Origin of the sequence: Magnetospirillum moscoviense (assembly GCF_001650635.1) — a bacterium.
GTDB classification, from domain to species: Bacteria; Pseudomonadota; Alphaproteobacteria; order Rhodospirillales; family Magnetospirillaceae; genus Magnetospirillum; species Magnetospirillum moscoviense.
On the sequence record NZ_LWQU01000104.1, the window covers coordinates 57,672 to 173,014 of the forward strand.

The 115,343-nt window shown below is 65.1% G+C and carries 97 protein-coding genes (2 of these 97 cut by a window edge); 35 read left to right on the forward strand and 62 right to left on the reverse strand.

The window, feature by feature from the left end; genetic code table 11:
• From A6A05_RS04960 to A6A05_RS05020, 13 genes are all read left to right on the forward strand, one after another.
• Positions 1 to 310 carry the final stretch of a glycosyltransferase family 39 protein gene (locus A6A05_RS04960; protein ID WP_068498063.1) on the forward strand. It extends 1,598 nt beyond the left edge of the window, so only the last 310 of its 1,908 coding nucleotides appear in the window; its start codon lies off the left edge, out of view; its stop codon occupies positions 308 to 310.
• A 105-nt stretch (positions 311 to 415) separates the two neighbouring features.
• Positions 416 to 2,320 (forward strand): hypothetical protein, encoded by a 1,905-nt coding sequence (locus A6A05_RS04965; protein WP_068498065.1) that lies wholly within the window; start codon positions 416 to 418, stop codon positions 2,318 to 2,320.
• Complete coding sequence (locus tag A6A05_RS04970) at positions 2,320 to 3,882, forward strand: hypothetical protein (protein WP_068498067.1); 1,563 nt, start codon at positions 2,320 to 2,322, stop codon at positions 3,880 to 3,882. The genes A6A05_RS04965 and A6A05_RS04970 overlap by 1 nt, the downstream gene beginning before the upstream one ends.
• The gene (locus A6A05_RS04975) at positions 3,879 to 5,573 is read left to right on the forward strand and encodes a heparinase II/III family protein (RefSeq protein WP_068498069.1); all 1,695 of its coding nucleotides are present in this window, start codon (positions 3,879 to 3,881) and stop codon (positions 5,571 to 5,573) included. Before A6A05_RS04970 ends, A6A05_RS04975 begins: the two co-directional genes overlap by 4 nt.
• On the forward strand, positions 5,573 to 7,447 hold the full coding sequence (asnB, locus tag A6A05_RS04980) for an asparagine synthase (glutamine-hydrolyzing) (protein WP_082910710.1): 1,875 nt from the start codon (positions 5,573 to 5,575) through the stop codon (positions 7,445 to 7,447). Before A6A05_RS04975 ends, asnB (A6A05_RS04980) begins: the two co-directional genes overlap by 1 nt.
• Positions 7,444 to 8,328 carry a glycosyltransferase family 2 protein gene (locus tag A6A05_RS04985; protein WP_068498072.1) on the forward strand — a complete coding sequence of 295 codons (885 nt, stop codon included), beginning with the start codon at positions 7,444 to 7,446 and terminating at the stop codon, positions 8,326 to 8,328. Before asnB (A6A05_RS04980) ends, A6A05_RS04985 begins: the two co-directional genes overlap by 4 nt.
• A 32-nt stretch (positions 8,329 to 8,360) precedes the next feature.
• The gene (locus A6A05_RS04990) at positions 8,361 to 9,491 is read left to right on the forward strand and encodes an SGNH/GDSL hydrolase family protein (RefSeq protein WP_068498074.1); all 1,131 of its coding nucleotides are present in this window, start codon (positions 8,361 to 8,363) and stop codon (positions 9,489 to 9,491) included.
• A complete protein-coding gene (locus tag A6A05_RS04995; protein ID WP_068498076.1) occupies positions 9,488 to 10,753 on the forward strand; it encodes an O-antigen ligase family protein in 1,266 nt (421 codons plus the stop codon). Before A6A05_RS04990 ends, A6A05_RS04995 begins: the two co-directional genes overlap by 4 nt.
• A gap of 40 nt (positions 10,754 to 10,793) precedes the next feature.
• On the forward strand, positions 10,794 to 12,272 hold the full coding sequence (locus A6A05_RS05000) for a hypothetical protein (RefSeq protein ID WP_156520911.1): 1,479 nt from the start codon (positions 10,794 to 10,796) through the stop codon (positions 12,270 to 12,272).
• A 12-nt stretch (positions 12,273 to 12,284) separates the two neighbouring features.
• A complete protein-coding gene (locus A6A05_RS05005; RefSeq protein ID WP_068498080.1) occupies positions 12,285 to 13,274 on the forward strand; it encodes an NAD-dependent epimerase/dehydratase family protein in 990 nt (329 codons plus the stop codon).
• A 5-nt stretch (positions 13,275 to 13,279) separates the two neighbouring features.
• On the forward strand, positions 13,280 to 14,524 hold the full coding sequence (locus tag A6A05_RS05010; protein WP_172822195.1) for a class I SAM-dependent methyltransferase: 1,245 nt from the start codon (positions 13,280 to 13,282) through the stop codon (positions 14,522 to 14,524).
• A gap of 2 nt (positions 14,525 to 14,526) precedes the next feature.
• Positions 14,527 to 15,309 (forward strand): NAD-dependent epimerase/dehydratase family protein, encoded by a 783-nt coding sequence (locus A6A05_RS05015; protein WP_068498082.1) that lies wholly within the window; start codon positions 14,527 to 14,529, stop codon positions 15,307 to 15,309.
• Position 15,310: 1 nt separating this feature from the next.
• Positions 15,311 to 16,069 carry a glycosyltransferase family 2 protein gene (locus tag A6A05_RS05020; RefSeq protein WP_068498084.1) on the forward strand — a complete coding sequence of 253 codons (759 nt, stop codon included), beginning with the start codon at positions 15,311 to 15,313 and terminating at the stop codon, positions 16,067 to 16,069.
• Here the strand turns inward: A6A05_RS05020 and galE are convergent.
• The 5 genes from galE to A6A05_RS05045 form a co-directional block, all read right to left on the reverse strand.
• Complete coding sequence (gene galE / locus A6A05_RS05025; protein WP_068498086.1) at positions 16,060 to 17,079, reverse strand: UDP-glucose 4-epimerase GalE; 1,020 nt, start codon at positions 17,077 to 17,079, stop codon at positions 16,060 to 16,062. The two genes, A6A05_RS05020 and galE, sit on opposite strands and share 10 nt — an antisense overlap.
• 73 nt (positions 17,080 to 17,152) lie before the next feature.
• A complete protein-coding gene (gene cysC, locus A6A05_RS05030; RefSeq protein ID WP_068498089.1) occupies positions 17,153 to 17,794 on the reverse strand; it encodes an adenylyl-sulfate kinase in 642 nt (213 codons plus the stop codon).
• 22 nt (positions 17,795 to 17,816) lie between these two features.
• Positions 17,817 to 19,670 carry an asparagine synthase (glutamine-hydrolyzing) gene (asnB, locus tag A6A05_RS05035; protein WP_068498091.1) on the reverse strand — a complete coding sequence of 618 codons (1,854 nt, stop codon included), beginning with the start codon at positions 19,668 to 19,670 and terminating at the stop codon, positions 17,817 to 17,819.
• A gap of 6 nt (positions 19,671 to 19,676) precedes the next feature.
• Positions 19,677 to 20,381 (reverse strand): glycosyltransferase family 2 protein, encoded by a 705-nt coding sequence (locus A6A05_RS05040; RefSeq protein ID WP_068498093.1) that lies wholly within the window; start codon positions 20,379 to 20,381, stop codon positions 19,677 to 19,679.
• Positions 20,382 to 20,415: 34 nt separating this feature from the next.
• The gene (locus A6A05_RS05045; RefSeq protein ID WP_068498094.1) at positions 20,416 to 21,363 is read right to left on the reverse strand and encodes a UDP-glucuronic acid decarboxylase family protein; all 948 of its coding nucleotides are present in this window, start codon (positions 21,361 to 21,363) and stop codon (positions 20,416 to 20,418) included.
• A gap of 190 nt (positions 21,364 to 21,553) precedes the next feature.
• Between A6A05_RS05045 and A6A05_RS05050 the strand changes: the two genes are divergently transcribed.
• Positions 21,554 to 22,765: a nucleotide sugar dehydrogenase gene (locus tag A6A05_RS05050; RefSeq protein WP_068498096.1), complete on the forward strand. Its 1,212-nt coding sequence runs from the start codon at positions 21,554 to 21,556 to the stop codon at positions 22,763 to 22,765.
• Positions 22,766 to 22,777: 12 nt separating this feature from the next.
• Here A6A05_RS05050 and wecB read toward each other — a convergent pair whose 3' ends face one another.
• Genes wecB through A6A05_RS05065 form a run of 3 tightly spaced genes read right to left on the reverse strand, consistent with a single transcriptional unit; the run spans position 22,778 to position 25,239 of the window.
• Positions 22,778 to 23,866, reverse strand: a complete 1,089-nt coding sequence (wecB, locus tag A6A05_RS05055) for a non-hydrolyzing UDP-N-acetylglucosamine 2-epimerase (protein WP_156520913.1) — start codon at positions 23,864 to 23,866, stop codon at positions 22,778 to 22,780.
• 17 nt (positions 23,867 to 23,883) lie between these two features.
• Positions 23,884 to 24,504: an SIS domain-containing protein gene (locus A6A05_RS05060; RefSeq protein ID WP_068498099.1), complete on the reverse strand. Its 621-nt coding sequence runs from the start codon at positions 24,502 to 24,504 to the stop codon at positions 23,884 to 23,886.
• Positions 24,505 to 24,525: 21 nt separating this feature from the next.
• Complete coding sequence (locus A6A05_RS05065) at positions 24,526 to 25,239, reverse strand: nucleotidyltransferase family protein (RefSeq protein ID WP_068498101.1); 714 nt, start codon at positions 25,237 to 25,239, stop codon at positions 24,526 to 24,528.
• Positions 25,240 to 25,360: 121 nt separating this feature from the next.
• Here A6A05_RS05065 and htpX point away from each other — a divergent pair, with 121 nt between their 5' ends.
• From htpX to A6A05_RS05095, 6 genes are read left to right on the forward strand one after another with little or no spacing between them, the layout of a single operon-like run.
• Complete coding sequence (htpX, locus tag A6A05_RS05070; protein WP_068498103.1) at positions 25,361 to 26,344, forward strand: zinc metalloprotease HtpX; 984 nt, start codon at positions 25,361 to 25,363, stop codon at positions 26,342 to 26,344.
• Between the two features lie 50 nt (positions 26,345 to 26,394).
• Positions 26,395 to 27,699, forward strand: a complete 1,305-nt coding sequence (locus A6A05_RS05075; protein ID WP_068498105.1) for an RsmB/NOP family class I SAM-dependent RNA methyltransferase — start codon at positions 26,395 to 26,397, stop codon at positions 27,697 to 27,699.
• Positions 27,700 to 27,712: 13 nt separating this feature from the next.
• Positions 27,713 to 28,306 (forward strand): D-sedoheptulose 7-phosphate isomerase, encoded by a 594-nt coding sequence (locus A6A05_RS05080; protein WP_068498107.1) that lies wholly within the window; start codon positions 27,713 to 27,715, stop codon positions 28,304 to 28,306.
• A gap of 2 nt (positions 28,307 to 28,308) precedes the next feature.
• Complete coding sequence (gmhB, locus tag A6A05_RS05085) at positions 28,309 to 28,839, forward strand: D-glycero-beta-D-manno-heptose 1,7-bisphosphate 7-phosphatase (RefSeq protein WP_068498109.1); 531 nt, start codon at positions 28,309 to 28,311, stop codon at positions 28,837 to 28,839.
• A 1-nt stretch (position 28,840) separates the two neighbouring features.
• Positions 28,841 to 29,683, forward strand: a complete 843-nt coding sequence (locus A6A05_RS05090) for an AAC(3) family N-acetyltransferase (protein ID WP_068498111.1) — start codon at positions 28,841 to 28,843, stop codon at positions 29,681 to 29,683.
• Positions 29,680 to 30,900, forward strand: coding sequence for a polysaccharide deacetylase family protein (locus A6A05_RS05095; RefSeq protein WP_068498113.1), 1,221 nt, complete (start codon positions 29,680 to 29,682; stop codon positions 30,898 to 30,900). Before A6A05_RS05090 ends, A6A05_RS05095 begins: the two co-directional genes overlap by 4 nt.
• Here the strand turns inward: A6A05_RS05095 and A6A05_RS05100 are convergent.
• The 17 genes from A6A05_RS05100 to A6A05_RS05180 all read right to left on the reverse strand — a co-directional run bounded on the left by A6A05_RS05100 (position 30,894) and on the right by A6A05_RS05180 (position 54,508).
• The gene (locus A6A05_RS05100) at positions 30,894 to 31,946 is read right to left on the reverse strand and encodes a Gfo/Idh/MocA family protein (protein ID WP_068498115.1); all 1,053 of its coding nucleotides are present in this window, start codon (positions 31,944 to 31,946) and stop codon (positions 30,894 to 30,896) included. The genes A6A05_RS05095 and A6A05_RS05100 overlap by 7 nt on opposite strands.
• A 10-nt stretch (positions 31,947 to 31,956) precedes the next feature.
• Complete coding sequence (locus tag A6A05_RS05105; RefSeq protein WP_068498117.1) at positions 31,957 to 33,054, reverse strand: DegT/DnrJ/EryC1/StrS family aminotransferase; 1,098 nt, start codon at positions 33,052 to 33,054, stop codon at positions 31,957 to 31,959.
• A gap of 126 nt (positions 33,055 to 33,180) precedes the next feature.
• Positions 33,181 to 35,025, reverse strand: coding sequence for an asparagine synthase (glutamine-hydrolyzing) (gene asnB / locus A6A05_RS05110; RefSeq protein WP_068498120.1), 1,845 nt, complete (start codon positions 35,023 to 35,025; stop codon positions 33,181 to 33,183).
• Between the two features lie 3 nt (positions 35,026 to 35,028).
• Positions 35,029 to 36,120 carry a glycosyltransferase family 4 protein gene (locus A6A05_RS05115; protein ID WP_156520914.1) on the reverse strand — a complete coding sequence of 364 codons (1,092 nt, stop codon included), beginning with the start codon at positions 36,118 to 36,120 and terminating at the stop codon, positions 35,029 to 35,031.
• A gap of 95 nt (positions 36,121 to 36,215) precedes the next feature.
• Positions 36,216 to 37,397, reverse strand: coding sequence for a glycosyltransferase family 4 protein (locus tag A6A05_RS05120; protein WP_082910712.1), 1,182 nt, complete (start codon positions 37,395 to 37,397; stop codon positions 36,216 to 36,218).
• 1 nt (position 37,398) lies between these two features.
• Positions 37,399 to 39,348 carry an asparagine synthase (glutamine-hydrolyzing) gene (gene asnB, locus A6A05_RS05125; protein ID WP_068498125.1) on the reverse strand — a complete coding sequence of 650 codons (1,950 nt, stop codon included), beginning with the start codon at positions 39,346 to 39,348 and terminating at the stop codon, positions 37,399 to 37,401.
• A gap of 7 nt (positions 39,349 to 39,355) precedes the next feature.
• The gene (locus A6A05_RS05130) at positions 39,356 to 40,468 is read right to left on the reverse strand and encodes a DegT/DnrJ/EryC1/StrS family aminotransferase (RefSeq protein WP_068498127.1); all 1,113 of its coding nucleotides are present in this window, start codon (positions 40,466 to 40,468) and stop codon (positions 39,356 to 39,358) included.
• 3 nt (positions 40,469 to 40,471) lie between these two features.
• Complete coding sequence (locus tag A6A05_RS22075) at positions 40,472 to 42,070, reverse strand: Gfo/Idh/MocA family oxidoreductase (protein WP_216635750.1); 1,599 nt, start codon at positions 42,068 to 42,070, stop codon at positions 40,472 to 40,474.
• 65 nt (positions 42,071 to 42,135) lie between these two features.
• A complete protein-coding gene (locus tag A6A05_RS05140) occupies positions 42,136 to 43,206 on the reverse strand; it encodes a UDP-N-acetyl glucosamine 2-epimerase (protein WP_068498129.1) in 1,071 nt (356 codons plus the stop codon).
• On the reverse strand, positions 43,203 to 44,066 hold the full coding sequence (locus A6A05_RS05145) for a glycosyltransferase family 2 protein (protein WP_068498131.1): 864 nt from the start codon (positions 44,064 to 44,066) through the stop codon (positions 43,203 to 43,205). Before A6A05_RS05145 ends, A6A05_RS05140 begins: the two co-directional genes overlap by 4 nt.
• The gene (locus A6A05_RS05150) at positions 44,063 to 45,631 is read right to left on the reverse strand and encodes a B12-binding domain-containing radical SAM protein (protein ID WP_216635751.1); all 1,569 of its coding nucleotides are present in this window, start codon (positions 45,629 to 45,631) and stop codon (positions 44,063 to 44,065) included. The genes A6A05_RS05145 and A6A05_RS05150 overlap by 4 nt, the downstream gene beginning before the upstream one ends.
• 55 nt (positions 45,632 to 45,686) lie before the next feature.
• Positions 45,687 to 47,282, reverse strand: a complete 1,596-nt coding sequence (locus tag A6A05_RS05155) for a GMC family oxidoreductase (RefSeq protein WP_068498136.1) — start codon at positions 47,280 to 47,282, stop codon at positions 45,687 to 45,689.
• Positions 47,279 to 48,523: an NAD-dependent epimerase/dehydratase family protein gene (locus tag A6A05_RS05160; RefSeq protein ID WP_068498138.1), complete on the reverse strand. Its 1,245-nt coding sequence runs from the start codon at positions 48,521 to 48,523 to the stop codon at positions 47,279 to 47,281. Before A6A05_RS05160 ends, A6A05_RS05155 begins: the two co-directional genes overlap by 4 nt.
• Before the next feature lie 8 nt (positions 48,524 to 48,531).
• Positions 48,532 to 49,803 (reverse strand): SGNH/GDSL hydrolase family protein, encoded by a 1,272-nt coding sequence (locus A6A05_RS21235; protein ID WP_068498140.1) that lies wholly within the window; start codon positions 49,801 to 49,803, stop codon positions 48,532 to 48,534.
• Positions 49,803 to 51,695: an asparagine synthase (glutamine-hydrolyzing) gene (gene asnB, locus A6A05_RS05170; RefSeq protein ID WP_068498142.1), complete on the reverse strand. Its 1,893-nt coding sequence runs from the start codon at positions 51,693 to 51,695 to the stop codon at positions 49,803 to 49,805. Before asnB (A6A05_RS05170) ends, A6A05_RS21235 begins: the two co-directional genes overlap by 1 nt.
• Positions 51,696 to 51,710: 15 nt before the next feature.
• Positions 51,711 to 53,009, reverse strand: a complete 1,299-nt coding sequence (locus tag A6A05_RS05175; protein ID WP_068498144.1) for a hypothetical protein — start codon at positions 53,007 to 53,009, stop codon at positions 51,711 to 51,713.
• Positions 53,009 to 54,508: an MBOAT family O-acyltransferase gene (locus A6A05_RS05180; protein ID WP_068498146.1), complete on the reverse strand. Its 1,500-nt coding sequence runs from the start codon at positions 54,506 to 54,508 to the stop codon at positions 53,009 to 53,011. Before A6A05_RS05180 ends, A6A05_RS05175 begins: the two co-directional genes overlap by 1 nt.
• A 183-nt stretch (positions 54,509 to 54,691) precedes the next feature.
• Between A6A05_RS05180 and A6A05_RS05185 the strand changes: the two genes are divergently transcribed.
• Genes A6A05_RS05185 through asnB (A6A05_RS05200) form a run of 4 tightly spaced genes read left to right on the forward strand, consistent with a single transcriptional unit; the run spans position 54,692 to position 58,872 of the window.
• Complete coding sequence (locus A6A05_RS05185; RefSeq protein ID WP_216635752.1) at positions 54,692 to 54,958, forward strand: acyl carrier protein; 267 nt, start codon at positions 54,692 to 54,694, stop codon at positions 54,956 to 54,958.
• On the forward strand, positions 54,951 to 55,979 hold the full coding sequence (locus A6A05_RS05190) for an adenine nucleotide alpha hydrolase family protein (RefSeq protein WP_156520915.1): 1,029 nt from the start codon (positions 54,951 to 54,953) through the stop codon (positions 55,977 to 55,979). The genes A6A05_RS05185 and A6A05_RS05190 overlap by 8 nt, the downstream gene beginning before the upstream one ends.
• 44 nt (positions 55,980 to 56,023) lie before the next feature.
• Positions 56,024 to 56,899, forward strand: coding sequence for an ACP S-malonyltransferase (locus A6A05_RS05195; RefSeq protein WP_172822196.1), 876 nt, complete (start codon positions 56,024 to 56,026; stop codon positions 56,897 to 56,899).
• Positions 56,887 to 58,872, forward strand: coding sequence for an asparagine synthase (glutamine-hydrolyzing) (gene asnB, locus A6A05_RS05200; RefSeq protein WP_068498154.1), 1,986 nt, complete (start codon positions 56,887 to 56,889; stop codon positions 58,870 to 58,872). The genes A6A05_RS05195 and asnB (A6A05_RS05200) overlap by 13 nt, the downstream gene beginning before the upstream one ends.
• On the opposite strand, the gene A6A05_RS05205 is transcribed toward asnB (A6A05_RS05200), so the two are convergent.
• The 31 genes from A6A05_RS05205 to gmd form a co-directional block, all read right to left on the reverse strand.
• Entirely contained in the window at positions 58,838 to 60,697 is a 1,860-nt protein-coding gene (locus A6A05_RS05205; RefSeq protein ID WP_068498156.1) for a hypothetical protein, read from the reverse strand. The two genes, asnB (A6A05_RS05200) and A6A05_RS05205, sit on opposite strands and share 35 nt — an antisense overlap.
• A complete protein-coding gene (locus tag A6A05_RS05210; RefSeq protein ID WP_216635753.1) occupies positions 60,694 to 61,941 on the reverse strand; it encodes a glycosyltransferase in 1,248 nt (415 codons plus the stop codon). Before A6A05_RS05210 ends, A6A05_RS05205 begins: the two co-directional genes overlap by 4 nt.
• Positions 61,925 to 62,809, reverse strand: coding sequence for a glycosyltransferase family protein (locus tag A6A05_RS05215; RefSeq protein WP_068498159.1), 885 nt, complete (start codon positions 62,807 to 62,809; stop codon positions 61,925 to 61,927). The genes A6A05_RS05210 and A6A05_RS05215 overlap by 17 nt, the downstream gene beginning before the upstream one ends.
• A 260-nt stretch (positions 62,810 to 63,069) precedes the next feature.
• Positions 63,070 to 64,299, reverse strand: coding sequence for a glycosyltransferase family protein (locus tag A6A05_RS05220; RefSeq protein ID WP_068498161.1), 1,230 nt, complete (start codon positions 64,297 to 64,299; stop codon positions 63,070 to 63,072).
• Positions 64,296 to 65,591, reverse strand: coding sequence for an ABC transporter ATP-binding protein (locus tag A6A05_RS05225; RefSeq protein WP_068498163.1), 1,296 nt, complete (start codon positions 65,589 to 65,591; stop codon positions 64,296 to 64,298). The genes A6A05_RS05220 and A6A05_RS05225 overlap by 4 nt, the downstream gene beginning before the upstream one ends.
• A complete protein-coding gene (locus A6A05_RS05230; protein WP_082910715.1) occupies positions 65,578 to 66,375 on the reverse strand; it encodes an ABC transporter permease in 798 nt (265 codons plus the stop codon). The genes A6A05_RS05225 and A6A05_RS05230 overlap by 14 nt, the downstream gene beginning before the upstream one ends.
• A gap of 7 nt (positions 66,376 to 66,382) precedes the next feature.
• Positions 66,383 to 67,957, reverse strand: coding sequence for a B12-binding domain-containing radical SAM protein (locus A6A05_RS05235; protein ID WP_068498166.1), 1,575 nt, complete (start codon positions 67,955 to 67,957; stop codon positions 66,383 to 66,385).
• Between the two features lie 83 nt (positions 67,958 to 68,040).
• Positions 68,041 to 68,814: a class I SAM-dependent methyltransferase gene (locus A6A05_RS05240; RefSeq protein WP_068498168.1), complete on the reverse strand. Its 774-nt coding sequence runs from the start codon at positions 68,812 to 68,814 to the stop codon at positions 68,041 to 68,043.
• A 72-nt stretch (positions 68,815 to 68,886) separates the two neighbouring features.
• Positions 68,887 to 69,819: a methionyl-tRNA formyltransferase gene (locus A6A05_RS05245; RefSeq protein ID WP_068498169.1), complete on the reverse strand. Its 933-nt coding sequence runs from the start codon at positions 69,817 to 69,819 to the stop codon at positions 68,887 to 68,889.
• Positions 69,804 to 70,550 carry a polysaccharide deacetylase WbmS family protein gene (locus A6A05_RS05250; RefSeq protein ID WP_068498172.1) on the reverse strand — a complete coding sequence of 249 codons (747 nt, stop codon included), beginning with the start codon at positions 70,548 to 70,550 and terminating at the stop codon, positions 69,804 to 69,806. The genes A6A05_RS05245 and A6A05_RS05250 overlap by 16 nt, the downstream gene beginning before the upstream one ends.
• Before the next feature lie 11 nt (positions 70,551 to 70,561).
• Complete coding sequence (locus A6A05_RS05255) at positions 70,562 to 71,728, reverse strand: N-acetyl sugar amidotransferase (RefSeq protein ID WP_068498173.1); 1,167 nt, start codon at positions 71,726 to 71,728, stop codon at positions 70,562 to 70,564.
• Positions 71,725 to 72,498, reverse strand: coding sequence for an AglZ/HisF2 family acetamidino modification protein (locus A6A05_RS05260; RefSeq protein ID WP_068498317.1), 774 nt, complete (start codon positions 72,496 to 72,498; stop codon positions 71,725 to 71,727). The genes A6A05_RS05255 and A6A05_RS05260 overlap by 4 nt, the downstream gene beginning before the upstream one ends.
• A complete protein-coding gene (hisH, locus tag A6A05_RS05265) occupies positions 72,495 to 73,109 on the reverse strand; it encodes an imidazole glycerol phosphate synthase subunit HisH (protein WP_068498175.1) in 615 nt (204 codons plus the stop codon). Before hisH ends, A6A05_RS05260 begins: the two co-directional genes overlap by 4 nt.
• Positions 73,109 to 74,164: a sulfotransferase gene (locus A6A05_RS05270; protein WP_082910716.1), complete on the reverse strand. Its 1,056-nt coding sequence runs from the start codon at positions 74,162 to 74,164 to the stop codon at positions 73,109 to 73,111. The genes hisH and A6A05_RS05270 overlap by 1 nt, the downstream gene beginning before the upstream one ends.
• Positions 74,161 to 74,856 carry an LbetaH domain-containing protein gene (locus A6A05_RS05275; protein WP_172822197.1) on the reverse strand — a complete coding sequence of 232 codons (696 nt, stop codon included), beginning with the start codon at positions 74,854 to 74,856 and terminating at the stop codon, positions 74,161 to 74,163. Before A6A05_RS05275 ends, A6A05_RS05270 begins: the two co-directional genes overlap by 4 nt.
• The gene (locus A6A05_RS05280; protein ID WP_068498182.1) at positions 74,853 to 75,158 is read right to left on the reverse strand and encodes a hypothetical protein; all 306 of its coding nucleotides are present in this window, start codon (positions 75,156 to 75,158) and stop codon (positions 74,853 to 74,855) included. The genes A6A05_RS05275 and A6A05_RS05280 overlap by 4 nt, the downstream gene beginning before the upstream one ends.
• Positions 75,158 to 76,636 carry an AMP-binding protein gene (locus tag A6A05_RS05285; protein ID WP_068498184.1) on the reverse strand — a complete coding sequence of 493 codons (1,479 nt, stop codon included), beginning with the start codon at positions 76,634 to 76,636 and terminating at the stop codon, positions 75,158 to 75,160. The genes A6A05_RS05280 and A6A05_RS05285 overlap by 1 nt, the downstream gene beginning before the upstream one ends.
• A 14-nt stretch (positions 76,637 to 76,650) precedes the next feature.
• Positions 76,651 to 77,388: a C45 family peptidase gene (locus A6A05_RS21240; RefSeq protein WP_216635754.1), complete on the reverse strand. Its 738-nt coding sequence runs from the start codon at positions 77,386 to 77,388 to the stop codon at positions 76,651 to 76,653.
• Positions 77,388 to 78,590 (reverse strand): hypothetical protein, encoded by a 1,203-nt coding sequence (locus A6A05_RS05295; protein ID WP_068498188.1) that lies wholly within the window; start codon positions 78,588 to 78,590, stop codon positions 77,388 to 77,390. The genes A6A05_RS21240 and A6A05_RS05295 overlap by 1 nt, the downstream gene beginning before the upstream one ends.
• A 1-nt stretch (position 78,591) precedes the next feature.
• Positions 78,592 to 80,343 (reverse strand): B12-binding domain-containing radical SAM protein, encoded by a 1,752-nt coding sequence (locus A6A05_RS05300; RefSeq protein ID WP_068498190.1) that lies wholly within the window; start codon positions 80,341 to 80,343, stop codon positions 78,592 to 78,594.
• A gap of 104 nt (positions 80,344 to 80,447) precedes the next feature.
• Complete coding sequence (locus A6A05_RS05305; protein WP_172822198.1) at positions 80,448 to 81,212, reverse strand: class I SAM-dependent methyltransferase; 765 nt, start codon at positions 81,210 to 81,212, stop codon at positions 80,448 to 80,450.
• 5 nt (positions 81,213 to 81,217) lie between these two features.
• Entirely contained in the window at positions 81,218 to 83,143 is a 1,926-nt protein-coding gene (asnB, locus tag A6A05_RS05310; RefSeq protein WP_068498194.1) for an asparagine synthase (glutamine-hydrolyzing), read from the reverse strand.
• A 2-nt stretch (positions 83,144 to 83,145) separates the two neighbouring features.
• Positions 83,146 to 84,297, reverse strand: coding sequence for a DegT/DnrJ/EryC1/StrS family aminotransferase (locus tag A6A05_RS05315; protein ID WP_068498196.1), 1,152 nt, complete (start codon positions 84,295 to 84,297; stop codon positions 83,146 to 83,148).
• Positions 84,294 to 85,892 (reverse strand): hypothetical protein, encoded by a 1,599-nt coding sequence (locus A6A05_RS05320; protein WP_068498198.1) that lies wholly within the window; start codon positions 85,890 to 85,892, stop codon positions 84,294 to 84,296. Before A6A05_RS05320 ends, A6A05_RS05315 begins: the two co-directional genes overlap by 4 nt.
• Before the next feature lie 18 nt (positions 85,893 to 85,910).
• Positions 85,911 to 87,452 carry an MBOAT family O-acyltransferase gene (locus A6A05_RS05325; protein ID WP_068498200.1) on the reverse strand — a complete coding sequence of 514 codons (1,542 nt, stop codon included), beginning with the start codon at positions 87,450 to 87,452 and terminating at the stop codon, positions 85,911 to 85,913.
• An 11-nt stretch (positions 87,453 to 87,463) separates the two neighbouring features.
• Positions 87,464 to 87,940, reverse strand: coding sequence for a hypothetical protein (locus tag A6A05_RS05330; protein WP_068498203.1), 477 nt, complete (start codon positions 87,938 to 87,940; stop codon positions 87,464 to 87,466).
• A 10-nt stretch (positions 87,941 to 87,950) separates the two neighbouring features.
• Positions 87,951 to 89,372, reverse strand: coding sequence for a glycosyltransferase family 4 protein (locus A6A05_RS05335; protein ID WP_068498204.1), 1,422 nt, complete (start codon positions 89,370 to 89,372; stop codon positions 87,951 to 87,953).
• Positions 89,373 to 89,385: 13 nt separating this feature from the next.
• Positions 89,386 to 90,387 (reverse strand): NAD-dependent epimerase/dehydratase family protein, encoded by a 1,002-nt coding sequence (locus tag A6A05_RS05340; protein WP_068498206.1) that lies wholly within the window; start codon positions 90,385 to 90,387, stop codon positions 89,386 to 89,388.
• Positions 90,388 to 90,522: 135 nt separating this feature from the next.
• Positions 90,523 to 90,936, reverse strand: a complete 414-nt coding sequence (locus A6A05_RS05345; protein WP_156520917.1) for a hypothetical protein — start codon at positions 90,934 to 90,936, stop codon at positions 90,523 to 90,525.
• Positions 90,926 to 93,100: a hypothetical protein gene (locus A6A05_RS05350; RefSeq protein WP_156520918.1), complete on the reverse strand. Its 2,175-nt coding sequence runs from the start codon at positions 93,098 to 93,100 to the stop codon at positions 90,926 to 90,928. The genes A6A05_RS05345 and A6A05_RS05350 overlap by 11 nt, the downstream gene beginning before the upstream one ends.
• 123 nt (positions 93,101 to 93,223) lie before the next feature.
• Positions 93,224 to 94,267: a GDP-mannose 4,6-dehydratase gene (gene gmd, locus A6A05_RS05355; protein ID WP_068498211.1), complete on the reverse strand. Its 1,044-nt coding sequence runs from the start codon at positions 94,265 to 94,267 to the stop codon at positions 93,224 to 93,226.
• 191 nt (positions 94,268 to 94,458) lie between these two features.
• Between gmd and A6A05_RS05360 the strand changes: the two genes are divergently transcribed.
• From A6A05_RS05360 to A6A05_RS05375, 4 genes are all read left to right on the forward strand, one after another.
• Positions 94,459 to 95,427: a GDP-mannose 4,6-dehydratase gene (locus A6A05_RS05360; protein WP_068498213.1), complete on the forward strand. Its 969-nt coding sequence runs from the start codon at positions 94,459 to 94,461 to the stop codon at positions 95,425 to 95,427.
• Positions 95,424 to 97,145, forward strand: coding sequence for a glycosyltransferase (locus tag A6A05_RS05365; protein ID WP_068498214.1), 1,722 nt, complete (start codon positions 95,424 to 95,426; stop codon positions 97,143 to 97,145). Before A6A05_RS05360 ends, A6A05_RS05365 begins: the two co-directional genes overlap by 4 nt.
• A gap of 101 nt (positions 97,146 to 97,246) precedes the next feature.
• Positions 97,247 to 98,734: a B12-binding domain-containing radical SAM protein gene (locus tag A6A05_RS05370; protein ID WP_156520919.1), complete on the forward strand. Its 1,488-nt coding sequence runs from the start codon at positions 97,247 to 97,249 to the stop codon at positions 98,732 to 98,734.
• Positions 98,735 to 98,787: 53 nt separating this feature from the next.
• Positions 98,788 to 99,918, forward strand: coding sequence for an SGNH/GDSL hydrolase family protein (locus A6A05_RS05375; RefSeq protein WP_068498217.1), 1,131 nt, complete (start codon positions 98,788 to 98,790; stop codon positions 99,916 to 99,918).
• Between the two features lie 57 nt (positions 99,919 to 99,975).
• On the opposite strand, the gene purH is transcribed toward A6A05_RS05375, so the two are convergent.
• Positions 99,976 to 101,559 carry a bifunctional phosphoribosylaminoimidazolecarboxamide formyltransferase/IMP cyclohydrolase gene (purH, locus tag A6A05_RS05380; RefSeq protein ID WP_068498219.1) on the reverse strand — a complete coding sequence of 528 codons (1,584 nt, stop codon included), beginning with the start codon at positions 101,557 to 101,559 and terminating at the stop codon, positions 99,976 to 99,978.
• Between the two features lie 145 nt (positions 101,560 to 101,704).
• Here purH and A6A05_RS05385 point away from each other — a divergent pair, with 145 nt between their 5' ends.
• Positions 101,705 to 102,931 carry a glycosyltransferase gene (locus tag A6A05_RS05385; RefSeq protein WP_068498221.1) on the forward strand — a complete coding sequence of 409 codons (1,227 nt, stop codon included), beginning with the start codon at positions 101,705 to 101,707 and terminating at the stop codon, positions 102,929 to 102,931.
• A 2-nt stretch (positions 102,932 to 102,933) separates the two neighbouring features.
• Positions 102,934 to 105,051: a bi-domain-containing oxidoreductase gene (locus A6A05_RS05390; protein ID WP_068498222.1), complete on the forward strand. Its 2,118-nt coding sequence runs from the start codon at positions 102,934 to 102,936 to the stop codon at positions 105,049 to 105,051.
• On the opposite strand, the gene A6A05_RS05395 is transcribed toward A6A05_RS05390, so the two are convergent.
• Complete coding sequence (locus A6A05_RS05395) at positions 105,033 to 106,367, reverse strand: methyl-accepting chemotaxis protein (RefSeq protein WP_068498224.1); 1,335 nt, start codon at positions 106,365 to 106,367, stop codon at positions 105,033 to 105,035. The two genes, A6A05_RS05390 and A6A05_RS05395, sit on opposite strands and share 19 nt — an antisense overlap.
• 114 nt (positions 106,368 to 106,481) lie before the next feature.
• On the opposite strand from A6A05_RS05395, the gene A6A05_RS05400 reads away from it, so the two are divergent.
• Positions 106,482 to 107,102, forward strand: coding sequence for a TetR/AcrR family transcriptional regulator (locus tag A6A05_RS05400; protein WP_068498226.1), 621 nt, complete (start codon positions 106,482 to 106,484; stop codon positions 107,100 to 107,102).
• Here the strand turns inward: A6A05_RS05400 and A6A05_RS05405 are convergent.
• From A6A05_RS05405 to A6A05_RS05420, 4 genes are read right to left on the reverse strand one after another with little or no spacing between them, the layout of a single operon-like run.
• Positions 107,061 to 108,032 carry a glycosyltransferase family 9 protein gene (locus tag A6A05_RS05405; RefSeq protein WP_068498228.1) on the reverse strand — a complete coding sequence of 324 codons (972 nt, stop codon included), beginning with the start codon at positions 108,030 to 108,032 and terminating at the stop codon, positions 107,061 to 107,063. The two genes, A6A05_RS05400 and A6A05_RS05405, sit on opposite strands and share 42 nt — an antisense overlap.
• Positions 108,033 to 108,035: 3 nt before the next feature.
• Positions 108,036 to 109,301, reverse strand: coding sequence for a nucleotide sugar dehydrogenase (locus tag A6A05_RS05410; protein WP_068498229.1), 1,266 nt, complete (start codon positions 109,299 to 109,301; stop codon positions 108,036 to 108,038).
• A gap of 5 nt (positions 109,302 to 109,306) precedes the next feature.
• Positions 109,307 to 110,176: a prephenate dehydratase gene (locus A6A05_RS05415; protein WP_068498231.1), complete on the reverse strand. Its 870-nt coding sequence runs from the start codon at positions 110,174 to 110,176 to the stop codon at positions 109,307 to 109,309.
• Positions 110,173 to 110,919 (reverse strand): 3-deoxy-manno-octulosonate cytidylyltransferase, encoded by a 747-nt coding sequence (locus A6A05_RS05420; RefSeq protein ID WP_068498232.1) that lies wholly within the window; start codon positions 110,917 to 110,919, stop codon positions 110,173 to 110,175. The genes A6A05_RS05415 and A6A05_RS05420 overlap by 4 nt, the downstream gene beginning before the upstream one ends.
• A 131-nt stretch (positions 110,920 to 111,050) precedes the next feature.
• Here A6A05_RS05420 and hisN point away from each other — a divergent pair, with 131 nt between their 5' ends.
• The 4 genes in view from hisN to A6A05_RS05440 are tightly spaced (at most 22 nt apart) and all read left to right on the forward strand, a layout consistent with a single transcriptional unit that may run on beyond the window.
• A complete protein-coding gene (hisN, locus tag A6A05_RS05425) occupies positions 111,051 to 111,830 on the forward strand; it encodes a histidinol-phosphatase (RefSeq protein WP_068498234.1) in 780 nt (259 codons plus the stop codon).
• 22 nt (positions 111,831 to 111,852) lie between these two features.
• On the forward strand, positions 111,853 to 113,619 hold the full coding sequence (locus A6A05_RS05430; RefSeq protein ID WP_068498236.1) for an extracellular solute-binding protein: 1,767 nt from the start codon (positions 111,853 to 111,855) through the stop codon (positions 113,617 to 113,619).
• Between the two features lie 4 nt (positions 113,620 to 113,623).
• Positions 113,624 to 114,718, forward strand: coding sequence for a microcin C ABC transporter permease YejB (locus A6A05_RS05435; RefSeq protein ID WP_068498238.1), 1,095 nt, complete (start codon positions 113,624 to 113,626; stop codon positions 114,716 to 114,718).
• A protein-coding gene (locus tag A6A05_RS05440) for an ABC transporter permease (RefSeq protein ID WP_068498240.1) crosses the window boundary here: on the forward strand, positions 114,715 to 115,343 show its 5' portion. 388 nt of this gene lie beyond the right edge of the window; the window shows 629 of its 1,017 coding nt (coding positions 1-629); its start codon is at positions 114,715 to 114,717; the stop codon falls past the right edge of the window. The genes A6A05_RS05435 and A6A05_RS05440 overlap by 4 nt, the downstream gene beginning before the upstream one ends.

A 115,343-nucleotide genomic window follows, 5' to 3' on the forward strand; every position in this document is an offset into this window, starting at 1 on the left:
GGCGCAGTTGCGGCTGTTTCCCGACGAGGAAAAGTCGTGGCTGACCACGGGAAAGCCGCCACCGATGTCGCGCGACGAATTCGTGCAACGCTTTCGCCAGGGCGGCTATCGGTGGATCATCGTCACCCGCGCCGCCGAATACCGCCGCACCGTCTCGGGCGCACCCGAGATGCAGCCGTTCGACCTGACCGCCGACCGCCTGGGAACGCATCTGGCCGATATACTGGCCAAGTTGCAGCCGGTGACGTCCGATCCCTATGTCGCGATCTATGACGGACGCCAGGTCCTGGAGGCGCTGGATGGGCGCTAAGGGGCTGGCGGTCGCGGCCTGGCTGTGGGTCGTCGTCGGCCTGGCGGCCTATCTCTGGCAGTTCCGGCCTCTGTTGGCACCCTTGGCGGCCAAACTGGGGGTCGGATGATCGGCGTTCCGGCGGCCCTGCTTTTGAACCTGTCGGCCTGCTTCGGCGGCGGCGCCCTGCTGCTGCGGCTCTTGGGTCTGACTCCAGGGATGCCCGCCGCCCTGGCCGCCGTCCTGGCCTTTCCGCTGGGATTGGGGCTGGTCGGCTGGCTGGTCTTCTTCCTGGCCTGGCAGGGCTGGCTTCACGCCGCGATCCTGATTTCGATACTGCTTGGACTGTCGGTGGGTGTGGTGGCGCTGCCGCGTCCGGTTCGGGTTGTGTCATTCACGGCGCCGGAACGGCTGTTGGCGCTGGTCCTGCTGGTGGTGGTCGCCCTTTATGTCGTCGTGGCGCTGGGGCCGCCGGCCGATGCCGACACGCTGGCCTATCATTTCGCCCGGCCCCGGCAGATCCTGGCCGACGGGCGGCTGATCCTGGTGCCTCGGGCCATCGATGGCGTCACCCAGCTTCTGGTGCAGATGGCCTATCTGCCGGCCTTGGCCCTGGGGGGCGAGCGGGCCTTGACCCTGTGGGCCATGGTGACCGGGCTGATGCCGGTGGCGCTGGTGGCGGTGCTGGCCGGGGGATGGCTGCCGCGCGCCTGGTGCCTGGCTCTGGCCGCCGCCCTGCTGAGCATGCCGGCCTGGATGTTCGGCGCCTCGGGCGGGCAGGTCGAGACCCGGCTGGCCGGCTTTGCCGTGCTTGCCGCCTATGCGGTGGCCCGCGCCTGGCGCGAGCCCGGCTGGCGATGGGAATTGCTGGCCGGCCTGGCGGCGGGGTTCTATGCCGGCGGCAAGACCCTGGGATTGCTGCTGATCGCAGCCACCGGGCTGGTTTTGTTGGCCCGCAGGCGGTTCGCGCCGCGGGCGGTGCTGGGATATGGCGTCGCGGCGGCCCTGGCCGGCGGCCAGTGGTATCTGTGGAACTGGAGCCAGACCGGCGACCCGGTGTTTCCGATGGCGTTCGGCGCCCTGGGGCTGGCCGACGGTCCGCTGTGGAGCGCCGCGCATCACGACATCTTCCGCTCGTTGTTCTTCCCCGCGGAAAATCCCGAGACGCCCGGCATCGGCCTGGCGCTCGCTTATCCGGTTCGGGCGATTCTGGGGTGGGGCCCGGCGATGTGGGAGGCAGGCCGGTCCGGTCCCGGACCCCTGTTGCTGATCCTGGCCCCCTTTGCCGTGGCCGGCCTGATCCGTCACCGCGACCGGCTGACGACCAGCCCCCTGACGCCGATGGTCGCCATCGCCTTGCTGTTCTATCTGGCGTGGATCATGACGGCGTCGTCGCAGCGCATCCGCCACCTCGTGCCGGTCCTGCCGCTGCTGGCCCTGGGGGCGATGGTGGCGGCCGAGCGCGGCGCCGGCTGGCTGGGGGTCAAACGCCCCATGGTGGCGGGCCTGGCCCTGCTGGTGCTGGTTCAAATGGCCGGCCAGGGGGTGTTCGCCGCCGCCTATCTGCGCCATCTGGTCAGCGTCGAAAGCCGCGAGGACTTTCTGGAGCGGGCCGTCGCCGGCTATCCCCTGGCCCGCTGGCTGAACGGGCATCTGGGGCGCGACGACAAGGTGATGTTGTCGGAACGTCAATTGTCCTATCACCTGAACGTGCCCTATTACATCGCCAGCGAGATCTTACAGGCTCGCATCGACATGCGCCGCTCGGGCGCCGACCCCGCCGCGCGGTGGAGCCAGATGCGCAGCCTGGGGATCACCCATATCGCCGGCGAGGAGGTTCCCGCCGACGGCCGGCCGGTTTCGGCCTGGCAGCAGCTGACCGCCGACCTGACCGCCAAAGGCTGCGCCCGCCGCGAGGCCGAAGTGAGCTGGCGCTGGGTCTTTTCGCGGGCGCTGCCGGGCCTGGGCTCGGCCGAGACCCGCACCCTGATTCTGGCCCTGACGCCAGCCACCTGCCTCTACGGTCGCTGATGCCGGTCCTTTTGCACCATACCGGGGACATTCCCCCAAGCGGTTGGGACGAGTGGTGCGCCGTCGCCGGCTGCAATGCCGACCTTCCCGGCGGCAAGCCGACGGCTCGCGCCCTGGCCGAGGCCTATGATGCCGTCTTGCCGGAATGGTGGCGGCTGGCCGCCGAACTGGGCCGCCAGCCATCGGCAATTCTGTCCCACGCCTGCACCGCCGGCGGCAATGTATCCGATCTCGGGCTGATGCTGGCCTGGTCTCGCCTGGTCGGCGGCTGGGCGGCCGGTGGCGATCGCGTTTTGTGCCTGTGCGACGATCCTTGGCTGTTTCGCCATCTGGCGACCTTGCCGGGGGTGACGGCCGGGGCGGCACCGTCTCTGGCCGGAACCGCGCTGCGTCTGGGGCTGCGCGGCTGGCTGGCACGGGCGCGGGTGGCGGTCCGCATGGCGCGGGCGGCTTGGCGGGGGCGCGGGGCCGCCTGCGCCGTTCCCCCTGGGCGGCCGGCGATGCTGGTCTATGGCCATCCGGCCAGCCGGCCCGACGGGTTCGACGCCTATTTCGGCCAGCTGGCCGAAATTGTTCCTGAAGTACAACGAATTCTGCACGTCGATTGCCCGCCTTCCCGCGCCGCCGAACTGGGGGTCGGACTGCATGGCTGGGGCTCGATGGCTGCCGCCCTGGCCCTGGTGTTTCGCCGGTGGCGCCCGCAGGTGTCGGGGCCGCTGACCTGGCTGGTCCGTCGCGCCGCCGCCCACGAGGGCGCCACCGGCACGCCGGCGATGATCGCCTGGCAAATCCATTGTCAGCGGCGCTTCCTGGCGGCGGCGCGGCCGGTTCTGGTGGCTTGGCCGTGGGAAAACCATGCCTGGGAACGCGCTTTCGTCCGCCACGCCAGGGCCGGTGCCATCCGGACCCTGGGCTATCAGCATGCCACCATCGGCAGCCTGGAAAGCAATTACGCAATCCATTCCCTACCGGACGGCGTGGCGGCCCTGCCCGACAGCATCGCCTGCGCCGGCCCGGCCAGCCGTGATCGGCTGGTCGACTGGGGGGTGCCGGCGGACCGCCTGTGGATCGGCGGCGCCTGGCGCTTCCCCACCCCCACGCCGTTGCCGTGGGCGGCCGACGGGGCGATCTTCCTGCCCCTTCCGGCCCAGATCGGGGTGGCGAGGCAGATGTTGGCGGCGGCTCGGGCGGCGACGGCCCATGGCTGGCGCTTTCTGGTGCGCGAGCATCCGATGACCTCGGTCGGCTTTCATCCCGAGCCCGGCCTGGACCGCAGCCCGGGGCCGTTGTCCCGGTCCGGCCCTTTGCGGGTGGTGCTCTTTGCCGGCAGTTCCGTGGGGCTCGAGGCCCTGCTGGCGGGCTTGCCGGCCATCCGTTTCCTGCCGCAGGGCCTGCTGGCCAACGATATCCTGCCGCCGGGGCTGGCGGTGCCGGCGGCGACCGCCGATGAATTGCCCGACCGTCTGGCCGCCTGCGCCAGGCCCGAGCCGTTGGACGCCGCCGGGATTTTCGCCGAAATCGATCGCGCGCAGTGGCGATGCCGGGTGGGAGAACCGTCATGATCGGGGCGTTGGTTCGCAAGGCCCGCCAACTGGTGGGCGATCCCGCCCTGCGGCGGTATCTGCTGGAACGGGCCGTGGGCCGGGCGGCGGCGGCGGCGCGGTTCGTCCCAGGGCGCCCGCCCTATCTTGCCGACCTCGCCCTGCCACTGCCGTCGCGGCTGGCGCCATTCGCCGAATTGCCGGCGATGCCGCCGACGGCACCGCTGACCCTAAGCCTGCCAGGGGCCTGCGTCACCCTGTCGCCGCAGGCGCCGGGCGCCTTGTTCGACCAGGACTTTCCCGATATCGAGACCCGTCTGGCGGTCCACCGCTTCGCCTGGCTTCCAGTGCAGGCCGAAGGCCTTGATCCCGCCTGGGTGTGCGCCTTGTGGCAAGAATGGCGGTCGCGGTTCGGCAGTCCGGGACCCGGCTGGGACTGGCACCCCTACACCGCCGCCGAGCGCCTGATCAACCTTCTGGATTTCGCCCGGCGGAGCGGCGGCCTGCCCGGGCCGGTCGCCGACACCGTCGCGGTGCTGGCGGCCCATGGCCCGGCCATCGCAGCCCGTCTGGAATATTCCGGCGACCATTATACCGGCAACCACTTGTCCAATAACGGCCGGGGCCTGTTCCTGCTGGGCTGTGCCCTGGGCTGGGACCGCTGCGCAGAACTGGGGGGCGAGATTCTGCTGGCCGAGGCCGGGCGCATCTTCACCCCTTCGGGTCTTCTGCGGGAGGAATCCAGCCATTACCATTTGTTGCTTGCCCGGAACTATATCTCGGCCTGGCTGGCGGCGCGGCGCTCGGGCCGTCCGGAAAGCGAGGCCCTGGCCGCCATCGCCGCGCGCGCGCTGACGGCGGCGGCGATCTACGCGCTGCCGGGGGGATTTCCGCTGGTTGGCGACATTTCGCCGGATTGCCCACCGGCATTCCTGGTCGGGTTGCTGCCGGGCGGCACGGGGGGCTGGCTGGCCCTCTTGACCGATGACGAACGACGGGACCTGGCGGCCTTGGCGCGGCCGGCCCTGGGTGATCCACTCGCCGATGGCTGGGCCCGGGCCGACCGGGGCGACTGGGCGCTGCTGGTGCATGCTGCGCCGCAGGGCTGGCCGTTCATCCCCGGCCACGGCCACCATGACCTGGGCGGCTTCGAGCTGCACTGGCGGGGCCTGCCCCTGATCGTCGATCCCGGCCGCGGCGCCTATGGCGACGACGGCGAGGCCGCCTTGTATCGTTCGGCGGCGGTGCATAACGGCCTGACCATCGACGGCGCCGATCCCACGGCGGCCAATCGTCCCTATTACGGCGATGATTTCCGCCGCCGGGAAGGCGGGGAGCCGCCGGTCCTGCGCCGTCGGCCCGACGGGATCGACCTGGTGCACGGGGCGTTCCGGCGCCAAGGCGTCCGGCGATGCGAGCGGAACTGGACAGTGACCGATATGGCGGCCATCATCGACGACCGGATCGATGGACGGGGGCGCCACCGCCTGGCACGGACGCTGACGACGCCTTGGCCGGTCCGCATCGACGACGATGTCGCGGTGATCGAGACGCCTCGGGGGGCGGTCCGGCTGGTGGTGGATGGTGCCGTGCTCCTGCGGCCGGTGACGCGCTGGATCGCCTATGGCCAGGGCGAGGCGGCGACCCGGATCGTCGTCGAGGATGTTCGGGCCTTGCCTTGGTCCTGGCGGATTATTCTGGAGGCGGTCTGATGTGCGGTATGGCCGGCCTGTTCGTCCCACGGACGGTCGAACCCCCCAATGCGGATATGCCGGCCATGCTGGCGGCGATGCGTCACCGCGGCCCCGACGGTGTCGGCAAATGGACCGCGCCCGACCGCCGGTATGTCTGCGGCTTCGCCCGCCTGGCCATCATCGACCTCGCCACCGGCGACCAGCCCATCGTCGAAGGGACCGGCGAGCGCGTGCTGATGGGCAATGGCGAAATCTACAATTACCTGGAACTGCGCGACGAATGCGCGGGCTATCCGTGGCGGACCCATGGCGACATGGAGGTGGTGCTGCCGTTGGCGACGCGCCTGGGCGCCGATTTCGCGCATCGGCTGAACGGGATGTACGGGCTGGCCCTTTACGAACGCGACCCGCACCGCCTGACCCTGGTCCGCGACCGTCTGGGGATCAAGCCGGTCTATTGGGCGCGCACCGCCGCCGGCGCGCTGGTGTTCGCCTCGGAGGTCAAGGCCCTGTTCGCCAGCGGCCTGATCCGGCCCGAGGTGGACGAGGATGCCGTCGCCCAGTACTTGGCGCATGGTTGGGTTCCGGCACCGGCAACTTTGTGGAAGGGGGTGGCGAAATTGCCGCCCGGCCACCGGCTGACCGCGGAAGCCGACGGCACCGTCCACATCCAGCGTTATTGGATGGCGCAGGCGGCGGCCGGTCTGCCCGGCGACGGCGAAGGGGTCCGGCGCCATCTGACCGACCTGCTGGATGACGCGGTCCGGCTGCAATTGCGATCCGACGTGCCGGTGGGGGCGCTGCTGTCGGGCGGAATCGATTCCGGCCTGCTGGTGGCCCTGGCGGCCCGCCGTCTGGATCGGCCGCTCAACACCTACACGGTTCGTTTCGAAGGGGCAATGGTGGACGAAAGCCCGCTGGCCGCCCTGGTGGCGCAGCGCTACGGCACCCGTCATACCCTGTTCGACCTGTCGATGGCCGACATCGCCGACCATTTGCCGCGCCTGGCATGGTTCTGCGACGAGCCGCTGGCCGACGCCAGCCTGCTGCCCAACCAGTTGATCGAGGCGGTCCTGGGTCAAGAGGTGCGGGTGGCGCTGAACGGCACCGGCGGTGACGAGCTGTTCGCCGGCTACGGCCGGTATTTTCGGTTGCCGGTCGAATCCCGCTATCTCGGATTGCCGGCCTGGCTGCGCCGCGGCGCCATCGAGCCGCTGGCCGGTCTGGTCGATCCGATGACGCGGTGGCGGCTGGCCCGGGCCGAGAAGTTCGCCAATGATCGCGGCGGCTATCTGCACGATCATTCGACCTTCTTTCCCACGCCGATCAAGGCGATGCTGGGCTGCCGCCTGCCGTCGCCGGTGCCGGCCCAGGCGCGGCATTTCGGTGATTTCGCCGGAGCGGCGCAAAGCGCCGGCCTTTATGCCGAGCTGAATACCTATCTTCCCGAGGACCTGCTGCTGCTGCTGGACCGCACCAGCATGGCCGCCTCGGTCGAGGGGCGCGTTCCCTTCCTGGATCATCGGCTGGTCGAGGCGGCCCTGGCGGTCCCGCCCGAATTGCGCACCCCCGGCGGCCGGCAGAAGGCCCTGGAGCGGGCGATGGCGGCGCCGTTCCTGCCCGACGAGCTGCTGAACGCCCCCAAGCAGGGATTCGCCTCGCCGGTGCCGGCTTGGATGCGGGGGCCGTTGGGCGGTCTGGCCGAGCGGGTGCTGACCCTGCCCCGTTGCCTGGCGCGGGGCTGGTGGAGCGCCGACGGCATTCGCAGGCTGCGCGCCGACCCCGGCCGCCACGGCCATCGCCTGTACGCTCTGCTGATGTTGGAACTGACCATTCGCGTCCATGGCGAAGGGGCGCCGACGGATCAGGGGCTGGAGGCTCTGGCCTCATGAGCCTTGCCGACGTTTCGGTCGTCATGCCGGCCTACAACAATGCCCAGACCATCGCGCGCGCCCTGGCCAGCGTCGCCGCCCAGACCCTGCCGCCGCGGCAGGTGGTGGTGGTCGATGACGGTTCCGTCGATGGCACTGCCGACATGGCCGAATCGTGTCGCCCGGGCCTGGGGGCGACCGAGCTGGTGGTGGTTCGTCAGGCCAACCAGGGGGCGGGGGCGGCGCGGAATCGGGCGTTGGTTGCCGCCAGCTCGACCTTCGTCGCCTTTCTGGACGCCGACGATGAATGGCTGCCAGACAAGATTCGCGTCAGTCTGGACCTTCTCGCCGATCCCGAAATCCTTTACGTATCCCATGACGTCCTGGTGCAGGAGTGCGACGGCCGCCAGTCGGTGCGCGATTGCGCGCGCCATTTCGCCCAGGCCGGCGACCCGTTTCTGGCCTTGTCGGTTCGCGGCTTCGTCGGCACGTCGACCGTGGTCGCCCGTCGTCAGGCGGTCCTGGATGCCGGTGGCTTCGAACCATCGCTGCGGGCGGCGCAGGACCATGATCTGTGGCTGCGGCTGGCCCGGATCGGGCGCTTTCGGGTGTTTCCGGGCGCCTTGATGCGCTATCACGTCAATCCCAGCGGCATCACCGCCAATGTCGCCCGGCGACGGCACTGTTCCTATGCCGTGTTGCGGCGGCACCTGCCGGCGATGCGGGCGCGGCCGGGCGGTTGGCGGGCGGCATTGACGCGCGCGGTGATCCTTCATGTCGAGGCGGCCGCCGCGTTTCGCCAGCAAGGGCATTGGTGGAAGGCCGTGGGCGAGATGATCCGGGTCGGCCCGGCCTTGGCCTCGGTGGTGTGGTGGCTTGCCACGATGCGGGCGGACCATTAAGACAGTCCGATGAGGCTGAGCGGATTTCTGGCATGGGTGCGGTTCTGAGACTTGTCGGATGGAATCTGGCCCTTCTGGCCGGTCTGCTGATCCTGGCCGAGCTGGTGTTCGGCGGCTGGCTAGGCGATTCTGCCAATTCCGACCTGCAGCGTTTGTCGATCTACCGCGATGTGACCTGGCAATTGTCCGCCGCCGACAAATATGGCCGCGCGGACACGGTGTCCTATCGCCGCGACTCCTTCGGGTTTCGCGGCAAGTACGGGACGCCCGCCGATGTGGCGATCCTGGCGGTGGGCGGCAGCACGACGGACGAGCGTTTCGTGTCGGAAGGCGAGACCTGGACCGATGTGTTGTCGGCCTGCCTGGCCGAACGCGGCGCGCCGACGCCCATCGCCAATGCCGGGGTGGCCGGGCAATCGTCGCGGGGGCACATTCTGGATTTCGACATCTGGTTCCGCCATGTCCCGGCTTTGCGGCCGGCCGTGGTTCTGGTTTACCTGGGCATCAACGAAAAGGTCCTGGATGGCCGGGTGATCGAGGACGACGTCCAGCGCTACACCGAATCCGGCCGCCCGCCATGGGCCGAGCGCCTGCTGATGAAAAGCGCCCTGTATGGATTGGTGACCACCGCGCGCGGCAATTTCGCCGCCTGGAAGGCCGGCTATCACGCTTTGTCGGCGACCGGAGGGGCCGAGACGCAGTCGCGTCGGGTCGATCGCCTGTGGCGTGACGCGTCGGCCCAGCAGGTGATGGTGGGCACCGCCGACCATGATCGGCGCCAACAGGCGGTCGCCATGCAAAAGAAGCCCGAGCTGGAGGCCTATGCGCAGCGCTTGCGGGTTCTGGCCGAGACCATTCGAGCCTTCGGCGCAGAACCGGTTTTCGCCACCCAGGCCGGCGGTTCCTATCGCCGGGCCGGCAAGACGATCAGCGGCAATCTCGACGACTATTTCGAATTGGCCGCCTTCAACGCCGTCACCTTGCAGACCTGCGGCCAACTCGGCCTGCGCTGCCTGGATGTCGGGGCCAAGCTGGAATTCACCGATGGCGACCTGTGGGACGTCGTCCACACCACGCCCCAGGGGTCGCGCAGGGTTGGCGCCGTGATGTGCGACTCGGTGCTGGCGGCAGGGATCGCGCCGGTTCCGGGACGCCGGCCATGACGGCGCAGCGCTTGGCCGGCTATGGCTTCGTCACCGCGGCCTTTCTGATGCCCGTCCTGGGGGTAGCCGCTCCGCTGGGGATTGCCCCGTTGGGGGCCTTGCTGGCGCTGGCGACGGTGCCGCTGGTCTTGCGGACCGGCGCGTTGCGGCGCCTGCCGCGGGCGATATTGATCCTGCCCGCGCTGCTGGTGGTCTGGGGGGCGATCAGCACCTTGTGGGCCATCGACCCGCGCGAGGCGCTGGGAGGGACGGCCAAGCTGGCTCTTTCCACCTTGGCCGGCCTGGTGACCGTCGCCGCCGCCCTGGACGTCGAGGATCACTGGCGCCGATGGACCGGCCTGGCCCTGCTGGCGGCGGTAATACTGGCCGGGTGTGTCCTGATCGTCGAATATCTGACCGGAAACGGCGTCACCTATGTTCGGCAGACGTTGGCGAACGGCTCGATCTCGCTGCTCAGAAGCTCGCTGGGGCGGGGTGCGGTGATCGTGGCCATGGTCGCGCCGGCCGCCATCGTCCTGGGGCTTTCCCACCGGTTCCGCTGGGGGGTGGCGGCTTTGGCGCTGGTGCTGGCCGGGTTGTTCCTGGGCGACAGCCTGTCGACCCGGCTGGCGGTCGCCCTGGCCATTCTGGCGGCGGTGGCATCCCTGCTGCGGCCGCCCGGGCTGTTGCGTGCGGTCGCCGTGGCTACGATCGCGCTGATGGTGGCGATTCCGCTGGCCGCCCAACGCATGCCGGATCCGCACCATACCTTCCAGAACTGGCGGTGGCTGCCGATGTCGTCGCACCACCGCATGACCATCTGGGGGTTCACCGGCCAGCACATCGCCGAAAAGCCGATCCGGGGATGGGGCATGGAGGCGTCGCGGAGCATTCCCGGCGCCGACGAGGAAATCCAGGTCTGGCGCTACGATGCCGACGGCACGCGCACCAACGTCGGACTGCGCGAGCCCCTGCTGCCGCTTCATCCGCACAACGCGGTGCTGCAGGTTTGGCTGGAACTGGGACTACCCGGCGCAGCCTTGCTGTCGGCCTTCCTGTTGGCGGTGCTGCGGGTGTTGTCCCGGATCGATCCGGCGCGTCGGGTCGAGCGGGCCGCCGGCCTGGCGGCGTTCGTCGGGACCTTCGTCGTCGCCACCGTATCCTATGGCTTCTGGCAAAGCTGGTGGCAGGCGTCGATGTGGCTGGCCGCCGCACTGCTGGCCATGGCGAGCCGGCCCGAGGGCGCGGCGAACACGGTTGCAATTGATCGGGCCGCTGAGTAGGGTCCTGCCGACCAAAGGATCAAGGGCAGGCATTCAAGTGATGCGTTCACGTGGCGCGACGGTGGCATGGATGGGCTGGACGGCGGCGGCGTGTGCCCTGTTGCTGATGGCCGTGCGGGCCAGCGATGCCCTGTCGTTGCGCCAGCCGATGCAGGCCGTCACCAGCGGCGCCGAGTTCGAGGCGTTGTTCGCCATCTGGAAATTCATCAACGGCGAAGCGGTCTATCAGGACCCCTACCGGATTCCCTTCGCCGCCAGCTACTATAATTGGCTGTTCTATGCCTTCTACGGCACCTTCGCCGGCCTGGGCCAGAAGCTTCTGGGGCTGAATGATTGGTGGCTGCCGACCTTGACCAAGGTGGCGACCTTGTCGCTGTGCGCCGCCGGCTCGGCGCTGCTGGCGCGGCTGCTGCGATTGGCCGCCGCCGACAACGTCTTCTGGCGCACTCTGGCCTGGCCGTTGTCGCTGTGTTTCTTCTTCGGGCCGCTGATCGGCTATTGGGCCGTCGCGGTGACCTGCGAGCTGGGTGCGGTGGTGTCGGCGGTGGCCGCGCTTTTGGTGTTCCTGCGTTGGTACCCGGACCGGCCGATGGCGGCCACCATCGCCGCCGCCCTGTTCGCCGCCGCCGCCTGGAGCTTCAAGCAGTCCAACATCTTCGTCGGCGCTGCCTTGTTCCTGTTCCTGCTGGCCCGCCGGCAATGGCGGCTGGCGGCGCTGTCGCTGGCCATCCCGGTGGCGGTAGTGGCCTTGAGCGGCTGGATCGGTGGCCAGGCCTATCGCGACATGGCCTTCTTGAAGAAACAGACGATGTTCTTCGCCTGGTGGCAACTGGGGCGCAATCTCGGCAATTTGCTGGTCAAGACCACCCCCTATCTGGCCATGGTGGCCCTGATCCCGCTGGCCCTGTCGCGGCTGCCGGGCGGGTTGCGCGCCGCCTGGCGCGACGACCGCCTGCTGCTGTCGCTGATCGGGCTGGGGGTTTCGGCCGTGCTGTCGATTCCCGCCAGCGCGAAGACGGCGGCGGCGGAAAACTATTACTTCGTCATGGTCGTGTTCATGGTCTTCGCCGGGACCGTCACCCTGGCCCGCGTCGAAGCGGGGCCGTGGATGCGCCGTCTGGTCGGGGCCGGTTTCGCGCTTTACGCCGTGGCCTGCCTGCTGGTGGTGGCCGGAGTAACCGGGGTGACCTCGGTGGCCGAATCCCATCGGCGCAATGTCTTGCAGGCGGCTTGCATCAAGGACGTCGCCCGGCCGCTCTATATCAACGACGTTCATCTCAGCCTGCCGTGGTTCGCCCTGGAAGGGCCGTACTTCGTGCTGGCGACCATCTATTGGGAAGACCGCCAGTTGGGCATGAGCTTCGAACGCGACGGCGTCGGCGGACTGATCCGCGACGGCGCCTTCGCCACCATCGCCATCGGTGCCGGCGCCCCTCCGGTATGGGATGGCCAGCATTTCGATCGCTACCGAAGGACCTCCAGCTGCGGCGGTCTCGATCTTTACTCCAGACAGAATTAAGGGGAGCGCCTCGTGGCCAAGAAAATCCTGGTTACCGGCGGCACCGGCTTCATCGGTGCGGGCATCGTCAAGCGTCTGCTGGCTGATGGTCATACCGTCCGGGTGCTCGACAACAACAGCCGGGGCGCCGACCGTCGCCTGAAGGACGTTCACGGCCAGTACGAGATGGTCGAGGCCGACATCCGCGATCTGGCCAAGGTGTCGGACGCGGTCAAGGGCATGGATTGCGTCGCCCATCTGGCCTATGTCAACGGCACCGAGTTCTTCTACACCAAGCCCGATCTGGTGCTGGATGTCGGCGTCAAGGGCATGACCAATGTCATCGATGCCTGCATCGCCCATGGGGTCGGAGATTTCGTGCTGGCGTCCAGTTCCGAGGTCTATCAGACCCCGCCGGTGGTCCCCACCCCCGAGACCGTGCCGCTGGTGGTGCCCGATCCCTTGAATCCCCGTTATTCCTATGGCGGCGGCAAGATCATCTGCGAATTGATGGCGCTGAACTACGGTCGCAAGCATTTCGAGCGCATGACCATCTTCCGTCCGCACAATGTCTATGGCCCCGACATGGGCTGGGAACACGTACTGCCGCAATTCGTGCTGCGCATGAAGGATGTCCACGCCGCCACCCCGGCCGGCCGACCGGTGACCTTCCCGATCCAGGGCAGCGGCCAGGAAACACGGTCCTTCGTCTATATCGACGATTTCGTCGATGGGCTGGCCCTGATGATGGACAAGGCCGAACATATGAGCATCTATCACATCGGCACCATGGACGAGGTGTCGGTGGCCGACGTCGCCCGCCAGGTCGGCGCCTTCTTCGGCCGCGCGGTCGAGCTGGTTCCCGGCACCTTGCAGCCGGGCGGCACCATGCGCCGTTGCCCGGACATCGCCAAGCTGGCGGGGTTGGGCTATGCCCCCAAGGTTTCGCTGGCCCAGGGCGTGCCCCTGCTGGCCCAATGGTATGTGGACAATGCCGGCTTGATGCCGGCCAGCAAGGATTGATCGCCATGAGCATGCGCATGCGTGTCCGGACCACCTGCCGCATCTGCGGCGGATCGCATTTGGTCCGCACCCTGGATCTGGGGGCGCAGCCGCCGTCCAATTCCTTCCTGGCCCCGGCCGACATCGCCGCCGAGCAGGCCTTTCCGCTGGAAATGCATCTGTGCACCGATTGCGGCCTGTCGCAGTTGGTCCACATCGTCTATTCCGAGGACATCTTCGACGAGTACCTGTACCTGTCCTCGACGTCGCGGGCGCTGTGCCAACATTATCAGGGGCTGATCGACGGCGCGCTGGCCCGGTTCGATCCGCCGGCCGGCGCGCTGGCCGTCGATATCGGCTGCAATGACGGCATCATGCTGCGCCGCTATCCGGAAGGGCGCTGCCGCCTGCTGGGCATCGAGCCGTCCTCGGCCGGCAAGTGCGCCCGCGAGGCCGGGTTCGAGGTCATCGACCAGTTCTTCGAGGCCGGCCTGGCCGAACGCCTGGCCACCAGCCATGGCCGCGCCGCCCTGATCACCGCCACCAACGTCTTTGCCCATGTCGATGACATCGCCTCGTTCGCCGCCGGGGTGCGGACCCTGCTGGCCGATGACGGTGTCTTCATCATCGAGTTCCCCTATCTGGTCGATATGGTCGAGCGGCTGTATTTCGACACCATCTACCACGAGCATCTGTGCTATCTGGCGCTGACCCCGCTGGATCATCTGTTCGCCAAGGTCGGCCTGCGCGCCTTTCGGGTCGAGCGGACCGAGGTCGGCGCCTCGGGGCCGGCGCTGCGCCTGTTCGTCTGCCGGGCCGAATCTGCCCGCGCCACCGAGGACAGCATCACCGCCATGCGCGCCGACGAGCAGGCCTGGGGCATCACCGACCCGGCCCGGTACCGCGATTTCGCCGCCCGGGTGGAACGGATCCGCGACCGCATCCTGGCCCTGATCGCAGAGGTCAAGGCCAAGGGCGGCCGGGTCGGCGCCTATGGCGCGCCGGCCAAGGGCAACACCTTGCTGAACTACCTGAAGCTGGGACCTTCCGATATCGAAATGGTGGCGGAAAACAACGCGTTGAAGGTCGGCAAGGTGACGCCGGGCAGCCATATCCCCATCGTCGGCGACGATTCCTTCCTGGCCAGCGGCATCGACACCGCCTTGCTGCTGACCTGGAACTACCTGGATTTCTTCCTGGGCAATTCCGACTTCATCAAGAAGGGCGGCAAGTTCATCGTCCCGCTGCCCGACGTCAAGATCGTCCCGTGACCATGGGGCCGATCGTCGTCATCGGAACCGGCGGTTTCCTGGGCGGTTTTCTCGCCGCCCGCTGGGAACAGGCCGGGCGGATGGTGATCCGTGTCGGCCGCGACGATTCCTTGCCGGCCGAGGCCGACATGGTGGTCGATTGCAACGGCGACGGCCGGCGCTTCTGGGCCAACCAAAACCCGGCCGCCAGCTTCGCCGCCAATGTCGCCCCGGTGATGGCGCGCGCCGCCTCGATCCGCCATCGTCTTTATGTCCTGGCCTCGACGGTGGATATCTATGGCCATGGGCGGGAAAGCCAAGCCACCAGCGTCGAGACGGCGACCATCGACCCGGCCGGGCTGGACGTCTACGGCTTCCACAAATACCTGGCCGAACAGCTGGTGGCCCGCCATGCCAGTGCCTGCCTGATCCTGCGGCTGGGCACCCTGATCGGGCCGGGCCTGCGCAAGAATCCGGTGTTCGATGCCCTGAACGGCCAGCCGATCCGGCAAACCCTGGACAGCACGCTGCATCTGCTGCATCTAGACGTGCTGGGCGAGCGGGTGGACGCCATCCTGTCGGCGGGAGGACAAGGCCTCTTCAACATCTCGGCGTCGGCCTCCATCACGGTCGGCCGCCTGCTGGAGATGGTGGCGGCCCGGCAAGGCCGGACCATCCAGGATTTCACCATGCATCCCGAATTGATCACCACCCGCTACGACGTCAATATCGACAAGGTGGCGGCCCTGGGAATGGTTCCCACCTCCGAGGCCATGCTGGCCGCCTATCTTGACGGAGCCCGCTGAGATGGCCGCTGAATCTGCTCTCGACGCCCAACTGGATATCGTCATTCCAGTCTATAACGAGGGCAGCAACATCATCCCGGTGCTCGACGCCTTCCGGCGCGAGGTCAAGACGCCGTTCCGGGTGCTGATCTGCTACGATTTCGCCGAGGACAACACGCTTCCGGCCATCGCCGCCTATCCCCAGGACGGCATGGAGATCCGGTTGGTGAAGAACCCCGAGCGCGGCCCCCACGCCGCCGTGCGGGCCGGCCTGGCCGCCTCGACGGCGCCCATGGTGCTGGTCTACATGGCCGACGACGATTACAACGCCGACGTCATTGATCGCATGGTGGCCAAGATGAAGGCCGGTTGCGACGTCGTCGCCGCCAGCCGTTTCGTCAAGGGTGGCTGTTTCGAGGGCTGCCATTGGCTGAAGAAGTTGATCACCGTCACCGGCTCGCTGGCGCTGCACCATATCGGCGGCATACCGGTCCATGACGGCACCAACGCCTTCCGGATGTTCTCGCGCCGGCTGCTGGATAGTGTCGAGCTGGAATCGCGCCTGGGCTTCACCTTCGCCATCGAACTGATGGCCAAGGCGGTGCGGCTGGGCTGGAAGGTCGACGAGGAAGCCGCCCGCTGGTACGAGCGCGCCGACAAGCCGTCACGCTTCCGGGTGATGGCGTGGTTGCCGGCCTATCTGTTCTGGCTGCGCTATTCGGTGGCGACCGCCTGGTTGCGGCGCGGACCCGAGACGGTGACGCTGCGCCGTCAGCCGTGACCGGCGGCGTCCGTCCGGTTCAGCGATTCTTCCCACGCCAGGGCGGTGCGGATGATCTGGTCCAGGTCGTCGTATCGCGGCGACCAGTCCAGCAGGGCGCGCATGCGCCCGACCGCCGCCACCATCGCCGGGATGTCGCCGTCGCGCCGTCCCCCCTGACGCACCGGCAAAGGCCGGCCGGTAACCCGTTCCACCGCCGCGATCACCTCGCGGATCGAGTAGCCATGGCCGTATCCGCAATTGATGACGGTCGATTTCCCGCCGCTATCCAGATAGCCGAGAGCGGCATAATGCACCCCGGCCAGATCGCAGACATGGATGAAGTCGCGGATGCAGGTACCGTCGGGGGTGTCGTAATCGTCGCCGAACACTTCCAGGAACGCCCGCCGCCCCACCGCCGCCTGGCAGGCGACACGGATCAGGTGGGTGGTTTCATCCTCGCGCTGGCCGCGCCGGCCCTGAGGGTCGGCGCCGGCGACGTTGAAATAGCGCAGGCAGACGAAGCGCATCGCCGACACCTGACCGATATCGGCCAGCATCTGTTCAATCATCAGCTTCGAATGGCCATAGGGCGACATCGGCCGGCAGGGCGTGTCCTCGGTCACCGGTAGTTGGGCGGGGGTGCCGTAGACCGCCGCCGTCGAGGAAAAGACGAAGCCCCGGATTCCGGCCCGGGCGCAGGTGGCGATCAGGCTCAGGCTTTTGGCGACGTTGGTGGTGTAATAATCGACCGGATCGCGCATCGAATCCGGCACCAGGATGCGCCCGGCGAAATGCATGACCCAGCCGATCCCATGGCTGGCGATCAGCTGGCCGACCAGGGCGTCATCGGCGATGTCGCCTTGCACGAAGGTCACGCCCGGGGGGATCTGGCGGCGATGGCCGCGCGACAGGTCGTCCAGCACCACCACCTGGCGGCCGGCGTCGCATAGGACCTGGCAGACATGGCTGCCGATATAGCCCGCTCCGCCGGTCACCAGGATGGCGTCTGCCTGCGTTGCTGCGCCCATCAATATCCGCCGATCATGCTATCCGTTCCATAAGTTCCCCCCCCCATACTGCATTCTCGGGGGCGGTGACAACCTAAGAAGCGACGTGCCCGACGCTGACCTGGTCGGAGGGAAGGGCGAAAGTCCGCTCGACATAGGCCACCAGCGTGGTCAACGTCCGGTCTATGGTGCAGTTTTCGGCATTCAGGCGCAGCTCGGGCGCCTCGGGTGGCTCGTAGGGCGCCGAGATGCCGGTGAAATCGGGAATCTCGCCCCGCCGGGCCTTCTCGTATAGGCCCTTGGGGTCGCGCTGTTCGCAGACATCTAGGGGCGTGGCGACGTGGATCTCGTGGAACTGCGCGGGCCCCATCTGGCGCACCCGCTCGCGGTCGGCGCGATAGGGGCTGATGAAGGCGGTCACCACCAGCAGCCCGGCCTTGGCGAACAGGTGGGCCACCTCGCCGACGCGGCGAATATTCTCGGTGCGGTCGCCGGGCGAGAAGCCCAGGTCCGAGCACAGTCCGTGGCGGACATTGTCGCCGTCCAGCACATAGACCTGCCAGCGCTTGTTGAACAGCTGGCGTTCCAGTTCCATGGCGATGGTCGATTTGCCCGATCCGGACAGACCGGTCAGCCACAGCACGCCGCCGCGATGGCGGTTCAGATCGGCCCGCGCCTCGCAGGTCACATGGTGGTGGACCTCGACGATATTGGTCGATTTGATCGACGAACTCATGGACTTGCTTCCCTCCCGGGCTTCACCGGCACTTGCGTTCCCAGGCGTCCAGCACCAGGAGCGACCACAATTTCAAAGAATGATCCCGCCGGCCGCCGGCTTGTTCGTCCAGCAATCGGCGCACCGGCGCCCAGGTCAGGCCCAGCTCGGCCATCCTGGCCGCCGTCAGGCGATCTCGCAGCAGCGGCGCCAGCGAGGTGCCCAGCCACACCCCCATCGGCGGGTTGAAGCCCAATTTGGGCCGATCGACGATGGCGGCCGGCAGCAGGCGGCGCGCCACCGCCTTCAAGATGGTCTTCTTGCCCTGGGCCATGCGCAGGTCTGCCGACATCCGCCCGACCGCCTCGACCAGCCGGTGATCGATCAGCGGCAGGCGGACTTCAAGGGCGACGGCCATGCTCATGGCGTCGCCATAAGCCAGCAGATTGCCGGGCAGGAACGAGGCCAGGTCGGTCTGTTGCATGGCGTCCAGGGGTGCGGCCGAGGGGGCGGCGCGATAAAGGTCCGCCATCGGGCGCGGCGGCGGCGGGCTTTGGCCCAGCAGCAGGGCCCGCTCGGCCGGGTCGAAATATTCCACCCACGCGGCATAGGCTTCGGCCGGGTCCAGTCCCAGCGCCGCCAGGAACTCGCGGGCGCGGCGCCAGGAATGGCGGCCGGCGCTGTTTTCCGGAATCAGCCTGGCCAGGGCGGCCCCGGCGCGGCGTACCGGGCCGGGCACGCTTTGCGCCAGCCGGGCCTGGAAGATGCCGCCCTGATAGCGCGGATAGCCGGCGAACACCTCGTCGCCGCCGTCGCCGGCCAGGGCGACGGTGACGTGCCGACGCGCCATCCCCGACAGATCGCGGATCAGAAGCGCGGTGGGATTGCCGAACGGTTCGCCGAAATGGCGGACCATGTCGTCCAGGAAGCCGACGGTCTCGGCCTGGGCCGGCAATTCGGTATGGATGGCCCCGACATGGTCGGCCACCGCGCGGGCGGCGTCGCGCTCGTCATAGGCGGCCTCGGCGAAGGTCATGGTGAAGGTCTTGGGCGGCGGCCCCCCCTGGCGTTTGCGTTCCTCGGCCATCAGGGCGGCGATCACCGAGGAATCGATGCCGCCCGAGAGGAAGCAGCCGACCTCGACATCGGCGATCATGCGGGCGGCCACCGCCTGGCGTAGCAGCGGCAAAACCTCTTCGACCGCCTCGTCCAGGCTGGGGGCGCGCTCGCCGGTGACCTGCGGGCGCCACCATTGGCCGGTCTCGGCCTGGCCGTTTCGCCAGCGTAACCAGTGTCCGGGCGGCAATTTCCGGATGCCGGCATGGATGGTGCGGGGCGCCGGCACGTACAGGCAGGCGAGATAATCCGACAAGGCGGCGCGGTCCAGTCCCAGATCCAGGCCGGGATGGGCGCGCAAGGACTCGATTTCCGACGCGAAGGCGATGCCGCCATCGGCCAGCCGGCCATAGACCAGCGGCTTGACCCCCAGGCGGTCGCGCACCAGCAGCAACTCGCGCGTTTGCGCATCCCACAGGGCGAAGGCGAACATGCCGGCCAGGCGACCAAGGGCGTCCAGACCGCCCCGCATCAGCAGGCGCAGCAGGATTTCGGTGTCGCTGGCGGTGACGAAGGCTTCGCCGGCGGCTTCCAACTCGGCCTTCAGGTCGCGGTAATTATAGATTTCGCCGTTGAAGGCGAAGGTCCAGCGTCCGCACGGGCTGGCCATCGGCTGGGCGCCGCCGGGGGAAAGGTCGATCACCGCCAAGCGGGTATGAACCAGACCGATCCCCTCGGCAATCCAGACACCCCGCCCATCCGGTCCACGATGGGCCAATCGGGCGGCCATCGCCTCCAGCACCGAAGGATCGGGTGTGGTCGATCCCGCGATACCGCACATGGCCGATCAGGAGAACAGGTTGTAGCGGACGATGCAGTAGAAGGCGCGCACGCCGTCTTTCCAGCCGATCTTCTTGCCCTCTTCGTAGGTCCGCCCGGCATAGGAGATGCCGACCTCGAAGATGCGCGGACGCGGGCGCATATGGGCGATCTTGGCGGTGATCTCGGGCTCGAAGCCGAAGCGGTTCTCGACGATATCGACGCTTTGGATGATCTCGCGACGGAAGGCCTTGTAGCAGGTCTCCATGTCGGTGAGGTTGAGATCGGTGAACATGTTCGACGCCAGCGTCAGCAGCTTGTTGCCCATCGAGTGCCAGAAATACAGCACCCGGCTCTCCTCGCCGCCCTTGAAGCGCGAGCCGAACACCACGTCGGCGCGGCCGTCGATCAAGGGGCGCAGCAGCTTGGGATAATCGTTGGGGCTGTATTCCAGGTCGGCATCCTGGACCAGCACGAAATCGCCGGTGGCCTGCTTGAAGCCGGTGCGCAGCGCGGCACCCTTGCCCTGGTTGATGCCGTGGAACTGGGTGGAAATCTCGGGATGCTTGGCGGCCAGTTCCTTCATCACCTCGACCGAGCGGTCGCGCGAGCCGTCATCGACGATGACCATCTCGAGGTCCAGGCCGCAACGGTCGGCGGCCAGGACCCGATCGACGATGGCTTCAAGGGTCTTTTCCTCGTTGTAGCAAGGAATGACGATGGACAGCTTCATACTGAGCCTCGTAACGGTGCCGAGAGGGGGGGTGTCAGTTCGCGCGGGCGCGGAAATAGTCGATGGTCCGGGTCAGGCCGGTTTCCAGCGCTACGCCGGGTGTCCAGTCCAGCAGCGCCTTAGCCTTGGTGATGTCGGGCTGGCGCTGCAGCGGGTCGTCGGCCGGCAGCGGCTTGGTGATCAACTCGGACTTCGATCCGGTCATGGAAATCACCAACTCGGCCAGCTGGCGGATGGTCATCTCGTAGGGATTGCCCAGGTTGATCGGGCCGGTGACCTCGTCGGGCGAGTTCATCAGGCGGACGAAGCCATCGATCAGATCATCGACGAAGCAGAACGAGCGGGTCTGGCTGCCGTCGCCGTAAATGGTGATCGGGCGGCCTTCCAGCGCCTGGACGATGAAGTTCGACACCACCCGGCCGTCGTCGGGATGCATGCGCGGGCCGTAGGTGTTGAAGATTCGCGCCACCTTGATGCGCAGCCCGTGCTGGCGCCAGTAATCGAAGAACAAGGTCTCGGCGCAGCGCTTACCCTCGTCGTAGCAGGCACGCGGGCCGATCGGATTGACCGCGCCGCGATAATCCTCGGTCTGGGGATGGACCTCGGGGTCGCCATACACTTCCGAGGTCGAGGCCTGGAAGATCTTGGCGCCGACCCGCTTGGCCAGTCCCAGCATGTTGATGGCGCCGTGCACGCTGGTCTTGGTGGTCTGCACCGGGTCGCGCTGATAATGGATCGGCGAGGCCGGGCAGGCCAGGTTGTAGATCTCATCGACCTCGACATAAAGCGGGAAGGTCACGTCGTGGCGGATCAGCTCGAAATACGGGTTGCCGATCAGATGGGCGATGTTTTCCTTGGTGCCGGTGAAGAAATTATCGACACACAGCACGTCGGCGCCGTCGGCCAGCAGCCGTTCGCACAGATGCGACCCCAGGAAGCCTGCGCCACCCGTCACCAAAACCCGCTTGCGACCGTACTTCATGCCTACTTATCCCATGCGCTGGACGGTCTGTTCTTACGGCGTGGCGGGCGCTCTGGCAAGGAATTACGACGATCGCGCGGCAATTGACAGCGTGGCGGATACACCTATGATCGGCGCGCCCGCACGCGACCCGCGCCAACCCGTCCGGTCGCGGGCCGCTTCGTCAAGACAGTCCAAGGATCGCCCGGTCATGCAGACCTCAGCCCGCAAGGATTTCGACCTGTGCATCGTCGGCGGCGCCGGCCATGTCGGCCTGCCCCTGGCCCTGTCATTCTGTCATGCCGGTTTGAAGGTTCTGGTCCATGATTTGAACGAGGCGATCTTCCCCGAGATTCGCGCCGGCCGCATGCCCTTCCTCGAGCACGGTTCCGACGAGTTGCTGCGCGAGGCGCTCGATACCGGCCGGCTGACGCTGGACGCCGACATCTCGTCGGTGGCGCGCGCCGAAACCGTCATCATCACCATCGGCACCCCGGTCGATGAGTTCCTGAACCCCGTCCACAAGGCGGTCAAGCAGTGCATCGATTCGCTGCTGCCGTGGATCGGCGACGGCCAGTTGCTGATCTTGCGCTCGACCGTCTATCCCGGCACCACCGACTGGCTGCACCGCACACTGGCCGACCGCCAGCGCAAGATCCTGGTGGCCTTCTGCCCCGAGCGCGTGGTCCAGGGCTGGGCCATCAAGGAATTGGCCACCACTCCGCAGATCGTCAGCGCCACCAGCCCGGACGCGCTGGCCCGCGCGCGGGCTTTGTTCGACAAGGTGGTGCCCGAGATCATCGAACTGCCGCCGATGGAGGCCGAGTTCGCCAAGCTGTTCAACAACGCCTACCGATACATGAGCTTCGCGATCACCAACCAGTTCTACATGATCGCCGACCAGGCGGGCGTCGATTATTACCGCATCCTGCACGCCATGACCCACAATTACCCACGGGCCAAGGACATGCCGTCGGCCGGCTTCACCGCCGGGCCGTGCCTGTTCAAGGACACCATGCAATTGGCGGCGTTCGCCCGCAATTCGTTCCCGATGGGTCATTCGGCCATGCTGGTCAACGAAGGCCTGATCCTGCACATCATCGAGCGGCTCAGGAACACCTATCCGCTGAAGCAGATGACGGTCGGGCTCTTGGGCATGGCCTTCAAGGCCAACAGCGACGATACCCGCGCCTCGCTGTCCTTCAAGATGCGCAAGGATCTGACGCTGGAAGCCCGCGAGGTGCTGATCACCGACCCGCTGGTCACCACCCTGCCCGACCTGTTGCCGCTGGACGAGGTGATCGCCCGCAGCGACCTGCTGATCCTGTGCGCGCCGCATGGCGCCTACAAGGAGCTGGACACCAAGGGCAAGCCGGTGGTGGATATCTGGAACTACCTGAACGGCCCCGACGTGGTGCGTTAGGCGCTTTTCGGTTTACAGCCGTTCCGCCAGAATTTGGGCGATCCGGGTCGCCGCCTTGCCGTCCCACAATTCCGGCGCCCGGCCGGCCTTGCCGCCGGTCGCCAGGACATCCTTGAAAGCGGCCATGATCGCGCCGGAATCGATGCCGACCAGGGTGTTGGTGCCGTCGGTCACGGTGATCGGGCGCTCGGTATTCTCGCGCACGGTCAGGCAGGGGACGCCCAGGGCGGTGGTTTCCTCCTGCAGGCCGCCGGAATCGGTGACCACCACCTTCGCCGCGCTCATCAGGCCCAGCATGTTCAGGTAGCCTTGCGGTTCCAGCAGCACCACGCGCGGGCCGGTCAGTTTGGCCATCAGGCCGGCCGCCTCGATGCGCGCGCGGGTGCGCGGATGGATCGGGAAGACGATCGGGGTGGCGGCGCTGATCTCGGCCAGGCAGCCGACCAGGCGGGCCAGCACCTCGGGCTCATCGACGTTGGACGGCCGGTGCAAGGTGACCAGGGTGTAGCCGTCGGTGAACGCAGCATCCTTCAAGGTCACCGCCGCCGGCACCGCGCGGGCGACATGGGCCTTCAGGGTGTCGATCATCACGTTGCCGACGAAATGCACCCGGTTCGGGTCGATGCCCTCGCGCTCCAGGTTGGCCAGCGCCGAGCGTTCGGTGGTGAACAGGAAATCGGAAATCTGGTCCGTCAACACCCGGTTGACTTCTTCCGGCATGGCGCGGTCGTACGAGCGCAGGCCGGCTTCGACATGGACCACCTTGATACCCTTCTTGGCGGCGACCAGGGCGCAGGCGATGGTCGAGTTGACATCGCCGACCACCAGAACGGCATCGGGCTTGATCTCGTCCAGCACCGGCTCGAAGCGCTGCATGATCATGGCGGTCTGCACCGCGTGGGTGCCCGAGCCGACTTCCAGGTTGACGTCGGGGCGCGGCAGGCCCAGGTCGGTGAAGAAGCTGTCGTTCATCGCGGCGTCGTAATGCTGGCCGGTATGGACCAGCGGCGCCTTGATGCCGGACGCGGTCAGGGCGGCGATCACCGGGCCGATCTTCATGTAGTTGGGGCGCGCCCCCACAACGCACAGGACCGTCTTCACCGCTGCTTCCCCCGTTTTTAGAACTTGCGCACGGCCACCAGCTCGGGCGGCATGCGGACCTGGCGGATATATTGGGCCAAGGCATGCATCACCGATTGGTGGGCGTCCTCGATCACGCCGTAATTGTCGGCGCTCACATGGACGTTGACGTCGGCCAGCCGGCCCGAGCGACCACCATTGAACCCGGTCAACGCGATGGTGCGCATGTCGTTGTCCTTGGCCCATTGGACGGCGCGGACGATGTTTTCCGAATCGCCCGAGGACGAGATGGTGATCAAAACGTCGCCGGGCCGGGCGAACAGCCGCAATTGGGCGGCGAACACTTCGGCATATTCCTGGTCGTTGCCGATGGCGGTCAGGATCTCGACGGTGGCCGACAGTGAATGGACGCGCGGTCGCAGTCCGGTATCGGCGGAAATGCCGCGGGCATGGTCGCACACCAGGTGGTTGGCGATGGCCGCCGAGCCGCCATTGCCGCAGGCATAGATGGCGCGGTCGGCGGCCAGCGCCTGGCCCAGCAGGCTTTGCGCCCCGTCCAGGCGGTCACGCGGGATCGAGGCAAGCGCGCCGCCGATCTGCACAGCATAGGCGTCGAAGAAGGCGGCGATCGAGGGGAAGGGCTGTTCGGGAAAGGTCATGGCGACTCGTATAGCAGAAAATCAGGAGCGCGGCAGCAGGGATGGCGCCTGGGCCAGGCTGTCGGGTGTGCCGATATCGATGAAGGTGCCGCTGGCCAGGTGGGCGTGGATCGAGCCGGCGGGCAGCGCCGCCAGGAAATCGCGCTCGATCGACGGTCCGCTCGAATCAGCCAGCAGGGCCAGCGCCGCCTTCGAGAACAACACGGCGCCGCCATTGATCCGGCCCGGCCCGGTGAAGGCGGGGTCCTTTTCGACGAAGGCGGCCAAGGCGCCGTCCGGGCCGATCTCGACCCGTCCATAGCGCGACACGTCGGGCACCTCGACGCACAGGATCGAACACAGCCGGCGATGGCTGCGGTGGGCGGCCAGGAAGGCCGCGAAATCGACCTCCAGCCAGGTGTCGCCGTTCAACAGCATCACCGGATCGGTCGTCAATCGCGGGTTGACAAGGCGCATGGCGCCGCCGGTGCCCAGCGGCTCGGTCTCGATGATGGTGTCCACCGGCAGGGGCGGCGGGTTGGAATCCAGGTGGGCGATCACATTGCCGGCCAGATGGCCCAGGGACAGCACGGCGCGGCCGGCGCCCAGGCGGGCCAGATGGTCCAGCAGATGGTCCAGGAACGGCCGGCCATTGATGGGGGCCAGCACCTTCGGGGTGTCGCCCAAAACCCCCCTGATGCGGGTGCCCAGGCCGCCGGCCAGCACCACCACCTCGATTCCGTCCAGACCCACCATGTCGCGCTTATCCCAGGAACTCGGATGGCGGACCCTAGCAGATGCGCCGCCCGGCTTGAAGAGGGGCAAAGTCCGCATTATTCCCTTATGGGTTCATTTTGCATCCAAAGGGGTGACTTTCATGGGCATGGCGCGTACCGCGATGCTTCTGGCCGCGATGACCGGCCTGTTTCTGGCGATCGGCTGGCTGGCCGGTGGTTCCGGCGGCGTGGTGATCGCCTTCCTGATGGCGCTGGGCATGAACGCCTTCGCCTATTGGAATTCCGACAAGATGGTGCTGTCGATGTACGGCGCCACCCAGGTCGATCGCCATTCGGCGCCGGGTCTGGTGGCCATCGTCGAGCGCTTGGCCATGCGGGCCGGCATGCCGATGCCGAAGGTGTTCATCATCGATTCCGCCCAGCCCAACGCCTTCGCCACCGGCCGCGATCCCGAGCATGCCTCGGTGGCCGCCACCACCGGCCTGCTCGATTCCTTGAGCCCGGAAGAGGTCGAGGGCGTCATGGCCCACGAACTGGCCCATGTGAAGAACCGCGACACCCTGATCATGACGGTGACCGCCACCATCGCCGGCGCCATCGGCATGATCGCCAACATGCTGGCTTTTTCCTCGATGTTCGGGGGAGGCCCTCGCGAGGAGGGCGAGGAAGGCGGCGGCGGCCTGGGGCTGATCGGCGGCATCGTCATGATGATCCTGGCGCCCTTGGCTGCCAGCCTGGTGCAGATGGCCATCTCGCGCACTCGTGAATATGCCGCCGACGCCGAAGGGGCGCGCATCTGCGGCAACCCCCTGTGGCTGGCCAGCGCGCTGGAAGGCCTGGAACGGGCCGCCCACCAGACCCCCAACTGGCAGGCCGAGCGCAATCCCGCCACCGCCCATCTGTTCATCGTCAATCCGCTGTCGGGCAAGGGCGCCGACAATCTGTTCTCGACCCACCCGGCCATGGCCAACCGCGTCGGCCAGCTGCGCGCCATGGCCGCCGAGATGGGCATGACCTGGGACGGACGCATGGGTGAGCGCGGGCATGGCGGCGGCTCGATGATTCCGCCGGCCGGCAATCCGTGGGGCGGCAATGGTTCCGACCCCAAAGGCCCGTGGGGCTGATGGCCCCGGGGATGATGGCATCAGATCGGGTTTTGCTGTAAGGGAGGGGGATGCGACAGCCTTCCTCCTCTTCCGCCGATCCCCGCGCCGTGGCGCTCGACCTTCTTGACGCCGTGCTGGTGGGCAAGCGCCTGCTGGACGAGGCGCTGGAATCGGAAAAGCGTCTGGCCCCGATGAGCGAGCGCGACCGCGGCTTCACCCGCCTGCTGGTCGCCACCACGTTGCGCCGGCTGGGTCAGATCGACGATTGCCTGGCCCGCTGCCTGGACCGTCCGGTCGGGGCCAAGGCCCAGCGGGTGCACGACATCCTGCGCATCGGCGCGGCCCAATTGCTGTTCCTGAAGACGCCGCCCCATGCCGCCATCTCGACCTCGGTCGATCTGGTCAAGGGCGGCAAGCTGAATGGCTTCGCCAAGCTGATCAACGCCGTTCTGCGCCGCATCGACCGCGACGGCCGCGACTGGCCCAAGACCCAGGATGCCGGCCGGCTGAACAGCGCAGCCTGGATGTGGGAATCGTGGGTCGCCACCTATGGCGAGGACATGGCCCAGGCCATCGCCAGCGCCCATCTGACCGAGGCCCCGATCGACATCACCGTCGCCGGCGATCCGGCCGATTGGGCCGAGCGTCTGGGCGCGGTGCTGCTGCCGACCGGCTCGTTGCGCCGGCCGTCCGGCGGCGACATCACCGTGCTGCCCGGTTTCACCGAGGGCCAATGGTGGGTGCAAGACATGGCCGCCGCCATTCCCGCCCGCCTGCTGGGCGACGTCAAGGGCCAGAATGTGGCCGATCTGTGCGCCGCCCCGGGCGGCAAGGCGCTGCAATTGGCGGCAGCCGGCGCGGCTGTCACCGCGGTTGACAAGTCGGCCAAGCGACTGGTGCGGTTTCGCCAGAATTTGAAGCGTCTGGGGCTGGAGGCCGCCATCGTCGAGGCCGACGCGGCGGCGTGGCGGCCCGATCAGCCGTTCGATGCGGTGCTGCTGGACGCGCCCTGCACCGCCACCGGCACGCTGCGCCGCCATCCCGACGGGCTGTGGCTGAAGGGGCCGGGCGACGTCGCCTATCTGGCCGACCAGCAGCGGGCTTTGCTGACCAACGCCTTGGCCATGCTGAAGCCGGGCGGCATTCTGATCTATTGCGTCTGCTCGCTGGAACCCGAGGAAGGCCCGGCCCAGATCGCCCGCCTGCTGGCCGAGCGCACCGATCTGGCGCGCCGTCCGATCCTGCCGGCCGAGCTGGGCGGGCTGGCCCAGCTGATCACCGCCGAGGGCGATCTGCGCACGCTGCCGTGCCATCTTGCCGAACAGGGCGGCATGGATGCATTCTTCGCCGCACGCCTGTACAAGATTTTGTGACGAAAGGCCGCCGATGACTCCCGCCCAATTCCTGCTGGCCCAGATGGACGAGCACGCCGAGGTCCTGGCCGCCACCCGCGATGCCGTCGCCCAGCCGTTCGAGCGTCTGGTCGAAGCCTGTGTCAAAAGCCTGGGAGCCGGCGGCAAGATCTTGTTCTTCGGCAATGGCGGCTCGGCCGCCGACGCCCAGCATCTGGCCGCCGAGATGGTGGTGCGCTATCGCATCAACCGCAAGGCGCTGGCGGCCATCGCGCTCACCACCGACACCTCGACGCTCACCGCCTGCGCCAACGATTATTCGTTCGAAGGGATCTTCTCGCGCCAGGTCGAGGCGCTGGCCCGGCCGGGCGACGTGTTGATCGGCATCTCGACCTCGGGCAAAAGCCCCAACGTGGTCAAGGCGCTGGAAGTCGGCAAGGAAATGGGCTGCGTCGCGGCCGGTTTCGCCGGCGGCGACGGCGGCGTGATGAAGGATCTGTGCGATCCGCTGCTGGTGGTGCCGTCCAAGATCGTCGGCCGCATCCAGGAAATGCACATCCTGATCGGCCACGCGCTGTGCGACCGGGTCGAAGTGCTGGCCGGCGGTCCCGGCACCCAGGCGCACTGACCATGACCAGGCGTTTCGCGCTGATCGACCGCGACGGCACCATCAATGTCGAGAAGCACTACCTGTCCGATCCCGACCAACTGGAACTGTATCCCGGGGCGGCGGCCGCCATCCGCGCCTTGAACCAGGCCGGCTGGGGCGTGGCGGTGATCACCAATCAGTCCGGCATCGCGCGCGGCTATTTCGATATGGCCCGGCTGGACGCCATCCATGCCCGCCTCACCGAGATGCTGGCCACCGAGGGCGCCCATATCGACGGCATCTATCTGTGCCCGCACGGCCCAGACGACGATTGCGATTGCAGGAAGCCCTTGCCCGGCATGGTCGAGCAGGCGGTGGCCGAGCACGGCTTCGACCCCAAGCTGGCGGTGATGATCGGCGACAAGGAAGTCGATGTCGAGCTGGGCCTGGCGGTGGGGGCGAAGACCTTCCTGGTGCGCACCGGGCATGGACACAAGCATGTGGAAGGGACCAAGGCCGCCCATGTGGTGGACGATCTGGCCCAAGCGGTGGCGGTGATTCTGGGGGGATGACGTGTGGGACCAAGCGGCGCTTGAACGGCACCTGGCCGCCCTCGGCCTGACGGCGGGGGACCATGTGCTGATGCGGGCGTCGCTGCGGCGCCTGGGCGCCGTCGCCGGCAATCGCGCCGACATGCTGATCGACGCCACCTTGCGGGTGATCGGTCCGACCGGCACCCTGGCGGTGCTGGCCTTTCATCCGGTGGTGCCCTTTCCCGGCCTGAGGCGCGGTCTGGCGCCGGTGGCGTCGGACGACCCGCCGTCCAGTGGCGGCTTGGCCGTCGCCGTGGCGGCGCGGCCCCAGGCACGGCGCAGCGCCCATCCCGCCTGCGGCTGGGCCGCCATCGGCGCCGGGGCGCAAGCGCTGCTGGACGGCCATGACGGGGACGTTTCCTGCTTTCATCCGATCGCCGCCCTGGCCGGGATGGGCGGCAAGCTGGTCAATGTCGGCAACGTCACCGACAGCCCGGGCTTTTCCACGGTGCATTACATCCAGGACCAATTGGGCCTGTCGCGCCGCAACCTGCTGGCCGGGCGGATCGGCTTGCGCACCGCGTCCGGGCTTTACCATCTGCAGGATTTTCCCGGTTGCAGCCAAGGGTTCGGGCGGTTGTACGGCGCCTATGTCGAGGCCGGCATCCTGCGGGCCGGGCCGGTCGGCGATTCCTATGCCATCGCCGCTGCTGCCCGCGACCTGATGGCGGTGGAAAGGCCGCTGCTGCGGGCCGACCCCACCGCGCCCCTGTGTCGCGATCCCCGCTGCATGCATTGCCGGGGCCTGGTCACCTATAACAAGCGCGACTGGCCGCGCTTCTGGGCCGGCTGGGCCTGGCGCAAGCTGACGGGACGCCGATGACGCGCCAGGACCATCTCGACCGCGTCGTCGGCCTGTGGCTGGGTTTGCCGGCGGGGCAATCGCCGCCCCGGCTGCCCGACGAGTTGGCGGCGCTGCTGCTGCGCGACGAGGAGCGCCGTTCGGCCCATCGCGACCCGTGGGGTTGCTGGGAATTTCCTTTTTCCGACAATTTCCAGCGCGGCCGTCTGTTCGAGCCCGAGATCGATGCCTGGCTGGCCGGTCAGCGCGCCCGACTGGCCGCCGACGGGGTGCGGCTGGAGCCCCTGTGGCCCGACGGTCATGCCTTCGCCCTGGCGGTCAGCCACGACGTCGATGACTTGTCCCATCAGGTGACGCCCGGTCAGTGGCTGCGCTCGGCCCGGCTGCGCATGGGCGCCGACGGCTGGCGCGCGCGGCTGAAGGCGGCTTTGGCCACCGTGCCGGCCAGCCTGTGGCAGGTGCGCCTGCTCAGCAGGGCTCCCGACCTGGCGGCCAGTGTCGAGCGGGCCTTGGCCATCGAGACCGAACTGGGTGTCCGGGCCTCGTGGTTCTTCACGGTGTGGCCGTGCGCCAAGCCGCATCCGGTCGATTGCGTCTATCGCCTGGACGATCCCTGCCGGTTCGAGGGGCGGGTCCGGCCGGTGGGCGAGGTGGTGCGCGCCATCGCCGAACGCGGTCACGAGGTCGGATTGCACGGCAGTTTCGCCAGCGCGCTGGAACCGGGACTGCTGGCCGATCAGGCCCAGACCCTGGCCCGGGCCAGTGGCCGGCCGGTGCGGGCGACCCGGCAGCATTGGCTGCATTGGCGGATCGATCATACCCCGGCCTTGCAGCAAGCCGCCGGCCTGGAAGTCGATGGCACGCTGGGGTTCAACGATGGGGTGGGGTTTCGTGCCGGCACCAGTCTGCCGGTGCCGCTGTGGGACGAAAGCCGCCAGCGCGAGGTTGGCGTGCTGGCGCTGCCTCTGGCCGTGATGGACGTGGCGCTGTTCCGCCCCGGCGCCCTGGGGCTGGACCTGGCGCTGGCGCTGTCCCTCAGCGATCGGCTGGTCGGCCGGGTGGCCGAACTGGGCGGGCTGGTGTCGCTTCTGATCCATCCCAGCCATCTGGCCGAGCCCCGGGTCGAGAGCCTGTTTCGCCATGTGGTGGCCAAGGCCCGGGCGCAAGGCGCCTGGACCGCCACCCACGGCGAGATCCTGGATCATTGGACCCGGCGGGCGGCGGCGCTGGGTTACTGACCGCCCAGGCGGCAACGTTGCGGCCGAAAGCGCAAGGGGATGGTGCGGCCGGTTTCCGCCGCCTCGTAGATGGCGTTGATCAGTTCCAGCGAGCGCCGCCCGCCCAGCCCATCGACCAGTCCGGCCCGGCCGTCGCGGATGGCGCCGACGACGCCCCGCAGATATTGCTCCAGGTTCCAGGCGGGGATGGGCGGAGTGGTGCCCGCCGTCTGGAAGATGGCGGCGTCCCCGGGCTGGGGTTCGGTGAAGCTCCAGCTTTTCAGTTCGTTCATGAAGAAGCCGCCGATCTCCACCGCGCCCTTTTCGCCAAGCAGGCTCAGCGAGCCTTCCAGATCCTTGGGACGCGCGCCGGTGGTGGCCTCGATCACCCCCAGGGCGCCCGAGGTGAAGCGCAAGACGGCGATGCCGGTATCCTCGGCCTCGATGTCGGCCAGGCGGGTGGCGGTCATGGCCTGCACCGATTCGACCTCGCCCATCATCCAGATCAGCATGTCGATGTGATGGGCCGCCTGGTTGGTCAGCACGCCGCCATCCTGCGCCCAGGTGCCGCGCCACGGCCGCTGGTCGTAATAGGCCTGGTGGCGCGCCCAGCGTACCCGCACGGTGCCCATCACCATCTTGCCGAAGCGGCCGGCCTCGACCGCCTGGCGCAGGGCGACCACCGGCGGGTTGTAGCGGTTTTGCTTGACCACGAAGATCTTGGCCCCGGCCTGGTCGCAGGCAGCGATCATGGAATCGGCGTCGTCGATCTTCAGGGCCATCGGCTTCTCGATGACGAAATGGCGGCCGTATGGGGCCAGGGCCAAAACCCGGCCGGCATGATCGCCCGACGGCGTCAGGATCGAGAAGGCGTCGAACGCGACCGTTTCGGCCATCTGTCCGGCATCGGTGAAGAAGGGCACCCCCAGTTTCTCGCCCAGGCGGCGGGCGGTGTCGAGGTCGCGGTCGCAGACCGCCACGATCGAGGCGTCGGCGATGCGGCCGACGGCTTCGACATGTTTGGCGGCGATGGTGCCGCAGCCGACCAGGGCGAAACGGACGGTCAAGCTCTTCTCCTTACAACGCGGCCTTCAGATGGTCGCAGACATGATCGATCTGCGCATCGGTCAGTTCGGGGTACATCGGCAGGCTGAGGACCTGATCCTGGTAAGCCGAGGCGACCGGAAAATCCTGTGGCCGGTGACCCAGATGGGCATAGGCGGTCAGGTTGGGCAAGGCGATGGGATAATGGATTCCGGTGGCGATCCCGGCCTCGGCCAGCGCGGCCTGAACCCGCTGGCGTTCGGCCAGCCTGATCACGAACAGGTGGTAGACGTGCCTGCCGCCCGCCGGGTCCGACGGCAGCGGCAGGCCGCTATCGGCGAGATTGGCCAGATAGCGGGCGGCGACACGGCGGCGCGCCTCGGTCCAGGCCGGCAGATGGCGAAGCTTGACGGTCAGGACCGCCGCCTGCAGGCCGTCGAGGCGGCTGTTGACGCCCTCGAATTCATGGTCGTACTTCGACATGCGGCCGTGGTTGGCGGTCATCCGCACGCGGCGTGCCAGGTCGTCATCGTTGGTGATCACCGCGCCGGCATCGCCATAGGCCCCCAGATTCTTGCCGGGATAGAAGCTGAAGGCGGCGGCGTCGCCGAAGGTCCCGATCATGCGTCCGTCAAGGGTGGCGCCATGGGCCTGGGCGCAATCCTCGACCACCTTCAGCCCGTGGCGCCGGGCAAGATCCATGATCGCCGCCATGTCGGCGGGGCGGCCGTAAAGGTGCACCGGCACGATGGCCCGGGTCCTGGGCGTGATGGCCCTGCCCAGGGCGGCGACGTCGATATTGCAGGTGGCGGGATCGCAATCGACGAAGACCGGGCTGGCGCCGGCATTGCTGATCGCCTCGGAACTGGCGATGAAGGAATTGGCGACGGTGATCACCTCGTCTCCGGGCCCGACGCCCAACCCGCGCAAGGCCAGGGTCAGGGCGTCGGTGCCGTTGCCGACGCCGATGCAATGCGGGGTTCCGACGAAGGCGGCGAAGGCTTGCTCGAAGGCGCTGACGGCGTTGCCGCCGACGAAGGCGGAGGAATCGACGACCGTGGCGATGGCGGCATCCACCTCGTTCTTGATGCTTTGATACTGGGCCTTGAGATCCACGAACGGAATCTTCATCGATCACACCATCCCCATGTTCTGGCGCTTCCGCGCGATAGTGTTATGCCTCGACTCGCGGCCTTCGTCGATGAGCCGTTTTCCGATGCGGGCGCGCTCTTTCTGTCCGGGCAAGGAAAGATTGCGTCATAGGCTGACCCGGAAGACCTTGCCCCAGGCGGCGAAGCTGATGACGCGCCACAGGGTGAAGTCGAAGGGACGTCGTCCGGTCATCATGTCGTCCGTCAGCTGTTGCAGGGCGGAGGGGACGAACAATGTGGGAAACCGCCGTGCCGCCTCTGCCACCATCTCGTTCACCAAGGTGCGCGCGGGTCCGGCCAGCCAGCTCTTTTCGGGGGTGGCGAAGCCGATCTTGTCTTGGCGGTCGCGAATGAGGTTGGGCAGGATTCCGTCCATCGCCCGGCGCAGAAGCCATTTGGTTTCCCCGCCGACGATTTTGTGCTGGCCGCCTAGTCCGACCGACAGCTCCACCAGCCGGTAATCCAGGAACGGCAGCCTTGTTTCGATGCCGTGAGCCATGCTGTTACGGTCCTCGTAATGCAGCAGCATGGGCAAGCTGGTCTCGTTCATCTGGCTTTCGATCAACCGCTCCAGGTCGGCGGTCGCGGGCAGAGGCTGGTGGCGGCCGCGCGCTGTCTCGGGGCGCAGCCACGGGGATCGACCGGTTCGGCGCAGGCGGCGCAGGGCCAGCCGCCCGGCCTCGGGCAGTGCCGCTCGGAGCAGGACCGCGGCCTGCCAAGCTGCCGGGGTTCCATGGCGCCGGCGTTGAGCCGCCAGTTCCGCCGCCAGGGTGCCCAGCCGCCCCTGGCGCAGCAGGCCGGCATGGTAGGCGGTGAACGCGGGGTGGTAGCCGGCCAATTGCTCGTCGGCGCCTTGGCCGTCCAGCATTACCGGGACGCCCGCCGCCCGTGCCGCCTCGAAGACCCGCCACTGGGCGAAGACGCTGGTGCTGGCGAAGGGGCCGTCTTGATGAAACACCAGACGATCCAGCAGCGCGGCCAGGTCGGCACCGTCCGGGTGAACCGCGATCGGGTGTGCCGGGACGGCCGCGTTGACCACGTCGATGAACCGACCTTCATCCACGGCCTCGCCGTCATAGCGGGCGCTGACGGTGGTCAGGGGGCTGCCGAGGCTGCGCGCCGCCAAGCAGACGATGGCGCTGGAATCGAGTCCACCGGACAGGCACGATCCGACCGGGACGTCGGCACGCAGCCTCAGGTTGACGGAATCGCTCATCAGTTCGGCGAAGCGCGCGATGGCGATGTCGGGCGGCAAGGGCCGGCTGCCGCAGGCAGGCAGGGCGTACCAGCGTCTGATTGCGGGCGTGGCGCCCGGCTCAAGCGACAACGAGGCGCACTCGCCGCCGCGAATCTGGCGAACGTCGGCGAACAGCGTTTCGGCCGAATGGTCGAAGACGCCCCAGGTGAGGAAGTCGGTCGCCGTGTTGGGGTCCAAAGTGGCGACGAAACCCGGGACGGCGGTGAACTGCTTGATCTCGGAGGCGAAGGCGACGGCACCGCCAGGACCTCGCCAGAAATACAAGGGCTTGACGCCGAAGCGGTCGCGGGCGGCGAAAAGCCGGTTGGCAGCCTGATCCCACAAGACGAAGGCGAACATGCCATTGAAGCGGTCCAGGCAGGATTCGCCCCATTGCGCATAGGCCGACAGCAGCACCTCGGTATCGCTGCGCGTGCGGAAGGAATGGCCCAGCGATTCGAGTTCGGCACGGAGCTCCGGGTGGTTGTAGATCTCGCCGTTGTAGACGACGCTCAGTCGAGGTTCCGTTCGGCTCATCGGCTGCGCCCCATCCGCCGACAAATCGACGATGGCCAGCCGCCGGTGCCCCAGGGCGAGCAGGCCGGCCGCGGTGTCATGCTCGTGCCACCCCTCGCCGTCGGGGCCGCGATGGGCGACGGCCGCGATGGCTGCGCGCGTGGCCGGCAGGCCGACGGATGCCCAGATGCCGCACATTGTTCAGCCGTCTCCAAGGGCGGCGAAAGCCGATATCAGGTGGGCCCGTTCGTTTTCCCAGCAAAGATGGCGCGAGGCCTCGATGGCGCGGCGCTTGGCGGCGTCGATGCCCGGGCGGTCGAAACTGTTGATCGCCTCGGCGATGGCGTGCGGCGTATCTGCGTCGATGACGTGACCCAGGGCGTGACGACGCAGCAGGGCGGTCATTTCGTCGCTGTCGCTGACGCATAGCGCCAAGCCGGCCATGGCGTACTCGAAGAATTTGTTCGGTAGACAATAGCGGGATTGGTTGGAAATCGGCGGAATGGGGTGGATTCCGACATCCGAACGATTGGCCGCCGCGACCATGTCGGACGGGGGAACCGGTGGGTCGAAAACGATGCGATCGGCCGCCAGGGTGGCGGCTAGTGCTTTCAAGTGATCGACGATTGCCGGCTCGCCCGGTCCGCGCAGGCGAAGGCGGAATTCCTGCCGCCATAGTGGCACGCTGCGGATCAGGGTCTCCAATCCCCGGTCGGCCCGGATCAAGCCCTGGTAAAGCACCTCGACGATGTCGCCGCATGGGCGGAACGGGCTCTCGACCAACGGCACGGTGTTGCGGACCACCAGCGGGGCCGTGCGCAGGCCGTGATCCGACTGCATCATGGCGGCGATGCGATCGCCCACGGTGAATACCGCCGCCGCGTCCTTGATGAAGCGGGTTTCGATCGCTCGGACGAAGGGCGACACCAAAAGGCGCCAGGTCCAGCGATCCGCTCCTTCCTCGACGGCGTATTCATGGCTGTCATAGACGAAGCGAGCGCGGTGCGTCTCGGCCAGGCGACAGGCGATCGGCAAGGTGGACCAGTCATTGGCGACGAACAGGTCGGCCTTGATATCACAGGCGCAGGCGGCCATCGCCCGATTGTGTGCCATGCTCCAATAGATCGGCTCGGCCAGGGCGGGAAGCCAGCGACAGGCGGCCATGCCCAACACCCTCAACCATCGGGGAAGGTGCGAGGGACCGGTGGGGTCGATGGCTCTCGTCTCCCATTCCGGGGCCGCTCCCTTGGCGCCGGGCAGGCCGATGGCGACGACCGTGTGCCCTGCTTCCACCAACGCGTCGCCATGGCGACGGACGCGGGCGTCGTCTGCAATGGGGGAAAACGAGAGATGGCAAATCTTCACGGCGGCGCCTTTCGATCCGCCTACTATAGCCAGGCGAGGTGGCGGGTAAAGCGTGCCGACACTGCCTGGGAGACGACGAGGGCGGCGAGCCCCAGCAAAATCGCCAAGCGTCGGGCCGGGCCGGGGCGATGGCTCCGCCGCAGATGGGTCAGGCGCTGCTCTAGCCGGATGACGTCTTTGGTCAGGTCGGCGCGCTCGGCCACCAGGGCGGGGCCACTGGATTTCAGGCGGGTGCGCAGTTCGGGGTCGTCGATCAGACGAGAGATGGTCGCCGCCAGCGCTGTCGGATCGATCGGCGTGACCAACGCGGTTCGACCGGGATCGACCCAGTCCTGGTAGTGAGGAAGGTCGGCGACCACCGGGGGGCAACCGCAGGCCATCGCCTCCAGCAGCGATTGCGGCACGCCGTCCGAGGTCGGCACCGAGACCATGATCTCGGCCAAGCCGTACCAAGCGGGCATTTCCTCGGCCGTGGCGGCCCCGGGGAAAATGACTTTCCCATCCAGGCCGGCCTCGGTGACCCGCGAGCGTAGGCGGGTCGCGTAAGCCGGATCGCCCGCGTCGCCGAGCACCGCCAATACAAGGTCGGCATGGACGGCGGCAAGGCGAGCGAAGGCGTCGATGATCACGTTGATATTGTAGAACGGGCGCAGGGCGCGAGGGCTCAGGATGACGCGTGCCGCCGGGTCCAGGCCCAGCCGCCGACGCAGATCACTTCCGTCGGTCGGGCGGAAGCGGGAGATATCGACCCCCCAGACCAGTGGCAGGATGCGGTCGCGGCCCACCCCCAGGGCTTCAAGTCGCCGACTCAAGGTCTCTGATTTCGAGGTGACGAGGTCGGCAGAGTTCAGAAGAGACCGGGTCAGCCATCGCTCCAACCGCCCCAGCGGCACCTGCTCGTCGTCGAGCAGGTCGCCGCCCATGACGCTGACCACCAGCGGGCGCCGGCCCGGGGCGGCCAGCCAGGCACCGTATCCAGCGGCGTAATGGACGTGGACGCAATCGCATGGCCAGGCGGTCAAGTGGCGCCGCATCATGCGCAGGCGGGCAAAGGTTCCGCCATCGGGCAGCGGGCAGGTTGCCACGTTGGCGGCCACGCCCCGGACCTCGCTCAGCAACGCGACTTCGTGGCCGCGTGCCGCCAGGGCCTGGCACCGTTGCTGCACATGCGCGCTGTTCGCGTTGCCTACCGCTAGGATACGCATCTCAGTCCCCCCCGAGATCCAGGCCCTTTCCCCACCGTTCCAGCCAGGCCGACGCCATCAGCACGCCCCACACGGCGTCATAGGTCCGTCCCGGTGGTCGGTCGGCCAGGAAATCGCGCCAGTGGTCCTGGACTCGGGCAACGTCGAACAACCCCCAGGCTGACAGCCGTGCCGGGGCCAACATCTCTTCGGCCCACGCGCGCAGCGGGCCGCGCATCCAGAGGGTCATGGGCATGTGGAAGCCCATCTTGGTCCGATCGATCAGGCGCTTCGGCACCCGGCGATCCAGCATCAATCTCAGCGGCCACTTGGTGGCCACACCCTTTCGTCTGGCGCCGGGAGGGATTCTGCAAGCCAATTCCACCACGCGGTGGTCGAGCAAAGGCATTCGGACCTCCAGGCCGACCGCCATGCTGGCGCGGTCCACTTTGGGCAGCAGATCGTCGGGGAGCACGGTCACCGAATCGGCGTATTGCATGCGGACCAGCGGGTCGGCGACAGCTCTGGGCAATTCGCGCCATTCGGCGGGATGGCGCTGTCCGTGGGCGAAGGTCACCGGCGGTTGATCCCACACCCACTGACTGGTGGCGTAATAGCGGTCGATCGTGGGCAGGGCGAGCAGGGTGCGAATGACCGGCAGGCTTTGACGGGCGTCCGCCAGCAGGCCGAGCCGCCGCATGGGCGCGGCCAGCGCCGAGTCCGGGACCACCCCAAGGACGGCCGCCGCAGCGGGGCGAAGGAATGCCGGCAGCCGCGCCACCGCCTGCCATTGGGCCGCACGCTCCCAGTAGCGGTCGTATCCGCCGAACAGTTCGTCGCCGCCGTCTCCGGACAGCGCCACGGTGACGCGCTCTCGCGCCAGGGCCGACACCAATCGGGTGGGAACCTGCGAACCGTCGGCCATCAGTTCGTCGTGGGTGTCTGCCAGCCTGGGGATCACGGTCAGGGCGTCGGCGGCGGTGATGCTGCGCTGGTGGTGGTCGGTGCCCAGATGGTCGGCGACCGCCTTGGCGTTCCCGCTTTCGTCGAATCCGGGCTCGCCGTAGCCGATGGCGAAAGTCGATAGCGACCTGTTATGCCCCTCGGCCGCCAAGGCCGTTACCGTCGTGGAATCGATTCCGCCCGACAAGAATGCCCCGGTGGGAACGTCGGCGATCAGATGATCCGACACCACCCGGGGCAGCAACGCCTCCATGGCCTCGGCGATGGCGGCGTCGGACGACGGCAGGGGATCGCGACATCCAGCCGCCACCGCCTGGGCCAACGACCAATAGCGGACCAGGTCCGGCGGGCGACCGGGGCAGAACACCAGCGCCGTCCCGGGGGGAAGCGATTCCACGCCGGCATAGATGGTTGCCTGTGATGGCACGTACAATCGCGAGAAGAATGCGGCGAAGGATTCTCGGTCCAGCGCCGGGCGCCAGTCGGGATCGGCGCGCAGGGCTTTCAACTCGGACGCGAAGGCCAAGCCGCCGGCGTGTAGGCGCCAGTAAAGTGGTTTCATGCCCATACGGTCACGCGCCAGGACCAGGCGACGATTGCCGCCGTCCCACAGGCCGAAGGCGAACATGCCGGTCACCCGGCGCAGTGCGGTTTCGACGCCCCAGGCAACACAGGCTGCCAGCAGCACTTCGCTGTCCGAGCGGCTGCGGAAGGAATATCCCGCTGCTTCCAAATCTCGGCGCAGTTGGGCGGCGTTATAGATCTCGCCGTTGTAGATCAGGGTGTAATCGCCATGGGCAGTGCGCATGGGCTGGGCCGCGGCGTCGGACAGGTCGATCACCGCCAGGCGGCGATGGGCCAGGGCGACGCCGGCGGCCGCATCGACCCAGACGCCCTCGCCGTCGGGGCCACGGTGGGCCAGCGTTGCCGCCATGGCCTGCGCGCGGCGACGCAATTCGTCGGGATGCCCGGCCAATTCGTGTTGGATGAAGCCGGCAATCCCGCACATGGTGCGGCTACGAGGACAAGAAGACGACGATCCGGTCGACCACCTCGGCCAATTGGGCTGGCGTCAACTCGGGATAAATAGGCAGAGCCAAGGTGGTCATCGCGGCGGCCTCGGCGACTGGCAGGCTTCCCGGGCCGTAGCCCAGGTCGGCGAAGCATTCCTGTCGATGCAACGGAACCGGATAATAGACCTCGCATCCGATGCCGCAGGCCTTGAGATGTTGCATCAGCGCGTCGCGGCGTGGCGTGGAAACGACGTACTGATTGAAGATATGCCGGCCGGGACGGGTCGTTGGCGTGCGCAGCAATTCGGCGGGCAAACTGGCAAGGGCATCGTCGTAGAAGCGTGCGTTGCGCTGGCGGGCGGCGGTCCAGCCATCCAAATGGGGCAACTTGACCCGCAGGACGGCGGCTTGCAGGGCGTCGAGGCGGAAGTTGCCACCGATTAAGGCGTGGTGATACTTCGGCTTCGAGCCGTGGGCGCGCAACACCCGCAGGCGTTCGGCCAAGGCGGGGTCGTCGGTGACCACCATTCCCCCGTCACCGAAACAGCCAAGATTCTTGGATGGAAAGAACGAAAAGCAGGCCATGTTGCCGACCGAGCCGGCGCGACGGCCTTGGTCGTCCTCAGCGCCGATGGCTTGGGCGGCGTCTTCGACGATGGGCACGCCGTGACGGTCAGCGATGGCGGCCAGCGCGTCCATGTCGGCGCATTGACCGAACAGGTGCACCGGCAATATCGCCTTGGTCGCCGAGGTGATCGCGGGTTCCACCAGGGCGGGGTCGATGTTCCAGGTGTCGCGGTCGATATCGACGAAGACCGGCCGGGCACCCAGGCGGGCGATGGCGCCGGCGGTGGCGAAGAACGAGTAGGGTGTGGTGACCACCTCGTCTCCCGGCCCGACACCCAGCGCCATCAGCGTCGCCAGCAACGCATCGGTGCCACTGGAAACGCCGATGCCGTGGGCCACGCCGCAATAGGCCGCGATCTCGGCTTCCAGCGCTTCGACCTCGGGGCCGAGGATGAAATGCTGGCTGGCCATCACGCGATCGACGGCGGCACGAAGGTCGGCTTCCAGCAGGGAGAACTGGGCCTTGAGATCGAGAAGGGGGACCGCCATGGCTCAGGACCCTTGCATTTCGACCAAGGTGACCGTGTCGCCGTCCAGCCGGTAGGTCGATCCGCAGGCGGGACAAGCAAATCCCTCCGGCGACGGGGTCGGCAGTTTGACGCCGCAGGCGCAGACATGGCCGATGGGCCTGGCCGGATTGCCGGCGACGATGGTGTGGTCGGGCACGTCGCGGGTGACCACGGCCCCGGCCCCGACAAAGCAGTACCGTCCCAAGGTGTGACCGCAGACGATGGTGGCGTTGGCGCCGATGGTCGCGCCGCGCTTGACCAGGGTCGGGCGGTATTCGTGCTTACGCTCGATCTCGGCGCGCGGATTGTGGACGTTGGTAAAGACCATCGACGGACCGCAAAAAACACCGTCTTCCAACGTCACGCCGGGATAGACGCTGACGTTGTTCTGGATCTTGCAATGGTCGCCGATGGTGACGTCGGGGCCGATGACCACATTCTGGCCGATATTGCACCCGCTGCCGATCTGGCTATTCTTGAGAACGTGCGAGAAGTGCCAGATTCGAGACCCGGGGCCGATTTCAGCCGGCTCGTCGATGATTGCCGTTTCATGCGCATAGAAGGACGCCGGGGCGGGGGGGGGCGCCATTCTAACCGGTTTGCCGGCTTCCATGGCCCGTTGCGAGGCATCAAGGACGCGCAGCACGCGAAGACCCTCGGCACCATCGGTCCGCGGCCGGGCTCCGGTCGCTGCGCAGTCCAGGAAATGGGTACATTCCAGGGTCAGCGGCTCGCCGGGTTCCACGGGGATGTCGATGCTTTCCGCCTTTGAGGCCTCGGGGACGCCGTTGTGCCATTCGACCTTGTGCGGGAACAGCTTCAGTTTTTCCGGCCAGGGACGGGTGTCCTCGAACACCGCCATGCCCTGGTCGCCGACCACTACCAGGCGCTGTTCCTTGAAGGGGTTCAGCCACGACACGAAGATGTGGGCAGCCTGGCCGGACTTAAAGGTCAGGTGGGTGGTGGTGACGTCGGCGATGGTGCGGTGAAGATAGGAATGGCCGACCGTCGTCACCTGCTCCAACTCGCCGGGAAACAGCGACAGGATCATGGATATGTCATGGGGAGCGAAGCTCCACAGGGTGTTTTCCTCGGTTCGGATCTTTCCCAAATTCAAGCGGTTGGAATAGATGTATTGCAGCCGGCCGAGACGCCCGTTTTCGACGCACAGCGTCTTAAGGGCCAGGAAGGCGGGATGATACTGCATCAGATGTCCGACCATCAGGACGCAGCCAGCGCGTTCTGCCAGCGTCACCAACGCTTCGGCATCGGTGACCGACAGGGCCAATGGTTTCTCGACGAAAACGTGCTTGCCTGCTTCCAGCGTCTCGCGCACCAAGGTGGCGTGGGTCTCGGCCGGAGTGGCGATGACGACGGCGCCGATACCGGGTTCCGCCAGGATTTCCGGAACGGTCAGGGGGCGGACATGATATTGCGCGGCAATACGCGCGGCCAGCGCTCCGTCACGGTCCGAGACCGCTTCCAGCGCGCCCAGTGCGGCGAAGTTCCGGACAAGGTTCTTGCCCCAATAACCGCAGCCAATGACGGCAAGGCGAGGATGGCCGATGGCTCTAGAGTTCACGGTAACACTCTTATCCAGATCACAATCACGCCAACCTAGGTAATTTAATACACGAAGGCAATCGATCAGGCGATCGCGGCCAGACGGTGGGCGATGGTCCTGCCGGCATGACCATCGCCGAAAGGTCGCGGCAGAGCCTTGTCCAGTCGCCGCTCTGCCCAAGCGGCGGCCGCGGCCAACGCATCTGGGTCGGCTGCGACAACCCTGGTGGCGTCCAGGGTCAGAAGTTCCGGCCACGGCGATTCCGTCGAGACCGTCAGGCTACGGCGTCCGAAGAAGAAGGCTTCCTTCGGAAGCCCGCCTGAGTCGGTTACCACAAAGGCGCACTGGTCGAGGGCGCCTAGAAGGCTGAGATAATCCAAAGGATCGCACACCGTGACGTTGACGGGGACGGGGGCGGCCAGGTTGCTCAGGGCCTTGCGCGTGCGCGGGTGGCATGGCAATAGCACCGGCCGTCCCAAACCGCCCAGGCCAGAGATCAGCGCCGCCAGTCGGGCGGGGTCGTCAGCGTTCTGTGGTCGGTGCAGGGTGGCCAGCACGAATCCGGCCGGCACCGGAAAGGGTGGCGCCAGCGGGCGGAAGCGGCGGACGGCGTCGAGCATGACGTCGCCGCTGACCACGATCTCGCCGGTGACCGCCTCGAGGCGCAGATTGGCGGCCGCCGCCTCTGATGGGCAGAACAGCCAGGCAGCGGCGTGATCGGCGACGATTCGGTTGAATTCCTCAGGGTGATCGCGGTTGCCCATGCGCGGTCCCGCTTCAACATGGGCGATAGGCAGGCGCGCCTGCTCGGCGGCAATGGTCGCCGCCAGGGTCGATGTGGTATCGCCGTACAGCAGGACCACGTCGGGGCGCCAGCGGGCGAATTCGTCGGCCAAGGCGGCGAGCATGGCGGCGGTCATCGCCGACAGGCTGGATCCATTAATGTTCAGGTTGACGGCCGGTTCGGGGATGCCCAGCTGCCGAAAGAACACCCCGCTCATGGAATCGTCGTAATGTTGGCCGGTGTGGACGATACGCTCGTCTATGGGGCGTCCGCCGGTGAGGTTCCAGTCGGCGAACGCCGCCGACACCGCCGCCGCCTTGACCAGTTGCGGCCGGGCTCCGACTATCGTGCACAGGCGGAGCGGCGTCATTCTCGCAGCGAGACCTGGTGGATTTGTTCGGCAAGCAGACCCAAGGCGAAGACGATCACCGCAACCGCCAGTGCGGTGATGCCGCCCCACAAGGCCGCGTTGCCGCCCCCGAGTAGCAGGGCGCCCAGGCAGGACAGCCCCACGGCGGCGCACAAGCCCGAGACCAACAGGAAAAGCTTCAGAGGGTTGTAATAGACGATGGCGGACACGATGTACTGGATTGTCCGCAAGGAATCCCGAAACAGCCGGACCTTGGTGGTGCCGATCCGCTTGTGATAGTCGATGGGGATGTACAGTACCGTGCGCTTCATCAGCATATAGGCCAGCGTGCTGGACGTGGTGAAGCTGAAGCGGTCGGACAGGTGCGGGAAGAACGGCATGATTGCCGAGCGCGAGAACACCCTTAGTCCAGAATTGGGGTCGGGGATGGCGCGGCCGGCGGTGAACTCGACCAGGGCCTGAAGCATGCGGCGCAACGGCGCCTTGACGGCGCTTTCCCGGTAATGGTCGCCGGTGCGGGCGCCGACCACCATGTCCCAGCCCTCTTGGTAACGGCGGATCAGGTCGGGAATGCGATCAATGGGATAGGTGCCGTCGGCATCACTGATGACCACGGTGTCGTTCTTGGCCGCCGCGATGCCCACCTTGAGTGATTGGCCGTAGCCGAGATTCTCTAGGTTTCGGAGAACCCGGGCTCCGGCCGCCGTGGCGATGGGGCCGGTCTGGTCGGTGGAACCATCATCGACGACGATGATCTCGCAATCGGGGAAGCCGGACTCGGTCAATGTGCCGCGAAGTGTCGCCACGGTCTCGGAGATGGCGTCCTCTTCGTTGTAGGCCGGAATGACCACGCTGATCATCGAGTCATCTCCTCGGTCGCCGGGGGCTTCGCTGCGGTCGTCGGGACCTTGTGAACCGTCTGGTATTGGGCCGGTTTGGGCGGGTTGTTATGGAAATCCCACCTTGGCCAGCGGTCGCGGGCGTAATACACAGATGTCACCGACTTGCCGATGGCCGGCATGAAGAAAAACTTGATAGCGTAATACATATCCCAAAAGAATTCGCCGGTCCTGATGCCGCGCAGGAGTCGGCGCGCAATAAACCCTGGATTGTATAGAATGCATTTCTTGTAGGCAAGATCCATATATTTCTGAATGACGTCCAGCGTCAGGTGCCGGTGCGAGAAAAGCGGTTTGTCCGTATAGATGAAATACTCGTCCCAGTCATAGGACTTGACCAGTCCGTCTGCGACATAGCTGTTGAACATCGGCGTTCCGGGAAAGGCGATGGACAGCCCGAACTTCATCATATCGACCGGGATCTTGCTGGCGAACTCGATGGTGTCACGCATGGTTTCTTCGGTGTCGGGCGACAGACCCAGCAGAAAGAATCCATTGGTGTCGATCCCGGCGCGGCGGGCCATCTGGACGGCCGCCTTGCCCTGCTCGATCGACGCCCGGCCACCTTTGCCGAATTGGCGCAGCACGTCGTCGTTACCCGATTCGAATCCGAAGGACACCCGATAGCAGCCGGCCCGGCGCATGATGCGGAACAGTTCTTCGTCGGCGCTTTCGACGCGAATGCCGTTGGTGCAGGTCCACGCCATATCGATTCCGGTCGCGATAATCGCCTCGCAGACGGCTCGGGCCCATTTCTGGTCGGAGGTGAAGATATCGTCGGCCAGCATGAATTCACGGTAGCCCAACTCATACATCCGCTTCACCTCGGCGGCGCACCGTTCCGGTGACTTCTTGCGGTAGCCCTTGGCCATGGTGACCTTGGAGGCGCAGAAATCGCAGGTGAACACGCAGCCCCGCGAGAACTCGGCCATGGTGACCGGCGGCCGGCGGGCCATCAGCCGTGACATCTGCCGGTAGTCGGCGATCGGATACAGGTCCCAGGCTGGAATGGGCAGGTCGTCCAGGTTGGCGATCGGCAGGCGCGGGGCGTTGGTACGGACTTGGTCACCATCGCGGTAGCACAGCCCCGTGATCGATTCCAGGGGGCGCCCGTCGCAATATTCGGTGAAGGTCAGGTCTGCCTCGCCGACGAAGACCGCGTCGCAGCGGGTTTCCATCAGGGTCTCGAACGGCATGGCCGAAGGATGGGCGCCGCCGGCAACCACGCGGATGGCCGGATCGATGTCCTTGATCAGGACCGAAAGGTCGCGCAACTGGTTCATCAGCGCGGTGGTGGCGGTGATGCCCACCACGTCCGCCCTGTGGGCGATGATCTGCTCACGGACCTTGGCGAAGTCGTAAGGCCGCCAGGACATGTCCCAGATGGCGACATCATGGCCGGCGTTCCTCGCTACGGCAGCAACGGTCGCAAGGCCGAGCGTCGGGTGGATCGGGTTGACGATCGAGGCCTTGGCGCCACCGTAACTGGGTGCGTACGAGGGATTAATAAGCAGGATTCGCGACATCATCGATCCGTGGCTGCGAAGAGATTTGCACCTTGATCGGTCGGACTTGGACTCGTCAAGCGTCGAGGAGTGTTTTGGCCAGGCCGCGACCGATGCGATCGGCATTGGCCATGACGGTGAAGGTGTGGTGTTTGGCTGGAATGCGCGGCAAGACGGCGCCGTCGATCAGGTGCAGGCCGGGAACACCCGGCATTTCGCCCAGCCTTCCGGTCACGGTACCCATGGGCAGACTGGCACCGTAATGGACCTCGGCGCCCGGCTGATATGGGCGGAAGGATCCGGGCAGCAGCCATGCGCCACGTTGCGCGAAAAGAGATCGAAGAGTGCGTGCCAGCCTGCGCATGGTCGGTCCGTATTCGGCTGTCACCGCGCCGGTCAGATCCATCCGGCACTGTCCTCCGCCGGTCCGCAGCAAGGTGGCGGTGGACGACGCGTATTCGCCTGGGAGGTAGACAAGGCCGACCATCATTGCCGGTGCCAGGGTGCTGATGGCGCTGACGGCGCCGGCGCGCGACAAAGGCGTTTGGGCGGCGAGATCGGCGATCGACAGGGTTGTCGCGTCGTAAAGCAGGCCCAGGGCGTAATCGTGGGGCTGCGAGCTGAGGGCAAGACGGAAGCTCATCTGCGCCAAGCCGAAGCCGTTCTGGGGTGCGCTCTGCCCGATTCGTGACGGCAGCAGCAAGGCGAAGGCCGCCGCCGGCGCGGACCCCATCGGCACCGGCTGGTCGAAACGACCTGCCGCCTCCAGGGCCATCCGGGTCGATGCGACGGCTCCGGCCCCCACCAGGACTCGGTCAGCCTGCGCCAGAAACGGCGTTCCATCAGCATGGTGCCCGGCAACGGTCAGTCCTCCGGCCGGACCGGCGGAGATGACATCGACCACCACCTTGCGTGACAAGATGAGGTTGGGGTGGCGCTCCAACTCGGCTAGGTCGTAGGCTGCCGAATAGATGGCGCGGCGTGGGCAACCCCACAGGCAGGTCATGTCAAGCGCGCACGGCTGGCGCTCACCTAGGCCTTGGCTCAGCACGGCGTTGCGCGAGCGGCCGAGGCGGAAATCGGAGCAAGGGGCGGTTCGCAAGTGAGTGTCGAGCAATTGGGTCGCGGTCGGCCCCAGTGGCAAGGCCGGCTGCAAGGGCAGGGCGGTTCCATGGATGACGGACATCTCGTCGTCAAGGCAGCCGCTCAGGCCTATTCGTTCGGCCACCGCACGATAGGACGGGGCCAAGTCGTCGGGGGACAAGCCGGTGCCGCTCAGGTCGTCGGCGTCGTACGCGCTGCAGGCTGCTCCCCAGATGTTGCTAAGTCCACCCGGCGTCAGGGTTCCCACCAGCTCGAAGTTCGACACCGACAGGCGGTTTGCCCGGGCATAGTGATCAACGAAGGCGGGCGACGCGGCGGTTCGTAGTTTGGGCGAATAGCCTGACATGTCGCGCAGGCCGCCCAGGTCGTGCCCGACCAGGTGAGCCACTGACCCTGGCCGGCCTGTTCGCAGCTCTGTCAGGGTCGGCCGGTCGGCGGCCGGCGTGGGCAGCGCGGCCTCGCCCGCTTCGATCATCCAGACTCTCAACCCGGCCTGGACCAAAGGAAAAGCGGCGGATACCGACGCCGGCCCGGTGCCAACCACGAGGATGGGCAGGTCCGAACTCATCGATTCCGCCCTGCCAGCCAACGAAAGGGCAGCATCAGGGCCTCGGCGGCGCCGGTCCCGACCAGCCGTGCGATGGCGGCAAGGCGGCCTGGTGGATGGGTGCCCAGACCCGCCTCGGCGATGGTCAGCGCCATGTGCAGGCGGCCGCGCCATCCGTCGGGTGTCAGCGCCCCGGTGGGCGGCTCGATCAGCCGCAACAGCGCCGGACAGCGGGCAGCCAAAGGCGGAAGCATGAGCGGCTGCCCGTCGCCATGGCGCTCGATGCCGCGCACATAGGCGGCGATTTGCTCCTTGCGTGGCCGGCGCCCCGTTACCGAGGCCAAGGCGGCGGCGGCTTCCGTCACCAGTCGCCGTCGCCGGCCCGCTTCGGCGAGGACCTGGGCGGCAGGACGCAGGGATAAGCCCAGTTCGGCCAGGTCATCGGCACTGTCGATTTCCGGCAGGCCGGCCAGACCCATGACCCGTTCCTCGGCAATGGACACTGGGATGGGCAGGCGGTTGACGATCCGCACGGCCAGCAGGACCAGCGGCAAGGGCAGGGGCACAATGGTCAATCCTCTGCCATGAACCGTGCGGGCCAGCAGTTTGAGCCACGCCCCGAAAGCGATGGGGGCCGGATCGGCCAAGCCGAACACCGGCCGGCTCGGACGGGGAAGGGCGGCCATGCGCAGCAGGCCGTCACACACCTCATCCAGGTGGATGGGCTGCACACCCTTGTCAGTTCCGACCATCGGCAGGATCGGCAGCTTGCCGGCCAGGGTCCGCATCGTGCCCCACTGCCCCAACGGCGGACCGCCATAGACCAGGCCGATGCGGGCGGCCAATTCCCCCGGGCCGGTCAGTTCTTGGGTCAGGCGCCACTTGATCCGGCCATAACGGTTGAGCGCGCCGGCCTGGGCCGAGACGCTGGAGGCCAGGATGAAGCGGCCGACGCCAGCCGCCCGGCTGGCGGCCAGCAATGAGCGGAATCCGGTCAGGTTCTCGTCCTGGTCCTCGGGCAGTTCGCTTTCCCATTGGTGCGACAGATGGAGGACCGCGTCGATCGGTCCAAGGTCGCGGTCGGCCTGCAAGGCCAGGGCCGGTACCGGATCGGTCAGCGACCATGCGAACCAACGACAGGGTTCACAGGGGCGACGGCGCGACAGGACCGTGACACGGTGGCCCTGGCACAAGGCGTGCCGGAGGAGGTGTTGTCCGATATAGCCGGATGCGCCGGTGATCAGCAGATGAAGTCCGGACATGACGGCTGTCATCGGGTCAGGATGTCGGCGACCCGTTCGCCGATTCGGTCGCCCAGAAGCAGGTTGCCCTGGGGCGTTGGATGGACGTAGTCGGTGAATGCGGTCCAGTCCACTCCCTGGAACACACTGTCTGCGTTCATGACGTCGAAGCCGGCGCGCCGGTCCTCGAGCCGGGTCAGACCATCCCATGCACGCGAATAGCCCTGGACGACGAAATTGACCGTGTGGTGGAAGTGGGTCCAGATCATGTCGGTCTCTTCGGCGGACATCGGATGTTTCAGGTAAAGGGTTGGCTGCAAGACCACCAGAAGCCGGCTCCCGGCACCCAGGATCACCGACTTCATCATGGCGACGTTGCGCAGGTAGGTATTCACGACCTCCCGGTTATAGGGGTCGAAATCGGTGCGGCCAGCGATGGCCGCCCGGTCGATGGGCAGCGCGTTCAGTCGGGTGCTCATTTGACCGGGTGCTGCCGATTTGGCCTTGTCGGGAAGGTCCGACGCCTTGCGCGGCGGGGCGCTCACGCCTGCCGACAGCGGGCGGAGCCGGGCCGCCGCGTAATCGACCACGGACAATTGCTGGGACAGGTCCGACAGATTGCGCAAAGCGCCATTGTGGTAACGTTCGAAGGCGAATTCGATGGCGCCGGCCAGATAGGCCTGGTTGGGCGGCATGTCGAAGCCGTGCTGGATGTCGTTGAAACCATCCAAAACCACCACCAGGTCGGGGGCCATGTGTAGCCCGTGCAATTCCAGGGCGATCAACTCCTGAAACGATTTCCAGGCGGCGCCTGCCAAATTGACGATGCGGATGGTCCGGTCGGGAAAGCGCTTTTCCAGAATGGCTTGGATGCGGGCGTCAAGGGTGCAGCGGGGGCCGATCCCCCAGCTCTGGGCTGCCGAGCCGCCGGTTATCACCACGCGTATCTCATCGGCGGTCTTGGGTCCTAGGGTGGTGAAGCTGTCGCCGCGATAGCCCTTGTCGTTGTAGTTCACCAACAAACGATCGGGCCCCTCGCACTCGGGCTGCGGCTTCTTGGGAATCCAATAATCGGACCTGCCGGCGTGATGGGCCGAGTTGGGCGGTTGGACCTGTTCCACATAGGGCGAGTAACGGAAGAACATGCGATCCAGGATCGCGTCGCGGGCCGGTTTGGGCCCGATCCAGCGGAACGCCGCCTCGGTCAGGGTCAAGCCGCCGGCGACGACCACCGCTAGGAAGACCAGATAGGCGACGCCCTTGGTCAAGGCGGCGGGCAGGGTGGACAGGCGTCGATGCATCACCGGCTCTCCTCCATCCAGAAGCCCAGCATGGCCAGGACTCCCAGGCGATAACTGTTGTCCCGCCGCCGTGTCCGGTGATCGTGCCACAGCCGCTCGACGGCGTCGCGCTCGAACCAGTCCAGCATGGCGGACGAGGTGGTCGCTTCATAAGCCAAGTCGCGCAGTCCGCCGGTCAGCCAATGGGCCAGCGGCGCGTTGAACCCCCGCTTGCGCCGGGCGAGGACGGATTGGGGCAAGCGCGCTCGCTGAGACTGGCGCAAGAGGTACTTCTTCGAAAAACCGTTTAGCTTCCACTCAGGGGGGAGCGCGGCTGCCAGTTCGACGATCCGATAGTCGAGCAGGGGCGCCCGTGCCTCAAGGGAGCAGGCCATGGTCGCCCGATCGACCTTGACCAAGACGTCGTCCACCAGGAAGGTGTTGATGTCCACATAGCTGGCCCGGTCCAGCCAGTGGCAGCCTGCGACCTCGGCAAAGAGGGCGTTGAAGCGGGCGAAAGGATCGTGGATGGTCACCGCCTGCCCCCGGTCTCCGCGCAGCAGGTTATGGCGCTCGTCGGCCGAGAGGATCTCTCGCCAGGAAGCGTGGGCGCGTTCCAAAGGCAGGGCCAGTCCGCCCAGGAATTGCTTGAGCTTGTAGTCCAGGCTGACCTTGCCGAAGCAGGTCGGCACCAGGGCATGGGCGGCGGCGGCCAAGCGGCGGGCGGCGGCGGGCGGCACGAAGCGCGACAAGCGTCGATGCAAGGCGGTGGCCACATAGGTCTCGTACCCGGCGAACAGTTCGTCCCCACCGTCACCCGACAGGGCCACGGTCACCTGTTCGCGGGCGAAACGGGCCAGATGATAGGTGGGCAGGATCGACGTGTCGGCGAAGGGTTCGTCGGCCATGCGGGCCAGGAAAGGAAGGGCAGCCCCCATGTCGGCATCGACGATGCGCGATGCGTGATCGACGCCAAGGATGCGCGCCACCTCCTCGGCCTGCGGCACTTCGCTGAATCCCCTTTCGCGAAACCCGATCGAGAATGTCTTGGTCCGGTCAGCTGGATGCAAGTGCGCCATGGCGGCGACGATAGTCGCCGAATCGATGCCGCCCGACAGGAAGGCGCCCAAAGGCACGTTGCCGACCAAGCGGATGCGGACGGCGTCATCGATCAGCGCGCGCAATTCCTCTGCGGCGCTTTTTTCGTCCGAGAATGTCCGCTTCTCGCGGAAACGTGCCGCCAAGTCCCAATATCGGTGAACTTCCAGTTCCTTCCCCGGCTCCAGCACCGCGAAATGGGCCGGCGGCAGTTTCTCGACGCCGTCCAGGATACATTGGTCGCCCAGCACATACCCATGGGCAAGGAACTGGGACAAGGCCGCCGGACGGATCTGGGCTCCGGCCAACGCCGGGTGCCGCCGCAGCGCCTTGAGTTCCGACGCGAAGGCGATGCCGCCGGGCAGGCGTTTGAGAAACAGTGGTTTTTTGCCCAGCCGGTCGCGGGCCAGGACGAGCCGGCGTTGAGTCTGGTCCCAGATGGCCAGGGCGAACATGCCGTTGAGCCGCCGGAAGCAATCGGTGCCCCAGCGGGCATAGGCGTGCAGCAACACCTCGGTATCGCCGTGGGTGGAAAAACGTGCTCCCTCGCCCTCCAACTCGCGACGAAGGTCTGGGAAGTTATAGATTTCGCCGTTGAAGACGATGGACAGTCCCAGCGCCTGGCGGCTCATCGGTTGGTTGCTGGCGGCGTCCAGGTCGATAATGGCCAAGCGCAGATGGCCGAGCACCGCATGGCCGAAACCGACCACGGCGCAGTGATCCGGGCCGCGATGGGGCATGGTTGCCACCATCGCCGCGACGGTTTCCCGGTCCGGCTCCTTTCGCCAATCGACGATCCCCGCGATGCCGCACATGTTGTATTCCTCCCCCTATCTCACCGCTTGGCCGAGTCCGTGGCTGGTCACCAATCGGCGCCCAGCGAAGGTCCCGATCAACTGGTCCATGAGGGGCTGGTCGAACAGCCGGGCGAGGTCGGGCTCGCGCTCCGCCATCGCGCGAAACATCCGCATGTAGGCAACGTCTTGTCCATGGACGTCATCCATGAACTCGCACTCGGTCGCGCCCAGAGAGCGGATGTCGTGGAAGTCGAACACCGACGGGAAGGTGGCATGCATGGCCGTGCGCCATTGGTCAACAAAGGCGTAGGACGGATCCCCGGTCATCCGATCGATCATCGAGGGCGGCAGCGGCGGCAGGATCGGCACCACATGAACGGAGGCCGTCGCCAGCGAATCGACGAACGCCTTGAATGCGGCGACCTTGGCCGGGTCGAGTTTCTGATCCGGACGATAGGCTCCATGGGGCAGCCGCTGCTTGGCTGGGAAGTCGCCCAGATACGAACAGGTGGTTTCGGCCTTGTCGTCGATCGCCTTCAGCCAGAGATAGTAATACGACCCATCCTGGGCAATGCCGCTGCCGTTGAGAACGGCGGAATACCCCACCGCCTCGATTGGACCCCGCCGGGTCGGATACCGACCGCGAATGACATCGAAATATTGGGTCCAAGTCAGGACACCATCGCGGATCAAGGCGCGGGGCAAGGCGACCGCGCGCAGCCAATGAGCCAGTAATCCGTCTCCCGCCAGTGCGATTCCTCGGTTTTTGGGCGCATGACGGACGGTGGTGACCGGGGTGGCCGCCTGGCCGATGGGGACGTCGGTCATGAACCAGAAATAGTCCAGGAACAACAAAACGACGCGGATGCTGGGCTGCGCCAATATTTCCTGCTTCTTAATGTCTAGGTCTGCAAGAGGGAAATTGGTGGAGCGCCCAAATCTGCCCCCGAAATTGTAGAACTTTGTCCTGAACATATAGTCACGAACCGGAAACGATCGTGATGATCCGATGGCGATCACTTCAGGAGCGGCCATTGCCAGTACGTGACGTTTGAAGCTGCTGTTATTTTCTTTCTCGATGGTCAGGCCGTTATACAGGATTGGCGCGCCCTTCGCCTGGCTGGCGATCAACTGGTCCAGAGACCAAAATTCGTTCAGGCGCCACATGAAGATGGTATTCATGGTCGCGCCGATAATGGTCACCCCCATCGCCAGCGTCAGGAATGCCAGACCGAAGCGTCGGAAGGGGCGATGCGCCGGCCGGGCGGCAATGCGCCGCCGCCCGAACCGGATCGGCCACTGAGCCAGGAGGGTGGATCGCAAGTCCTGCATCAGAATTGCCAGTAAATGAACTGCGATGTATCGCCAAACGTGGCGATGCCGGCCAGGAACAGGATCGAGGCGGCTACCGCCCACGCCACCGTCGGCCGCCAATCCGGTAGCAGGGACCACCGGTCATAGGCCTCGCGATGGAAATCGACCACCGGCCGGTAACGCCGCATCAAGGACGGGACATTGGGCAGGGCCAGTGCGGTGACCATGCCGGCGGCCAGCCATGCCAGTTTGGACTTCGCCGCGAGAACGGTCTGGAGGTCGGCGGCAAGGGATAGCCGGCCGTCCATGCCGAACATAGCCTGGAGCATTGCGCCGGCCTGGCCAAGGCTGTCCGAGCGGAACAACACCAAGGTGGTGGTGATGAGTATGAAGGTTCCCAGCCATTTGGCAGCGCTCAACGCTACCGGCGGCCGGCGGCCGGGCGGTCCGAGCCAGGCTCGAGCCAAGTGATTGGCGACCAGCAGAACGCCGTGGATCGCTCCCCACAATACGAATGTCCAATCCGCCCCATGCCAGATGCCACACAGAAGCATCAGCACGAATAGAGACGCCGACATCACCAGATGGCGGCGGATGGTTCCGCCGCGCTGACCGCCCAGGGCGAACATCAGCGGCATGAATACATAGTCGCGTAAGAAGCGGGACAGGGTGATGTGCCAGCGGCGCCAGAACTCGATCATGCTGGTCGATCGCAGCGGTGAATTGAAGTTCAGGGGCAGTCGTATGCCGAACAGTCGGGCCAGGCCAATGGCCATGTCCGAGTAGGCTGAAAAATCGAAATAGATCTGCAAGGTGTAGAACACCGCCGCCAGCCAGCCCTCGACCAACCCGATCGGCTGGCCGGCCGCCGCCTGGTTGAACGTCGGGGTGGCCAGGGTGCCGAAGGTGTCGGCAAATATCTCTTTCTTGAACAATCCGATCGCGAACATGGACAAGGCGATGGCCACGTCGCGCCAACGCAAGGCAAAAGCGCCGCACTGGTGGAATTGGGGCGCGACCTCGGAATAGCGGACGATCGGGCCGGCGATCAGCTGGGGGAAGAAACTGACGTAAAGCGCGTAGTCGGTCAGGCTGTCGGGCCGGCGGAAGCGCTGGCGGCGGCAATCCACGAGGAAGCTGATCTGATGCAGCGTGTAGAACGAGACCCCCAGCGGGATGACCAGGCTGGCGCGGACAGCAGGATCGACATCGACGAACGCTCCGGCCAGGAAGTAGCGATACTTGAAATAGGCTAGCCAGCCCAAATTGACGGCGATGCCGCCCCACAGGAGGCCCAGCGATCCGCTGGCGTGGATGCGGCGGCCGAGGGCGAAGTTGGCGATGATCGAGACCAACAGCAAAAACAATGCCGTTGGATCCCAATAGGCGTAGAACGCCAGGGACCCGGCCAGCATGGTGATTGCTGCCGCAGCGGGGGCCAGGTGGTGGGACAACCAGACGGCACCGACCAGAATCGGCAGGAAAAAGAAGATGAACTCGAAGGAATTGAAGAGCATTGCCCTGGGATCCGGAACTATGCAACCTGCTCCCGTAGGGGGCGGACGATAGACGGAATTTGTTGCCCGGACAAGGGGCGAGCCGTGGCGACAGATCGGGACAGCGCTTTCGGAATCTGCTAACGTTCGGTCCTCTCGGGACGCCCTGGGGGCAGGAATTCACGGATAAGGGGAGGTTCGATCTTGTCGAATGCGGCCAGAGACGTGATCGTCGAGTACCTACAGGCCACGTTCCTCTTCGACCTGCGACAGGAGCGTCTGGACGACCGGTCCAATCTTTTTGAGGCTGGCTTCGTCGATTCCTACGGCTTGGTGGAGTTGGTGGGGTTTCTTGAACGGACCTTCTCGATCCGCCTGACCGATTCGGACCTGACCTCGCCCAGGCTGGCATCGATCGACGGCATGGTGCGGATGGTCGCTGAAAAAGGCGGGGCGATCTCCCATGGCTGAAGGGCGGGCCGCGCCCCGGCGCTGCGTTCGGTGCGTGCTTCCCGACACCTTTCCCGGCCTCACCATGCATGCCGACGGTGTCTGTTCCCTGTGCCGCGACTTCGATCGCGCAGCCCCGGATACCGAAGCCACCGCCTTGGCGCGCCTCGAGGCAGCGTTCGACCAGGTCCGCGGCAAGTCCGCCCGCTATGACGCGGTCGTGGCGTATAGCGGCGGAAAGGATTCCAGTTGGCTTTTGTACCTGCTGGTCAGGCGCTGGAAGCTGCGCTGTTTGGCGGTGACTATCGATAACGGCTTCGTCGTGGACCAGGCCTTGACCAATATCCGCGCGGTGACCGATGCCCTGGAGGTGGACCATATACTCGTCCGGCCTGCATTCGGTTTCTTACGGCAAGTTTACCAGGAAAGCCTGCGAGGTGGCCTCCATGTGCCGGCCGCCGCCACCCGGGCCAGCGATATCTGCAATTCCTGCATCGGGCTGATCAACAATCATGTGGTCTCGACCGCTGTCCACCATCAGGCGCCGATCGTCGCCGGCGGCTATGTCGCTGGCCAGGTTCCCCGCAATTCGGCCATATTGACGGTTCCCCTGGCCGCGCTGGATGCCGGCGCCCGTTCGCTCCAGGACCGACTGGCTGACCGGCTTGGTGATGGCGCCCGCGCCCACGTCGAACGGTTTCCTGGGGCGGCAAGCGTGATGATCGCCAATCCGTTGCTGGTCTCTTCCTATTCCGAGGAACGGCTGCTGGCCGATATCGAGCCTTTGGGATGGCGGCGCCCCGTCGATACCGGACTGCATTCCAGTAATTGCCGACTGAACGACCTGGGGATACTGGCTCACCACCAGCGTTACGGCTTCCATCCCTATGTGGGCGAGTTGGCGGAACAGGTCCGGCGGGGATCGCTGTCGCGCGCCGAAGCTCTGAAACGGATCGAGGCGTTGCCCGACATCCAAGAGCTGAGGGAGGAAATCGCCCGCCTCGGCCTGAACCAGGAGTTGGCGCCATTTCCACGGCAGTGATCTTTCCCGGGCAGGGAGCCCACCGAGTAGAAATGGCGGATGCGGTGATCGACGACGATGTCGTGCGTCTCCATCGGCCATTGCTCGCCGATCTGCTGGGCGAGGATCCGGTGGACGGGATGGCCCGGGGAGGCATGGACTTCCTGTCTCGGCCCGACGTCGTTTCGGCCATGGTGGTTTTGGTCGCGATGGCGTATTACCACCGCTATCGTCAAGACGGCGGCACCTGCGACGGGGTGGCCGGCTATAGCGTCGGGCAATGGACCGCCCTGTGGGCGGCCGGGATCGTGGATGCCGAAACGGCCCTGACCGCCGTGGTGCGTCGCGGCCAGCGCCTGCGCGATGCGGCTGGGCTTCACCCCGGAACCATGGTCGCGGTGATAGGCCTGTCCGACGATGTGGTCGAGGCGGTGTGCGCTGAACTTCGGCGGAATGGTGCCGGTGCCTGGATCGCCAACTACAATGCTCCTGGTCAATTGACTGTCAGCGCCCAGGCGACCGTGGTCGAGCCTCTGATGGAGATGATGCGTGAACGCGGCGCCCATCTGGTCGAGCCCATCGCCGTGCAGGGTGCCTGGCACTGTCCGATGATGGACGAGGCGGCGCGCGGGTTCGCTTCGGATCTGGAAACGATCGTTCTCGGCAACGCCACGGTGGCAGTGATCGACAACGTTACGGGTGTTCTCATGCCCGAAGCCGAAGTCGATCGTCGGCGGATTTTGGCCGACCACCTGCGCCGGCCAGTACGTTGGGCGCAGGGCATCCGTCATCTGGCTGGTCTAGGAATCGACACTTTTGTCGAGGTGGGGTATGGCGACCTGTTGACCCGCTTCGGCTTGTTCATTGACCGGACTCTGACCCACAGGGCAGTGCGACCATTGCCGCGGATGCGGAGGAAGGGTCGGCCATGTGCGGAATAGCGGGGTTTTTCGGGATTGCTCTGCCGGAGGCGGAAGCGGCCCTTCGCCTGCGGGCTATGCTGGCCGGGGTCGCACATCGCGGACCGGACCAGCATGGAACTTGCGTCGCTCCCGGTCTGGGTCTGGCGGTCGCGCGGCTGGCGGTGGTCGAGCCCGCTGCCGGGCGCCAACCCATGGTCGATGAAACCGGGCGCTGGGCGCTGGCTTTCAACGGCGAGGTCTACAATCACGTGGAGTTGCGCCGCGATCTGGAGTCCGTCGGTCGGCAGTTCCGGACCAGATCGGATACCGAGGTGCTGCTGGCCGCTCTGGCCCACTGGGGGACGGACGCCTTGGACCGGCTCGAGGGGCCGTATGCCTTGATCTTCGCCGATCGGCGAGATCACAAGGTTCTGATGGCCCGTGATCGCTTCGGCGAACGACCGCTGCATTATGTGCGCCAGGGTGATGGCGTCGTCGCCGCCTCGGAAATCAAGAGCCTTTTCGCCTGGCCGGGGATCGAGCGTCAGCTCGACGGCGCGGCGATCCAGCGGGTGTCGCAATTGTGGGTAAACCTGCCGGGTGAAACCTGCTTCCAGGGCATCGCGGCGGTGCCGCCCGGTCACCGGGTGGAATGGACTCCGGGACGGTTCGGTCTCGTTGCGTCGGCCGCTCAGACAAGCCGCCACGGCCTGGCCATCGGGGCCGCCGAAGCGGCCCAGCAGGTCCGGGCGGCGTTGACCGCCAGCATCCATGTCCGGGCGTCTCGATGCGATGCGCCGCTGGGGGTCTATCTGAGCGGCGGCCTGGATTCGACTATCGTTGCCGCTGTCGCGGCATCTCAGCGGACCCGTCTCCCCAGCTTCTCGGTAGCGTTCGAAGACGAGGGTTTCGACGAGACCGACTACCAAGACGAGGTCGCCCGCAGGTTCGGTCTTGACCATCATCGCGTGCGGGTGTCGCAGGCCGACATTTCCGCAGCCTTTCCCCAGGCGATACTCCATGCCGAGACTGTTCAGTTCCGTTCGGCGGCGGCACCCATGTTGCTGCTGTCGCGGCAGGTGGCGGCGGCCGGCGTCAAGGCCGTGGTGAGCGGCGAAGGCGCGGACGAGATTTTTCTCGGCTACGACATGTTCAAGGAGACGATGTTTCGTGGCCGTCTGTCGGAACTCAATGACGACGAGGCACTGGCCGAACTGAGGGCATTGCACCCCTATCTAGCCCATCTGGGGGCGGGGGCGGGGGCCTCGATGCTGGCTTTCTACCGCAGCTTCGCCACCGAGAAAATTCCCGGCCTATTCTCGCACGAGGTCCGGTTTGCTGCGGGGGGCGCCGCTCAAAGGTTGTTCTCCCAGCGCATCGGTGCGGACCAGGGACCACAGGCCCTGGCCGCATGGTTGCGGCGGCGTTATCCCGAGATGGCTGAACTGGAGGGGCTGCGACAGGCACAATTGGTCGAATTCGAGACGCTTCTGGCGGGCTATCTGCTGACGTCTCAAGGGGATCGGATGATGGCGGCCCACGGTGTTGAGGGCCGTTGTCCGTTTCTCGACAGTGCTGTGGTCGATCTGGGCTGGCAGCTCCCAGATCACTTGTGCCTGGCGGCGGACGGCACGGAAAAGGCGGTGTTGAAGGACGCCTTCGCCGGGCTGATTCCCGATCGGATCCGTGAGCGGCGCAAACAGCCCTACCGGGCGCCAGACGCGGTTTGCTTCCTCTCAGCCGTCGCCGCCGATTGGGTGGCCGACCTGCTGGCGCCCTCATCGCTGAAGCAATGCCCGGTGATCGATCCCGTCTTCGCCGAGCGCTACGTCCAGAAACTGCGCGCCACGCTGCCGCACGGCATCGCGCCTCGCGACGACCAGATGTTCATGGTGTTGCTGTCGGCGCTCTTGCTGCAGCACATGTTCGTCGATGATTACGCGCCGCCGGTACCCGTGCCCGAGGATTCGTTGGCGGTCAACCTTCGCCTGGGCGCCTGGCGGGACGGCTGAACAGCCAACCCAAACCGGCCAGGGGAATGAACAACAACACCGCCGGTGCCGCCGCGACCACCACCACGAAGCGGCCGATGGGGATTTGGGCGATACACATCATCAGATGGTACAAAAGGGTCGTCGCGCCCAGCATGGCGATGGCGGCATGTACCGTCGGAACCGACCGGAACCGCGCCAGATAGGCCAGGGTGGCGCCCATGCCGAACAGCGACGACAACAAGATCACCATGGGGACCGGCACGATCCGACTGAGGCGTTGGAGTCGTTCCACCACCACGTTGAATCCGCCGATGGACACGCCGGGAATCATGTGGCGAGGCTTTTCGGACACTGCGGTGCTCATGCCGAGGTCGGCCTGGCCGGGCAACAATTGGCGATGGCTGGAGAAATCCGAACCAATGCCGTACCAGGGCAGGACGGACTGCCAGGAAAACCGCATCTTGAGCGCCGTCAAGGTGGCGAATTCGCCGAGATTGGCCATATGCGCCTCGCGTCCCAGGCCCAGCAGGAAGCCATCTTGCCAGATCGACAAAGCAAAGGTCTGGGCCGGCAGGGCGCCCAATCCAGCATTCAGGGTTGACAGGCCGTTCATCCAGCCGACCAGGGCCACCTGGGCCGACGTGTCGCCAAAGGTGACCAGCTCCTTGCGCTTGCCGTAGGCCATGGCCAGGGAACCGGTGTGGCCGATCAGCGGGTTCGCCGTGTTTATCAAGGCGATGTAGCGGTCTTGTGCCGTGGCCGTGGCATCGATCTCTTCGCGGTACGGCCTGGCCATGGCGACGATTTCGTCGCGCAGCTCGGGATGGCGGGTTGGCGTCTCCGCTGTCATCAGCAAGGCGGTATTGCCGGCCCATGGATAGCCGCTGAAGCGTGACAGACCGAAAAAGCCAAACACCGTCTGATTGGCAGCCGCCTGGGCCAGCAGGGTGACGGCCAGCGGCAACGCCAGGAACAGGACAAGGCGGCGCCATTGACGGATGTGCGAGCATGCGAGGAAGAACGGCACGGTCAACAAGACGATGCCGACCGGACGAATGGCGATTGAAACGCCGATCAAAAGGCCGACGGTGATCAGCCACGCCGGGCGTGGTTGGCGCAACGCCATCAGCGCGGCGGCCAAGGTCGCGGTATAGGCGGCGTAGAAAGGGTAGTCGCTGAGGACGAAGCCGGCATGCTCGAGCAAAGACCAGCAAAACAGCAGGCCGATGCCAGCCGGCACGCTGACGAGGATGTTGCGGAAAGCCCGTTGCGTCGCTTCGGCAAAGGCGATTGTGGCGACAATTCCGACCACCAGGAACGGCAGGACCAGCACGCGTGGGTCGTCGGAAAGGACGGCAAGCGCGCGCAGCAATGCCGGGTATAGCAGAGTGCGGGTCGGGCTGAACCCGATATAGGTCATGCTGTCCGGGGCGATCCACGGCAGACCGGGCGGCACCGTGACCATAAAGGCCAGGATATAGGCGCCGAACGGCAGAAGCGTCACCGTCGCGACCCAGTCGCGATTGATGGCTCTCCATCCTCGCGGTGCGGTCGATGACAACTTCCGAAGTCCCGAGGCGGCTGGGCGGGCCAGCAGTGCGACGGTTCCGCCCGGCTGGAACAGCCGGCGCAGCATCGGGATCAATGCAACCACCCCCCCCGCCGCAGCCACCTCGATTCCCAGCCGCAGCAGTGAACCACGCGGCATTCCGGCCAGACGCCACAAGACGAAATTGTCGTCCGAGCCGGCCCCCACATAAGGTGCGGCCGCCGCGAACAGGGCGAGCATCATGCCGGCACCGATGGCGGCCAGCCCTACCACGACAATCTTGGGCGGCATCATTGGGCCTTGTCTCCGGTTGGGGCAGCGGTGTCCGTGGAACGGTTGCCCGGGCACAATCCGCCGGGAATGTTCTCGGCGATCCACTGCTGGTCTCGGCCAGCGACCAGAGCCCGATACATGGCGATCAGTCTCTTGGCGAGCATTTGGTTATCGTGTAGCGCCTGGATGCTGGACGCGGCACTATGACGGTATTCGGCCAACAGCGCCGGGTTGTCCAACATCCGTTCGAGCACCGCTTCCATTCCCCCCAGGTCGGTGAGCAGAAGAGCGCTGGCGCGCAGGTCGTCGGTCATAAACTCAGGGCGGACATGGGTGACCGCCGGAGTGCCGCAGCGCATGGATTCCACCTGGGCATTGGCGTAATAGCCCATTTTCATCTTGCCGACCGAAAGGTCCGCATCGGCGAGTTCCTGCAGCACCTGCCGGTAGGCGGTGTTGGACAGGTGGCGGAACTCCACCGGCCAGCCCTTGCTTTTCAGCCGTTCGACGGCCGCACGGATCGCGGCGGTCCCTTCGATGCCGGGATGATTGGTGATATGAACGATGCGCATGCACCCGTTCTCGGGCCAGCCTTGCCGTTGCCGTGTCGGGACGATGGCGTCCGGAGGACAAAAGAAAGGGAAATGAATGGCTCCGGGGCAGAAGTCGAGCAGATCAGGCGTGGTGACCAATTCCAGGTCGGCGAAGCGCTTGGTCAGGGCGCGGTGTCGGCGTGACCAGTCGCCGTCGCACAATTGCCGCTGATAGTCGCAATCCTGGCAGATGTTCATGTCCGGGTGCAGCAACTGGTTGGTGGTGCTGTCCCGGGCTTCGCAGCCCGAGTAATAGACGACGATCTTGCGACCCAGGCGCTTGAGTACAGGCCATTCCCATCCGGTGCGGCTGATGCCTTGCATGAAATGCATGTGGATTACTTCATAACGGCTCATCACCCGCCAGAAGAACCAGAACTCGGTCAACGCCAGGGGCATCCATTTCCGCCAGCGCTGGAAATGGTAGTCGCATTCGTTCCAGCCCTGCGACGTGCCGACGGCGACATAGTCGGCCGTGCATCCGTTGGCACGCAAGATATCGACCATGTAATGGATCAGATGGACCGGATAACAGACGTGAAGCACCGAGCCGGCGGTGACGCGCCGACGCAACAGCAACGCCAGGAGTTGGTTGACCGGCCACAAAAGGCGCGGGATGGTTTGCTCCAACCGCTCCCAGGCGGCACGGGAAAGATCACGGACGAGCGCCACGGCATTCCTCCACTACGCTCCGAAGCTCGGCCGCAAGGCATTCGATCTGCCTGGTGCGATCGTGGGTTGCCGCCAGATGGGTCGCGCTGATCCGCCCCTGGGTGTCCAGCTCGTCGGGCCGCAGCAACAGGGCTCGCAGTGCTTCGGGTGCCTGGACCGGCGCCACGGTCACGGCTCCGGTCTCCGGTGGCAAGGCGCCGGTACCATCGACCAGCGACAGGATCGGGATGGCGTTGGCCCAAGCCATACGCAGCGGCAATGTCACGCCGCCGCCCGCCGAGGTGTGCACCAAGAGCGCGGCTTGGCCGATCCATTGGCCGAGTGCGGCCATGTCCGCTTCCGAGGTCACACGGATATTGGGCGGCAGGCACTGGCGCAGACGTGTGGCATAGGATTCGATGTCGGGCAGCAGAACCATCGCGAACGGCACGTCAGGCAGTGCGCGGGCGAGTTCGATAACCCGCTCGGGGCGATCGGCCGGATTCGCCCGGCCCATCCACAACACGTGGCTCTTCGGGGCTGCCGCCGGCGCGCGGGGAGGAGCCGGCGGCGCCACCACGCGAGTCATGCCGGAGCAAATCGCCGGGGCAAGCCGAGCCTGTTGTGCGGATTGTGCCAAGACGCGTGTCGCCTGGGCGAGGATCAGGAAGCCAGTGAATCCGGCCATGCGATACGAATCGAGTTCCTGGGAATTGAAGTAATAGGCCGGTGAGAACGTGTGATCGTCCGCGGCGATGACCACGTAGGGCGTTGCGGTGTCGCGGCAGTAGCAGGCCGCGTGCAGATGGCCGGATTCGGGGACGATGCCGACGAAACAGAACAGATCGGCGGCCGCATTGGCGAATGAGTCGACGGCCTTGGCGTCCACCTGTGCCCAGCCGAATGATCGGCGGCTGCCCGGCAGAAGGCGGGAGCGCCGGGGGCGCGACCGAAGCGCGGGAAAGATATGTAGTCCGCTTGCGCTGACGGTGGCGGGACCACCGATGGCCCCCCCAGCCAGCGAGACCTCGACGCCGGGCAGCTCTGCTAGCCCGAGGGCCATGCTCCAGGCGTCGAGGCCTGCCCATCGCGACAGTGGTGCGGATGGCAGTTGCGGCGCACCGGCGTCGGGGGCGACGAAACACACCCTCACCGTGCCGCTCCCGCCCGCAGGCCAAGGGTTCGTGTCACCCAATCACGGAAGGGCTGGACCCGGTGGGTCAGGTACCATTCCCGCCCGGCCCGGCCCATAGCCCGGTAATGGTCGGGCCGACGGGTAAAATCGGCCAAGGCGTCGGCGACGTCGTCCTCGCAGGCGACGTTGATCATCGGATAAAATGGGCGCGTCGCCGTCGGGTGGAGGGCGTCGTCACGGAAATGCAGCAATGGCCGCCCCATGCACAGGGTCTCCTGGGTCGTGCCCGAATCGAACCAGCTGAAATGGAACTCACCGCAGCCGAAATCCGCAAGGGCAAGGCACATCATGATCTCACGCCGAGACAGCAAGGGCAGCCACACCATCTGGTCGGCAATGCCCAACTCCCGCGCCAGCGTCTTGGACGCCTGGACATCAGGACCGTACTCCGTGCAGACGAGGGCGGCATCCGGATGGCCGCCATGGACGAACTTGGCGAAGCCGCGGATCAGGCGGTCATTGCCTTTCCAGCCGATGCCGTCGTCACAGCGGGTCCACACATGGCGTGTGTGGTGAAAGATCACCGGCGATTTGCGGCGCCGGATGTCACGCATGGTCGCCAGGGCGGTGGTGAGCGTCGCGTAATCACCAAAGACCTCGGCTCGGGCGGCCACGGAATCGGGCTCGAACTCGATGGTATCGATAATAGGAGGAATCACGTACTGGAATTCCCCCTTGAGGGTCAGGTGCTCCGGGATGCGGCCGGGGGTGCCGATGATGTAGCGTGAGCCCTCGATCCCCCGCGCCTGATGGCGGGTGAATCGATGGTAGCCCCGTTCGATGTGCCACCGGCGACGCGACCGCCATCCGTGCCCGGGAAAGGCATTGAAGCGGAAGCGGGTCAGGTCCCACTCGGACCCATAGGGGATCAGCAGATCCAGCGCGCGACCGGCGCGGTTCAGGAAGGCCGGCAGCGTGCCGCAGCCGATGATGGTGTCGAAGCCCTTGAATGGGCGGACCACCAGGGCCTCGGGATAATCGAGGAAGCTGGCGAAGTCGCCCCAGTCCAATCGATGGGTGTAGCCTTCGTACGACGTGCTGAACGTGTCGGCTGCAGGATGGAAATGCTGGAATTCGAAATTGAACAGGAACAGGTGGGCGTCGATCCCGTAGTGCCGCAAAATTCGGGCGATCGCGAACATGTTGTTGTTCATGTTGCCGACGCAGGCGACCTTGGTGGTCATGGGGTGGGAGAATCCACTCGGAAAAAGTCGACGGGAATCTCGCACAGAGTGCCGCGGCCATAAACCAGATTGTTGCGGTAGGCCGCGTGGAACGAGAAGAAATTCTCGTAGCGGCAGTGAACCGTCTCGACCGAATACCGGTAGTCGGATCGCCCAGGGTAAAGGTCGAGGGTCGCCGTGTAGACGCCGTCGCCGAAATGGATGTTGTTGAACCCCAGGACGATCACATGGCGACCCGTCTTGAGCGGGAAGGTGCGGTACACCACTTGGTCGCCGAGGGTCAGGTCGAACATCTGCAGGAACGCGTACGTGGTCAGCGACTTGTCTGATAGCAGCTCGACGGCGATGGTGACATCGTCGAGGTTCTCGAGCGCCTCGACTTCCACATGCAGCTCGGCGCTGTGGCCGACGGTGATCTTGTTGGTGCGATCCCCATCGGAAACGAACCAGGCATCGTGGACGATGATGGTGCCGCGTCCCTTGACCGCCGACACCGTGCGGCTGCGCACCGTGTGGTCTGCCAACTTGCTGCTGGTTTCGCGGTGGATGTCGGCGATGTACATATCGACGGCGTTTCGGGTGTTGCCGTCGAACAGCATGCGGCCGTTGCGGATATAGATGCAGCGGTCGGTCAAATCGGAAATCTGGAACAGGTTGTGCGAGACGAACAAGACGGTGGCGCCCGATTCGCAGATGGTCTTGATCTTCCGCTGACACTTCTGCACGAAATAGTTGTCTCCGGTGGCCAGGGCCTCATCGACAATCAAGATGTCAGGCTCGACGCTCATGGAGATGGAGAAAAGCAGCCGGGCGCGCATGCCGGAGGAATAGGTCCGCAACGGGTGATCGATGAACTCGCCGATCTCGGCGAAATCGATGATCGATTCGGTCTTGCGCTCGATCTCGTCCGCGGTCATGCCCAGTAGCAGCCCGCTGTAGCGGATGTTTTCGCGCCCCGAGAACTCCGGGTGCACGCCCAGACCGAGGGCCAGCAGGGCCGTCACCGTTCCGTTGACGGTGATCCGTCCCTTATCGACAGGCAGCAGGCCGGCCACCATTTTCAGCAAGGTGGTTTTGCCGGCGCCGTTGGGGCCGATGATGCCGATCACCTCGCCGCGGTGGCATCGGAACGAGATGTCGTCGAGGGCGGGAAACTCTTGGTAATAAGCGTGGCGCTTCCATGGCTTCAGCGCAGCCATGATCGGACCGGTCACCGGATTGTGGAACAGGCGGAACGTCTTGGACACGTTGGCGACATCAAGAACGATGTCCTGTCCGTCAGAGGTATTCATTGATGTGCCGCTTTTGGTGATCCACCAGCCAAGCCCCGAAGGTGAGGACGGCCAGGGTCATGATCGTGAAGATGGCCCAACTGGCCAGGTGGAACTGGCCCTGCAAGACATCCCGGAAGCAGATGACCACATGGGACAAGGGGTTGATCTGCAAAAGCAGCCAGACCCTGGGCGACACCATGGATTCGGACACCAGGACCGGGGAGAAGTAGACGAGGAAGCTCATGCTGACGGTGATGATCTCGCGCAGATCGCGAAAGATGACGCCGACGATCATGAACACCCAGCTCAGCCCCAGAAGAAAAAGGGCGAGCAAGGCAACGGGAAGCGGCAGAGCCAGCACCGACCACGACAACTGCCCCTCGAACAGCGCCAGGAACAGGAAGGTCGCCAGGCCCACGGCCGGCGGGATGACGTTGGCGAGAAGGGTGGTCACCGGCAGCGTCTCGACCGGATAGACCTGTTGCTTGATGAAATCCATGCGGTCGCGCAACAGCATTGGCGCCTCTTCGATGGCGCGTTGCGCTGCCTGCCATACGACCAGTCCCGACAGGATGTGAAGCGCGTAGGCGAAGGTGCTGAAATTTTCGCCCAGGCGGGCACCGAAGATGAAGGTGACGATGACCACGTAGATGCCGACCTGCAGAAGCGGCCGCAGCACCAACCATCCGGTTCCCAGCACGTTGCCGCGCGACAGGGTCAGCGCGTCACGTCCCGCCATGGCCAGCGCGAATCGCCAGTGTCGAATCACCGAAGACAGGACGCTCACCAGGGAAGAAAGCATGGCCCCCTCAGGCTACACGGGCAGAGTTTGGCCGACGAGGCACCCCTTGGGTCGATACCGAGACGATGTCGCCCTTGAATCCGTACTCTTGACGCAGCATCGGCTCGATGGCCTTGCGATAATAGCTACCAAGATGTTGGGTCACGATGATCGTGTCAAGGTTGTGTGCCAATTCTCTGATGTCACAAGGGGATATCTTGTTTTCGTAATTCCGGTGCATGAATTCGTTCCAGTAATCATGGAAACCGGCAACGTTGTTCCATGAACGGGTTGATAGCCGTTCAAGCACGGTATAGAAGTAATTGCCGCCGCCGAAGATGGCCCAACGGCCCCGATCCGCAAGTTTTGCGGCATCCATGATGATACGGTCGCGGCGTTCGTTCTGAAATTCCTTTATCCGCTCGATGTAGTCGATACTCATGTCGTAATCGATGCCACGCAGAATGCCGGCGGTGTTGCGCAGGCCCTTGTAGTTCTCGTCCTCGGCCCGGATGCTAAGATAATCGTCAAAGTCGATATTAGTGGGCATGTGCCCGTTCTCGACACAATAATCGTATAGTTCCGTTCCTGGGAATGGCACGAAGATGTAGAAGTGCAGGTTCTCCGGCGTCTGAGTCTTCACCCAGTCGAAGGTCAGTTCCAGGTCTTGGCGAGATTGACGGGGCAGGCCGAACATCAGGCCGGTATTGAAGGCGATGCCGCGATCCTTGCAGATACCGATGGCGCGGTTGATCTCTTCGACGGTGATGTCCTTCCGCATGAAGTCGAGCAGGGCCTGGGAACCGGTTTCGGTGCCGAAGATGATGTCCTCGACCCCCATGTCGATCAGGTTGTCCGCGATCTCTTCATTGAAGCAATCCACGCGCGAACGGACGAAATACTGAAAATCGGCACCGTGGGCCGCCATTATGGAGCGGAAGGTGGTGACCCGTTTGGCGCTGTAGGTGAAGGTGTCGTCCAGAAAGTTGATCATCTCGATGCCGTATTTCTTTTTCGCGGCGATGATTTCCTTGGCGACCTCCTCCGTGGGAAGAGGGACGACCTTGCGCGAGGTCGCGCAGAAATGGCACTTGTACGGGCAGCCCACCGCCAGCATCACCTCCAGCATTTTCTTTTCGCGGATGGTCGCTTCCTGACTGGGCGAGAAGTAGCGGCGGTAGTAGACGCTCTTGTCGGGGTGCTTTTTGCCCATGATGACCATGCTGTCCAGGCTGCGGTAGCCGTCAAGCAGGTCGGTGAAAATTCCCGCGCCATCGCCGGTTACCAGGGCATTGAACAGGCCGGTCGATCTCAGGTCCTCCAGTCCGGCGCCGACGACGTGTGGACCGCCGACGACCACGGGAACCTTCATGGACCGGGCAACGCGGGCCACCCGCACGCCGGTGCGTCGTTCGAAGGTCTTTATCGACAGCGCCACCAGATTGGGCTTGATCGCCTCGATCTTTTCGCCGATGGCGTCTTCATCGTCGCTGTCCGGGAAAAAGATGATATCGACGCTCCAACCGTGCGTTATCGCCATATGTCCCAGCAGCGAGGCGGGTTGGGACATATCTTCGGAAAAGATGCCGAACAGGAGCTTCATCACGATCTCACCGGCTGTAATTTAGAATAACTATTGTTTGCTGAAACGACGCGAAAGACAAGCTCGGGAAAGGCCTTGAACCACTAGGGCTTTGTTGCCACTGCCTCGAACACGCCGGGAAGCCCGAAATATTCTCCGTCATAGAAACGCCGGGGTTCGGGGCCGGCATACCCCGCGACGCGGGTCTGGCCGTCTCCGGAGAGCCGGACATCGACGAAACCGCAGGCGTTCAATTCGGCGGTCAGCTCCGCCGGCTCAATCAGCAGGTCACCCTCGGCCTCGACCGGCAGGCCTTGTTCGTACCGCCAGGTCTTGTCGAAGATCTTGGGGATACGGGCGCGCGGGGAAAATCCCTTGGTAGCATTATGGCTGGTATACCAGCGATGAACCTGCCAGCCAACACCCGCCGCGTTGACATAAATCCGTCCGCCGGGCGCCAGAAGGCGGTAAAGCTCGCGCAAGGCGTGGCGCCACGGCAGGATGGTCAGGACGTTGAACAGGAAGACACCGTCGAAATGACCGTCAGGATAATCCAGCCCGTCCAGGTCCATGCGCCGCGCGCGAAGATTGTCCAGCCCCAACGAGGCGATCAACCTCTTGAGCAGGATGATCCGCTCGCTGGACGGATCGATGGCCTCCACATGGGCGTTCATCCGGGACAGGCACAGGCTCCACTGGCCGAATCCGCAACCGGCATCCAGGACTCGGTTCAGTCCGGAAAAGCCGCATGCGGCCAGCCGGTCGGAATAGACGGACAGGTCCTGGGAAAAGCAACGTTGGAGGAATTCCCCGGTCGGTTGGTCCAGGTCGGGCAGGAACTCTTCGACCGTTCGGGTGATCACATCAACGCTCAACATCCTGATTCTCCAATATCGGCGGCATTCTGGAAAAAATTGGGGAAACAAGTCAACCTAGTGTGGTCGGCACGGTTAAATCAATCGGTTGCGCAGACTGGCCCCGACAAGTGCCGACGCGCGGCGCGCGTCAGGCTCACCCTCCAAGGACAGCTCGGTGAGGCGGATCAAGCCTTCGCCACAGGCGACGTCGATCCCGGCATTGCTGACGCGGCAGACTTGGCCGGGGACGGCGAGAAAGGGGCTTGGCGCCTGAACCAGGGTGGTGCGCCAGACGGTCAGCCGCTCCCTCCCCTCCAAAGTGGTGAACGCACCATCAAAAGGTCGCGACGATGCCCGCACCAGCCGATGGACTTCCGTCGCCGGCCGGGTCCAGTCAATCTTTCCATCTTCTGGGCGTCGGGGATGGCAGCGCAGAGACACAGCCGGGTCGTCGGGCTGTCCAACCGGACTCAGGCGTCCTGAGGCGAGTCCGTCGATCGTGTCGGCGAACATGAACGGAATCCGGTCCTCGAGCCAGGCGTAGACGTCGCCGATGAAGGTGTCGTCAGTAAGCGGCAGGTGTTCGCGCAACAGCACCGGGCCGCTGTCAAGGTCTTCGGCCATTTGATGGATGCAAAGTCCCACATGAGGCTCGCCGTTCAGGATTGCCCAGTTGGGGCAGGCATTGCCGCGGTAGCGCGGCAGGTCGCCGGCATGGGCATTGAGGATGCCCAGGGGGAACTGGGCCAGAACCTCGGGCCGGAGAACCGTCAGCCAGTTGGCGGAAATGGCCACGTCGCAAGCCGCCAAGCGCAAGCGTTCAAGTCCCTGAGGAGTAGCGATGTCCAATCCCGAAAAGAAGGGTGCGCCCACCGTTTCGGCCAGCGCTTGGAAGTGCGCTTCGTCGCAGCGATAGAACGGCTCGGCCCGGCAGGTCCAAACCAAGCCAAGAGTGTGGCCGGCGCCGACGATGCGTCGTGCCGCTTCCAGCAGGGGACGGGTCCGCCCGATTACGGCAACGCGCACGGTGCCTCCCCTAGGTAAGCGTCGGTAATGGCCGAGATGGTCTGCCCGCCGCGGCCGATGGCCGACAGCAACGTCGATAAGGCAGTCCCGGCGCCGGGGTCCGGATTACACCTCCTGCGGGCCAGTTCCGTCATCGGCCGACCGTCCAGTTCCTCCTTCAGGCGGCGGTAGGATGCGTTGGAATCCAGGTTGCACGCCACCCAGACCGGGTGGAAGTTATGGATAGCCAAGCCGTGGCGGGCCGGGCAGGGGCGTGCCCAGTCGCGGTCCGGCCAGTCGGCGTACAGGGCGTCCTCCCACAAATAGGGCAGGCGCGTCAGGCGGCGCGGCGGCGTGCCCAGCCATGTGTCAGTCGGTCGCAAGCCTGGGTGGTCGGGCAGAAGCACCGAAACATCGGTGGTGATCGTGGGGGCGCGGTCGCAGACCAGGGCGAGAAGCGGCGACGACTGGACGAGGGCGTGGGTGCGCATCGCGCGGGCTTCGGGGACGAAGGTCAGGCAGTGCTCGACCACATCGGCGGGCGTGGCGCCATGCGAGCTGCCGGCCAGGAAATTGGGATGGATGCCGATCTCGAATAGCGGGTCGCGGCGCAGATCGTCAAGGGCATCGGCAGCGTGGGTGGCGAAAAAGGTGGCCGGAACTTGGGCCTTACGGCACATCTGGGCGCAGTGGGCAATGCACCAATCGGGCGCCCAGTCGATGTCAAAGGTGATGGCCCAGGTGGTGGACATGGTGACGCAATTCAGGGTTTCGGGGCGGAGAGGGAATCATCGACCCGGGGAAAGCAATACTTGATATAGAAGCTTTGCGGTATCCGGTCGAGACGCAAGAGCAACCAGAACAAGGGGCGAAGGCGCTCGAAGCTGCGCTTGTAGGTGGCGAAGTCGGTATATGGACGATAGGGGCGCGCCATCAGGGTCTGAAGAGTTTCGTCGTCGAAGCCCAGGCGCTTCTTGACCAGTTCGACGATTGACGTGTCGTGCTCGGCCGGCAGGGCCAGGAGACGCAGCCCTTCCTCTCGGCTCATTTGGCCTGAGCGCACCATGGCGGCGTAGCCGAGGATGCGGGTGTCTTCTCCCTTTGCCTGAGTGACATAGGAATGCTTGAAGGCCGCCATGCGATTTTCCAGATGGTGGCCGCCGTACCATTGCCAGCCCAGATTGCTGGACAGGAACGCCTTGGCCTCTTCCTTGTCATACTTCATGTAGTAAAGGGGCCGAAGCCGCTTGATATTTCGCAGGCCCGTCCAGCGGATGAATTGCCACAAACTCATATTTGGGAAAGTCTTCAGATGCTTGAGTTTGCCAAAGGTTTGATGGACGCTTTCGATATACTTACCGTCGAAATAGGACCAGCCTAGCGGTGCGAAGCCTTCGGTACGGAACGAATGGCCCTCAATGATGAACTTCACGCCATGCTTTTCGGCTTGACGGTATAGCGTCGCCACAAAGGCGATGTCCGATGCGCAGTCGAGTTCACGTACGCCGGACAGCAGGAAGGCGCGGTAAAGGTCGTCGGCCTCGTGGTTGTCCATGACATGGGTGAACAGCGGCACCTTGAGCGCCGAGGTGACATTGAAGATGTTCTGGGTGGCTGTCGGTGAATTCCAAGTGTTATCATAATGTACCGCCAGGGGTCGAAGTCCATACTGGACAAGACGATAAAGCAAATAGCTGGAATCGCAGCCGCCACTCACCCCAACAATACAATCATATTTTTTGCCCTGTCCGGCTTTTTTCATCTGGAGCACCATGCGCTCCAAGATTGCTTCGCCTCTGGAATCGTTTGGGTACTGTTCCTCCATCCGTTCCAAAATTCGGCAATAGTTGCAGACACCCTCGCCGTCAAATTCAATGGCCGGGAAGGTCTCGTCGTAAAGGCAGCGTCGGCAGTTCAGCAGATTGCTCATCGTGGATTTCCCGAAAACAAATCATCAAGCTCGGCACGACTTGGCAGGTTGATCAATACGCCGCGTTCGGGTCCTTGGAAGACGAACAAACTGCCTGCGGCGGCGGCGGCGGCGGCCGCTTCCAGAACTGGCCGCGCGAGGTCGGCCCGACAGCCCGCTCCGCCGCAAGCGATCACCGGCACCGAGACCGCAGCGGTCACCTGGCGGATCAGGTCGAGATCGTACCCGGACATGGTGCCATCGCGGTCGATTGAGGTCAGCAAGATTTCGCCGGCACCGGCTTCGGCCATGGCCGCCGCATGCTTGACCGGGTCAATGCCAAGATCGGTGCGCCCGCCATTCGCCATAGCCCGGTAGCCGCGCATCCAGCGTCGCCGGACATCGATTGCGACGACAATCGCTTGGCTACCGAAGATGTCCGCGGCTTCGCGCACCAGACGGGGGTTGCGCGCCGCTTCGGTGTTGATGACCACCTTCTCGGCGCCGATGAACAGCAGCCGGCGGATGTCCTCGATGGAGCGGATGCCCCCGCCAACCGCCAGGGGGCCGGTGCATTCGTTGGCGATGCGTTCCACCAGGGCGAAATCAGGACCTCGGCGCTCAGGTGTGGCGGTGATATCAAGCAGGACGAGTTCATCGACTTCCAACAGATTGAAGATGCTGATGACGTTAACGGGGTCGCCCACATAGGTCGGCTTGCCGAAGCCTATCGTCTTCACCAGGCCGCCGTTTCGCAGCAGCAGGCAGGGTATTACCCGGGCACGGGTCATCGACGCCATTCCAGGAAATTGCGGAAGATCTGCGCCCCGTCCTGATGGCTCTTCTCGGGATGGAACTGAACGCCGGCCACCGAACCCTTCTCGACAGCCGAAGCGAAATTGTCGCCGTACCAGGTGCTTCCAGCGACATCGCCGTCAGGCACGCCGGTCGCTCGGAAAGAGTGGACGAAATAGTAGCGGGCGTCGGCACGCATGCCGGTGAACAGCCGGCTGGATGGCGACGGTGTCACGGTGTTCCAGCCCATGTGAGGAACCGGCCGGCCAGCCTGGGGCTGAAATCGGTCCAGGCGGCCGCTGATCCAGGCCAACCCGGGCAGGTGGCCCTCGTCGCTTCGTTCCAGCAGCAATTGCATGCCCAGGCAGATGCCCAGCAATGGTACGCCGTCGCCCAGAGCACGTTGACGCAGGAGTTCGTCGAGGCCGCTGGCGCGCAAACGGTCCATGGCGGCGTCGAACGAACCCACGCCGGGAAGAAGCAGACGAGGCGCCTGAGCAATCACCTTTGGGTCGAAGGTGATGGTTGACTGGGCGTGGTGACGCCACAGGGCGGCCTGGACGGAACCGAGATTGCCAAGACCCAGGTTGACGATGGCGGCGTCCATCAGTCCGGATCGATGCAGGCGGTTTCGGGACAGCTTTGGTAGGCGGCAAAGAGCCGACTAAGGTCGATCCAGCGTGGATCGGACCGATCGGGGCGTCGTGGCTCGAAGCTCGGGGGGATTGGACGGTCCGGCTGGGCTTCCAGTTCGATACCCAGCGCGGCGGCGGCGGCGGCGATCGTGTTCAAGGTGGCTGGCAAGTCGCGGCAGGCGTTCTCGTAGTTCAGGTGCACGACCCGCTCGGGCGCAACCTTGGCCAAGCCGGCATCAATGCGGCGGCGCAGGTGGTGGATTTGCCCTGCCACCTGGACCTCGGGACGGCGGCCCTCCAGCGCGGTTCGCTCGGGCGGGCTCGATCCCCACCAGACCTGCTCCGACCCGTAACGCTCCCGCCGGATCTTCAGCATGGACAGTGCGAGGTCGCAGGGGTCGCGCCGCATGTCGATGAACAGCGCTCGCGAAAACAGTGTCGCGAAGAAGTCGGCGTTGATGGTGAAAATGATCCCGCGAAACAGCAGCGGGGCCCGCCCGCCTACCGTCCACATGGCGGCCAGTTCGTCGAGCAGGCGGCCGGTGTCGGCCCGGCGCATGGCCTCGTCCGTAAGAAAGGCGTTCTCACCGAAAGGGAAAAATCTTTCCCAGAAATAGGCGAAATCGTGGGGACCGAAGATATCCTTGGAGATACCGGCCACGCTTTCGTAGCCAACGGAGCCGGCGCCCACCTGGTCGCGCATTGACCTCGAGGCGGCGATGCCGAAATGGGGAGCCCCCCACATCCGCGCGGCGATGTTGTCGGGATAGGTCAGCCGAAAGGCGTTGGCCAGCAGTTGAAGCATCATCGTCGTGCCCGACCGGGGCGTCCCACAAACCAGCAGCATGGGGACGCCGTCCGGCCGCGGCCGGCACAGTTCCTCGGGGACCGGACGCTCAGCCAGGGCGGCGTTGGTGGCCAGCAACTGCGACAGGACGAAAGGATCTGGCCGCCATCGATCCGATCGGCGGGCATGTTCGTCCCAGTTTGGCGCGACCGGCGCGGCCAGGTCGTTAGCTGTTGTCATCGGGTGAACTCTTCCCAATTGGCGATGATGCCGTCGGGCACCTCCTGTCGCGACAAGATACGCGGTGGATCGCCGAACTGGAAGGTTCCGGATGCCACGTTGCGCAGGACCAGGGATCGCATTCCCACCATGGCACCGGGGCCGATGGTCACGGCCTCGGCGATGGCGCTGGCGCTGCCGATGAAGCTGTACGAACCGATCCGCACGCCCGAATTGGTGGTGACCTGCGAGGTGATCAAGGCGCCGTCGCCGACCCGCGAATCCGCGCCGATCACGCTGTTCCACAAAACGATCACCCAGCGGCCCAGTCGAACGCCATTGGCGATGACGGCGCCGAAATGAATGATGGACCCGGCGCCGATGCTGGCGCTGGCGTAGACCTTTGCACCGGGATGGATCAAGGTGGCATAGCGGTCGTCGGGCAGATCGAGGCGGCACAGGATGGAGTGACGTGCGAGCCGGGTCGAATGCGAGCCGATAGCAAAGACGAAGCGGGCGTCGGGGTGTTCCGCGACCCGCTCCAATGGCCCCAACACCGGCAGGCCGGCGATGGTGGTGCCGGCGAGGTCGGGATTGTCGTCGAGAATCCCGCGCGGCGCCCAGGATCCCCCCGCCTGATTGATATCGACCAGCACGTCGATCAGTTCCGGGACTGCGGTGGCGCCCAGGAAAATCAGGGGGCCGCCGGTCACGATGGTGGCTCCGTGGTGATGCGGGTCGCGATCCATGCGGTCAGCGAACCGAGGGTGGCCAGGGGATTTTCGGTTCCGAACGCATCCGGGTCGGTCGCGATGACGACAATTCGGCCTGTCCGGCGTTGCACCGCCGATTCCACCGCGCCGATCAGCATGACCAGGCCCAGCGAGTCGATCGTTCGCCCACTTCCGGTCAGAACGGTCTCGGGAGCGTCGACTAAGCGCATGCCAGGTGGAAGGGTGGCGTTTATCTCGGCGACCGCTTCGGTGATGGCGCCTTGTGCGAGCGTGGACGGCATCAAGGGTTCTCCTGGCCCTGTCGGTAGATGCGCTGGACGGCGGGGCGATCGATCTTGCCGCTCTTGTTGAGCGGCAGGTCGGTGACCTTGATCAGGGCGCTCGGCACCATGTAAGGCGGCAGGCGGGTGGCCAGTTGGGCTCGCGCATGGTCGAGATCCAGATCGGCCTCGCACTGGATCGCCGCCATCAGGAAGTCGCGACCACCGATGGATTCGACGAAGCATACCGCTTCGGTCAATCCAGGCAGGGTGCGCAGATTGGCCTCGATGTCCATCAATTCGATCCGGTAGCCGTTCAGCTTGATCTGCCAGTCCAGGCGGCCCTTACAGAAGGTCAGGCCATCGCGCTCGACCACGCGGTCGCCGGTTCGGTACCAGCGCACGTCATCATGCTCGATGAATCGCTCGGAGCCGATGCCGCCAAGATATCCCGGAGTAACCTGGACGCCACCGATCAGAAGCTCGCCGGCCTCGACCCGCGCCAGGGTGGCCGGAAGCGGCGTGCCGATAGGCGCGAAGCCGATATCCGAAAAGCGTTCGATATCTTCCACCGAACACGGATGCCAGAAATTCTCGACGCCGGTTTCGGTCAGACCGTACCAGTTGGACACATGAGCGACGGCCATGTCGTCCAGGCAGAAACGCAGCAGGTCCAGGCGGAATGGTTCGCCGCACATGAACAGGACGCGGACAGACGAGGGAATGGGCCGGCCGTGGCCAACGGCGCGCAGCCGGGCCAGGATTGACGGGACCGAGGCAAGAACGGTGACGCCGTGGGTTCGCAAGTGGGCCAGCGGCAGCAATCGCTCGGCCTCGGTCAGGGCCGGCGCGAACGTTCCCTGCGCCAGCGGGCAGCAGAACAAATAGAAAATCGAGATGTCGAACCCGAAATCATGATAGTCGGAAAACACATCGCCTTGTCGTAGCGGCAGAACCTGCATGGCATGGCGCACGAAGGGCTGGAAATTGGCATGTGTCATCGGTACGCCTTTGGGCAGCCCGGTCGAGCCCGAGGTGAACATGACATAGGCCTCGGCGTCGTCATCGAAGCCATCGACCTCGAAATCAGTCTCGGCCTGGGCGTCGTAGGCCTCGGGCAAGGACAGAACGCGCACATCGCCGGCCTGCGCCCAACGTGTCAGCTGGTCCGGTAGCGGCCGGTCGGTCAGGATCACCCCCGGCGTGGCCAGTTCCAACATCTGCAGCGTCCGCTCGGCGGGAAACTCCGGGTTCAGGGGCACCCAGCTGTTCTTCGACAGAAGAATTGCGTAGATCGCCGCGTAGGCGGGCAAGGACTTGCCGGAAAAGACAGCCACCCGGATCCCTTGGGTCCCGGACAGGCAGGTGTTGATACGGCGCATGACGGCGCCCAACTCGGCATAGGAACGGTTGACATCGCCGTGAATCCAGCATGGCCCTTCAGCCGCCTGAAGGGCGGTGAGCAGGTCGCGATAGAACACCGTCGATTCCGATGGCATTGGAACCATTCCGGTTAAGCCAGGGAATAGGCGCGATAAGGCGCGTCCACCCCATCGGCATGGTGGATGGTGCGTGTCCGAAGATCGATAATCGCCGACGATATCGTCGAGAACGCGCCAGTGCGCCAGATGCGTTCGCGCCGTGCGTCCTGGGGCCGCAGCGCCGCCTGGACCATGTCCAGGTCGTTGATGAGCGGCAACTGTTCGCGGGCGTAGTCGAGACGGTCGAAGCTGCTGGGATAGTCGGCGTGACATTTGGCGCCGTGGTCGAGCGCGACGAAATGATTGGTGACTGCGTCGCGCACCGCCAGCGACCGGCGATGGGTCGCAGTCTTGTGCGTCTCGATCACAAAGGCCTGATCTTTGTCCATCAAGATAAGGTTGTAGCCCATCCAGGTCGGCTCGGCGGCGTGTGCCAGGACAGAAGCCGCCGCCTCGGCCGAGGCCAGGTCGGCGAAGCTCCCGGACAGGAAGCCGGTCGGGCTGATCAGGCCCCGGCGTTCCTCCGCCATCACTGCCCTGGACAGGTCGGACTTTCCGTCTTCGACAGCGCGCGTCCACTCGGGCGAATTGACGGCGGTGCTGACGAAGGCGACGCCGTGGCGGTTGACCGCCGCGCTGAAGTAGGTCAGGCCCCTGGAGCGGATGGCGACCAAGTCGGCGGTCCGCACGATGTCTTCGACCTCGGGGATTTCCTTGTCGCGGTTCTTTGTAAGGAGGCCAAGGTCACGCAGCACCAGCACAGTACACATCAGCGACACCTCAGTTCGACTTCGCCTGGAAACGGTGCGGGTTGGGTGGCGTTCAAATATTCGCGGATTCGGTTGGCGAGATAGCAAAATTCCATGTAGGGCGAAACGTTGCCGCGATAGCGCAAGATCGACAGCCGGTTCAAGTCGAGCAGGATTTCGGCGTCGCGTTCCACCAGCACGCCGAAGAACACGAAGGGCACGAACCGTCGCGCGGTTTCTGAATACAGCGAGCTTTTCATCATCTTTTGCGCCACCAGGCTGGTGCGATAGGCGTAGAGCCAGCGGAAGGCGTTGCAGGTGCCGCTGGTGCCCAGCACGGTCAGGCCCGGCAGCACCGGTGACAGGGGGCGGCCATAATAGCCGGTCACCTGATGGTAGGTGTAGGGCGTGTCGGTGTCGTAGATGGTAACCATCAGCGACCGCGGACGGATGGTGCCGCCGCTGGCTTCGGCGATGCGACGGGTCAGCCGGCGCGACAGCACGGCGGCAATCTCGTTGCAGCGGATGGGGGCCAGCATTAGCCGCCGATGATAGCGTTCGATGCGGGGCTTGCTGATGTCGGCCAGGACCAGACTGGTTTCCAGTTCCGTCTGGGTCAGGTCGTCCAAGCCGGTGAAGCATTGGATGCGCTCGCGCGAGCGCAGAAAGTACTCCCGCCGAATTTCGGCCGGGTACGAGGTGATTTCGTGCGGATCGACCATGACGTCGCCGACCCGGAACACCGCATGGTCCTCGTCCATGGTCAGGTCGAAGGCCTGGGACAGCATCTTCGATCCCAGGACCACCCCGTAGAACACCCCTTCCGAGCGCCAGGCGCTGGTATCCTCCAGGATCGCCGCCTTCACCTGCGGCTCGACCTGATGATGGCGGGCGATGTATTCGCGTACGATGGCTTCTTCCAGGTCCTCGATGCCGTTCAGCACCAAGGGGTCGGTCAGTTCGGCTCCGACGGTCAGCGAGCTGACGGACGTTCCCTGGAACAGCGAGTCGCCGTCCGGCTCGCCGTACCAAGCCTTCAACTCTTCGGTTCTGATCAGATCAGCGAGGATGGCGCGGGCCTGGGTCCATTGCTCGGCGTTTAGAGAATCAAGCCAAGCGCGCCCCGATTCGACGCCGGCCTGCAGGTCGGCATACCAATCGGCTTGATTTGTTTCTGTGCTGATGTCTTGCAGTTCACGAAGATAGTCGGCCAGCGAGATCATGTCACACCTGCTCGATCCGTCTGGTTTCGTAGTCGCGCCGCCGCAGGACCGCCTGGGCCAGCAGTGCCATGTCCTCCTTGGTGCGAAAGTGCTCGCGCTTGAGCGGCTCAGGCAGCGTCGCCACGTCGATCTCGGCCTTGCTTTCGAACGTCTTCACATAGGCCTCGGTGTTGAGGAGCATGTCTCGGATGTTGTCCTCGCCATAGCGCTCGACGAAATGCCGGCCCCAGGCGTTGCCGTACTTGTCGCAGAACATGGACCGGATCTGATCGGGGAACAGCGTGACGAAACCGATATCGGGTCGGCTGCGGACGATTTCGATCATCATTCGATGGGCGGCGGGAACGATGGTTGGCTTCCAGTCCTGGCCATCGACGGTATAGGGCAGACGCACCTGGAAATCCTGGGCCGGGACGCAGTCGAGGCCATAGGGGTTGTCGGGTGAGAAACTGATTTCCATCGGCGACTTTCGCGTCAAGTCGAAGGTGGCGATGGTCAGGGTGTGGATGTGGGGATTCTCGACGATGTAGCGGGTCAGCGCCTGGCGCTGTTCCTCGGTTTCGCCGGGAAAGCCAATCAGGATGAAGCAGAAATTGAGGACGCCCGCCTCGCCCGACAGTCGCAGCACCTCGTCGGTGTGGGACATGTCAGTCTTCTTGTTCATATCCTTGAGAATGGCCGGATCATTGGTTTCCAGGCCCCAATGGATCTTGCGGCATCCGCCGCGGAACAGCTGCTCCATGAAACCGGGTTTCGTGAAAGCCTTCTCGAGTCGGGCGAAGGTCTCCCACTTGATGTCCAGTCCGCGCCGTTCCACCTGCTCAGCGAACTCCAGCAGCAGGGATGGCGAGGAGGTGTCCTCCATGAACTTGAAGTATGTCGCCGCATGGCCGTGACGGGCGAGGGTCTGGTTCTGGATGTCGGCAATTTCGTCCAGCAGCTTTTCGACCTCGCGCACGCGGTAGCGGTTCGAGCCGAATGGAATGGCGCAGAAGGCGCAGTTGGCGTAGCAGCCGCGCGTCGTCTGAAGCGGAACCAGGAATTCGGGGAACAGGTACTGGCCGAAATCGATATCCGAGAAGTCCGCCTTGGGGATGTCGGTGGGGGCTAGCGAGGCCCCTGTCCGCGAGACCGATTCCACCGAACGGGTCGAGGCCTCGATCACGTTGGTCAGGTCCGCCGCCCCGTCGCCCCGTAACACCTTGCGATGGATGGCCAGCAGCGGCAATTCCCCGTCCCACAGGGCCAGATAGTCGTAGTAGCGGGCCAGCTCGGCGCTTTCCACCATGCTGTCGTAGCAGCGGGTGATGATCTGGCCGCCCAGCACGATCACCGCCGACGGCATTAGCCGCCGCAGCACTGCGGCCAGCGTGAAAGAGGGAACGATCTGGTCCTGGAAGGTGACGGCGATTCCGACGATGCGCGGTTGGGCCGGCAAGACCTCGGCCCGGACCAGATCCTCGAAGAAGGTGATGAACGGATTGGCGTCACGATCCTCCAGGCTGGCAAGGACGCCGCCGAAGTGAAGCCGGTTCCACTTCATCGCCAGCGACCGCAGGCCCACATGCAGCCCGTCGAAGGCGCGCGACTTCTCCAGCAGAGCCCGCTCCAGGTCGTTGTAGTAACTCAGGATGGTGATGGGGTTCTCGTCACATTCCTGGCGGGTCAGGCGGGGCTGGCCGGGGCCGAGAAATCGATGGAAAAACTGGATGTTGGCGTCGATGACACGGGCAGAGAATCCGTGCGCGGCCAAATGCCCCTTGAGCAGGGGGAGATTGAGCTGGGGGTGGAGGGGGCTTGACAACGGGGGGTTGATCAAAACCGAGTCATGCAGGTCAGGGGCCGCCGCGCCCATGTTTAAATGGCCTCGAAGACATAAACGAAGACACCGCCGACATCGTCGGACTCTAGCGGCCCGATCTTGATCTTGCTGTCCAGGCGGAACCCATCGGCCAGCATTTCCGCCTCGAACAGGGCCTCATGACGCTTGAAGTCACCGATGCGGTACAAACCGGAGCGCAGGGCGCTGATCTCGATTTGGGCGACCTCGAAATGTTCGTTGCGCAGGGCGTGGTCGACGATGAAGCCGTGATAAGTGTAAAGCGCCCGCCGCCATTGGTCCTCGGTCTCGTAATGGGGCAGGAATTCGCCGCCCATCACATAATGCCCGCCGGCCTTCAGGTTCTTGCGGATGTTTCTGACCAGGGCGCCGGCCAAGGAGCTCGGGATGTGGTCGTGGGCGAACACCGACAAAGCGAGATCGTAGGCTCCGACTTCGCCGTGGGTCAGGGCATCGTCGCAAAAGACGCGGACATGGTGGCCGCCCTTCGCCTGCATGTGGTCTTCAAGAATGCGGCAGCATTCCTGGTCCAAATCGACGGCATCCACCGAAAGGTTCGGATAGCGCAGCAACTCCTCGGTTGCCAGGCCGGTGCCGGCACCAAACTCCCACGCACGAGCCTGTCGCCGCTCGAGGCCAAGACGGACGAGAACGTCGTGAATCGCGTCGGTCATCTCCACATAGAACGGATGAGTCCGCTCTACCGCATGGTAGATGTCCAGATCGATATAGCGCGACATCTCGATCTTGGTGGCGTTACCCTTAAAAAGGTCTTGGCTCATGGTCATCATCGGTTCGGGGTGGTGGGGCGATGGTATGCACCGGCCGAATGGCCGCCGCCAAGAAAAATCTGACACCAGAATTCCAAGCTAAGCAGCGACCAGATCAGCAGCCGACGGTTGATGCGCCCATGGAGGTGATCCAAGATCAGCTCCTGGACGCTGCCACGGTCCAGGTAGTCGTAGATCATGGCGTTGCCTTGGATCAAGGTTTCTTTGACGAAATCGATGCTCTCGCCCTTGAACCAGCTGGCGTCTGGCCCCGAGAAGCCCTGTTTGTTCGCGGAAGTGACCGATTCCGGCACATAACGCGACATGGCCTTGCGCAACAGCAGTTTGCCATCCTGGGTGCGGCTGAAATACCGTTCCGACTTGTTGCCGCTCTCGTTCTCGTTGAAGCCGACGACTTGGCCCAATTGGCCAAGCTTCATCCCGACGGGCAGGCGGGTGGCGAAGTCCACCAAGTCATTGTCGAGGAACGGGACGCGAATCTCGACGCCGTGTGCCATGCTGAGCTTGTCCTCGACGGTCAGCAGGCCGTGAAGGAAAGTCTTCGCCTCGAAATACAAGGAATAGTTCACATAATCTTCAGGTCGGCTGAGTCTGCTGGTCTCGGGTCCGAATACATTGCGGAACAGGCTTCTGGTGAAGTCACGATTGACGGATGGCCAAGACGGCGCCATGACGGCGCCCAGCAAGCCGTCAGGGATGAGCCTCTGCCAGTAGCGATAATAGTTCTCGACGTAATCCTCGAAGTCGCTGTTGACGACGGCTCTGTAATAGCGCCAGGGGTATCCGCCGAACAGCTCGTCTCCGCCGGTTCCAGCCAGAACAACCTTGTTGAAGGCAGAGGCCAGCCGCGCGGCGTAGAAATTGGGGTAGCTCTGGCCGACGCGAGGCTCCTCAAGATGCCAGATCAACCGGGGCAGCACCCGTTCCATGTCGCCGGCCTTGAGTACCATCTCGTAATGCTCGGTCTTGAACAGGTACGACATGTACTCGGCGGCCTGTCGTTCATCGAAGCTAAGCTCGATGCCCGAGGCCGAACGCAGGTCGAAGCCAATGGTGAACGTGCGCATTCCCTGAGCGTGGCGTGTCGCCAAGGCGGTGATCGAGCCGGTATCCATGCCGCCGCTCAGGAAGCTCCCCACTTCGACGTCGGATACCATCTGCCGTTGGACCGCTTGGCGGAAGAGCATGTCGAATTGGTCGATATAGTCGGCTTCCGACAAGCGGGTGAGCGGCTCCTGAAATTGGAAGTCCCAATACCGTCGCGGCACGACCTCCCCCGACCGTTCAGCGGCGACGATCGCCACGGTCCCGGCGGGCAACATATGGACCCCCTTGAACAGGATGCGGTCCGAGAAGAAATTCTGGAATGTCAGATACTCGGCCAGCGCCTCGACATCCATTTCGGCGCGAAAGGCGGGATGTGGAAGGAATGCCTTCACTTCGGACGCAAACAACAGGGCATTGCCCCTTTTGGTCCAATAGAGAGGCTTTATGCCGTAACGGTCGCGGGCCAGCGTCAGTGTGCCCGTATCCGCATCCCAAAAGGCCAGCGCGAACATGCCGTTGAAGCGTTCGATTGCTGCGGCCTTCCACTGGCGCAAGGCGGCCAGAACGACCTCGGTGTCGCCCGTGCTGACGAAGTGGTGTCCCAGTCCTTCCAGTTCGGCGCGTAGAGCGGTGAAATTATAGATCTCGCCATTGTAGACCAGGCATGATCGCCCGTCCGCACTGGTCATCGGTTGATTCGATCGCTCTGAAAGGTCGATGATCGCCAGACGGCGGTGCCCCAGGCCCAAGGCGCCATCGACATATTGGGCCCCGCCGTCCGGACCTCGATGGGCGATGGTCGCGGTCATCGCGGCAAGCACAGTCCTGTCGGCCGGGGCGCCGTCCAGATTTAAGATGCCGACGATGCCGCACATGGCTAGAGCGCCGCCAAGGCTTCGGTGACGCGCATGAAATCCTGGGCGGTCATGCGATTGTGCAATGGGATCGCCAGAGACCGGGTCGCACAGGCGCTGGCACCGGGGAACTGATTGTCGGTGTAGCCGAACCTTTGCCGGTAATATCCGAGCCTATGGATCGCATGGGTACCTGGTCTGGTCATAATCCCCTGTTCTGCCAGTCGATCCATGATCACGGCCGCAGGTGCCGGAGATCTGGATTCATCCACCAAGGTGACATATGCCTGCCACCCGTGCCGGCAATCGCCCGGAACCCCAGGCAGGGTGAGCCAGTTCATGGCGGACAGATGCTCACCATACCACGCGGCCCACTGGCTGCGCGCCGCAAGCATGGTATCGAGCCGCGCCAATTGGGCCAGTCCCACCGCCCCTTGCAAGTCCGTCATGCGATAGTTGTAGCCGAGAACCGGGAATTCAGGAAGCAGATGAGGGCGTGGTCCGTGGTGGCGTTCCTCCTCGGACTGGGTGGAGCCGTGGTTGCGCAACTGGCGGATGACGGCGGCAAGGTCATCGTCGTCGGTGGTGATCATTCCCCCTTCTCCGGTGGTGATGGTCTTGCGCGGATGGAAGGAAAAGACCCCGACCCGCCCCAGCGATCCAGCCGCACGTCCCCCGCGGGCGGCGCCGGCCGCGCAGGCCGCATCCTCGACGATCTCCACCCGGTCGGGCAAGCAGGCCCGCAGGGCGGCCACGTCCGCGCACAGCCCGAAAAGGTGGACGGCGACCACCGCACGCGTCCGGCCGGTGACCTTTCGGAGGGCGTCGTCGATGTCGATGTTGAAGGTTGCAGGATCGACGTCGCAAAGAATGGGGATGGCCCCACAATACAAGACGGCGTTGGCCGAAGCGATCCAGGTGAAGGACGGGACGATGACTTCATCCCCGGGGCCGATGCCCAGACTTAGCAAGGCAAGGTGAAGTCCGGTGGTGCACGATGTCACGGCGATGGCGTGGGAAACACCGTGGCGGCGTGCGAATCGGCGTTCGAACTCGGCAACCTTCGGACCCTGGGTCAGCCAGCCGCTGTCCAAGACGTCGCGCAGCAGTTCCAGCTCTTCCGACCCGACAACCGGGGTGGCAATTGCGATCGTGGATGTGTCCGTTTGGGTCATGGCACCTTATTCTCGAGGCGGTTGGCCAAGTCACGTTCCAGGCGGTTCAATGACTCTTCGACCTCCGTGATGGCCGCGTTCGAGTGGATGTTGGGGGACGGCCCCAGGTGCCGGGGCTTTGTCAATCGCGTGATCCGCCACAATAGCAGGGCCAGGACGATCAAGGCGGTAGCGCCGACGGCAACGGCGAGGCGCAGGGTGGTCAGTTCGCGGTTCTTGGCGGTCTGGACCCGCTGGTAGACGCGCTGGTCGTAATCGGGCATGCGCGCCAGAAAGTCGGCGTTGGCGGCGGCGCGCTCCGACATCAGGATGGCCGAACGGTCGAGAGGATGGTCCGCCGGTGATCCGGGGGGGGAGGGGCGCGACTCGGTCGGTCCCACCTTTGGGGCGGAGGGAGATGGCGGCGGCGGTTTGGGCAGGCGATCGCCAAGGCCGGCGGCCGTTACGAACTGCCTTCCGGTAAACTGGGTGACAAGGCGCTTGATTTCATCCATTCGCAAAATCGGTCGCAACGTGGGGTCGCTCTCACCGATCTTCTGAAGGATGCGCAGATAGGTGACGTCGGCACCATGGATGTCGTCGAGGAATTCGCACTCGCTGGATCCCAGGGGGCGAGGGTCGTGAAAATCCCACAGCGACGGCACCTCCTTCTTCATCGTCGCACGCCACTCGGCGATATAGGCGAAGCCGGGGTCCTGTTCATAGGCGCGGGCCATGGCGGGCGAAATGGGCGGAATGATGGGAACCACGCGGGTTCCATCCTTCTCGAGGCGCGCGATCATGTCCTTGAGCGCCTCGATATTGCGAGGGTCGATGGATTGGCCCGACCGATAGGCGCCGTGGGGCAGGTTTTTCTTACGGGCCAGGTCGGCGGCGAAATCACAGGCCCGTCCCGGCAGGTCGGTCTTGGCCAGCCATAGGTAATAATAGGAGCCGTCCGAGCCAAAACCCGTGTCGGCCATCGCCGCGCCATAGCCGATGCGGATCAATCCGTCGGCATTGGCGTTCACGCGCCCAAGAAGAACGTCCAGGTAGCGTGATGGTGTCAGAGACCCGGACTTCATCAGGGTCGTCGGCAGCGTCAGTCTGCGGATGGTGTTGGCGGTCGGATCGATTCCCCAGCGCGGGCGATCCTTGGCCGGCTTCTGCGTGGCGATCGGCCCCGCCGACTCGGCCGGGCCGGGGGGGGCGCGCATGAACCACCAGTAATCCAGGAACAACAGCAGATAGCGTGGACGGGCGACGTCGGCCAGGGCCCGCCTCCGCTCCTCGAACATGCCGCGGTCGATATAGCCCGAGTGGCCGAGAGCCCCTCCCAGGCTGAAGAACGAGCGCGAGAACGCATAATCACGCAGATGGAACGAGCGGGATGAGCCGATGACGAAAATCTCTGGATCGAGGGCTCGGATGATTTCGGGTCGTGGGTCATTGATGGTCATGGCGTTGAATACGGTGTTGCCCTTCGCCCAAAGGGCACGGACCGTCTCTTCGCTCATCAATTCGTTGATGCGGGCCATGAACAGCAGGTTCGCTGCGCCAACCGTTGCCAGCAGCACAAGCGGTGCTCCGATGGCGATCCAGAGATAACGGCGCATACTCGTCACGGTGTGGTCCTAGAACTGCCAATAGATGAATTCGGAAGTATTCCCGAAATTGTAGAGTCCGTAGAGCAGGAACACCATCGTGACCACCGCCCAGGCCAGGGTCGGCCGCCACGCCAACGTCAAGCCGGTCCAGCGAAGGATGCTGCGGTCGTCCAGGTCTCCGTAAACGAGGCTGCAGGCGGGGCGATAGCGGCGCAGCCAGGCCTGAGTATTCGGTAGCCCCAGGCAGATGGCAACGCCCATGGCCAGCCAGGCGAAAGTGAGTCCGGTCGGAAAGCCCCGGGCGACCATGTTGCCCTCAGTCCACCGAAATCCCAGCGCCTCGGCCGCCGCGGACAGCGGACCCAATGCCTCGCGGTACGATGCGGGCAGAACCAGGCGGTCCCCCATGCCAATCATGCCTTGCCAGATGTTCAACACAGCATGCAGGCTGTCAGCGCGAAACAAGGTCCATGCGACCATCACGCCGATCATCGATAGCGCCCATCCCGCCCAGGCCGGAATGCGAAGGCGGGTGTCTCCCAGGTCGCGCCAGGCGTGGTTGAGCATCAGCATGACGCCGTGCAGTCCTCCCCACAAAACGAAAGTCCAACTGGCGCCGTGCCATAATCCGCCCAACAGCATCACGGCAGAGACGTTGACATAACGGCGCAAGCGACCATGCCGGTTGCCGCCAAGCGCGACGTAAAGGTAGTCACGAAGAAACCGCGACAGCGAAATATGCCAGCGCCTCCAGAAATCGATGATGCTTGTCGCCTTGTAGGGTGAGTTGAAGTTGACCGGGAGCCGCACGCCGAACATGCGCGCCAAGCCAAGAGCCATATCCGAGTATCCGGAAAAGTCGAAATAGATCTGCAAGGTGTAGGCGATAACCCCCGTCCATGCCTCGACGAGAGAGAGCGGGGTGGATGTGTCGGCGATCTGAAAGACCGGCGACGCGATCGAGGCGAATGTATCGGCCAGCACCTGCTTCTTGAACAGGCCGGCGGCGAACATGGTCATGCCCACGGCCACGTTGGTTGTACCGATGCGAAACGCCCTGCTGTCCTTGAATTGGCCGATCACCTCGGTGAAGCGGACGATCGGACCGGCGATCAGCTGAGGGAAGAAGGCGACATAGAGAAGGTATTCGGCGAAACCGCGTGGCGAGACGTTCTTTCGGTAGACATCGACCAGGAAGCTGATTTGATGGAAGGTGTAGAACGAAATCCCCAACGGAATGACCAACGCCTCGGCTGAAGGAAGGCCGATGGTGGTCGCGAAGAACACCCGATACTTGAAATGGGCCAGGGCCAGAAGGTTGATGGCGATGCCGAAGCCAAGAAGGGCGCGGCTCCGTGTGGTGAACACGGCGTTGCCGACCATGTAGTTGAACAGGACGGAGGCGCCGAGAAGGAGAATATTGTCTGGTTCCCAGAGGTAATAGAACGCGAAGGAAGACGAAACCAGCACCATGAGCGCCGGGACACGACCGAAGCGCCGCACGAGCGCCACCGCCAGCACGGTGGCAGGCAGGAAGCCCAGAAGGAATTCATAGGAGTTGAAAAGCATGGGCGCCTTCGTCAGAAAATGCCTGAACGTCGCCGCCGCGACGGCTGGACGGGTGGAGCCATAAGCTGGTCAAGACGATCGAATTCGCCGTCAAGGTCATGTATGCCCTGGGCATGTGCTCTTGCCCGCAGGTCGGACAAGCGGCGGGTCAGACGCCATCGGCGATGAGCGGTCCTGCCTCGTTCCCACCAGGACAGGGATTGGTGCGGCTGTCCGATCCGCCTTCCCAGCATCCACCACGCCGCCGATCCCAGGCCAAGGATCACGACAAGGCCGCCCACCAGCAGGCGCTGGACCTGAAGCTGTCCTTGGTTGACCTGCTGCAAGCGGGCATACAGCCGCATCTGGTAGTCGGGGATCTCGCGCCGCCACTGCTCGATCTCCTGGGCACGTAGCTCCCGCAACTCCTCGGGGGACCATGTCCTCTGGGCCCAGGCCGAGGTGCTGATCAACAGCGAAAGGAAGACGAGAAGGCGCAGGCGGTGCATGGCGTCAGGATCAGGTCGAAGTGAATGGGGACGGGGGTTCGACGGCAGTGGGACGCGCGGTCGTCCGGCTGGACTCCACATCCTCCAGGACCTCGATGACCTGATCGGTGACGTGTTCGACGTCGTGAGTGCTGGCCACATAGGCAAGCGCAGCCGCCGAGCACGACTCCCACGCCTGGACGTCGGTGGCCAGGTGTCTGATTTGACGGATGAGCGCCTGCAGGTCGTTTCCGGCGCATACCCCGCATCCGTGCTCCGACAACACGCCGTCGGGATCAACCGCCAGCGAGGCCACGGGAGTGCCGGCGCGGAATGCCTCAAGGAACACGTTGGGAAATCCCTCGAATCGAGACGTATTCAGCAGCAGCAGGCTGCGCTCGACCTCGACGGGCACATCGTGCCGTTTCAGGTGCGGGATGATGGTGACGTTGGCGGGCTTGCCTTTGGCCAGCTGCTCCTCGACCTCGGGCCGGTTGGGGTTGACCACCAGCAAGAAATCGAGGTCGGGGCAGGCCCGGGCAACCTCGATGGCCAGAAGAGGTCGCTTGACCATGTCGGCCTTGCCGATCCACAGGATCTGCTTGCGCTCCTGCCGGGCCGGAAGGTCACCTCCGCGAAGGGAAAGGTTGATCGGATTGACGATGACACGCGAGTGTCGGCCAAAATACTCCATGGCCGCCGCCTGCTGCACCTTGTTCTGAACGATGATCCGGTCCGCCGTGGTGATGCAGAAATGGCAATGTCCGGCTCGGCAGCCGTAGTAGTTCCTAATGCTCGAATGTGGAATGTATTGAGGGTCGAAGTCCGAGTCGCTGGCACCGAAAAGAACGAATCGTTTGTCGGTTATCTCACAGAAAGCAGCCAGTTCCGCCATTAATTCGCTTGCGCCGAATCCGACGAAAATATCCGCGTCAATCTGGCGATACGTGCTGATACGCCAGGGGGATTGACAATATGGACTGGCAAGAAAAGCCAGGTGGTTTTCCGTTCTGGCCCACTGTCGATAGAGCCGGATGGCCGTCGGCAGCGCTCTGACACGGTCGATGGCTTCCTGGATCGCCATGATGGCGTGATAGAGAGGCCTCGTCGATTTCCGGTGGGAAAGGGCAATCACCCGGCCATGGCCCTTCCACTGCGGCAGTAACGACCACATCGGCTTCGCGGCGCTCCGTTGCACCCGTTGCCGGGGGTATGAGATCAGCTGAATGCCATCAATCAGTTGCCGTGCCGGCTGCCCGTGGTTGAAGACGACGAATCGCACATCGAAGCCCGGCCGCTTGGCCAGGGTGGTGGCGATCATGTGGGCCTGAACCTCCATGCCACCGAACGGGAAGTTGGTTTCGGGATTGAACAGGGTATAGGAATAGGGCACGACGAAGCAGACTTTCATCCGGGCGGTCTCCGCCCGTTGCGGATCCGGGGCCTGGCGCATGCGTCTGCGGGTCTCATGACTTCATTCCCGCCCGCTCGCGCCGAGCCGCCACGTCCGACTTGTGCGCGGTCCGCCATGCGATCAACCGAGCCAAGCCCTCTTCCAGTGGGATCGCTGCGTTGAAGCCGATTTCGGCTCGGGCTCGCTTGGGGCAGCCGATACGGTTGCGCACCAGGGTCGCCTGGCTGCGTGGCGCGAATTGGACAGGTTGGGTGCAGCCGGTAATCCGGACCAGGATTTCGGCCAACTCCTTGAGGCTGGTTCGAACCCCTGTGCCGACATTGTAAAAGCGGTCGGCTGTATCGGCGCGCATGGCGCAGACATTGGCGGTGGCGCAATCCTCGACCGCGATGAAGTCGAAAGCCTCACTGCCGTCGCCGAATATTGTCGGACCTTCGCCGCGGTCGATGGCGTCGAGCATCTTCATGATCACGGCGATATAGGCGCCGAGATAGTCCTGACGAGGCCCATAAACGTTCATGTAGCGCAATCCGACAGCCGGCAATCCGTAGCGGCTGGCGAAGGCGCGCAGCATGGCTTCGCCGGCGATCTTCGTGGCGCCATAGAAGTTCCGATTCTCAAACGGGTGGTCTTCGTCCATGGGTTCGCGCACGGCGTCTCCGTACACCGACGCCGAGGACGAATAGACCAGGCGTTTGATCCCGGCGGCTACGCAGGCCTCGAGCACGTTGAACGTGCCGCGGATGTTCACGTCGAAGGCCGCGCGGGGAAAGTCATGGCATTGCAACAGCCAAAGGGCAGCAAAATGAAAAACGCCGTCGGCGCCATCGAGTGCGGCCCTCAGGATGTCGGATTGGCAAATGTCGCCGCCGACGTCGAAAATCCGCACCCGGGGATCGCGCAGTGCTTGCGCCAGGTTCTCGGCATGGCCGCGCACGAAATTGTCGAAGATGACGATCTCGCCGACATCCTCACGGACCAGGTGATCGACGGTATGTGATCCGATCAGTCCGGCGCCGCCAATGACGACCAATCGTTTGCCACGAATGTCCATTCTTCCGCCTTCATGTCCCCGTCAGCCGCCAGCGGCAGACGCCTTCGGGACCATCATCCACGAATACCAATCGTGATAAAGCTTCGTCGCCTTCGGAGCAACACGACAGTTTGGGGGGGTGGGATCGACGCCGGCTCATCTCGGCTCTCGGACCGCTTTCAACAAGGCAATCTGACGGGCCTCGATTTCGGCGATCTCGGCCTCGAACGATGGTCTGGCGCTGGCGACGCGCAAGTCGCGCACCCGGCGACGGGCCCGTGCCAGCAGCCACCACACCCCAGCCAGCGCCACCAGGGCCGCTGCCGTCAGAAAGCCGCCGATGCGGCGCTGTTTGACGGTCTTGGTATTGATGGCGGCAACGGTATCGTAAAGTCGGCGCTGGAAATGTGGATTGACCTTCATCCACAATTGGTTGTCATGGGCGCGTTCTCGCATCATTTCTGCGGCTCGGCCGGTGTCGCCGGCGGTCGAACCCGCCTGGCCGCCCGTGACCGGCAGGACCCAAAGCGCCAGGACCAACATCAATCGTGTCAGAGGACTAGACGTCATGGCGTGCCCTCAATGCGGCAAGCTCGCTGGCAAGCCGGGTGGCTTCGGCCTTGAGCGTCGGGTCTGCATGCGATGAGCCGAGATGCGCCTCGATTCTGCTCTTGCGATATTCGGCCCGGAGTATCCGCAGCCGATCGATCCAATCCGGTCGGCGGTCGGCGGCGCCTCCACCCAGGACCCTTAAGTCATGGTTCAGCCGGTTTGCTGACCGCGCCAGGAACAGAACGACCGTCAGCAGCAGGACGCCGAGCCCCCAAAGGACGCGAGTGCTGCCGATAAGGCTGTTGTTGATGGCGTCGGCGCGGGCCTGCAGGCGCATTTCGTAGTCGGGAATGGTGTCCAGCCAGGGGTCGCGGGGGGGCTCGACAGACGCCAGCGCCTGCCCCGCGGCCACTGGCAGCGGGGCTCCGGTCTCATCCACCACGGGGCGCGGCTGGGCCTGGGCCTCGCCACGGGTGATGGCCTGCCACGTCGGGGCAGGCGTGGGCGCGGTGGATACGCGCCGGATGCCGCCGTCCCAATCGGCCACGTTGAACGGGTCGCGGATCCGGCAATGCCCGTCCCTCTCCAGCCAGGCCGGATAGTAGGAGGTGATGAGGTTGAACCCGAGCACCTTATAGTAGGCATCGGGCCGGTAGGTCTGCCCGGTCTCGGCCAGATACTTGGTCAGCATCTCGCCTTCGATGGTGTGCATGGTCCGGGCGGAATTGGGGCCAGTCAGCCTGAACAGCACGATCTGCTTGTCCTGGGCGGTAAAGGTCACGACGATCTGCTCCAGCTCTGGCGTTTCGTCGGTGCGCAACGCGAGTTTTTCCACCTTGAAGGGAAGGTTCGGACCCGACGTCTCAGGACCGAAACGGACCCCGGACCAGGCGAACAATCGCTCCTCGGTCAGTTGGTGCACGTTGTTTTCGGTGTCGTTGCCCCAGACGAACATCGTCAGCCGCGGATAGGGCGAGCGCAGGAAACCATCGATCGTGTCTTCGACGTACGCGAAGCAGCGATCATATTGGAAACCATAATAGGCGTTGAAGCCGAACAGCAGACCGGTATTGAAGTTGCCGGTCAGCATTTTCTCGATGTTGCGGTGGGTGCGCTCGGCGAGGTTGTCGGAGTTTCCTTTCAGCGACACCAGATGGAGCGTCGGATCGAACAGGACGAAGGCGGTGAGCGCCGGGACGACCCAGGGGCAACGGGCGAAGGGCAGGCGTTCTCGCAGGAATGCCACCGCCCCCCGGAACCCATCATAGGTCAGGATCATCAGGAACGGTGCTAGGTAACACAGATACCGAGGGCTGGTGGTCAGGTTGCGCCACAGGTAAACATACATCAGTACGGGCAGTACCCACAAAAGGCGGCGGCCCACCGCCGCCGGCTCATGTCGGACGCGCCATGCTTCAAACAGAATGAACGGTGATACTAAAACTAAGTTGAAGGTAAAGGTCTTGGACCATATGTCGGTGCGCCAATCGGTGAACTCCATGGCTTGGGACAGCGATAGCGTGTTACGAAGCAAGGCGAGCAAGGTGGTGCCGTGGGCCATGAGAACGGCCTGACCGATCACCAAGTAGGATAGGCCGAAAATTAGAGAATCGACGAACCATCGGCGCCAGTCGGGCCGGTCGATCCACAGGATCAAGACGGCGACGGCAGCCAGGGGCAGTGCGTCCATTCGCGCCCGCGCCGCCACGATCAGCAATCCCGCCGCGAGCGGCAGAAATAGACGCCTTTTAACGAGAAAAAAATAGGCGGCAGCGACGAATGGATAGCCCAATGTGGTGTCGCTGGGAAACTGGATGGTGATCAGCCAATATGGAATGGCCAGGGTCAACACCACGAATCCGCCCAGATTCATGGGGCGGAAATGGCGGACAAAGCCATAGGTGAACAAGAACGCCACCGGTGCCATGATAATAATGCTGGCATGCCAGACATCCCATGGCTGCATTTGCAGGCGGTTGGCGAAAAACAAGAGGACGGACTGAACAAAGGCGCGCCGGGTCGTCAAGTCGTTGTCGTAGGAAAGGCCCTCAAGGGTATCCCAGATCAGTCGTGCCTCGTAACCCTCGACCGGGTGAACGTGAAGCAGCGGAGAAAAGCAGTAGAGAATGCCGACGAGAGTCAAGGCCAGGGGCCAGGGGCGCAATGAGAGATGGCTCGACATTATGCTTGCCCCGCATTGCCCGGCTGAGTGGGGTGTTGCCAAAACCGAACCAAGCTGGTCCTCCCGTCTAAACGACCGCCCTTGCAATACCCTGACTTCTAACTCGACGAAAGGTGTGCAGCGCTAGCGGATGCCGTCAGGTCCAAGTTCCGCCGCCATCATCTCGGTGACGAGTTCTTGGAAGCCGATGGTCGATTGCCAGCCCAGAACATTACGGGCCTTGGTGGCGTCACCGATGAGCAGGTCGACCTCGGTCGGGCGGAAATAGCGCGGGTCGATGCGGACGCGCACGGTTCCGGTCGCTTTTTCCAGGCCAAACTCATCGACGCCGTGGCCGCTCCAGACGATTTCGGTGCCCACATGGGCGAAGGCACGCTCGACGAATTCACGGACGCTGTGGCCCTCGCCGGTAGCCAGGACATAATCGTCGGGTGTCGATTGCTGCAAAATCCGCCACATACCCTCGACATAGTCACGGGCATGGCCCCAGTCGCGGATGGCATCCAGATTGCCCAGGTAGAGCACGTCCTGCCGTCCGCCATGAATGGCCGAGACCGCACGTGTTATCTTGCGGGTGACGAAGGTCTCGCCGCGAATCGGGCTCTCGTGGTTGAACAGGATGCCGTTCGACGCGTGGATGCCATAGGCTTCCCGGTAGTTGACGGTGATCCAATAGGCGTAAAGCTTGGCGGCCCCGTAGGGCGAGCGCGGGTAGAACGGCGTGGTTTCCCGTTGCGGCGTTTCGGCCACCTTGCCGAACAGTTCCGATGTCGATGCCTGATAGAAGCGGACATGGCGGGTCATGCCCAGGATGCGGACCGCCTCGAGCAGGCGGAGCGTGCCGAGAGCGTCCGAATTGGCAGTGTATTCCGGGCTTTCAAAGCTGACCTGGACGTGACTTTGTGCTGCCAGGTTGTAGATCTCGGTCGGCTGGGTTTCCTGGATGATTCGAATCAGGCTGGTGGCGTCGGTCAGGTCGCCATAGTGAAGGAAAAGCCGTGTTCCCGCCTCATGCGGGTCATGGTACAGGTGATCGATGCGTCCGGTGTTGAACGATGACGAGCGTCGTTTGATACCATGGACGACATATCCCTTGGCCAGAAGCAATTCGGCCAAATACGCGCCATCTTGGCCGGTGATACCGGTGATCAGAGCAGTTGGGGTCATACCTGCCGACAGTCAGGAGAGATTTCAAGTCAATGGCCGTGTTAGAGAATTTGCCGGGCACTGTCAAGTTGAGGCGGTGGCGACGCGCGCAAACGGTCAGGGGCGGAAGGTATTGTTCCGCTGGCGGCGGAGGTGGTAGGTTGCGCAGCCCTTAGCGGGCTGGCCGGAACCGCTTGCTTGATCGACCGGGAATGAGTACGACGCGTAAGGCGCTAATTGTTGGGGTGAGCGGCCAGGACGGCGGCTATTTGGCCCGCCATCTTCTGAGCCTCGGATACACCGTTGTCGGGACCACGCGCGGCGCGGCCGAAGGCCTACCGGACAATCTGGTCCGCCTTGGCATTGGCTCGCGGGTCTCCATGGTTCGACTTGACCCGCATTCGACCGATCATGTCGTGGCGGTTCTCGACCGGCTGTGCCCCGACGAATTGTACATGCTGTCGGGCCAATCTTCCGTGGGCCGCTCATTCGATGATCCGCTCGGCACGTTCCAAGACAATGCAGGTGCCTGTGTCGCCGTTCTCGAAGCCTTGCGCCGCCATCCCAAGGTTCACGCCTTCTTCGCGGGATCTTCCGAATGCTTCGGGAACACCGATGTTCCGGCCGATTGCCGGACCCGGTTCGCCCCGCTCAGTCCCTATGGAACCAGTAAGTCCTTCGCCTTTTGGCAGGTGGCGACCTACAGGGCGGCGTACGGCCTGCACGTCTCGACCGGGATCTTGTTCAGCCATGAATCCCCGCTTCGCCGCGCGGGGTTCGTGACGCCGCGAATCATTTCAGGGGCCGTGCGCATCGCCGCCGGTGTCGAGGAGCGGCTGACGCTCGGTCCGCTCTATCCCGTAAGGGATTGGGGGTGGGCTCCGGAATTTGTCGAGGCGATGCATCTCATGGTGCGGGCCGAAACGCCTTCGGATCAGATCATCGCCACCGGACGTAGCGTGTCGCTGGAATACTTCGTCGAGCGGGTTTTCGCCGCGGTCGGACTCGATTGGCGCGACCATGTGGACGTGCGCCCCGAACGAGAACGGCACACCAATATCGCCCGCAGTCTGGCCGACGTGACGCAGACCCGTGATCGGCTGGGCTGGGTGGCTTCCATGGATGTCGATGCAGTGGTGGACCGGCTGGTCGAATGTGAACGAAAGGGTGACACGGGATGACCGACTCGCAGGACAAGACTGCTGGCCCGCAGAAGCGCCAGCGAACGCTGGTGTTCACCGCGACATACAATGAGCGCTCGAACATCGATATCCTGCTGCAGCGTATCTTCGCCGCCGGTCCGGAGTTCGACGTCTTGGTGGTGGACGACAATTCCACCGATGGGACCGGGCGCCATCTGGAAGAGTTGGCAAAGGCCGATCCCCGCATACATGTGGTCCATCGCCCGGCCAAGCTTGGCCTGGGAACCGCGCACCAACTGGGCATGGTCTACGCGGTGCAATACAATTACGACCGTCTGGTCACTATGGATGCCGACCTGTCCCACGACCCGGCGTCGATTCCGGCCCTGCTCGAGCAGTTGGAGCAAGGGGCGGATCTGGTGATCGGTTCGCGCTATGCCCCGGGCGGTTCCAGCGATTACGAAGGCTATCGTCGGTTCATCAGTGTGTCCGCCAACACCTTGGCCAGGCTGCTACTGGGTATTCCACTTCACGAGTTCACCACTTCTTTCCGGGCATTCCGTGTCGATATGCTGCGCTCGCGCCGGTGCGCCAAGCTGAAGGCCGGGGGCTATTCATATTTCATGGAGACGGTCTACCGACTGCACCGGGCAGGCTTCCAGGTGGCCGAGGTGCCCATCCAATTCCGTGACCGCCATTCGGGTGTGTCGAAGATTCCGAAGTTCGAGGTCTTCCGCGGCATTGCCAAGCTGATGCATCTGGCCGGGTCTCGCATGATCGGTCGGCCCTCCGTTCCCGCCGTCAACATCGAATCCCGCTGTTCCGGGTGCGGATCGACCTACCTGATGCAGTATCACGCGCCATCGACCGATGGTGATGGCGGTGCCGAGGCCTATCGCTGCTCAAGCATGGGGCATGCCAGCAAACCGCAGGTGGCGCTGTGTCTGCATTGCGGCCTGATGCAGGTCCCGCCCGAGGCGCAGCCCGCCAACCTGGACGATCTCTATGCGGACGTCGAGGACCCGTTGTACCTACAAAACGCCAAGGCGCGCGAGATCACCTTCGAGCGGCTGTTCGACCGCATCGAGCAACATCTGGGCGCGAAGGGGCGGTTGCTGGAGGTTGGTGCCTATTGTGGCTTGTTTTTGGAGGTCGCGGCTCGCCGGGGCTGGTCGGTCGAGGGAATCGAGCCATCCCGGTGGGCGTCGGGCATCGCCGTCCAGCGCACCGGGGCAAAGGTTCACCAGGGAACCGTGGAGACGGCGTGGGAGGCCTTGTCTCCTCCCTACGACGTGGTGGTCGCGTGGGACGTGCTCGAACATTTGCGGGAGCCCTATGCGTTCCTGGCCCAGGCCAACGGACTGCTGAAGGAAAACGGCATCTTGTGCTTTTCCACGCTGGACGCGGCGGCGTTGTTTCCCCAGGTGATGGGGCGGCGCTGGCCCTGGTTGATGGACATGCATCTTTATTATTTCACGCGTCCGTTGCTGCGGCGCTGGCTGTTGCGGGCCGGTTTTGCCGAACTCTTCAACGCGGATTACCGCCACTACACCACCATCCAATATCTGTGGCACAAGATCGTGGCGCTTCTGCCGGGTCCGCTCGGCGCCGTCGTGCGACCGGTGGGGGCCGTTCTGCCGACCCGGTGGGCGGTGCCGATCAGCTTGGGCGACGTAGTGCTGTTCGGCGCCCGCAAGATCGATGCCCCGGCACCGGGGCCGCTGGCCGAAAGCATCTTGAAGGTCGAGGTCAATTGACAGGAGGGGGGGGTAAATACTATACAATTTAAGTCAAGTATTTCCCTTTCGGGTGTAGGGGCATTCATGACGTCGCACCCCGAGACAAGGATGTGGAATCGATGAAGATTTTGATGATCAATCCTCCGGATGAGAACACGGTTATCGAGAATCCGGATTCACACAGCGAGGACGGTACTTTTCTGGAGGCCGATGATTTCGGTGAGTTTCCGCCTCTCGGCATGCTCTATGTGCTGTCCTACCTGGAAAAGAACACCAGCGGACACGAGTTGCATTTCATCGATTGCATCGCCCAAGGTATCCGTCAGGCTGCCATCCCTAAACTGATCGAGGACATTCGTCCCGATGTGGTCGGTATCACCAGCTTCACCATTTCACTGGTGGATTGCTGCAAGGTGGCCGAGACGGTCCGCCGAATAGTGCCCCACGCCCATATCTGCTTAGGTGGCCACCATCCCATCGCCTATCCGTTCGAGGCGGCCCAACTTCCGCAATTCGATTCCATCGTGGTCGGCGAGGGCGAGTACGCGTTCACCGCGCTGGTCAACGCGCTAGAGGCCGATGAGGACATCACCAAGATTCTTGGCGTCTACACCCGGGAATCCATCGCGGAGTGGCAGGATCAGCAGTTTCGCGACAAGCGCTTCCTGGCGCGTGTTTCGGTGCCGCCGGCCTATGTCGAGGATGTCGATGCTCTTCCGCCGGTGAGCCGCAAATGGATTCGCCATTTACGCTACCAGAGCATTCTGGGCGTTACTGCGGACATGGCGACCATCTTGTCGTCGCGCGGCTGTCCCTATCTGTGCACGTTCTGCGACGTCCCCTACAAGCGCTACCGGCAGCGTTCCCATGAAAAGGTGGTCGATGAAATCGAGGAATGCCTGGCCATGGGCTACAAGGAATTCCGCTTTTACGACGACCTGTTCAACATCACCCCGAAGAAAATCATTGAGTTCTGCGACGAGTTGGACCGGCGCGGGCTGAAGATCGAGTGGGAGTTCCGCGGACGGGTCAATACCGTCACCTACGACTCGCTGAAGCGGGCCAAGCAAAGCGGTCTGCGGATGATTTCCTTCGGCGTGGAGACCGGTTCCGACGAAGGCCTGAAGGCTCTCAAGAAGGGAACCAATACCGAGAAGGTCCGCAATGCCTTCCGCTGGTGCCGCGAGCTCGGAATCTTGACCGTGGCCGACTACATCATTGGTCTGCCGCACGAACGATCGCCGGCCGATGTCCGTGCCAACATCGACTTCCTGGTTGGTCTCGACCCCGATTATGCGCAGGTGTCGGTCCTCAAGCTGTACCCCAACACCGAGATGTACGATCAGGCGGTGGCCAAGGGTATCGTTGCCCCGGGGCGGTGGCAGGGATTCGCCCTCAACCCGCATCGGGGATTCGTCGTCGATCACTGGACCGAGTTCATGGACCTGGACACGCTGATCGGGTTGCAGAAATGGGCGTATCGGCGCTTTTATCTGCGCCCCAGGTATATCGTGCGGAGCGCCTTCAATACGCGTTCGTTCTACGAATTCTACTCGAAGGCCAAAGGGGCGATGAAGATATTGAAGGCCAATCGACGGGTGGCGTGAGAACAGTGGGGGAATCGCGCAACCGTCCGGCGGTGGTCACGGCGGCAATTGTTGTGATCGCGGTCGTCACTCTGGGCCTGGCCGAGGGTATGGCCAGGCTTGTATCGGCCTTGGAGCGGAGCGAGATTCCAGCCGTTGCGCGCCTGGTCAACGCGCGGCTTCAGCTCAACCCCTACCAGGAACCCTCGGATCGCTACCCGAGGCACTGGCGGCTGCGGACCGGATGGTACGCAGACTCGCGTGATCTGGCGGCGATAAAGCGCGCCAGCGGCCGCGAGGAAGGGGCGCGCTTCCTGGAGCAGGCGTCGTCGATCGGCTTCGGTCTGCCGTTGGTTGTCAATTCGGACGGCTTCAAGGGGCCCGACCTGCTGGCTGAAAGAACCATGCCCCGGCTGCTGGCGGTTGGAGATTCGGTGACCTTCGGGGTCGCGGGCTGGGATTATGTGCGGGCGATGGAAGCCAGCCTCGCCCTCGAGGGCTTGCGCATGGAAGGGGTCAATGCCGGTGTCGAGGGCTATTCCACCCTCAACGCGCTGCATGAACGTCCGCGCCTTGTCGCCATTCGCGCTGATGTCTGCCTGCTGATGATCGGCTGGAACGATCTGTTCGCCGAGGACGGACGTTACGGCACGCTGGGGGGGCATTTCCATTTTGCTGGCATGATCCGCCGAGTATCCCGGTTTCTTGCCGACAGTGACCGCTCCGCCGCCGACAAGGCTCTGCGCGACCGGCCCAAGCGCCCGGTGGTCGATGATGCCGATGTGCGCCGATATCAAGGCTATCGTCCGGCTTTCGTGGATGATCTCGAACGTCTGGGGGTGACTTTGGAACAGGGCGGTTGCCGGATCGCCATCTCCACTTTGGCCGGCCTGTACACCGACAACGAGCCGCCTTCGGCCAAGGCGCTGGCTATTGGCCACCTGCCCGCCTTCACCGACAACCCCTATGTACTGGCGGCCATGACCGCCGGGACCAACAACGCGCTACGCGGGCTGGCCGCCCGTCACGGATGGCATCTTGTCGATATCGCGGCCTGGGCGGATCGAACTGCACACCCCCGTGCCGATTGGTTTTCGGACGGTGTCCACCTGTGGGCCTGGGCGCTGGCTCGCCTTGGGGACGAACTCGCCAGGGAACTTCGCTCGGATCTGTTCAGCCCGGGACTTGCGCCCCCCGGTCAATAACATGGCCCGGTGGGTCACATCCATGTCATCGACAGGGCTTTCCTGGCAGGTCCGGTCTCAGTGCCGGAAGTGCCGCATCCCGGTGAATACCATCGCCAGGCCCTTCTCGTCGGCCGCGGCGATCACCTCGGCGTCGCGCATCGAGCCACCGGGTTGGATGATCGCCGTGGCGCCCGCGGCGGCCGCCGCCAGCAGGCCGTCGGCGAACGGGAAGAAGGCGTCCGACGCCACCACCGAACCGATGGTGCCGGGGGGCTGGGCCTGACCGGCGGCGGTCGCCGCTTCCTGGCTCTTCCAGGCGGCGATGCGGCTGGAATCGACCCGGCTCATCTGGCCGGCGCCGATGCCCACGGTGCAGCCGTCCTTGACATAGATGATGGCGTTGGACTTGACGTGCTTGCAGACGCGGAAGGCGAACAAAAGGTCTTTCACTTCCTGCTCGGTCGGCGCCCGCTTGGTCACCACCTTCAATTCGTCCAGCGACACGCGACCGTTATCCTTGTTCTGGAACAGATAGCCGCCCGACACCGCGCGCAGCGTCATGCCGGCGCTGGTGGGATCGGGCATCCCCCCGGTGACCAGCAGGCGCAGGTTCTTCTTGGAGGCGAAGGCGGCCACCGCGGCCTCGTCGGCCTCGGGGGCGATGACGACTTCGGTGAACAGCTTGCAGATCTCTTCGGCGGTGGCGCCGTCCAGCTTGCGGTTGATGGCGATGATGCCGCCGAAGGCCGAGACCGGGTCGCAGGCCAAGGCCGCCTTGTAGGCCGACACGATGTCGGGGCCGGAAGCGACGCCGCACGGATTGGCGTGCTTGATGATGGCGACGGTGGGGGCCTCGAACTCGGCGGCCAGCTCGAAGGCGGCGTCGGTGTCGTTCAGGTTGTTGTAGCTGAGCTCCTTGCCCTGCAACTGGCGGGCGGTGGCGATGCCTGGGCGCTGGTCGCCGGTGACGTAGAAGGCGGCCTGCTGGTGCGGGTTCTCGCCATAGCGCAGCGACTGCTTCAACTGTCCGGCCACCACGACGCGGCGCGGGAAGGTGTCCCCCAGCTCACGCGCGAACCACTGGCTGATGGCGGCGTCATAGGCGCCGGTGCGGGCGTAGGCGGTGGCGGCCAGGTGCTTGCGCAGGCCCAAGGTGGTGGCGCCGGCATGGGCGGTCATCTCCTCCATCACCCGCTGGTAATCCTCGACATCGACGACCACCGCCACCGAATCGTGGTTCTTCGAGGCGGCGCGGATCATCGCCGGCCCGCCGATATCGATGTTCTCGATGGTGGTGTCGTAATCGGCGCCCTTGGCGACGGTCGCCTCGAACGGATAGAGGTTGACCACCAAAAGGTCGATGGGATTGATGCCGTGCTCGGCCATCGCCGCCTCATGTTCCGCATTGCCGCGAATGCCCAACAGGCCGCCATGCACCTTGGGGTGCAGGGTCTTGACCCGGCCGTCCAGCATTTCCGGGAAGCCGGTATAGTCGGCGACTTCCACCACCGTCAGGCCGGCATCGCGGAGCGCCTTGCAGGTGCCCCCGGTCGACAGGATCTCGACATCGCGTTCGGCCAGGAAGCGGGCGAACTCGACCAGGCCGGTCTTGTCGGAGACCGAGAACAAGGCGCGGCGGATCGGGCGAAGATCGGACATGAAAAGGCCTCCGGCAGGCGGTCAGGAATGAGAATGGCCGGGGTATAGCACAGCTGTCGTTCCGGGTAAGGCAAAAAGTGTTCTGGGCCATTGACTTGCCGGGGCGGATCGGGCCACGCTCGGGGCCATTTTTTCGAGGATCGCCATGAAATGCGTGGTGTCCCTGGTCCCGCTGGCGATGGAACGGGACACCAGGACGATCAAGATCGCCGCTTCGTTCGCGCGGCTGGGTTGGCGCTCGGTGGTGGCCGAGGCCCAGCCCAGCCGCCGACGCGACCATGGGCCGGTCGAACTGCTGGGCCTGACCTTCAGCCGCGCTTCGGCGGCACCGCCGGCCGACCGCCGCCCGGCCGCCGGCCGGGTTTCGCCCTGGCGGCAATGGCTGGGCGAGCGGGCGCACTTCCTGGCCTTCGTGGTGCGCTATTTCGTGGTGCTGCCGCTGGTGGCGTTGTGGCGGGTGCCCCGGGCCGATCTTTATTACCTGCACGAATACCGATTGTTTCCCACCGTGTGGCTGTTGCGGCGCCTGCGTCGCCCGGTGCCGTTCATCTATGATGCCCACGACGTCTATCCCGAGGTCTGGGAATCCGGGCAATTAAGTCCGTTTTGGCGCGCGCGTTTCGTGCCGTTCCTGCTGGCGATGGAACGCGCCTGCGCCCGCGAGGCGGCGGCGGTGGTCACCGTCGGGGCCGGCGTCGCCCAGGCCATTGGCCGCTGGCTGTCGGTAAGCCCGGTGGTGTTGCGCAATTGCCATGACGATCGCCTGCGCCAGTCGCCGGCCACGACCTTGCGTCAGCAGCTCGGCCTGGGGCCGGAAGCGCTGCTGGTGGCGGTGATCGGGCATCGCAAGCCGGGACAGGCGCTGGAACCGCTGGCCGCCGCGCTGGCCGCGCTGCCGGCCCATCTGCACGTCGCCTTCGTCGGCTCGTTCTACGAGGCCGAGGTCGCCGCCTTGGCGGAGCGCTACGGTTTGACCGGCCGATTGCACACTCCCGGCCCGATGGCGTCGGAGCGGATGGTGGGTTTCGTCGCCGATGCCGACGCCTCGGCGCTGCTGTATTGGGGACATTCCTCGAACACCCGCTACATTCTGCCCAACGGCTTCTTCCAAGCGGTGGCGGCCGGGTTGCCGCTGCTCTATCCCGATTTGCCCGAGTTGACCGGAACCATCGGTTGCCGCAAGGTCGGCTGGTGCATCGATCCGCGTGACCGGGACTCGCTGGAGAAGGCCCTGGGCGAACTGGTCGAATCGGACCAGGCCTTGCGCCAGTCGTTGCGCGCCGAGGTGGCGGCGTTGGCGGCGACACTGACCTGGGAAGGCGAGGAGCAGGTTTTGTCGTCCCTGGTGCGGAATGTTGTGAAGGAAGGTTAGGGATGAAGCAGGTGCTGATCCGTTCGGGCAAGGCCGTCGTCGAGGAGGTCCCGGCCCCGTTGGCCGGGCCGGGCGAGATTCTGGTCGCCGTCGCGGCGTCGTGCGTGTCGGTCGGCACCGAGGCGTCCAGTCTGGCCCTGTCGGGGATGCCGCTTTACCGCCGGGCGCTGAAGCAGCCGCAGCATGTCAAGCGGGTGCTGGACATCGCCCGCGAGCAAGGGGTGCGCACCGCCATCGAGCGGGTGCGCGGCAAGATCGAGGGCGGCCAGCCTACCGGCTATTCGGCGGCCGGCACCGTGGTCGCCGTCGGCGATCAGGTCGAAGGGTTCCAGGTGGGCGACCGCGTCGCCTGCGCCGGCGCCAGCATAGCCAACCACGCCCAATTCATCGCCGTCCCGGTCAACCTGGCCGCCCGCATCCCCGACAGCGTCGATGTGGCGGATGCCTGCACCGTCACCCTGGGGGCCATCGCCCTGCAGGGCGTGCGCCGCGCCGCCCCCAGCCTGGGCGAGACCATCGCGGTGATCGGCCTGGGCGTGCTGGGCCTGATGACCGTGCAGATGCTGAAGGCGGCCGGCGCCCGCGTCGGTGGCATCGACCCCGATCCCCGCCGCCGCGCCGTCGCGGCGGAACTGGGCGCGGCCTTCGTGCTGGACCCGGCCGACGACGTCGCCGGCGCCATCGCCCGGCGCACCGACGGGTTCGGCGCCGACGCGGCGATCATCTGCGCCGCCTCGCCGTCCGACGCCATCGTCGCCCAGGCGGCGCAAAGCTGTCGCAAGAAGGGCCGGGTGGTGCTGGTCGGCGATGTCGGATTGAAACTCGACCGCGCCGATTTTTATGCCAAGGAACTGGATTTCCTGATCTCGTGTTCCTATGGTCCGGGCCGCTATGACCCGGTGTTTGAACAAGGCGGTCGCGATTATCCCCTGCCCTATGTGCGCTGGACCGAGACCCGCAACATGGAGGCCTATCTGGCCCTGCTGGCCGACGGCGCCGTGCGGCTGGCTCCGCTGGCCCCGGTCAGTTTCCCCATCGAGCAGGCGCCGGTCGCCTATGGCGCCCTGACGGACGGCGCTGACCGGCCGCTTCTGGTCCTGCTGACCTATCCCGATCAGGCCGCGCCCGAGCGCCGTGTCGCCACCCGCGCGGCCCGCCCGGGCCGCGACGGCGCCATCGGGGTCGGCATCCTGGGGGCCGGCTCGTTCCTGCAGGCGGTCCACATCCCCAACATGCTGGCGATGCCCGAACGCTTCCGCATGGTCGGCGTAATGAACCGCACCGGCGCCTCGGCCAAGGCGGTGGCCGACCGCGTCGGTGCCGCCTATGCCGCCACCGATGCCGACGCCATCCTGGGCGATCCGGCGGTCGGGCTGGTGGTGATCGGCACCCGCCACGATCTGCACGGGCCGCTGGTGCTGGCGGCGTTGCGCGCCGGCAAGGCGGTGCTGGTGGAAAAGCCCCTGTGCCTGACCGGGGCCGAACTGGACGCCATCGAGGATTTCATCCGCGCCCATCCCGACGGACCGCTGCTGCTGACCGGCTTTAATCGCCGCTTCTCGCCGGCGGTGCGCCGCTTAAACGAGATTCTGGCCGGGCGCAGCACCCCGATCATGGCTAATTACCGCATGAATGCCGGCTTCCTGGCCGCCGACCATTGGACCCAGGGGCCGGAAGGCGGCGGGCGCAATCTGGGCGAGGCCTGCCACGTCTATGACCTGTTCTGCGTCCTGACCGGCAGCCTGGCGGTCAAGATCGAGGCCCAGGCGATCCGCGCCGGCGCCAAGCACTGGCGGGCCGACGACAATTTCGTCGCCACCTTGTCCTTCGCCGACGGCTCGGTGTGCAGCCTGACCTATAGCGCATTGGGGGCCAAGGACCATCCCAAGGAACGGCTTGAGGTCTTTGCCGACGGAATGGTCGCCAGCCTGGACGATTACCGCTCCCTGACCTTGGCAGGCACCCGGGCCAAGGGCTGGGCCGGCAACCAGGACAAGGGGCACAAGGCGCTGATGGCGGCGCTGGCCAAGGGGCTGGCCGACGGTGTCTGGCCGATTTCGGTGGAACAGCAGGTGGCGGCGACGCGGGCGGCGCTGGCGGTTCAGGCGCTGATCGCCTGATCCATCGCCTCGGCCAACTCGCGCAGGCCTTCGAGAATCTGGGCCGAGCAGGCGCCGACAGTCTCCATCTGGGCCAAGGCGTCGGCCAGGCGGCCGTCCTTCAAGGCATCGACGATGGCGCCGCCGGCCTGATGCAGGGCGCGGTTGGGTTCTTCCAGCCGGGCGAAGGACGGGTGGGCGCGGACCCTCTCGGGATGGTTGCCGTGATACCAGCGCCCGAAGCGGGTGGCCGTCGGGTCGCGGATCTCGTCCTCGCGCAGTTCGCTCTTGCCGATGAAGGATTGGGCCAGGCGCTTGCGCCACAGCATGTGATCGCTCATGGCCAGGCGGATGTCCTTGTTGGGGACGTCCTTGGCCGAGACGGTGGCCAGACCCTGCACCACCAGCTTGTGGGAATGATCGACCACCTCGGTCAGGGCCATGATGCCCTGGTGGCTGCGCTCGGTCATGGCGGCGATGGTGGCGCTGTCGCCGGCGATGGCGCCGGCGCTTTGCTTCTGGCTTTCGACGTGGCCGGTGACGTCTTGCATCAGGGCGGTGGTGTGGTCGGCATGCTCGGACACGGTGCGCATGTCGCGGCCGGCCTCGGCGACGACGGCGCGGCCTTCCTGCACGGCGGCGGCGCTGGCTTCCATGCCGCCGACGATGGCGTCCATGCCGGCGCGCAGGGAATCGGTGCGGCCGCGAATGGTTTCGGCGACCTCGCGGGTCTTGTTGGCCAGCTTCTTGACCTCGTCGGCGACCACGGCGAAGCCCTTGCCGGCGGCGCCGGCCCGGGTCGCCTCGATGGCGGCGTTCAAGGCCAGCAGGTTGGTCTGGCGCGAGATCGCCTCGACCGAGCGGGCCATGGTGGCGATTTCGTCGGAAATGGCCGCCAGGGTGCCGACCCGGGTCTGGGCGTCATCGACGGCGTGGGCGATCGCCTCGATGCTGGTCTCGGCCCGGGCCGACGCCTCGATCGAGCGCAGCGCCGCCTGGGCGGTCGAGCGGGCCTCTTCCAAGGTGGTCTCGCTGGCGGCGGCGACCTCGTCCACCGAGCCGGTCATCGCCCCGGTCGAATCGGCGATGGCCTGACCGCGTTCGGCGATGTCGCTGATCTCGCGGCCCAGGGCGATCACCGACAGAACTTCCTCGTTCAGCGCGATGGAATAGGCGACGGTGCGGTTCATCGAATCCAGCGCCTGGCGTTGCAAGGTGTCGGCCAGGGCGCGCACCGCCCGGCCCAACCGGTCGGCGCCGGCCGGCACGCTGTCGTAGCGTCCGTCGGCGATCAGCTGCAATGCCGCTTCAATCGCGTCGATATCGATGGTGTCCACGCCGGATCATCCCCCTCCCAGCATCCCCACACAGGGGTTAGCAGATTGAGCGCGTGCGCGAAAGGGCCTCGCGGGGGCTTTGAAAAACTGAACTGGTTGGTTTAGTTTAGATTTATGACCAAAGTACTTTCCCCTCGCTCGGCCGCCAAACGCGCAGCCATTCTCGACGCCGCGCAAGTCTGCTTCTGCGAGCAAGGCTATGCCGCCACCAGCATGGACATGGTGGCGGCCTCGGCCGGGGTGTCGAAGGCGACCATCTACGCCCATTTCGCCAGCAAGGACGATCTGTTCGGGGCCATCATCTGCCGCCGCTGCGACGATCAGGCGGAAGGCCTCGGCGGGCTGGTCCTGGCCGCCAAGGGCGACGGCCGCACGGCGCTGGCCGCCATCGCGCGGGCCTTGATGGATCTGTTCCTGGCCCCCGAGGTGATGGCACTTTATCGGGTGGTGGTGGCGGAATCGCCCCGTCACCCCGATTTGGCCCGCATCTATTACGAACAGGGTCCATGGCGCGGCAAGCAGCGCGTCGCCGAGGTGCTGGCGGCGTTGGACCGCCAGGGCCAATTGGTCGTGCCCGATCCGTGGCAGGCCACCGATTTGTTCGTCAACATGCTGCGTGGCGAGGTGTTCCACCGCGCCCTGCTGGGGCTCGAGCCGGCCGAGCGGCCGACCGCCGAGACCACCATCGCCGAATCAGTCCGGGTGATGCTGGCGGCCTACGGCCCGCACCCATAAGGCTTCGGCAGCCGCACTCACCTTGTCCACCGACAGGTCGCGCATCAGGCATTCCTGGCTTTTGTAATCGTAATCGGGCGCATGGCAGATGTCGGTGAACGAGCGCGGCCCGCGCACCGAGGCGCAATGCTCGCCCCATGGTCCATAGAATACCTCGGAGCTGGGGCCGAACAGGCCTAGCGTCGGCAGGCCGGTGGCCGCCGCGATATGCATCAGGCCGGAATCGTTGCCGACATAGAAGGCGGCCCGCTTCAGCACCGCCGGCACCGTGCCCAGATCGACGGTGCCGATCAGGTCGATCAGGCGTTCGGGCGGGACACGATCCAGCAGCGCCTGGACCGAGGCGCGCTCGGACGCCGCGCCGAACACCGCCACGCAGGCGCCGGGCAGGATGCCGCCCTCGACCGTCAGCCGGGCGACCAGGTCGGCGAAATTCTCGGCCGGCCATTGCTTGCCCCCCCAATTGGCGGTGGGGCCGACCGCCAGGACCTGTGGGCCGGCCGGCAGCAGGCGGGCGGCCTGGTCGTCCTGCGCGGGCGTGGTCCACACCACCGGGGCCTGAGGGGTATCCAGGCCCAGCACGCCGGCCAGATGGACCAGCCGGTGCTGTTCTTCCCACGAGGATTTGATGATGCTGCGCTTCAGCGTCGGCAGCAGCCAGCCCAGCGCCGATCCGCGCAGATCGACCACCATCTGCCAGCGATGGCCGACGGTCAGCTTCCACAATTCCAGCCAATGGCGCGAGCGGCGCTGCTTGACCATGGGGATGACCCGCTCGACGAACGGGGCGGCGGCGAACAGCGGCGCCGCCGGGGCACCGCAGGCCACCCAGAAGCGGGCCTGGGGGTATTGGCGGGCAAGGTAGGCCAGCAATCCGGTCGACAGCACCGCGTCGCCGATACGGCTGGCGGTGACGAACAGGATGCGCAAGGGCTAAAGCCGCCAGACCCGGATGCCGTCGGGCATCTCGGTGTTGCGCCACATCCCCTTGATGTCGGCGACCAGGCCGTTTCTGGCCACCAGCTTGGCGAAGGCTTCCGGGCCGAAGCCGGCATAGGCATCGTGCGGCACCGCGCCGACCACGCAATCATAGCCCGAAGCGCCGTCCAGGCCGGCCATCAGCTCGACATCGTATTCGTGCCGGGCTTCGTCGATGTCGGCGAAGGGGTCGTGGATATCGACGGTGTGGCCGCGCTGGATCAGGCCGCGGATGACGTCGATGACCTTGCTGTTGCGCAGGTCGGGCACGTTTTCCTTGAAGGTCAGGCCCAGCATCAGCACGCGCGACTTGGGCGCCAATTGCTCGGAGATGCGGGCCGCCATCCACGGGCCCATGCCGTCATTGATGCGCCGGCCCGACAGGATGATTTCGGGGTGATGGCCGTTATTCAGGGCGCAGGTGGCCAGATAGAACGGATCGACGCCGATGCAATGGCCGCCGACCAGGCCCGGCTTGAAGTTCAGGAAGTTCCACTTGGTGGCCGAGGCCTCAAGCACGTCGTGGATCGAGATGCCCAGCTTCTGGAAGATCATCGCCAGTTCGTTGACGAAGGCGATGTTGATGTCGCGCTGGGAATTCTCGATGACCTTGGCCGCTTCGGCCACCTTGATCGAGGCGGCGCGGAACACGCCGCCGGTGGTCACCGCGCCGTAGATGCCGGCCAGCGTCTCGGTGATGGCCGGGGTTTGCCCGGCGATGACCTTGGTGATGCGATCGACGGTGTGTTCCTTGTCGCCGGGATTGATGCGCTCGGGGCTGTAGCCCAGGAAGAAGTCGGCGCCGCATTTCAGGCCCGAGACCCGTTCCAGCTCGGGTCCGCAGATATCCTCGGTGACGCCGGGATAGACGGTGCTTTCGAACACCACCACCGCGCCCTTGCCCATGGCTTTGCCGACGGTGGCGCAGGCCTTCAGCACCGGGCCGAGGTCGGGGCGGTTTTCCAGATCGACCGGGGTCGGCACGGTGACGATATAGACGTCCTTGCCCTTGATCTCGGCCTGATCGGCGGTCAGATGGATGGTCGAGGCGCGCAGGCGGTCGGCCTCGATCTCGCCGGTGCGGTCATGGCCGGACTTCAGTTCCTTGACCCGGTCGGTCGAGATGTCGAAACCGATGGTCGGGAAATGGCGGGCGATGCCGACCGCGAGGGGCAGGCCGACATAGCCCAGGCCGATGACGACGACGGACGTGGTGTGCATTTTTCTTACTCCCCGGCGACGCGCTGCGCCAGACGGAACGGATGGGCAGGATAGACGCCGAGGATGCGGACCTCGTGGCTGAAGAATTCCAGCTCTTCCAGGGCCAGGCGCAGCAGGCGCTGGGCCGGGTGTCCCTCGACATCGACATAGAACTGGGCGGCGACGAATTCGCCGCCGACCATGTAGCTTTCCAGCTTGGTGATGTTCAAGCCGTTGGTGGCGAAGCCGCCCAGCGCCTTATAAAGCGCCGCCGGACGGTTGCGCACCCGAAAGACGAAGGTGGTGACGTTGGGCTGGTTGGGATTGGGTTCGATGGCGTCGCGCGACAGCACCATGAAGCGGGTGGTGTTGTGCTCGGCGTCCTCGATGTTGGCCTTCAGGGACACCAGCCCATAGGTCTCGGCCGCCAGTTCCGAGGCGATGGCTGCGCGGGTCAGATCGCCCGACTTGGCGACCTCCGAGGCGGCGCCGGCGGTGTCGGCGCCGACGATCACCGTCAGGCCCATGCTGCGGATCAGGTTGCGGCACTGGCCCAGGGCGTGGACATGGCTTTCCACCGAGCGGATGCCGTCCAGCGTCGCGCCCTTGGGGGCCAGCAGGTGGTGGTTGATGCGCTCGAAATGCTCGCCGATGATGTGCAGGCCGGAATAGGGCATCAGGTGATGCACGTCGGCGACGCGGCCGGCCAGCGAATTGTCGATCGGGATCATGGCATAGCGGGCACGGCCCTCGCGCACGGCGGCGAAGGAATCCTCGAAGGTCATGCAGGGCAGCGGCACCATGGCCGGAAAGGCGTTCTTGCACGCCAGGTGCGAATAGGCGCCCGGCAGGCCCTGGAAAGCGATAGCGCGCGAAGGCTCGGTATGGTCGGTCATGGTCCGGCGGCAATCAGGGCACGAGCCCGTTCAAGATCGGCCGGAGTATCGACACCCAGCGGAACCGTGTCAACCAAGGCGCAATCGATGCGCATGCCGTTTTCCAGGGCGCGCAGCTGCTCCAGCTTCTCGCGCCGTTCCAGCACGCCCTGCGGCAGGACCACGAAGCGGGCCAGCGCCTCGCGGCGATAGGCGTAAAGGCCGATATGATGATAGTGCGGGCCAGCCCCCGACGGGCAGGTGGCGCGGGTGAAATACAGCGCCCGGGCGATGCGGCTGCCGGGTGCAAAGCCGCACACCGCCTTGACCACGTTGGGGTTGGTGCGCTCTTCCTCGAGCTCGATTTCGGCCACCAGGGTCGAGATGTCGACGCCCGGCTGGTCCAAGGGCTCGAACACCGCGCGGATGATGGCCGGGTCAAGGGTCGGCAGGTCGCCCTGGACGTTGACCACCGCACCGAACTGGCGCTCGGGGTCGATCTTTTCCAACGCCTCCCACACCCGGTCGGACCCCGACGGATGATCGGGGTCGGTCAGCACCGCCGTGCCGCCATGGGCTTTGATGGCATCGGCGATCTCGGGATCGGCGGCGGCCACCACCACCGGGCCGATGCCGGCGGCAACCGAACGGCGCCACACATGCACGATCATCGGTTCGCCGCAGATGTCGGCCAGCGGCTTGTTGGGCAGCCGGGTGGCGGGCAGGCGGGCGGGGATGACGATCACCGGGTTCAAGGACGACATCGGGTGCTCCTGGCACGGTCGGGGTGGGACAAATCCTATACCGGCGGAAGGGGCTTAGAAATCCCCATTCGGGTCTGGTCGGATCGCTGATTTCACGCCAGACTGCACCCAACCGAACATCAAGGTCGATCATGCAGGCCGTTCCCACCGAATTCGTCACCCTTGCCCACGCCTTGGCCGACGCCGCCCGCCCGGTGGTGAAGCGCTATTTCCGCACGCCGGTCGCCGTCGACGTCAAGGCCGACGATTCGCCGGTCACCATCGCCGACCGCGAGGTCGAGGCGGCGATGCGGGTGCTGATCAAGGAACGCTTCCCCGAGCACGGCATCTTCGGCGAGGAACACGGCCAGGAAAATACCGGCGCCGAATGGGTGTGGGTGCTGGACCCGATCGACGGCACCAAGGCCTTCATCACCGGCAAGCCCAGCTTCGGCACCCTGATCGGCCTGTGCCATCGCGGCCGTCCGGTGCTGGGGGTGATTGACCAGGCCATCCTGGGCGAACGCTGGATCGGCGGCCTGGACCATGCCACCACCTTGAACGGTGCGCCCGCCCGGGTGCGCGCCTGCGACGACCTGCAAAAGGCCTATGCCTATACCACCGGGCCGGAACATTTCGACGCCGCCACCTTGCCGGCCTGGAACCGCATCGCCGCATCCGTGCGTCAGCCGCGCTATGGCTGCGATTGCTATGCCTATGCCCTGCTGGCCTCGGGCTTCGTCGATCTGGTGGTGGAAGCCGGCCTCAAACCCTATGATTACTGCGCCCTGGTGCCGGTGATCGAACAGGCCGGCGGCACCGTCACCGACTGGACGGGGCGCGCGGTCACCATCGCGTCGGACGGCACCATCTGCGCGGCCGGCGACAGCCGTGCCCACGCCCAGGCGTTGAAGGTGCTTGCCGCGTCTTGATGTTGGCGCCACACTCCGGCCCATGCGCATCCTGGCCTTCCTGCTCGCCCTGCTGATCGCCCTGCCGGCCGCCGCCGAACCCCGGCACGGCCTGGCCATGCATGGCGCCCTGAAATATCCGGCCGGCTTTTCCCATTTCGACACTGTGGTGCCCAACGCGCCCAAGGGCGGCGAGCTGAAGCTGGCCGACACCGATCCGTTCGATTCCTTCAATCCCTATATCGCCAAGGGCCAGGCCCCCGACGGGATCGGGTTGGCCTATGACAGCTTGATGGTGCCGTCCGACGACGAGCCCTTCTCGATGTACGGGCTGGTGGCCGAAAGTGTCGAGACCCCGCCCGACCGGTCGTGGGTGATCTTCACCCTGCGCCGGGAAGCGCGTTTCCATGACGGAAGGGGCGTGACGCCCGAGGACGTGATCTTCTCGCTGGAGATATTGCGCACCAAGGGCGCACCCAGCTACCGCTTCTATTATGCGGGCGTCGAGCGGGCGGAAAAGATCGGCGAGCGCGCCGTCAAGTTCACCTTCAAGCCCGGCGACAACCGCGAGATGCCGCTGATCCTGGGCGAGCTTCCCATCCTGCCCAAGCATTACTGGCAGGGCCGCGCCTTCGAGGAAACGACGCTGGAACCGCCTTTGTCCAGCGGCCCCTATCGCGTCGCCAAGTTCGAGCCCGGCCGCTTCGTCACCTATGAACGGGTCAAGGATTACTGGGCCAAGGATTTGCCCGTGCGCAAAGGCCAGTTCAATTTCGACCGCGTCCGCTACGACGTCTATCGCGATTCAACGGTGGCGCTGGAAGCCCTGAAGGCCGGCGAATACGACATCCGGCCCGAGAACGAGGCCAAGAAATGGGCCTCGGGCTATCAGGATTGGGCCGCCTTGAAGGATGGCCGCGCCCGCAAGGAAAATTTCGCCCATCAGCGCCCGGCCGGCATGCAGGGCTTCGCCTTCAATCTGCGAAGGCCCCTGTTCGCCGACATCCGGGTGCGCGAGGCGCTGGGTCTGGCCTTCGATTTCGAATGGGCCAACCGCACGCTGTTTTCCGGCCAGTACACCCGCACCCAATCCTATTTCGACAATTCCGAGCTGGCCGCGCGCGGCTTGCCCGACGCGGCCGAGCTGAAAATCCTGGAACCCCTGCGCGGCCAGGTCCCCGACGCGGTCTTCACCAGCGAATTCCACAGCCCGGTCACCGACGGGACCGGCTATGCCCGGGCCAATCTGAAACGGGCGGTGGCGTTGCTGGAAGCGGCCGGCTGGCAGGTGGTTGACGGCAAACTGGTCGATGGTGCCGGCCAGCCCTTCATGTTCGAGGTTCTGCTGAACTCGCCGGCCTTCGAGCGCATCGCCCTGCCCTGGGCCCGCAACCTGGCCCGGCTGGGCATCGCGGCCAAGGTCCGCACCGTCGATTCCACCCAATACGTCAACCGGGTGCGCGGCCACGATTTCGACGTCATCGTCATGAGCTGGGGGGCATCCCTGTCGCCTGGCAACGAGCAGGCCAGCTACTGGACCAGCCAGGCGGCCGAGCAGAAGGGGGCGCGCAATGTCGGCGGCATCAAGAACCCAGCCATCGACAAGCTGGTCGATCTGGTGATCGCGGCGCCCGACCGCGATCAGCTGGTGACGCGGACCCGGGCGCTGGACCGGGTGTTGCTGTGGAACCATTACGTGGTGCCGCAATGGCATATCCCCTATGATCGCGTCGCCTTCTGGGACAAATTCGGCATGCCGAAATCGGTTCCGATGAAGGGTTGGCAGATGCACACCTGGTGGATGAAATAACGCCATGCTCGCCTATGCCATCCGCCGCCTGATCCTGATCCCGGTCACCTTGCTGGGGATCTTGCTGGTCAATTTCGCCATCGCCCAGCTGGCCCCGGGCGGCCCGGTCGAGCAGGCCATCGCCCGCATCGAGGGCCATGCCGGGGCGGCATCGCGCATCGGCGGCGCCGGTTCGGACATTCAGGCCGCCGGCCCGGCGCGCGAGGGCACCACCGGCGCCTATCGCGGCGCCCAAGGCCTGGATGCCAAATACATCGCCGAGATCGAGAAGCAGTTCGGCTTCGACAAGGCAGCGCACCAGCGTTTCCTGATCATGGTCGGCAATTACCTGACCTTCGATTTCGGCAAAAGCTTCTATCGCGACGTGCCGGTGGTCGATCTGGTGCTGGAAAAGATGCCGGTGTCGGTGTCGCTGGGCCTGTGGACCACCTTGATCATCTATCTGGTGTCGATCCCGTTGGGCATCGCCAAGGCCCGGCGTGACGGCGGCACTTTCGACGTCGCCACCTCGTGGGCGGTGATCGTCGGCTATGCCGTGCCGGGCTTCCTGTTCGCCATCATGCTGATCGTGCTGTTCGCCGGCGGGCGTTATGTCCAGTGGTTCCCCTTAAAGGGCCTGACCGGGCCGGACTGGGACACTCTGTCGGCAGGGGGCAAGGTCCTGGATTACCTGTGGCACCTGACGCTGCCGGTCGCCGCCATGGTCATCGGCGGCTTCGCCAGCCTGACCATGCTGACCAAGAACTCGTTCCTGGAAGAGATCAACAAGCAATATGTGATCACCGCCAGGGCCAAGGGCCTGACCGAAAACCAGGTGCTTTACCGCCACATCTTCCGAAACGCCATGCTGCTGGTGATCGCCGGCTTTCCGTCGGCGCTGGTCGGCATCTTGTTCGCCTCGTCGATTCTGATCGAGATCATCTTTTCGCTGGACGGCTTGGGCCTGTTGGGCTTCGAGGCGGTCAGCAACCGCGACTATCCGGTGATGTTCGGCACCCTTTACCTGTTCACCCTGCTGGGGCTGGTGCTGAACCTGATCGGCGACCTGATGTATCACTGGGTCGATCCGCGCATCGATTTCGGGCGGAGGGGCGAATGACCCCGTTGACCCGGCGCCGCCTTGAAACCTTTTGCCGCAACCGTCGCGGCTTCTGGTCCTTGTGGATCTTCCTGGCCGTGCTGGCCCTGTCGCTGGCGGCCGAGCTGATCGCCAACGATCGCCCGATCCTGGTGCGTTATGACGGCGCCTTCTATGTGCCGATGATCAAGGATTATCCGGAAGTCACCTTCGGGGGCGACTTCAAGACCGCCACCGATTACCGCGACCCCACCGTCGCCGAACTGATCGATGCCAAGGGCTGGGCGCTGTGGCCGCCGGTGCGCTATTCCTTCGGCACCATCAATTACCTTGAACCGCGTCCCCATCCGGCCCCGCCCGGCGGCGGCAACTGGCTGGGCACCGACGACCAGGGCCGCGACGTGCTGGCCCGGCTGATCTATGGGCTCAGGCTGTCCTTGCTGTTCGGCCTGGCCCTGACCCTGGTCAGTTCCGTCCTGGGCGTGGCGGCTGGTGCGGTGCAGGGCTATTTCGGCGGCCGGGTCGATCTGGTCGGCCAGCGTTTCCTGGAAATCTGGGGCGGCCTGCCGCATCTGTTGATCCTGATCATCGTCGCCTCGGTGATCTCTCCCGGCTTCTGGACCTTGCTGGCGGTGATGCTGCTGTT

What these genes read in the sequence shown, in the direction of transcription:
- A6A05_RS05105 (WP_068498117.1), bottom strand. Translation starts at nt 33,054, where the DNA reads ATGAAGATTCCGTTCGTGGATCTCAAGGCCCAGTATCAAAGCATCAAG.
- asnB (WP_082910710.1), top strand. Translation starts at nt 5,573, where the DNA reads ATGTGCGGTATGGCCGGCCTGTTCGTCCCACGGACGGTCGAACCCCCC.
- gmd (WP_068498211.1), bottom strand. Translation starts at nt 94,267, where the DNA reads ATGACCCCAACTGCTCTGATCACCGGTATCACCGGCCAAGATGGCGCG.
- A6A05_RS04985 (WP_068498072.1), top strand. Translation starts at nt 7,444, where the DNA reads ATGAGCCTTGCCGACGTTTCGGTCGTCATGCCGGCCTACAACAATGCC.
- A6A05_RS05295 (WP_068498188.1), bottom strand. Translation starts at nt 78,590, where the DNA reads ATGATCTCGCTGGCCGACTATCTTCGTGAACTGCAAGACATCAGCACA.
- A6A05_RS05010 (WP_172822195.1), top strand. Translation starts at nt 13,280, where the DNA reads ATGAGCATGCGCATGCGTGTCCGGACCACCTGCCGCATCTGCGGCGGA.
- A6A05_RS05000 (WP_156520911.1), top strand. Translation starts at nt 10,794, where the DNA reads ATGCGTTCACGTGGCGCGACGGTGGCATGGATGGGCTGGACGGCGGCG.
- A6A05_RS05285 (WP_068498184.1), bottom strand. Translation starts at nt 76,636, where the DNA reads ATGCCATCGGAATCGACGGTGTTCTATCGCGACCTGCTCACCGCCCTT.
- asnB (WP_068498142.1), bottom strand. Translation starts at nt 51,695, where the DNA reads ATGTGCGGCATCGCGGGGATCGTCGATTGGCGAAAGGAGCCGGACCGG.
- A6A05_RS05350 (WP_156520918.1), bottom strand. Translation starts at nt 93,100, where the DNA reads ATGTCGAGCCATCTCTCATTGCGCCCCTGGCCCCTGGCCTTGACTCTC.
- A6A05_RS05435 (WP_068498238.1), top strand. Translation starts at nt 113,624, where the DNA reads ATGCTCGCCTATGCCATCCGCCGCCTGATCCTGATCCCGGTCACCTTG.
- A6A05_RS21240 (WP_216635754.1), bottom strand. Translation starts at nt 77,388, where the DNA reads ATGTGTACTGTGCTGGTGCTGCGTGACCTTGGCCTCCTTACAAAGAAC.
- A6A05_RS04995 (WP_068498076.1), top strand. Translation starts at nt 9,488, where the DNA reads ATGACGGCGCAGCGCTTGGCCGGCTATGGCTTCGTCACCGCGGCCTTT.
- A6A05_RS05065 (WP_068498101.1), bottom strand. Translation starts at nt 25,239, where the DNA reads ATGGTGGGTCTGGACGGAATCGAGGTGGTGGTGCTGGCCGGCGGCCTG.
- A6A05_RS05340 (WP_068498206.1), bottom strand. Translation starts at nt 90,387, where the DNA reads ATGGACATTCGTGGCAAACGATTGGTCGTCATTGGCGGCGCCGGACTG.
- hisN (WP_068498234.1), top strand. Translation starts at nt 111,051, where the DNA reads ATGCAGGCCGTTCCCACCGAATTCGTCACCCTTGCCCACGCCTTGGCC.
- A6A05_RS05155 (WP_068498136.1), bottom strand. Translation starts at nt 47,282, where the DNA reads ATGAGTTCGGACCTGCCCATCCTCGTGGTTGGCACCGGGCCGGCGTCG.
- purH (WP_068498219.1), bottom strand. Translation starts at nt 101,559, where the DNA reads ATGTCCGATCTTCGCCCGATCCGCCGCGCCTTGTTCTCGGTCTCCGAC.
- A6A05_RS05360 (WP_068498213.1), top strand. Translation starts at nt 94,459, where the DNA reads ATGAGTACGACGCGTAAGGCGCTAATTGTTGGGGTGAGCGGCCAGGAC.
- A6A05_RS05140 (WP_068498129.1), bottom strand. Translation starts at nt 43,206, where the DNA reads ATGACGCCGCTCCGCCTGTGCACGATAGTCGGAGCCCGGCCGCAACTG.
- A6A05_RS05420 (WP_068498232.1), bottom strand. Translation starts at nt 110,919, where the DNA reads ATGTCGTCCTTGAACCCGGTGATCGTCATCCCCGCCCGCCTGCCCGCC.
- A6A05_RS05390 (WP_068498222.1), top strand. Translation starts at nt 102,934, where the DNA reads ATGAAGCAGGTGCTGATCCGTTCGGGCAAGGCCGTCGTCGAGGAGGTC.
- A6A05_RS05180 (WP_068498146.1), bottom strand. Translation starts at nt 54,508, where the DNA reads ATGCTCTTCAATTCCTTCGAGTTCATCTTCTTTTTCCTGCCGATTCTG.
- galE (WP_068498086.1), bottom strand. Translation starts at nt 17,079, where the DNA reads ATGGGCGCAGCAACGCAGGCAGACGCCATCCTGGTGACCGGCGGAGCG.
- A6A05_RS05385 (WP_068498221.1), top strand. Translation starts at nt 101,705, where the DNA reads ATGAAATGCGTGGTGTCCCTGGTCCCGCTGGCGATGGAACGGGACACC.
- asnB (WP_068498194.1), bottom strand. Translation starts at nt 83,143, where the DNA reads ATGTGCGGCATCGTCGGCATCTTAAATCTGGACGGCGCCCCGGCCGAC.
- asnB (WP_068498120.1), bottom strand. Translation starts at nt 35,025, where the DNA reads ATGTGCGGCATCTGGGCATCCGTCGGCCTGCCGGCCACGCGCGCAGCC.
- A6A05_RS05220 (WP_068498161.1), bottom strand. Translation starts at nt 64,299, where the DNA reads ATGACCACCAAGGTCGCCTGCGTCGGCAACATGAACAACAACATGTTC.
- asnB (WP_068498154.1), top strand. Translation starts at nt 56,887, where the DNA reads ATGTGCGGAATAGCGGGGTTTTTCGGGATTGCTCTGCCGGAGGCGGAA.
- cysC (WP_068498089.1), bottom strand. Translation starts at nt 17,794, where the DNA reads ATGAGTTCGTCGATCAAATCGACCAATATCGTCGAGGTCCACCACCAT.
- A6A05_RS05365 (WP_068498214.1), top strand. Translation starts at nt 95,424, where the DNA reads ATGACCGACTCGCAGGACAAGACTGCTGGCCCGCAGAAGCGCCAGCGA.
- A6A05_RS05235 (WP_068498166.1), bottom strand. Translation starts at nt 67,957, where the DNA reads ATGAAGCTCCTGTTCGGCATCTTTTCCGAAGATATGTCCCAACCCGCC.
- A6A05_RS05080 (WP_068498107.1), top strand. Translation starts at nt 27,713, where the DNA reads ATGACTCCCGCCCAATTCCTGCTGGCCCAGATGGACGAGCACGCCGAG.
- A6A05_RS05320 (WP_068498198.1), bottom strand. Translation starts at nt 85,892, where the DNA reads ATGCGCCGTTATCTCTGGATCGCCATCGGAGCACCGCTTGTGCTGCTG.
- A6A05_RS21235 (WP_068498140.1), bottom strand. Translation starts at nt 49,803, where the DNA reads ATGCATCGACGCCTGTCCACCCTGCCCGCCGCCTTGACCAAGGGCGTC.
- A6A05_RS05415 (WP_068498231.1), bottom strand. Translation starts at nt 110,176, where the DNA reads ATGACCGACCATACCGAGCCTTCGCGCGCTATCGCTTTCCAGGGCCTG.
- A6A05_RS05260 (WP_068498317.1), bottom strand. Translation starts at nt 72,498, where the DNA reads ATGACCCGTGCCCGGGTAATACCCTGCCTGCTGCTGCGAAACGGCGGC.
- A6A05_RS05020 (WP_068498084.1), top strand. Translation starts at nt 15,311, where the DNA reads ATGGCCGCTGAATCTGCTCTCGACGCCCAACTGGATATCGTCATTCCA.
- A6A05_RS05255 (WP_068498173.1), bottom strand. Translation starts at nt 71,728, where the DNA reads ATGAGCAATCTGCTGAACTGCCGACGCTGCCTTTACGACGAGACCTTC.
- A6A05_RS05240 (WP_068498168.1), bottom strand. Translation starts at nt 68,814, where the DNA reads ATGTTGAGCGTTGATGTGATCACCCGAACGGTCGAAGAGTTCCTGCCC.
- asnB (WP_068498091.1), bottom strand. Translation starts at nt 19,670, where the DNA reads ATGTGCGGTATCGCGGGATCGACCACACCCGATCCTTCGGTGCTGGAG.
- A6A05_RS05050 (WP_068498096.1), top strand. Translation starts at nt 21,554, where the DNA reads ATGCAGACCTCAGCCCGCAAGGATTTCGACCTGTGCATCGTCGGCGGC.
- A6A05_RS05250 (WP_068498172.1), bottom strand. Translation starts at nt 70,550, where the DNA reads ATGTCCACCACCTGGGCCATCACCTTTGACATCGACTGGGCGCCCGAT.
- hisH (WP_068498175.1), bottom strand. Translation starts at nt 73,109, where the DNA reads ATGGACGCCGCCATCGTCAACCTGGGTCTTGGCAATCTCGGTTCCGTC.
- A6A05_RS05325 (WP_068498200.1), bottom strand. Translation starts at nt 87,452, where the DNA reads ATGCTTTTCAACTCCTATGAATTCCTTCTGGGCTTCCTGCCTGCCACC.
- A6A05_RS05040 (WP_068498093.1), bottom strand. Translation starts at nt 20,381, where the DNA reads ATGAAGCTGTCCATCGTCATTCCTTGCTACAACGAGGAAAAGACCCTT.
- A6A05_RS05335 (WP_068498204.1), bottom strand. Translation starts at nt 89,372, where the DNA reads ATGCGCCAGGCCCCGGATCCGCAACGGGCGGAGACCGCCCGGATGAAA.
- A6A05_RS05225 (WP_068498163.1), bottom strand. Translation starts at nt 65,591, where the DNA reads ATGAATACCTCTGACGGACAGGACATCGTTCTTGATGTCGCCAACGTG.
- htpX (WP_068498103.1), top strand. Translation starts at nt 25,361, where the DNA reads ATGGGCATGGCGCGTACCGCGATGCTTCTGGCCGCGATGACCGGCCTG.
- A6A05_RS05270 (WP_082910716.1), bottom strand. Translation starts at nt 74,164, where the DNA reads ATGACAACAGCTAACGACCTGGCCGCGCCGGTCGCGCCAAACTGGGAC.
- A6A05_RS05120 (WP_082910712.1), bottom strand. Translation starts at nt 37,397, where the DNA reads ATGCGTATCCTAGCGGTAGGCAACGCGAACAGCGCGCATGTGCAGCAA.
- A6A05_RS05400 (WP_068498226.1), top strand. Translation starts at nt 106,482, where the DNA reads ATGACCAAAGTACTTTCCCCTCGCTCGGCCGCCAAACGCGCAGCCATT.
- A6A05_RS05075 (WP_068498105.1), top strand. Translation starts at nt 26,395, where the DNA reads ATGCGACAGCCTTCCTCCTCTTCCGCCGATCCCCGCGCCGTGGCGCTC.
- A6A05_RS05150 (WP_216635751.1), bottom strand. Translation starts at nt 45,631, where the DNA reads ATGTCGCGAATCCTGCTTATTAATCCCTCGTACGCACCCAGTTACGGT.
- gmhB (WP_068498109.1), top strand. Translation starts at nt 28,309, where the DNA reads ATGACCAGGCGTTTCGCGCTGATCGACCGCGACGGCACCATCAATGTC.
- A6A05_RS05315 (WP_068498196.1), bottom strand. Translation starts at nt 84,297, where the DNA reads ATGACCCAAACGGACACATCCACGATCGCAATTGCCACCCCGGTTGTC.
- A6A05_RS05045 (WP_068498094.1), bottom strand. Translation starts at nt 21,363, where the DNA reads ATGAAGTACGGTCGCAAGCGGGTTTTGGTGACGGGTGGCGCAGGCTTC.
- A6A05_RS05015 (WP_068498082.1), top strand. Translation starts at nt 14,527, where the DNA reads ATGGGGCCGATCGTCGTCATCGGAACCGGCGGTTTCCTGGGCGGTTTT.
- A6A05_RS04990 (WP_068498074.1), top strand. Translation starts at nt 8,361, where the DNA reads ATGGGTGCGGTTCTGAGACTTGTCGGATGGAATCTGGCCCTTCTGGCC.
- A6A05_RS04975 (WP_068498069.1), top strand. Translation starts at nt 3,879, where the DNA reads ATGATCGGGGCGTTGGTTCGCAAGGCCCGCCAACTGGTGGGCGATCCC.
- A6A05_RS05430 (WP_068498236.1), top strand. Translation starts at nt 111,853, where the DNA reads ATGCGCATCCTGGCCTTCCTGCTCGCCCTGCTGATCGCCCTGCCGGCC.
- A6A05_RS05190 (WP_156520915.1), top strand. Translation starts at nt 54,951, where the DNA reads ATGGCTGAAGGGCGGGCCGCGCCCCGGCGCTGCGTTCGGTGCGTGCTT.
- A6A05_RS05160 (WP_068498138.1), bottom strand. Translation starts at nt 48,523, where the DNA reads ATGTCCGGACTTCATCTGCTGATCACCGGCGCATCCGGCTATATCGGA.
- A6A05_RS05130 (WP_068498127.1), bottom strand. Translation starts at nt 40,468, where the DNA reads ATGGCGGTCCCCCTTCTCGATCTCAAGGCCCAGTTCTCCCTGCTGGAA.
- A6A05_RS05095 (WP_068498113.1), top strand. Translation starts at nt 29,680, where the DNA reads ATGACGCGCCAGGACCATCTCGACCGCGTCGTCGGCCTGTGGCTGGGT.
- A6A05_RS05330 (WP_068498203.1), bottom strand. Translation starts at nt 87,940, where the DNA reads ATGCACCGCCTGCGCCTTCTCGTCTTCCTTTCGCTGTTGATCAGCACC.
- A6A05_RS05060 (WP_068498099.1), bottom strand. Translation starts at nt 24,504, where the DNA reads ATGACCTTTCCCGAACAGCCCTTCCCCTCGATCGCCGCCTTCTTCGAC.
- A6A05_RS04970 (WP_068498067.1), top strand. Translation starts at nt 2,320, where the DNA reads ATGCCGGTCCTTTTGCACCATACCGGGGACATTCCCCCAAGCGGTTGG.
- A6A05_RS05305 (WP_172822198.1), bottom strand. Translation starts at nt 81,212, where the DNA reads ATGAGCCAAGACCTTTTTAAGGGTAACGCCACCAAGATCGAGATGTCG.
- A6A05_RS05145 (WP_068498131.1), bottom strand. Translation starts at nt 44,066, where the DNA reads ATGATCAGCGTGGTCATTCCGGCCTACAACGAAGAGGACGCCATCTCC.
- A6A05_RS04965 (WP_068498065.1), top strand. Translation starts at nt 416, where the DNA reads ATGATCGGCGTTCCGGCGGCCCTGCTTTTGAACCTGTCGGCCTGCTTC.
- A6A05_RS05410 (WP_068498229.1), bottom strand. Translation starts at nt 109,301, where the DNA reads ATGCACACCACGTCCGTCGTCGTCATCGGCCTGGGCTATGTCGGCCTG.
- A6A05_RS05205 (WP_068498156.1), bottom strand. Translation starts at nt 60,697, where the DNA reads ATGATGCCGCCCAAGATTGTCGTGGTAGGGCTGGCCGCCATCGGTGCC.
- asnB (WP_068498125.1), bottom strand. Translation starts at nt 39,348, where the DNA reads ATGTGCGGGATTGCCGGCTTCATCCAACACGAATTGGCCGGGCATCCC.
- A6A05_RS05175 (WP_068498144.1), bottom strand. Translation starts at nt 53,009, where the DNA reads ATGCAGGACTTGCGATCCACCCTCCTGGCTCAGTGGCCGATCCGGTTC.
- A6A05_RS05370 (WP_156520919.1), top strand. Translation starts at nt 97,247, where the DNA reads ATGAAGATTTTGATGATCAATCCTCCGGATGAGAACACGGTTATCGAG.
- A6A05_RS05230 (WP_082910715.1), bottom strand. Translation starts at nt 66,375, where the DNA reads ATGCTTTCTTCCCTGGTGAGCGTCCTGTCTTCGGTGATTCGACACTGG.
- A6A05_RS05345 (WP_156520917.1), bottom strand. Translation starts at nt 90,936, where the DNA reads ATGACGTCTAGTCCTCTGACACGATTGATGTTGGTCCTGGCGCTTTGG.
- A6A05_RS05280 (WP_068498182.1), bottom strand. Translation starts at nt 75,158, where the DNA reads ATGCCGTCCACGCTCGCACAAGGCGCCATCACCGAAGCGGTCGCCGAG.